This window comes from Limnochorda sp., from assembly GCF_047459355.1.
GTDB lineage: Bacteria > Bacillota > Limnochordia > Limnochordales > Limnochordaceae > Limnochorda.
The window spans coordinates 112,768-228,110 of sequence record NZ_VSCV01000001.1 but is presented as its reverse complement, the minus strand read 5'-3'; the positions used below and the strand labels follow the sequence as shown (position 1 = coordinate 228,110).

Annotated in this window: 103 protein-coding genes, 1 pseudogene and 1 riboswitch (2 of these 105 only partly in view); of the genes and pseudogenes, 21 read left to right on the top strand and 83 right to left on the bottom strand. The window is 70.8% G+C overall.

The window, feature by feature from the left end:
* The 27 genes and pseudogenes from fliS to FWJ67_RS00990 all read right to left on the bottom strand — a co-directional run.
* A protein-coding gene (fliS, locus tag FWJ67_RS01120; protein WP_304171994.1) for a flagellar export chaperone FliS crosses the window boundary here: on the bottom strand, positions 1-299 show its 5' portion. The gene continues 115 nt to the left of window position 1, outside the view; the window shows 299 of its 414 coding nt (coding positions 1-299); its start codon is at positions 297-299; its stop codon lies off the left edge, out of view.
* 52 nt (positions 300-351) lie between these two features.
* Positions 352-573: pseudogene (locus FWJ67_RS01115) on the bottom strand (Rrf2 family transcriptional regulator); the annotation flags it as partial.
* A complete protein-coding gene (gene fliD / locus FWJ67_RS01110) occupies positions 563-1,927 on the bottom strand; it encodes a flagellar filament capping protein FliD (protein ID WP_414482532.1) in 1,365 nt (454 codons plus the stop codon). The pseudogene FWJ67_RS01115 and the gene fliD, both read right to left, overlap by 11 nt.
* Positions 1,928-1,971: 44 nt before the next feature.
* Entirely contained in the window at positions 1,972-2,208 is a 237-nt protein-coding gene (locus tag FWJ67_RS01105) for a flagellar protein FlaG (RefSeq protein WP_304171997.1), read from the bottom strand.
* Positions 2,209-2,619: 411 nt separating this feature from the next.
* The gene (gene csrA, locus FWJ67_RS01100; protein ID WP_369686545.1) at positions 2,620-2,904 is read right to left on the bottom strand and encodes a carbon storage regulator CsrA; all 285 of its coding nucleotides are present in this window, start codon (positions 2,902-2,904) and stop codon (positions 2,620-2,622) included.
* Positions 2,905-2,973: 69 nt separating this feature from the next.
* Positions 2,974-3,423 carry a flagellar assembly protein FliW gene (gene fliW, locus FWJ67_RS01095; RefSeq protein WP_304171999.1) on the bottom strand — a complete coding sequence of 150 codons (450 nt, stop codon included), beginning with the start codon at positions 3,421-3,423 and terminating at the stop codon, positions 2,974-2,976.
* A 35-nt stretch (positions 3,424-3,458) separates the two neighbouring features.
* Positions 3,459-4,406 (bottom strand): flagellar hook-associated protein FlgL, encoded by a 948-nt coding sequence (gene flgL / locus FWJ67_RS01090; protein WP_414482531.1) that lies wholly within the window; start codon positions 4,404-4,406, stop codon positions 3,459-3,461.
* A 47-nt stretch (positions 4,407-4,453) separates the two neighbouring features.
* The gene (flgK, locus tag FWJ67_RS01085) at positions 4,454-5,881 is read right to left on the bottom strand and encodes a flagellar hook-associated protein FlgK (RefSeq protein WP_414482530.1); all 1,428 of its coding nucleotides are present in this window, start codon (positions 5,879-5,881) and stop codon (positions 4,454-4,456) included.
* 86 nt (positions 5,882-5,967) lie between these two features.
* Positions 5,968-6,372: a hypothetical protein gene (locus FWJ67_RS01080; protein ID WP_414482133.1), complete on the bottom strand. Its 405-nt coding sequence runs from the start codon at positions 6,370-6,372 to the stop codon at positions 5,968-5,970.
* Complete coding sequence (gene flgM / locus FWJ67_RS01075) at positions 6,359-6,736, bottom strand: flagellar biosynthesis anti-sigma factor FlgM (RefSeq protein ID WP_304172007.1); 378 nt, start codon at positions 6,734-6,736, stop codon at positions 6,359-6,361. Before flgM ends, FWJ67_RS01080 begins: the two co-directional genes overlap by 14 nt.
* A gap of 134 nt (positions 6,737-6,870) precedes the next feature.
* Positions 6,871-7,275, bottom strand: a complete 405-nt coding sequence (locus FWJ67_RS01070) for a hypothetical protein (protein WP_304172009.1) — start codon at positions 7,273-7,275, stop codon at positions 6,871-6,873.
* Positions 7,276-7,289: 14 nt separating this feature from the next.
* Positions 7,290-8,132, bottom strand: a complete 843-nt coding sequence (locus tag FWJ67_RS01065) for a ComF family protein (protein WP_414482132.1) — start codon at positions 8,130-8,132, stop codon at positions 7,290-7,292.
* Entirely contained in the window at positions 8,129-9,637 is a 1,509-nt protein-coding gene (locus FWJ67_RS01060) for a DEAD/DEAH box helicase (protein WP_414482529.1), read from the bottom strand. Before FWJ67_RS01060 ends, FWJ67_RS01065 begins: the two co-directional genes overlap by 4 nt.
* Before the next feature lie 60 nt (positions 9,638-9,697).
* Positions 9,698-10,294, bottom strand: a complete 597-nt coding sequence (locus FWJ67_RS01055; RefSeq protein WP_414482528.1) for an NUDIX hydrolase — start codon at positions 10,292-10,294, stop codon at positions 9,698-9,700.
* 16 nt (positions 10,295-10,310) lie between these two features.
* Entirely contained in the window at positions 10,311-12,563 is a 2,253-nt protein-coding gene (locus FWJ67_RS01050) for an ATP-dependent RecD-like DNA helicase (protein WP_414482527.1), read from the bottom strand.
* A gap of 75 nt (positions 12,564-12,638) precedes the next feature.
* Complete coding sequence (locus FWJ67_RS01045) at positions 12,639-12,920, bottom strand: helix-turn-helix domain-containing protein (protein WP_304172019.1); 282 nt, start codon at positions 12,918-12,920, stop codon at positions 12,639-12,641.
* Between the two features lie 384 nt (positions 12,921-13,304).
* A complete protein-coding gene (locus FWJ67_RS01040) occupies positions 13,305-14,120 on the bottom strand; it encodes a response regulator (protein WP_414482128.1) in 816 nt (271 codons plus the stop codon).
* Entirely contained in the window at positions 14,027-15,226 is a 1,200-nt protein-coding gene (locus tag FWJ67_RS01035; protein WP_304172024.1) for a sensor histidine kinase, read from the bottom strand. The genes FWJ67_RS01040 and FWJ67_RS01035 overlap by 94 nt, the downstream gene beginning before the upstream one ends.
* Positions 15,227-15,238: 12 nt before the next feature.
* Positions 15,239-16,036, bottom strand: coding sequence for an S-methyl-5'-thioadenosine phosphorylase (locus tag FWJ67_RS01030; RefSeq protein ID WP_304172026.1), 798 nt, complete (start codon positions 16,034-16,036; stop codon positions 15,239-15,241).
* A 14-nt stretch (positions 16,037-16,050) separates the two neighbouring features.
* Positions 16,051-16,983, bottom strand: a complete 933-nt coding sequence (locus FWJ67_RS01025; RefSeq protein WP_304172028.1) for a pseudouridine-5'-phosphate glycosidase — start codon at positions 16,981-16,983, stop codon at positions 16,051-16,053.
* A 30-nt stretch (positions 16,984-17,013) separates the two neighbouring features.
* Positions 17,014-17,808, bottom strand: a complete 795-nt coding sequence (locus FWJ67_RS01020; protein ID WP_414482127.1) for an alpha/beta hydrolase family protein — start codon at positions 17,806-17,808, stop codon at positions 17,014-17,016.
* Positions 17,808-19,508, bottom strand: a complete 1,701-nt coding sequence (locus tag FWJ67_RS01015; protein ID WP_414482126.1) for a hypothetical protein — start codon at positions 19,506-19,508, stop codon at positions 17,808-17,810. Before FWJ67_RS01015 ends, FWJ67_RS01020 begins: the two co-directional genes overlap by 1 nt.
* A complete protein-coding gene (locus FWJ67_RS01010; protein WP_414482526.1) occupies positions 19,505-20,284 on the bottom strand; it encodes a glycosyltransferase family 2 protein in 780 nt (259 codons plus the stop codon). Before FWJ67_RS01010 ends, FWJ67_RS01015 begins: the two co-directional genes overlap by 4 nt.
* 22 nt (positions 20,285-20,306) lie before the next feature.
* Positions 20,307-22,058: a glycoside hydrolase family 13 protein gene (locus tag FWJ67_RS01005; RefSeq protein WP_304172194.1), complete on the bottom strand. Its 1,752-nt coding sequence runs from the start codon at positions 22,056-22,058 to the stop codon at positions 20,307-20,309.
* 83 nt (positions 22,059-22,141) lie between these two features.
* Positions 22,142-23,320 carry a methionine adenosyltransferase gene (gene metK, locus FWJ67_RS01000; RefSeq protein WP_304172036.1) on the bottom strand — a complete coding sequence of 393 codons (1,179 nt, stop codon included), beginning with the start codon at positions 23,318-23,320 and terminating at the stop codon, positions 22,142-22,144.
* A gap of 90 nt (positions 23,321-23,410) precedes the next feature.
* Positions 23,411-23,521, bottom strand: a riboswitch (SAM riboswitch).
* Between the two features lie 55 nt (positions 23,522-23,576).
* Positions 23,577-24,701, bottom strand: coding sequence for a DUF4931 domain-containing protein (locus tag FWJ67_RS00995; protein WP_304172038.1), 1,125 nt, complete (start codon positions 24,699-24,701; stop codon positions 23,577-23,579).
* A 45-nt stretch (positions 24,702-24,746) separates the two neighbouring features.
* The gene (locus FWJ67_RS00990; RefSeq protein ID WP_304172041.1) at positions 24,747-25,742 is read right to left on the bottom strand and encodes a D-2-hydroxyacid dehydrogenase; all 996 of its coding nucleotides are present in this window, start codon (positions 25,740-25,742) and stop codon (positions 24,747-24,749) included.
* Positions 25,743-25,895: 153 nt separating this feature from the next.
* Here FWJ67_RS00990 and FWJ67_RS00985 point away from each other — a divergent pair, with 153 nt between their 5' ends.
* The 3 genes from FWJ67_RS00985 (at position 25,896) to FWJ67_RS00975 (ending at position 28,751) form a co-directional block, all read left to right on the top strand.
* A complete protein-coding gene (locus tag FWJ67_RS00985) occupies positions 25,896-26,399 on the top strand; it encodes an NUDIX hydrolase (protein WP_304172043.1) in 504 nt (167 codons plus the stop codon).
* 81 nt (positions 26,400-26,480) lie between these two features.
* The gene (locus FWJ67_RS00980; RefSeq protein WP_304172045.1) at positions 26,481-27,467 is read left to right on the top strand and encodes a hypothetical protein; all 987 of its coding nucleotides are present in this window, start codon (positions 26,481-26,483) and stop codon (positions 27,465-27,467) included.
* Between the two features lie 87 nt (positions 27,468-27,554).
* The gene (locus FWJ67_RS00975) at positions 27,555-28,751 is read left to right on the top strand and encodes a pyridoxal phosphate-dependent aminotransferase (RefSeq protein ID WP_304172047.1); all 1,197 of its coding nucleotides are present in this window, start codon (positions 27,555-27,557) and stop codon (positions 28,749-28,751) included.
* Positions 28,752-28,844: 93 nt separating this feature from the next.
* Here FWJ67_RS00975 and FWJ67_RS00970 read toward each other — a convergent pair whose 3' ends face one another.
* The 3 genes from FWJ67_RS00970 to FWJ67_RS00960 are packed head-to-tail and all read right to left on the bottom strand — an operon-like array spanning position 28,845 to position 32,187.
* A complete protein-coding gene (locus tag FWJ67_RS00970) occupies positions 28,845-29,924 on the bottom strand; it encodes a PfkB family carbohydrate kinase (RefSeq protein WP_304172049.1) in 1,080 nt (359 codons plus the stop codon).
* Positions 29,921-31,222 (bottom strand): HD domain-containing protein, encoded by a 1,302-nt coding sequence (locus tag FWJ67_RS00965; RefSeq protein ID WP_304172051.1) that lies wholly within the window; start codon positions 31,220-31,222, stop codon positions 29,921-29,923. The genes FWJ67_RS00970 and FWJ67_RS00965 overlap by 4 nt, the downstream gene beginning before the upstream one ends.
* A 17-nt stretch (positions 31,223-31,239) precedes the next feature.
* On the bottom strand, positions 31,240-32,187 hold the full coding sequence (locus tag FWJ67_RS00960; RefSeq protein WP_304172053.1) for a S1C family serine protease: 948 nt from the start codon (positions 32,185-32,187) through the stop codon (positions 31,240-31,242).
* 206 nt (positions 32,188-32,393) lie between these two features.
* On the opposite strand from FWJ67_RS00960, the gene FWJ67_RS00955 reads away from it, so the two are divergent.
* Positions 32,394-34,637, top strand: coding sequence for a heavy metal translocating P-type ATPase (locus FWJ67_RS00955; protein ID WP_304172055.1), 2,244 nt, complete (start codon positions 32,394-32,396; stop codon positions 34,635-34,637).
* Here FWJ67_RS00955 and ymfI read toward each other — a convergent pair.
* Positions 34,634-35,413 carry an elongation factor P 5-aminopentanone reductase gene (gene ymfI / locus FWJ67_RS00950; protein WP_304172057.1) on the bottom strand — a complete coding sequence of 260 codons (780 nt, stop codon included), beginning with the start codon at positions 35,411-35,413 and terminating at the stop codon, positions 34,634-34,636. The genes FWJ67_RS00955 and ymfI overlap by 4 nt on opposite strands.
* Positions 35,410-36,249, bottom strand: coding sequence for an inositol monophosphatase family protein (locus FWJ67_RS00945; protein ID WP_414482123.1), 840 nt, complete (start codon positions 36,247-36,249; stop codon positions 35,410-35,412). The genes ymfI and FWJ67_RS00945 overlap by 4 nt, the downstream gene beginning before the upstream one ends.
* Positions 36,250-36,354: 105 nt before the next feature.
* Here FWJ67_RS00945 and FWJ67_RS00940 point away from each other — a divergent pair, with 105 nt between their 5' ends.
* The gene (locus tag FWJ67_RS00940; RefSeq protein WP_414482122.1) at positions 36,355-37,380 is read left to right on the top strand and encodes a patatin-like phospholipase family protein; all 1,026 of its coding nucleotides are present in this window, start codon (positions 36,355-36,357) and stop codon (positions 37,378-37,380) included.
* A gap of 81 nt (positions 37,381-37,461) precedes the next feature.
* Positions 37,462-38,178 carry a metal-dependent hydrolase gene (locus FWJ67_RS00935; RefSeq protein WP_304172063.1) on the top strand — a complete coding sequence of 239 codons (717 nt, stop codon included), beginning with the start codon at positions 37,462-37,464 and terminating at the stop codon, positions 38,176-38,178.
* A 7-nt stretch (positions 38,179-38,185) separates the two neighbouring features.
* On the opposite strand, the gene FWJ67_RS00930 is transcribed toward FWJ67_RS00935, so the two are convergent.
* From FWJ67_RS00930 to FWJ67_RS00920, 3 genes are all read right to left on the bottom strand, one after another.
* Positions 38,186-38,839: an LON peptidase substrate-binding domain-containing protein gene (locus tag FWJ67_RS00930; RefSeq protein WP_414482525.1), complete on the bottom strand. Its 654-nt coding sequence runs from the start codon at positions 38,837-38,839 to the stop codon at positions 38,186-38,188.
* A gap of 44 nt (positions 38,840-38,883) precedes the next feature.
* On the bottom strand, positions 38,884-39,807 hold the full coding sequence (locus FWJ67_RS00925) for a proline dehydrogenase family protein (protein WP_414482120.1): 924 nt from the start codon (positions 39,805-39,807) through the stop codon (positions 38,884-38,886).
* Positions 39,808-39,869: 62 nt separating this feature from the next.
* Positions 39,870-41,105: a radical SAM protein gene (locus tag FWJ67_RS00920; protein WP_304172069.1), complete on the bottom strand. Its 1,236-nt coding sequence runs from the start codon at positions 41,103-41,105 to the stop codon at positions 39,870-39,872.
* A gap of 171 nt (positions 41,106-41,276) precedes the next feature.
* Between FWJ67_RS00920 and FWJ67_RS00915 the strand changes: the two genes are divergently transcribed.
* The 4 genes from FWJ67_RS00915 to FWJ67_RS00900 all read left to right on the top strand — a co-directional run bounded on the left by FWJ67_RS00915 (position 41,277) and on the right by FWJ67_RS00900 (position 46,628).
* A complete protein-coding gene (locus tag FWJ67_RS00915; protein WP_414482524.1) occupies positions 41,277-43,025 on the top strand; it encodes an ABC transporter ATP-binding protein in 1,749 nt (582 codons plus the stop codon).
* 2 nt (positions 43,026-43,027) lie between these two features.
* Positions 43,028-44,926 carry an ABC transporter ATP-binding protein gene (locus FWJ67_RS00910; RefSeq protein WP_304172073.1) on the top strand — a complete coding sequence of 633 codons (1,899 nt, stop codon included), beginning with the start codon at positions 43,028-43,030 and terminating at the stop codon, positions 44,924-44,926.
* Between the two features lie 91 nt (positions 44,927-45,017).
* Positions 45,018-45,164, top strand: a complete 147-nt coding sequence (locus tag FWJ67_RS00905; protein ID WP_304172075.1) for a hypothetical protein — start codon at positions 45,018-45,020, stop codon at positions 45,162-45,164.
* A 114-nt stretch (positions 45,165-45,278) separates the two neighbouring features.
* Positions 45,279-46,628, top strand: a complete 1,350-nt coding sequence (locus FWJ67_RS00900; RefSeq protein ID WP_414481783.1) for an oligosaccharide flippase family protein — start codon at positions 45,279-45,281, stop codon at positions 46,626-46,628.
* On the opposite strand, the gene FWJ67_RS00895 is transcribed toward FWJ67_RS00900, so the two are convergent.
* From FWJ67_RS00895 to FWJ67_RS00885, 3 genes are read right to left on the bottom strand one after another with little or no spacing between them, the layout of a single operon-like run.
* Positions 46,625-47,467, bottom strand: a complete 843-nt coding sequence (locus FWJ67_RS00895) for a deoxyribonuclease IV (RefSeq protein ID WP_414482523.1) — start codon at positions 47,465-47,467, stop codon at positions 46,625-46,627. The genes FWJ67_RS00900 and FWJ67_RS00895 overlap by 4 nt on opposite strands.
* A gap of 45 nt (positions 47,468-47,512) precedes the next feature.
* Complete coding sequence (locus FWJ67_RS00890; protein WP_414481784.1) at positions 47,513-49,306, bottom strand: HEAT repeat domain-containing protein; 1,794 nt, start codon at positions 49,304-49,306, stop codon at positions 47,513-47,515.
* The gene (locus FWJ67_RS00885; protein ID WP_304172083.1) at positions 49,303-50,154 is read right to left on the bottom strand and encodes a D-amino acid aminotransferase; all 852 of its coding nucleotides are present in this window, start codon (positions 50,152-50,154) and stop codon (positions 49,303-49,305) included. The genes FWJ67_RS00890 and FWJ67_RS00885 overlap by 4 nt, the downstream gene beginning before the upstream one ends.
* A gap of 376 nt (positions 50,155-50,530) precedes the next feature.
* On the opposite strand from FWJ67_RS00885, the gene hemL reads away from it, so the two are divergent.
* Positions 50,531-51,838, top strand: coding sequence for a glutamate-1-semialdehyde 2,1-aminomutase (gene hemL / locus FWJ67_RS00880; RefSeq protein WP_304172085.1), 1,308 nt, complete (start codon positions 50,531-50,533; stop codon positions 51,836-51,838).
* A gap of 131 nt (positions 51,839-51,969) precedes the next feature.
* Here hemL and FWJ67_RS00875 read toward each other — a convergent pair whose 3' ends face one another.
* The 8 genes from FWJ67_RS00875 to FWJ67_RS00840 all read right to left on the bottom strand — a co-directional run bounded on the left by FWJ67_RS00875 (position 51,970) and on the right by FWJ67_RS00840 (position 61,539).
* Positions 51,970-53,688: a methyl-accepting chemotaxis protein gene (locus tag FWJ67_RS00875; protein ID WP_414481785.1), complete on the bottom strand. Its 1,719-nt coding sequence runs from the start codon at positions 53,686-53,688 to the stop codon at positions 51,970-51,972.
* A 252-nt stretch (positions 53,689-53,940) separates the two neighbouring features.
* Complete coding sequence (locus tag FWJ67_RS00870; RefSeq protein WP_414482522.1) at positions 53,941-55,203, bottom strand: methyl-accepting chemotaxis protein; 1,263 nt, start codon at positions 55,201-55,203, stop codon at positions 53,941-53,943.
* Positions 55,204-55,731: 528 nt separating this feature from the next.
* Entirely contained in the window at positions 55,732-56,733 is a 1,002-nt protein-coding gene (locus tag FWJ67_RS00865; protein WP_304172092.1) for a M42 family metallopeptidase, read from the bottom strand.
* The gene (locus tag FWJ67_RS00860; protein ID WP_304172094.1) at positions 56,730-57,839 is read right to left on the bottom strand and encodes a M42 family metallopeptidase; all 1,110 of its coding nucleotides are present in this window, start codon (positions 57,837-57,839) and stop codon (positions 56,730-56,732) included. Before FWJ67_RS00860 ends, FWJ67_RS00865 begins: the two co-directional genes overlap by 4 nt.
* A complete protein-coding gene (locus FWJ67_RS00855) occupies positions 57,836-58,888 on the bottom strand; it encodes a M42 family metallopeptidase (RefSeq protein ID WP_414481787.1) in 1,053 nt (350 codons plus the stop codon). Before FWJ67_RS00855 ends, FWJ67_RS00860 begins: the two co-directional genes overlap by 4 nt.
* On the bottom strand, positions 58,885-59,679 hold the full coding sequence (locus FWJ67_RS00850; RefSeq protein WP_304172098.1) for an alpha/beta fold hydrolase: 795 nt from the start codon (positions 59,677-59,679) through the stop codon (positions 58,885-58,887). Before FWJ67_RS00850 ends, FWJ67_RS00855 begins: the two co-directional genes overlap by 4 nt.
* A gap of 60 nt (positions 59,680-59,739) precedes the next feature.
* Positions 59,740-60,525 carry an SDR family oxidoreductase gene (locus FWJ67_RS00845; RefSeq protein ID WP_304172100.1) on the bottom strand — a complete coding sequence of 262 codons (786 nt, stop codon included), beginning with the start codon at positions 60,523-60,525 and terminating at the stop codon, positions 59,740-59,742.
* A gap of 51 nt (positions 60,526-60,576) precedes the next feature.
* Positions 60,577-61,539 (bottom strand): diacylglycerol/lipid kinase family protein, encoded by a 963-nt coding sequence (locus tag FWJ67_RS00840; protein ID WP_414482521.1) that lies wholly within the window; start codon positions 61,537-61,539, stop codon positions 60,577-60,579.
* A gap of 167 nt (positions 61,540-61,706) precedes the next feature.
* Between FWJ67_RS00840 and FWJ67_RS00835 the strand changes: the two genes are divergently transcribed.
* Positions 61,707-62,654, top strand: a complete 948-nt coding sequence (locus FWJ67_RS00835) for a patatin-like phospholipase family protein (RefSeq protein ID WP_304172104.1) — start codon at positions 61,707-61,709, stop codon at positions 62,652-62,654.
* A gap of 18 nt (positions 62,655-62,672) precedes the next feature.
* On the opposite strand, the gene FWJ67_RS00830 is transcribed toward FWJ67_RS00835, so the two are convergent.
* From FWJ67_RS00830 to FWJ67_RS00820, 3 genes are all read right to left on the bottom strand, one after another.
* Entirely contained in the window at positions 62,673-63,569 is an 897-nt protein-coding gene (locus tag FWJ67_RS00830; protein ID WP_304172106.1) for a serine hydrolase, read from the bottom strand.
* A gap of 53 nt (positions 63,570-63,622) precedes the next feature.
* Positions 63,623-64,693, bottom strand: a complete 1,071-nt coding sequence (gene add, locus FWJ67_RS00825; RefSeq protein ID WP_304172108.1) for an adenosine deaminase — start codon at positions 64,691-64,693, stop codon at positions 63,623-63,625.
* Positions 64,694-64,768: 75 nt separating this feature from the next.
* Entirely contained in the window at positions 64,769-67,063 is a 2,295-nt protein-coding gene (locus FWJ67_RS00820; protein ID WP_304172110.1) for an NADP-dependent malic enzyme, read from the bottom strand.
* 164 nt (positions 67,064-67,227) lie between these two features.
* Here FWJ67_RS00820 and FWJ67_RS00815 point away from each other — a divergent pair, with 164 nt between their 5' ends.
* The 6 genes from FWJ67_RS00815 to FWJ67_RS00790 all read left to right on the top strand — a co-directional run bounded on the left by FWJ67_RS00815 (position 67,228) and on the right by FWJ67_RS00790 (position 73,489).
* The gene (locus FWJ67_RS00815; RefSeq protein WP_304172112.1) at positions 67,228-68,037 is read left to right on the top strand and encodes a biotin--[acetyl-CoA-carboxylase] ligase; all 810 of its coding nucleotides are present in this window, start codon (positions 67,228-67,230) and stop codon (positions 68,035-68,037) included.
* The gene (locus tag FWJ67_RS00810) at positions 68,034-68,894 is read left to right on the top strand and encodes an ATP-binding cassette domain-containing protein (RefSeq protein ID WP_414482520.1); all 861 of its coding nucleotides are present in this window, start codon (positions 68,034-68,036) and stop codon (positions 68,892-68,894) included. Before FWJ67_RS00815 ends, FWJ67_RS00810 begins: the two co-directional genes overlap by 4 nt.
* Entirely contained in the window at positions 68,891-69,748 is an 858-nt protein-coding gene (locus FWJ67_RS00805) for an energy-coupling factor ABC transporter ATP-binding protein (protein ID WP_414481791.1), read from the top strand. Before FWJ67_RS00810 ends, FWJ67_RS00805 begins: the two co-directional genes overlap by 4 nt.
* A 66-nt stretch (positions 69,749-69,814) precedes the next feature.
* Positions 69,815-70,891, top strand: coding sequence for a mannose-1-phosphate guanylyltransferase (locus FWJ67_RS00800; RefSeq protein WP_304172119.1), 1,077 nt, complete (start codon positions 69,815-69,817; stop codon positions 70,889-70,891).
* Positions 70,892-71,181: 290 nt separating this feature from the next.
* On the top strand, positions 71,182-72,459 hold the full coding sequence (locus FWJ67_RS00795) for a glycosyltransferase family 4 protein (RefSeq protein WP_304172121.1): 1,278 nt from the start codon (positions 71,182-71,184) through the stop codon (positions 72,457-72,459).
* Entirely contained in the window at positions 72,416-73,489 is a 1,074-nt protein-coding gene (locus tag FWJ67_RS00790) for a hypothetical protein (protein WP_304172123.1), read from the top strand. Before FWJ67_RS00795 ends, FWJ67_RS00790 begins: the two co-directional genes overlap by 44 nt.
* On the opposite strand, the gene gltA is transcribed toward FWJ67_RS00790, so the two are convergent.
* From gltA to pstS, 6 genes are all read right to left on the bottom strand, one after another.
* Entirely contained in the window at positions 73,479-74,960 is a 1,482-nt protein-coding gene (gene gltA / locus FWJ67_RS00785) for an NADPH-dependent glutamate synthase (RefSeq protein WP_414482519.1), read from the bottom strand. The two genes, FWJ67_RS00790 and gltA, sit on opposite strands and share 11 nt — an antisense overlap.
* Before the next feature lie 82 nt (positions 74,961-75,042).
* On the bottom strand, positions 75,043-75,243 hold the full coding sequence (locus FWJ67_RS00780) for a hypothetical protein (RefSeq protein ID WP_414481793.1): 201 nt from the start codon (positions 75,241-75,243) through the stop codon (positions 75,043-75,045).
* 174 nt (positions 75,244-75,417) lie between these two features.
* Positions 75,418-76,173, bottom strand: coding sequence for a phosphate ABC transporter ATP-binding protein PstB (gene pstB / locus FWJ67_RS00775; RefSeq protein ID WP_304172128.1), 756 nt, complete (start codon positions 76,171-76,173; stop codon positions 75,418-75,420).
* Positions 76,174-76,223: 50 nt separating this feature from the next.
* On the bottom strand, positions 76,224-77,132 hold the full coding sequence (pstA, locus tag FWJ67_RS00770; RefSeq protein WP_414481794.1) for a phosphate ABC transporter permease PstA: 909 nt from the start codon (positions 77,130-77,132) through the stop codon (positions 76,224-76,226).
* Positions 77,129-78,097, bottom strand: coding sequence for a phosphate ABC transporter permease subunit PstC (pstC, locus tag FWJ67_RS00765; protein ID WP_414481795.1), 969 nt, complete (start codon positions 78,095-78,097; stop codon positions 77,129-77,131). Before pstC ends, pstA begins: the two co-directional genes overlap by 4 nt.
* A 114-nt stretch (positions 78,098-78,211) precedes the next feature.
* On the bottom strand, positions 78,212-79,258 hold the full coding sequence (gene pstS / locus FWJ67_RS00760) for a phosphate ABC transporter substrate-binding protein PstS (protein WP_414481796.1): 1,047 nt from the start codon (positions 79,256-79,258) through the stop codon (positions 78,212-78,214).
* 309 nt (positions 79,259-79,567) lie between these two features.
* On the opposite strand from pstS, the gene FWJ67_RS00755 reads away from it, so the two are divergent.
* From FWJ67_RS00755 to asnB, 3 genes are all read left to right on the top strand, one after another.
* Entirely contained in the window at positions 79,568-79,834 is a 267-nt protein-coding gene (locus FWJ67_RS00755; protein ID WP_304172136.1) for a GlsB/YeaQ/YmgE family stress response membrane protein, read from the top strand.
* 171 nt (positions 79,835-80,005) lie between these two features.
* Positions 80,006-81,649: a cobalamin B12-binding domain-containing protein gene (locus FWJ67_RS00750; RefSeq protein ID WP_414481831.1), complete on the top strand. Its 1,644-nt coding sequence runs from the start codon at positions 80,006-80,008 to the stop codon at positions 81,647-81,649.
* An 85-nt stretch (positions 81,650-81,734) separates the two neighbouring features.
* Positions 81,735-83,327 carry an asparagine synthase B gene (gene asnB / locus FWJ67_RS00745; RefSeq protein ID WP_414481797.1) on the top strand — a complete coding sequence of 531 codons (1,593 nt, stop codon included), beginning with the start codon at positions 81,735-81,737 and terminating at the stop codon, positions 83,325-83,327.
* A gap of 79 nt (positions 83,328-83,406) precedes the next feature.
* Here the strand turns inward: asnB and FWJ67_RS00740 are convergent, their stop codons facing one another.
* The 28 genes from FWJ67_RS00740 to FWJ67_RS00605 form a co-directional block, all read right to left on the bottom strand.
* A complete protein-coding gene (locus FWJ67_RS00740) occupies positions 83,407-84,567 on the bottom strand; it encodes a DegT/DnrJ/EryC1/StrS family aminotransferase (protein WP_304172141.1) in 1,161 nt (386 codons plus the stop codon).
* Positions 84,536-85,522 carry a Gfo/Idh/MocA family protein gene (locus FWJ67_RS00735; protein WP_304172143.1) on the bottom strand — a complete coding sequence of 329 codons (987 nt, stop codon included), beginning with the start codon at positions 85,520-85,522 and terminating at the stop codon, positions 84,536-84,538. Before FWJ67_RS00735 ends, FWJ67_RS00740 begins: the two co-directional genes overlap by 32 nt.
* A 257-nt stretch (positions 85,523-85,779) precedes the next feature.
* On the bottom strand, positions 85,780-86,775 hold the full coding sequence (locus tag FWJ67_RS00730; RefSeq protein ID WP_304172145.1) for a ParB/RepB/Spo0J family partition protein: 996 nt from the start codon (positions 86,773-86,775) through the stop codon (positions 85,780-85,782).
* 232 nt (positions 86,776-87,007) lie between these two features.
* Entirely contained in the window at positions 87,008-87,946 is a 939-nt protein-coding gene (locus tag FWJ67_RS00725; protein WP_304172147.1) for a hypothetical protein, read from the bottom strand.
* Positions 87,947-88,072: 126 nt separating this feature from the next.
* Positions 88,073-89,347 carry a hypothetical protein gene (locus FWJ67_RS00720; RefSeq protein ID WP_304172149.1) on the bottom strand — a complete coding sequence of 425 codons (1,275 nt, stop codon included), beginning with the start codon at positions 89,345-89,347 and terminating at the stop codon, positions 88,073-88,075.
* Between the two features lie 62 nt (positions 89,348-89,409).
* A complete protein-coding gene (locus tag FWJ67_RS00715; protein WP_304172151.1) occupies positions 89,410-89,847 on the bottom strand; it encodes a hypothetical protein in 438 nt (145 codons plus the stop codon).
* Positions 89,848-89,933: 86 nt separating this feature from the next.
* Entirely contained in the window at positions 89,934-91,571 is a 1,638-nt protein-coding gene (locus FWJ67_RS00710) for an S-layer homology domain-containing protein (RefSeq protein ID WP_414482518.1), read from the bottom strand.
* A 395-nt stretch (positions 91,572-91,966) separates the two neighbouring features.
* On the bottom strand, positions 91,967-92,968 hold the full coding sequence (locus FWJ67_RS00705; protein WP_304172155.1) for a hypothetical protein: 1,002 nt from the start codon (positions 92,966-92,968) through the stop codon (positions 91,967-91,969).
* Between the two features lie 195 nt (positions 92,969-93,163).
* Positions 93,164-94,336 carry a DUF3084 domain-containing protein gene (locus tag FWJ67_RS00700; protein ID WP_304172157.1) on the bottom strand — a complete coding sequence of 391 codons (1,173 nt, stop codon included), beginning with the start codon at positions 94,334-94,336 and terminating at the stop codon, positions 93,164-93,166.
* Positions 94,337-94,369: 33 nt separating this feature from the next.
* Positions 94,370-95,458 (bottom strand): LptF/LptG family permease, encoded by a 1,089-nt coding sequence (locus FWJ67_RS00695; protein WP_304172159.1) that lies wholly within the window; start codon positions 95,456-95,458, stop codon positions 94,370-94,372.
* Complete coding sequence (gene lptB, locus FWJ67_RS00690) at positions 95,455-96,174, bottom strand: LPS export ABC transporter ATP-binding protein (protein WP_304172161.1); 720 nt, start codon at positions 96,172-96,174, stop codon at positions 95,455-95,457. Before lptB ends, FWJ67_RS00695 begins: the two co-directional genes overlap by 4 nt.
* A complete protein-coding gene (locus tag FWJ67_RS00685) occupies positions 96,171-97,139 on the bottom strand; it encodes an NAD-dependent epimerase/dehydratase family protein (RefSeq protein WP_414481800.1) in 969 nt (322 codons plus the stop codon). Before FWJ67_RS00685 ends, lptB begins: the two co-directional genes overlap by 4 nt.
* Positions 97,136-98,389 (bottom strand): lipid-A-disaccharide synthase-related protein, encoded by a 1,254-nt coding sequence (locus FWJ67_RS00680; RefSeq protein ID WP_304172165.1) that lies wholly within the window; start codon positions 98,387-98,389, stop codon positions 97,136-97,138. Before FWJ67_RS00680 ends, FWJ67_RS00685 begins: the two co-directional genes overlap by 4 nt.
* A gap of 16 nt (positions 98,390-98,405) precedes the next feature.
* On the bottom strand, positions 98,406-100,226 hold the full coding sequence (locus FWJ67_RS00675; protein ID WP_304172167.1) for an ABC transporter ATP-binding protein: 1,821 nt from the start codon (positions 100,224-100,226) through the stop codon (positions 98,406-98,408).
* The gene (locus FWJ67_RS00670; RefSeq protein ID WP_304172169.1) at positions 100,223-101,596 is read right to left on the bottom strand and encodes a hypothetical protein; all 1,374 of its coding nucleotides are present in this window, start codon (positions 101,594-101,596) and stop codon (positions 100,223-100,225) included. Before FWJ67_RS00670 ends, FWJ67_RS00675 begins: the two co-directional genes overlap by 4 nt.
* A complete protein-coding gene (gene lpxB / locus FWJ67_RS00665; RefSeq protein ID WP_304172171.1) occupies positions 101,593-102,939 on the bottom strand; it encodes a lipid-A-disaccharide synthase in 1,347 nt (448 codons plus the stop codon). The genes FWJ67_RS00670 and lpxB overlap by 4 nt, the downstream gene beginning before the upstream one ends.
* Complete coding sequence (locus tag FWJ67_RS00660) at positions 102,918-103,814, bottom strand: LpxI family protein (RefSeq protein WP_304172173.1); 897 nt, start codon at positions 103,812-103,814, stop codon at positions 102,918-102,920. Before FWJ67_RS00660 ends, lpxB begins: the two co-directional genes overlap by 22 nt.
* Positions 103,804-104,601, bottom strand: coding sequence for an acyl-ACP--UDP-N-acetylglucosamine O-acyltransferase (gene lpxA, locus FWJ67_RS00655; RefSeq protein WP_304172175.1), 798 nt, complete (start codon positions 104,599-104,601; stop codon positions 103,804-103,806). The genes FWJ67_RS00660 and lpxA overlap by 11 nt, the downstream gene beginning before the upstream one ends.
* Complete coding sequence (locus tag FWJ67_RS00650; RefSeq protein ID WP_304172177.1) at positions 104,598-105,620, bottom strand: sugar phosphate nucleotidyltransferase; 1,023 nt, start codon at positions 105,618-105,620, stop codon at positions 104,598-104,600. The genes lpxA and FWJ67_RS00650 overlap by 4 nt, the downstream gene beginning before the upstream one ends.
* Positions 105,617-106,489, bottom strand: a complete 873-nt coding sequence (gene lpxC / locus FWJ67_RS00645) for a UDP-3-O-acyl-N-acetylglucosamine deacetylase (RefSeq protein WP_304172179.1) — start codon at positions 106,487-106,489, stop codon at positions 105,617-105,619. Before lpxC ends, FWJ67_RS00650 begins: the two co-directional genes overlap by 4 nt.
* Positions 106,490-106,575: 86 nt before the next feature.
* Positions 106,576-107,361 (bottom strand): amino acid ABC transporter ATP-binding protein, encoded by a 786-nt coding sequence (locus tag FWJ67_RS00640; RefSeq protein WP_304172181.1) that lies wholly within the window; start codon positions 107,359-107,361, stop codon positions 106,576-106,578.
* Positions 107,324-109,243: a hypothetical protein gene (locus FWJ67_RS00635; protein WP_414482517.1), complete on the bottom strand. Its 1,920-nt coding sequence runs from the start codon at positions 109,241-109,243 to the stop codon at positions 107,324-107,326. The genes FWJ67_RS00640 and FWJ67_RS00635 overlap by 38 nt, the downstream gene beginning before the upstream one ends.
* Before the next feature lie 221 nt (positions 109,244-109,464).
* Positions 109,465-110,127, bottom strand: a complete 663-nt coding sequence (locus FWJ67_RS00630) for a hypothetical protein (RefSeq protein WP_304172185.1) — start codon at positions 110,125-110,127, stop codon at positions 109,465-109,467.
* Between the two features lie 18 nt (positions 110,128-110,145).
* Positions 110,146-111,258, bottom strand: coding sequence for a UDP-3-O-(3-hydroxymyristoyl)glucosamine N-acyltransferase (gene lpxD / locus FWJ67_RS00625; protein WP_304172187.1), 1,113 nt, complete (start codon positions 111,256-111,258; stop codon positions 110,146-110,148).
* 49 nt (positions 111,259-111,307) lie between these two features.
* Positions 111,308-111,619, bottom strand: coding sequence for a metal-sulfur cluster assembly factor (locus FWJ67_RS00620; protein WP_304172188.1), 312 nt, complete (start codon positions 111,617-111,619; stop codon positions 111,308-111,310).
* Between the two features lie 93 nt (positions 111,620-111,712).
* Positions 111,713-112,273 carry a hypothetical protein gene (locus tag FWJ67_RS00615; RefSeq protein ID WP_304172190.1) on the bottom strand — a complete coding sequence of 187 codons (561 nt, stop codon included), beginning with the start codon at positions 112,271-112,273 and terminating at the stop codon, positions 111,713-111,715.
* A gap of 39 nt (positions 112,274-112,312) precedes the next feature.
* The gene (locus FWJ67_RS00610) at positions 112,313-114,007 is read right to left on the bottom strand and encodes an outer membrane protein assembly factor (RefSeq protein WP_414482516.1); all 1,695 of its coding nucleotides are present in this window, start codon (positions 114,005-114,007) and stop codon (positions 112,313-112,315) included.
* Positions 114,008-114,166: 159 nt separating this feature from the next.
* Positions 114,167-115,343, bottom strand: partial view of a SpoIVB peptidase S55 domain-containing protein gene (locus FWJ67_RS00605; protein WP_414481804.1) — the 3' portion only. 779 nt of this gene lie beyond the right edge of the window; 1,177 of the gene's 1,956 nt are visible here — the last part of the coding sequence; the start codon falls outside the window, past its right edge; it ends in the stop codon at positions 114,167-114,169.

Genomic DNA, 115,343 nt, shown 5'->3' with positions numbered 1-115,343 from the left:
CTCTTCCGGATGTTGGCCTGCACCAGGCGTTGGTACATGTAGCGGTACAGCTGATAGAGGTTGGCCGCCAGCTCGCCCCCGGCCTCCATGTCCAGGGATCCGATGAGCTCACTCACCACGTCCTGCGCCCGGGTCAGCTCGGTGTGGGCCTTCTGCTTGTCCCCCGCCTCGAGGGCCCGGCGGGCGTTCCGGGCGAACCGGATCGCCCCGTCGTAGAGCATCAGAATCAGCTGCTCCGGAGGGGCTGTCTCGATCTGGGTCCGGCGATATGCCTGGTACCCGTTGGTTCCTGGTGTCATGCGAAAGCTCATGGGCCCATCGCCCCTTCCGATCCCCATCGATGTAGTAGCCCCCGCCCGGACCCCGGCGGGCTGAGACCAACCCCAGCCCTTGGAGGGTCGCCACCTGCTCCCGCACGTAGGAGGGCGTCACGTTCAGCTCCCGTCCGATCTCTGCCGAGGAGACAGGCTGGGCGTAGCTGGAGTCCCGTTCGTCCAGCACCCGGAGGATCTGGAGGTGGATCTCCTTCAGTCTGGCGGCGACCTCATCGTCCTGGCGACTCTTAGCCGCCACGGCTACCGCCCCCAGCCGCGATCGCGCTGATCTGGGCCAGCTGGCCCGCCAGGGCGGTCGCCTGGGCGTTGAGCGTGGCGAGCATCTGCTCCATGCGGATGAACTGGGCCCGCATGGTCTCCTCCCGGCGCTGCAACCGCAGCTCGAGGCTGTCGATCTGATCGTTGATGTCGTCGATCATGCTGCGGTACATGTTCTGGCGGGAGGAGATGAGGCCCGACGAGCGGGTGTACTGCTGGATCAGATCGACCGCCCGCTGGGCCACGCCCGTGATCCCGCCGTCCTCCTTGACAGAGAAGAGCCGTTGCACCGCCAGCGGATCCTCCGCCAACTTCTCCCGCAGGACCGTTTCGTCCACGGTGAGGGTGCCTTCCCGGGTGGTGGTGATCCCAATGAGGGCCAGCTGGTTAAGGCCGCCGCCGGTCCAATCGGAGCCGACGGGCTCGGTGAGGGCCGAGCGCACCCGGGAGACCAGCTGGATCAAGGCCGAATCGCCCTGAAGCACCGCGTCCTTGGCCAATTTTTCCTGGGAAAAGGTGTAGAAGCTGTTGTATTGATCCACCACGGCCTTGATCTTGTCCACGATCCCGTCCAGGTCCTGACTGACGGTGATGGTGGTGGCCCCAACCGCCCGGAGGGTGAAGGTGACCCCCTCGATGGCGTCGGAGATCTCATTGGTGCTGCGGGTGATGACGAGGCCGTTGAGGGTGAACCGGGCGTCCTGGGCTTTTTGAAGTTCCTCGGGGTTCGTCAGGCCCAGCTCCCCGAGGAGCGCCTCATCGGTCCCAGCGAAAGCGATGGTGGCCTTCTCCCCGGTCGCCACGCCTTCGAGAACCAGCCGCAGGTTCTCCCCGTCCACGTTGACGACGGAGGCCCGGACGTTCTTGGCCTGCTCGTTGATGGCCTTGGCCACCTCGTGGAGGCTCGCCCCTGCCTGGAGGGTGATGGTCTCGACATCGCCGTCCCCCACCTGCAGTTCGAGGGTGCCGCCAGCCTGGAGGGTCCAGTCTTTGGCGAGAGGACCACCCGCCATCACGTGATTCTGGGCCAGTCGCTCGACGTCGAGCGTATAGGTCGCCGGCACTCCCGAAGACCGGACCGACGCGGTGGCCACCTTCTCGTCGCTGGAGCTGGCCTTCATGGCGGAGTAGAGGTTGGCGTCCAGCAGGTCCTTCAGCTTGGTCTCCAGGTTGGAGAGCCGGGTGTTTACATCCCGCCATGCCGACTGCTGCTCCTCGATCCGGCTCACCTTCTGCTGCATCAAGCGGATGGGCCGCCGCTCGATGTTCATGAGCTGCCGGATCAGTTCCTCAGTGTCAATCCCGCTGATAATCCCGCTGAAGTAGATGGACACGGTCCAACCTCACCTCCACGCCGGTGGCGCCAACGGCCTGAGGCTCAAACCCGCCGGTCGATCTGGAGTCCCAGGAAGGCCTGAATGCTCCGGGCCACCCGGAGCATCTCCTCCGGAGGAACCTGCCGGATCAACTCGCCCGTGACCCCATCGCGGATCTCCACCACGATCCGCCCCGACAGCTCGTCGATCCGGTAATGGAAGTCCCGAAAGATGGGGATGGTTTGCTCGCCGTCTTCCACCCCTTCAGTTGGTGCCGGCTTGGTCCCGCTGGGATCCAACGGCTTCCGTTCCCAGAACCCGCCGACCTCGCCGTGCGGCCAGACGGGGTCGACACGGTTTGTTGAGAGAGCACGTCCGTCCACCATGCACTCCACCTCTCAGCGGGGTGGGCCGAGAGGATGCTTCTGGTACTGGTATCGAAGCGGCGGCGGAAAACTTTAGGAGGCCCAGGGCCCGGAAAGGTCCGTAACACCGCAGAGAACGGCCCTTTTCCACTTTGGTGGAGTCGAGGTCCCGGCCCCCGTGGGAGAGAAGCGGACCAACCTCCACAGCTGAGACGAGCTGAGGCGCGTGCTGTTCCGCGGCGGCTTGCGGGCGGCATGGGAGCAGGTTGATGGGGGACAGGAAAGGCAGGCCGGAGGACGATGGGCGGCGGGGCTGGCAGCCAGTTGGGCGGGTTGATGGGTCGTTCAGGCCTCCGGCTTCCGTTGGGCTGCGCCGTCCGTCTCCGCCTGGCGGCGGCTTTTGTCCAGCAGGGTGTCCAGCTCACCCAGCCGGCCAGGATCGCCGGCCCGGAGGGCCGCCCGGCGGTTCTCCTCCTGGATCTCCCGGTAGATCTCTTCCCGGTGAACCGGGATCTGGCGGGGGGCATCGATGCCCAGCTTCACCTGGTCACCCTGGACATCGACCACGACAATGCGAACGTCGTCGCCGATCATGATGCTCTCGTCACGCTTCCGGGTGAGGACCAACATCGGAGCACGTCCCTCCCTGGACATCAGCGCCGACGTCCGTGGCTTGTCCGCCGTTGGTTGGACTGGTGCCTATCCGGCCCGCACCGCCGTCCACCGTCCGTCGAACAACGGCTGGCGCGTCGGATAGTCTTCCTCCTCGAGCACCCTCTGCATGCCGAGGCGGCGCGACCGGTGGATGAGGACGGGCGCCTTGAGGTTGGCCGTCGCCTCTTCCACCCGCTGGGGCAGGGTGACAATGGCGTAGACCTCGATCTCATCCGAATCATTCGGCTCAAGCTCGCCCAAGTCCTCGCGCCGCAGGTTGACCCGATAATCGGGGAAGAAGGGCCGGGGATCGACCAGGATAAAGGCCAGGTCGGGCTCGTCCACCGCTTGGAGGAAACGGAAGACACTGCCAGGGCGATGATCCAGCAGGGCGTAGCGGCGAATCCCTTCGAAGCCGATGATGCCCGAGGGGAAGGTGATCAGGTTCTCTTCGCTCACCTCGATCCTTCCGAATTGGGTTGTTTCGATCTCCATAGTTCTGCCCCCTTGCCCGGCCGTCCGGGCTGCCATCACCTCAGGTAGTCTGCCAGGTTCGGCTGCAAGACCCGCGCCCCCACCTGCAAGGCTACCCGGTAGGCATACTCCTGCATGGCAAGCTCCATAACCTTCTCCTCGATTTCCACGTCCTCGTTTTTGGAGAGCAGCTCCCGGAGGTTGATGGAGAACTCCTTCATGCGCATGTCGGCCATCTCAACCCGGTTGGTGCGAGCCCCGGTGACGGAGCGAGCGGAGATGAGCCGGTCGAGCGCGTCGTCGAGGGCCGCCAGGTCGGTACTGCCAACTTGCGTTGGGTCACCGGCACCCGAGAGATTGTATCGGACCGACTCTAACGCGTTGAGCGCGTCGAGGAAGACGCCCCCCGTAGCCGTGGATGGATCCTGGTCGTCGGCGTTCTCAGCGTCAGCCGCCAGCACATTGATCACCAGGTCGGCTTGCGGTCCGATGCGGTAGACGTGCTGGCCGAAGTCCCCTTGATATCTAAACTCCCGCTTGGCGTCGGTCTGGCCTTCCACCCTGAAGACACTACCACCCATGTTGACCCGAAAGCCCGCAAAAAGCTTCCTGCCTTCGTGCTCACTGTCCGCCACCTGGAGAAGCGCCTCGATCAGCTGCTCAATCTCGTCGGCGATGGCCTTGCGAGCCTCGTCGGGAAGGGTTCCATCGGCGCCCCGGACGGTCAGCTCCCGGGCCCGTTGCATAATGGTGGTCGCCTCGTTGAGTGCGGCTTCCGTGGCGTTGAGCCAAGCCAGGGCGTCCCGCAGGTTGGCGTCGTAGCGGGCCGTCTCGTTCAGCGACCGGCGAAGATCGTAGCTCCGGGCGATCCGGGCCGGATCATGAGACGGGAGGCGGATCTCCTTCCCCGAGGAGAGCTGGTCGTTCAGCCGGTCCAGCCGCCGCATATTGCCCATGAGGTTCTGCAGCACGTGGGTGGCCATCATGCCCTGGGTAATCCGCATCCAAACTCACCTCCGCGGGGGCTAAGCACCGCTCCGCCCAACCTTCTTTACAGGCCGACCCGGCCCGTCCGCAGGATCAAGTGCTCCAGCATGGAATCGACCGCCGTCAGCACCCGGGCCGCCGCAGCGTAGGCATGCTCGAAGCGGAGCATGTTGGTCAGCTCTTCATCGAGGGAGACGCCCGAAACCGACGCCCGTTGATCCTCCAGGTGGTTGAGGAGAACCGTTTGGGTTTCAACGCGCACCTGGGACTCCTGGCCCATGGAACCGACTCGAGCCAGGAGGCTCTCCATCGCTTCGTCAGCGGTCATGTTCAGATTGTCCAGCTTCTCCTTGGCAAGCTCGGCCATCTTCTTTGCCGTATTCCCATTGCCCGGATGGGGAACCGGATCGTTGTCGTCACCGCTGCGAGAGTCGGCTGCTGCAATGCGCCGGGGCTCCGTGATGGCAAGCCGGATATCCCAGGCACCTTCACCGGCGAAGAAGACGTCTCCTAGCTGGCCATCGAGGTCGTACCCGCCCGTATGGACCGCATTCACGCTGGCAATGAGAGCTGCAGCCAGATCATCCAAGTCCTGGATCCAACCCTGGATATGCGTATCCCGCAACTCCACCATGGCCTGAAGCTTGGAGGTGCCCAAGTTCGCGAGATCACCGTCGGGCCAGATGACCTCCACGGCGTTGAACTGGGGTTGGTCGCCCTGGGCGTCATCAGGGAAAGGCTTGGTCCGCGTCTCCAGCCGGTACGCCCGGTCTCCATCGACCAGCATGTGGTCCCCCATGCGGACGCTGATCTGGCCATCCTTGCCGTCTTCGATGGTGAAGCCGACGATGGTGGAGAGCTGGCGGAGGAGCTCATCCCGCTGGTCCATCAGGTCGTTGGGCTGCTGGCCCAGGCGGACCACCCGGGCAATCTCCTTGTTCAGCTGGGCGATGCGGCTGGCCAGGGTGTTCACCTCGCCCACCTGGACCTCGATCTGCCGGTTCAGGTCCAGCTGGAGCTCGTAGAGCTGCTGGCGGGTGTGGCGGAAGGCGTCGGCCACGCCCCGAGCCCGTTCCAGGACGACCTCTCGCTCGGGGATGCTCTCGGGCCGCTTGGCCAGCTCGTTCCACGCCTCCCAGAACCAGTCGAGGGCCTGCCCGATCCCGCTTTCGGTGGGCTCCATGAGGAAGCGCTCCACCTGGCCGATCCGACCGGCCATCTCCTCCCAGTAGCCCAAGCTCATCTCTTCTTGGAGAAGCTGGATTTGGGTGAAGGCGTCGTGCATCCGCCGGATCTGGACCACGTCCACGCCCGTGCCGAGGTGGCCGTAGGGCGGGGCATCCAAGGAGGGGGTGGCCCGCAAGTCAGCCACCTGCCGGGTGTACCCCGGGGTGTTGGCGTTCCCCACATTGTGGCTGATCACCCAGAGCGCCCGCTGGTGGGTCATGAGCGCCCGCTTGCCAATCTCAATGCCCAAGAACGTCCCAGCCAAGGGAAGCTCCCCCTTCCACGCCATGCCGGGGACGCGGCGACCCCCATACCCGTCCCCGCCCGGCCTTCCAGCCGGCCTCGGAGCTGTCAGGCTTGCTGATCGATGATGATCTGGCCGCTTCCTGGCTTGAGGCGGCCGTCATCGGAGTAGGTTGGGTTGGCAGGGCGCAGGTGCGCCAGCATGAACTGGACCCAGTGGGCCTCCTGTTCCAGAAGAGCCTGGTTGGTCTCGTACAAGGTGCGAACCCTCTGGGCCAGCCGCCGCTCCTCCGGGCTCAGCTCGGCCGGATGATCCGGCTCACCATCACGGCCCGAGGCCCCGGCTTCCTCCTCCTGCTGGGCGGCCCAGGCCGTCACCTCCGCCTCCAGGGCCTCGGTCACCTCCAGGAGGACGGTGGGCCGGCGCTCCCGGATGGCTTCCTGCTGCCGCTGCAAGAGCTCCTCCAGCCGCCGGAGACGAGCGGACGCCCCCGGGGCGTCAGGGCGAGCCATGGGACGGCCCCTCCCCACCCTCGGGGGCTTCCTCTGCAGCTTCAGCCGGCGGCAGGTCGGCAGCGAGCCGATCGACCAGGAATCGGGCGACCATCTTCTCGGCCACCTTGGCCGAGTCGACGCGGTAGGTGCCGGCTTGGATCGCCTTCCGCAGCTCCGCGACCCTCGCCTCCCGGACATCCGGCAACCCTTTGACCAGCTCCCGGAGCCGCTGGAGCTCCTGCTGCTTCTCCAGGGCTTCCTTGGACAGGGTGACGGTGTCGGGGCGAGGCCGCACACTGCTCGGGCTCGCCTTCACCCCTTGCGTGCCCTGCATCCGGTAGATGCTGAGCACCCGCTGAACCTGCGCCTCGGAGACGATCATGCTCCACCTCCACCCCCGCCGTTGCCGGCTCACTCTACCCTTCGGCAACTGCCTCCCCGAACTTTACGGAGGCCGCCGCTTCCCTGGCTGAAGCCTCGCCCAGCGCCGCGGCCCCGTGAAGCGCCGGGGAGCGCCTACCGGCGGAACCGCTCCCGCCGCTCCTCGATCCAGCTCCGCCCCAGATGGAGGCGGGCCTTCTCCGTGGGCGGCGGTGGGGCCGTTCCGGCCGCCGCCTCCAGCTCCCGCAGGCAGTCGGAGCAGAGGCGGCCCGTGCTGATGGAGGCGCCGCACCGCTCACAGTGCAGGGCGTCCGGGTCACCCACCAGCTCCAGCCGACCCTCCCGGAGAAAGCGCCGGATCTGATCGGGGTCCACGCCGGCCCCCTCGCTCACCTCACGCAGGTTGGCCTGGGGGTGCTCCCGGAGGTAGGCGCGCACCCGGTCGAAGGCTTCGGCCTCCTGCTTCCGGCAGTCCGGGCAGACCGAGCCCAACCGGCCGTCCATCAGGTTGCCGCAACGAACACAGTTGCGCAAGGCCATGGGGATCCCATCCTTCACGTGCGAACCCGGTCTTTCGTGGAAACTTCCGACAACCCCGCCCCCGCTCCTGCCTCCGGGGTGACGGCTAAGGTGAGCACCTCCACCCGCCGGGCCCCGGCCTCCAGGAGGGTGCGGGCCGCCTCCCGGCAGGTGGCCCCGGTGGTGAGCACATCATCCACCAGGAGAATCCGACGTCCCCTCACCCTTTTCCCATCGGTGACCACGAAGGCCTTCTTCAGGTTCCGCCGCCGCGCGGCCTCGTCCAGCCCCACCTGGGGCAGGGTGGGCCGGCGTCGCCGGAGCACGTCAGCCGCCAGGGGCCGGCCGATGGCCGCCGCCACTGGCCGGGCCAAGAGCTCACTCTGATTGTACCCCCGGCTGGCCAACCGGTCCGGGTGGAGGGGGACGGGCACCACCAGGGAGACGGTGAGGAAGAGGAGCTCCTCCCGGGCCAGAAGGCCCATGAGCCGGCCCAGGGGGAGGGCCAGCTCCGCCTCGCCCCGGTACTTGAGCCGGTGGATGGCGGCCCGGATCCAGCCGCGGTAGCTGGCGACGGCCCGCGCCCGCCGGAACGGCGGCGGGTCGAGGCGGCACCGCTGGCAGTGCACCGGCCCACCCAGGAGACCGATCAGGGCCCGCTGGAGAAGCCGGGGCAATCGTCCAAGCTCTTCGCCGGCCTCCTTGGCCCCGACAGGCTGGCCACACTGCTCACAAAGGGGTTCCACCAGCCGGGGCAAAGCATCGAGGCACGCGGCGCAGAGGGGATCGCTCCGCCAGCTCAGCCGCCCGTCCCGGCAGATGAGGCAGAGGGGCGGCTGGGGGTAGAGCCAGTCCACCCCCACCCGGGCCAGCCTCACCCCTCCCCCACGGGGCTCGGGCCCGCCAGCAGCCCCGCCCGGGCTGCCCTCCGGTTCATGGCCCGGATGGCGGCCACCGCCCGCAGCGCGGGCCATGCAGGCCGTGTGCCGGCAAAGAGGACCCGGCCATGGGGGTCCTCCCAGCTCCGGCCCGCCCGGCCCGCCATCTGGACCAATGCCCCGGCGTCCCACACCGGGTGCTCAGGGAAGAGGACCAGCACATCCACCGCCGGCAGGGTCACCCCTCGCTCTAAGAGGGACGTGGTGACCAGCACGCCCGCTCCGCCGTGCCGGAAGCGGTCCACCTCCCCGTCCCGCTGGGAGTGCCCCGCCCAGACAGCCCCTACCGCCTCCCCCAGAAGCCGCTCCATGACGGGAGGCAGGGCCTGGGCCAGGTGGACGGTGGGAACGAAGATCACCAGACGCGCGCCCCGGGCGCGCGCGGCGGTCATCCACCGCACCAGCCTCGCTGGCCAGGCCCGGGGATGGGACCAGACCAGGAGCCGGGGGTCCCAAAGGAGCCGGGGCTCGGGGAGCGGGTGGCCGTGAGGCCGGACGGGCAGGAAGGTGAGCCCGGCCCGCCGCCGCCAGGGGTGCACCCGGCGGCGGAGCCACGGGGGCGGCGTCGCCGTCACCCAGAGGCGGCGGGCCCCCGGCAGGGCCGCCCCGTCCACCGCCCGCTGCAGCACCTGATGGTCCCGGAACGGGAAGGCGTCCACCTCGTCCACCGCCACCAGGTGGAAAGCCCGGTGGAAACGGAGGCACTGGTGGGTGGTGGCCACCACCAGCGGCGCCCGGGGGTCGGGCCGGTCCTCCTCGGTGTGGGAACCACCGTACCAGGCAGCCACCGGCACCGGGGCCACCGCCGCCCGGATCCGGGGGACCAGCTCCCGCACCACCTCCCGCCGGGGGGTGGCGATGAGGGCCCGGCCGCCGGCTCCCACCACCGCGGCCGCGGCGTGGAGGAGGATCTCCGTCTTCCCCGCCCCGCACGCGGCCCACAAAAGCATCTCCCGCGGGCCGTCGGAGGCGGTGGCCCAGCGGGTCAGGTGGTGGGCCACCGCCTCCTGGGCCGGCGTCAGGGGGAAAGGAAACCGGGGCCAGGGATGACCCGGTTCGCCGTCGCTTTGGAAGCCTGCCCCCGGGGCTGGGGCCTTGGGCCGCGGCGCTCCGCCAGACAGCAGGGGGAACCGGTAGAGGTGATCGCAGCCCCGGGCCGGCCCCAGGGGCGCGCACTCCTCGCAGTAGGGGCATGTCCAGCGGCCACACCGGCCACAGGGGGCGAGTTGCACCGAGCGGCCGCCACACCGGGCGCAGCGCCACCCCGGCCACTCCCGGGCGATGGCCGGCACCTTCTCGGCCATGCCGGCGGCGACCGCCCTTTCGGCCGCCTCCAGGGCCCCGTCGCCCGCCCGTCTGGGGTCCGCCAGCTCCCGCCCCAGGAGGGCCCGGCCGGCCCAGGCCGCCAGCAACGGGTCGAGGTCTGGCAGTTGAGGATGGGACACACGAAACCCTCCCGCCCCTGGGACGGCAGACCCGGGGAAGGAGGGTGGGGTTGGGACAGATCAGAGGTTCTCTTCGGCGGCGGGGCCGGCCTTCCTCCCAGGTGGCTCCAGCTGGAGGTGCTTCAGCTCGCCCTGTGCACCGTACTCGATGGTGCCCAGCCGCGGGACCCCGTCGGCGGGACCCAGGAGCCAGGGGAGGAGCCGCCGGTCCACCTCGGGGATGGGGGCCGCCTCCAGCTCCGCGGGGGTGAACCACCGCAGCTCCCCCTCGACGCCGGCCCGGGGCGGGCCGGGGGCGGCGGTGCCGCGGAAAAGGAAAAGGAGCCAGTTGTAGGCCGGGTGGGGGCCGGTCTCGGCGGTGACGAGCCGCAGCTCCAGCCGTTGGAGGGTCAGCCCCGTCTCCTCCCGGATCTCCCGCCGGATGGCCTCGTCGGGCGCCTCGCCCGGTTCCACCTTGCCGCCCGGCGCGGTCCACAGGCCACGGAAGGGCTCTTTGCGGCGGCGGAGCATCAAGTACCGCCCATCCCGCTCCACATAACAGAGGGCGCTGGGGCGCTGGCGGGCGGGATCCTGCCAGAGGTGCTCCAGAGGCACCCCCAGGTCCAGCCCTTGCCAGTACCGCTCCAGGGCGGGGCGCCACGCCTGGGGATCGTGCACAGGACGCATCCCGCGGTCACCGCGGCTCATCGGGCCGTGCCACCGCCTCTCGCAGCCGGGCCGCCAGGCGGCTGGCCCGCACCTCCACCGCCTGCGGGCCCCGGCAGTACCGGACCAGGGCATCCACCTGGCCCACCAAGACCACCATCCGCTTGGCCCGGGTGATCGCGGTATACAGGAGGTTCCGGCTCATAAGGGCGGGCATCACCCAGACGATGGGCATCACCACCACCGGGTACTCGCTCCCCTGGCTCTTGTGGACCGAGGTGGCGTAGGCCAGCTGGAGTTCCTCCAGCTCCCCCGACGTGTAGAGCACCTCTTGGGGCTCGTCGGTCTCGTCGAAGACGACGGTGACCGTCTCCTCCTCGGGGTCCACCGCGACCACCCGCCCCAGCTCGCCGTTGAAGACCATCTTCTCGTAGTTGTTCCGCACCTGCATCACCCGGTCGCCCACCCGGAACCGCTCCGGCTCCCCTTCCAGCCCGAGCGCGGTCACCTCCGCCTGCCCGGGCCGGCCCGGGTTGAGGGCCTCCTGGAGCCGTCGGTTGAGGGCGTCGGCCCCGTTGGGCCCTTTGCGGGTGGCGCAGAGCACCTGGATCTGGCCCGGTGGGAGGTCCGGCAGGAAGGCGGGCAGCCGCCGCTGGACCAAGTCCGTCACCAGATCGGGGATCTCCTCGGGCTCCGCCTGGATGAAGAAGAACTCACCGTCAGGCTTGTTCCAAACGGGCAGCTCTCCCGCCCGGATCCGGTGCGCGTTCTGGACGATGAGGCTCTCGGCCGCCTGGCGGAAGATCTGGCGGAGGCGGACGCTGGGGACGACCTCCGCCTCCAGGAGGTCCTGGAGGACCTGGCCCGGGCCCACCGACGGCAACTGGTCCGCGTCGCCCATCAGAATCAGCCGGGTGGGCGGGGCGATCGCCGCGAGGAGGCGGGCGAAGAGGGGCAGATCCACCATGGAGAGCTCGTCCACCAAGACCACGTCGGCCTCCAGGGGGTTGGAGCCGTTCCTGAGGAACCGGCCCCCCACCCCTGGCACGTAGGTGAACTCCAAGGTGCGGTGGATGGTGCGGGCGGGCAGCCCCGTCGCCTCCTGGAGCCGGCGGGCCGCCCGGCCCGTGGGCGAGGCCAGGACCAGGCGCTGCTGCCGGGCCTGGCACCAGGCGGCGATGGCCCGGGCGAGGGTGGTCTTCCCCGTGCCCGGCCCGCCGGTGATGATGACCACGGGCTGGGTGAGGGCCTGGCGGAGGGCCTCCCGCTGCTCGTCGGACAGCTTCAGGCCGCTGCGGGCCTCGGCCAGGGCGATCTCCGCCTCCCACGAGCCGGTCCGCTCCCCTGACCCGCAGGGCGGGGCGGCCGGAGCCGGGCGCTCCAGGAGGACTTGGAGCCGGCGGCAGACCTCCACCTCCGCCTCGAAGAGGTAAGGCAGGTAGACGGCGGGATCGCCCTCGCCTTCCACCACCACGTGCCCTCGGACCCGGGCCGCCTCCAGGGCCTGTTGGAAGCCCTCGGGCGGCACGCCTTCCTGAACCACGTGCTCCTCCAGCTCGCTCTGCCGCAGGAAGGTGTGGCCAGCCAGGGCGGCCTCTTGGAGCCGGTAGCGGATCAGGGCCTGAACCCGCTGGGGGCTGTCGGGGGCGATGCCCAACGACCGGGCGATGCGGTCCGCGGTGAGAAAGCCCACACCCCGGACGTCGTAGATGAGCTGGTAGGGATCCTCCTTGACCCGGGCGATGGTCCGCTCCCCGTAGGTTTGGTGGATCCGGGCCGCCAGAGCGGGGCCGACGCCCAAACCCTGCAAGAAGATGAAGCTCTCCCGGGTCTCCCGCTGAGCTTTCAGGGCCTGGTGGATCTGGCGGGCCTTCTGACGGCCGATGCCGGGCACCTGGGTGAGACGCCGGGGGGAGTCCTCGATCACTTCCAGGGTGCGGGCGCCGAAGCGTTCCACCAGCCGCTTGGCCAGCACGGGGCCCACCCCCGGGATGACCCCCGAGGCCAGGTACCGCTCGATGGCCTCCACGCCCGTCGGCTCCACCACCTCCACCGCATCCGCCTCGAACTGGCGCCCGTAGCGGGCATGGTCGGCCCAGCGGCCGTAGAACCGCACGGGCTGGCCTTCCTTGAGCTCGGGGAGGTGGCCCACCACCGTCACCCGGTGACCGTTCTCGTGCTCCAGACGAAGGACGGTAAAGCCGTTGTCGGGGTTCCGAAAGGTGACGCGAGCGACCCGACCGTCGAGCCGGTCGGGTCGTTGCCGGTCGGATGGGTTCACCGTCGTCGCCCCCTGAACCGCTCTCTCACCGCTTCGACGGTGCGGAGCCGCCTCCTGCCACCCTGAGGTTGCAGGTCAACGCTCCGACCAAGACGCGGAGCCGGGGGCCAGGTCGTCCCGGAGCTGGACCACGCCCAGCCGGAGGGCGGTCACAGCGACGCGCGTGCGGTCGTCCACGCCCAGCTTCCTGTAGATACTGCTCACGTGGTTCTTGACAGTGTGAGGGCTGATATAGAGGGCGGCGGCGATCTCCCGATTGGTCAGACCGTTGGCCAGGAGCTCGAGAATCTCCCGCTCCCGGGCCGACAGATCCTGAATCCCCCTCGCCATCCGTTCCTGTTCAGGCCGTCGCTCCACGTCAGATCCCTTCGTCTCGGTAGCGTAAGGAGGGCTTGGCTCCTTCGCTGCCCAGCGTATGGCATCCCGCGGACGAGTGTGTCAGGCCTGAACTCCCGCTCCCCGGCATCCTTCCCGGCCCACCCCGGCAGACATGGAAGGATGAATCCGGGAGGGACCGGGGACCCGGTGACGTGGGGTCGATCACCGGGTCCCCGTCGTGCCGAGAGCGCTGCACGACGCCAGCCGGGAGGCTGGTGTCGGGCGCCCGTCCGCACCCGGATCTGGATTTGGGGATCGGGTTATGTATTTCGGTCGGCACGCGAGGCTGGGGAACCCTCGCTGAACCATGACGTCTCCGGCCGACCTGCTTGTCTTTATTGTATGAGTGGAGGGTTGTCCTGGCTATCCGACCAAAGACTCATTTTCGCTGGCCGGATCGCCCGCGTCTTGGGACCTTGGTCCCAGACGGGGTCGCTCCACCAGGCCCTGGCTCAGGGCGAGGACCGCCGCCTGGGTCCGGTCCTGGACGCCCAGTTTGGCCAGGAGGTTGGTGACGTGGTTCTTCACCGTCTTCTCGGAGATGAAGAGCTCTTGGGCAATCTGGCGGTTGGTCTTGCCGTGAACGATCCCTTCCAGCACCTGCCGCTCCCGGGGTGAGAGGTCGTACGTGGGCGGCTCAGGCGGCTCCGGCGCCGGAGGGGGGCCGGGTCGGCTCTCCACCAGCCGGTCGAGGAGGCGGGCCATCATCTTGGAAGGGAGCACGGCCCCGCCGTCGGCCACCTCCCGGATGGCGCTCACCACCCGCTGGGGCGCTTCGTCTTTCAGCACGTACCCCCGCACCCCCAGCCGGACCAGCGCGTTCAAGTACTCCTGGTCGTCGTGGATGGTCAGGGCGACCACCCGGGTGGCCGCCCCTTCGTCCGCAAGGGTGCGGGCCACCGCCAGGCCGCCCCCGGGCATGTTGATGTCGAGGAGGAGGATGTCCGGTTGGTGGCGATGGACCAGCTCCAGAGCGCCCTGGGCGTCATCGGCCTCCCCCACCACCTCGATGTCAGGCTCCATGGAGAGCAAGGTGGTGACCGCCTGGCGGATCAAGGGGTGATCGTCGGCGATGCCAACACGGATCAGCTCCCGCTCCCCCTCCCTGTCGGAATCTGGACCCGGATCCGGGTCCCCTGGCCGGGACGGCTCTCCACCTGGAAGGTCCCATGTAACCATTCGACCCGCTCCCGCATGTGCATGAGGCCATACCGCCCGCCCGACCGGCAGCTCTTCTCCCGGTCGAAGCCCACCCCGTCGTCGGCCACCAGGAGGCTGACCCGGTTGGAACTGAACTCGAGGCGGACGATGATCTGCTGGGCCCGAGCGTGGCGCAAGGCGTTCTGGACCGCCTCCTGGGCGACGCGAAAAAGGGCCGCCTCCTGCTCGGGCTGGAGGCGGGTCCGCTCATCGTTGTAGTGGAAGTCGATCTGGGGCCCGCCGGACCCCGTCTGAATCCCCTCCAGAAAGCGGCGGAGCGCGGGGACCAGCCCCAGATCGTCTAGGGCCATGGGCCGCAGGTTGCTGATGATGGTCCGGATCTCCCGGAGGCTCTCCAGCACCCCCTCGCGGATCCGCTCCAGCTCCTCCGACAGGGTGCCGGGGCTGGCCCCCGAAGGGGCGTCGCCCGCGCCCCCCTTCTCCGGGAAGAGGGCTTGGACCAGGCGCTGGCAGATCTCGGCCCGGAAGGCCAGGTTGGCCAGGGCCTGGGCGGGGCCGTCGTGGATCTCCCGGGCCAGGCGGCGCCGTTCCTCCTCCACGCTGGCGATGACCCGCCGCCCCATCTCCTGCCGAGCCCGCAGGTCCTGGAGCTGGTCGCTCATGGCCTCCAGGTTCCCTTGGAGGAAGTCGAGGGCGACGCTCACCTGGGCCACCAGCACATCGGCCCGCTCCGCCAGCTGGCGGACCGTCCGCACGGTCAGCTCTTGCTCATCCCGCTGCTGGCGGAGGAGGCGCTCCCGCTCCTGGTAGGTGGCCAGGGCGAGCTGGGCCTCCTGGGCCTCCTGGTAGGCCTGGCGGATCTCGTCCTCGGTGTAGAGGCTGAAATCCCGGTTGACCACCATCAGCCGGTGCCGGGCCCGGTAGGCCTCCTGGGCCGCCCGGTCCACCTGATCGGCGATCCGCTGGAGCTGAAGCTGGAGCTCCTGCAGCCGCCGGGTGAGACGGGCCTCCTCCATCCGGGCCTCATCGGCCATGGCCTGGATCTGGGCCCGGCCTTCCTGGAGCTCGGTGGTAATCCGCGCCAGGACCTCTTCCAGCCGCTGGGAGGTGAGTTCGAGCTCCACGGGCGCGCCCCCTCAGGCGCGGGCCGTCTCCAAGGCCTGCCCGCAGGAGCAGCCGCGCTCTTGGGGCATGGCGGCGATGAGCCGCTTGAGCAGCTCCCGCAACCGGTCGGTGTTCTCCTGGAAGACCCGCAGCACGTCCTGGTGGCTGACCGGCGCCACCTCGGGATGGCCCTCCAGCCCCGCGTCGTAGTCGGTGATCAGGGCCAGGTTGACGTAGCACATCCCCAGCTCCCGGGCCAGGATCACCTCAGGGTACTGGGTCATGTTGATGACGCTCCACCCGTGGGCCTGGTACTCCCGGCTTTCAGCCCGGGTGGAGAAGCGGGGCCCTTGGATCACCACCACCGTCCCGCCGTCATGGGTCCGGAAACCCACCTCCTTGGCCGCGGCCACGGCCAGAGAGCGGAGTTCCGGGCAGTAGGGATCGGCGGCCGACAGGTGGGTGACGACGGGACCTTCGTAGAAGGTGTCCTCCCGCCCCCAGGTGCGGTTGACGAACTGGTCCGTCACCACCAAGTCCCCGGGCCGGATGTGGGCCTGGAGGCTCCCCGCCGCGCAGGGCCCGATCACCCGGGTCACCCCCAGCTCCTTCATGGCCCAGAGGTTGGCCCGGTAGTTGATCCGATGGGGCGGCAGCCGGTGGTCCTTGCCATGGCGGGGCAGGAAAGCCACCCGGCGCCCCGCCACCTGGGCCAGGGCCACCCGGTCGCTGGGCGGGCCGTAGGGCGTCTCCACCCAGACCTCTTCCACGTCGTCCAAGAAGGTGTAAAAGCCCGATCCGCCAAAGATGCCGATCTCAGCCTGTGCCATCTGGACTCCCCCCTTTAGGAGATGCTCCGGGCCGCTTGAAGGCGGGCGAATTCGGCGGCGATGGCTCCGGCCAGGCGGGCGTTGGCCTCGGCAATGACCGCCCCCACCCGAAGGGTCTCCCCTTCGGTCCGCTCGTGGAGCACCTGGAGGAGGTAGGGCGTCACACCCTTGCCCCGGATCCCCCGCTCCTCCAGCTCATACATCCCCTCGTCCACCGCGTCCTCAATCAACTCGGGATCCAGCTCCGCTCCCTCCGGAACGGGGTTGGCCACCACCAGACCCCCGCCCAGGCCCAGGGCCCACTTGACGCTCATCACCTGGGCCACTTCCAAGGGGCTCTCCACCCGGTAGTCGACGGGGCAGCCGCTGTCCTGGTAGTAGACCGCCGGAAAGACCTCGGTCCGGTACCCCAGCACCGGGACCCCCAGGGACTCGAGGGCCTCCAGGGTCCAGTCGGTGTCCAGCACGGGGCTCACCCCAGAGCAGACGACGCAGATGGGGGTCTGGGCGATCTCGGTCAGGTCGGGCGAGATGTCAAGGGTCTCCAGGACGTCCCGGTGGACCCCGCCGATGGCACCCGTGGCGAAGACGTTGATCCCCACCCGGCCGGCGACCGCTATGGTTGCGGCCACCGTCGTCGCCCCGTGCCACCCTTTGACCATCACCACCGGAAGATCCTGCTGGCTCACCTTGTACACCTCGCCCTCGGTGGCCAGCCGCTCCAGATCCTGGGAGGAGAGGCCCACTTTCAACTGGCCTGCCACCACCCCGACGGTGGCAGGCACGGCCCCCCCCTGCCGCACCGCCTCTTCCAGGGCGAGCACCGCCTGGAGGTTGTGCGGGTACGGCATGCCATGAGCGACCCACCCCGACTCCAAGGCGACCACCGGGCGCCCCTCCTTCAACGCCGCCCGGACCTCCGGCGCGATTTGGACCAGCTCACGCATGCCACCACGCTCCTTCTCTCCTGCCCAAGATCACCCCGTCGTCGGGGTCAGCTGGCGCACCAGCCACGAGGCCGTCCGCTCCAGGAGCTCCCGGCTGGCGGCAAGGCTGTCGAAGGTGTGGCCCGCCCCGGGGAGCAGGGCCAGCTCCACACCCTCCCGGGCCCGGCCCCAGGCCTGGGCCTGCGCCGGGGGCACCGTCTCATCGGCCTCGCCGTGGACCACCAGGACCGGGCCCCCATACCGCCGGAAGGCCTCCACTGGCTCCAAGTGGAGCACATCGTGGTAGAAGGCGGGCCCCAAGAGCTCCGCCCCCCACGGAACCGGCTCTCCCGCCTCCAGCTGGGCCCGGAGCTCGGGCGACAGCCAGGGGAGGACGAGCGCCTTCAGGTCGGCGACCGCCGCCCAGAGGACCAGGGCGGCCGGCTCGGGCAGGTCCGAGCCGGCCAGCTCGCCCGCCAGGAGGGCGGCCACCGCCCCGCCCAGGCTGAACCCCAGGACGGCTAGACGGTGCCGGTCAAGCTGGGCGTCCTCGGCCAAAAAGTGGTACGCCGTCAGGGCGTCGGACAGGTGGCCCGACACGCTCCGCGCCTCCGCCTCCCCGTCCGATTCCCCCGCCCCGCGAAAGTCGATCCGCAGGGCGGCGATGCCTTGCTTCGCGAGGATCCGGGCGGCCCGGACGAACAGGCGGTTGGCCTCGATCCGGTTCCCACCCAGACCGTGGAGGAAGAGGACCGCCGGGTGGGGACCGGCTCCCACAGGCCGGTGGAGCGTCCCCCGGATGGTCTCCCCATAGTTGGACAGCTCCACCCACGTCTCCATGCCCATCACCCGCCCTCCAGGGTCGGCTCTCCGGCGAGCAGCTGCCAGAGCTGAGCCGGTTCGTACAAGAAGAAGGGGTACCCCCGCTCCGTCACCACCGCCTGGGCCAGGCGGGCCGCCTCCAGCTCCTTCACCAGGTAGGCCCGGGCCGGCTCCAGCCGCCGGGCCAGCTCCTCGTTGACGGCCCGGATCGCCTGGCCCAGGGCCTTCTTGTCACCCCCGGCCTGGATCTGCTGGACCAGGGCCTCCTTCTGAGCCGTCAGAGCGTGGAGGCTCTCGTCCACGGTCAGGCCCGCCTGGGCCGCCTCCTCCCGCAGCTCCTCCTGCAGGGCGGCCACCACCCGCTGGGGGTTGTGCTCCAGGCTCCGGACCAAACCCTCCAACAGGGGCAGGCGGGCCGCCTGCTCTTGGGCGGCGGGCACCGCCAGGGGAAGGGTGGCGGTGGCCACCGCGTAGCGGGGCACCGCCCGGCCGAAGGCCTCAGGCCAGCGGGCGGCCATGAGGAAGTCGCCGATGGTCTCGTAACGGGCCCCGCCCGTCCCGTGGATGAAGAGGTCCGCCACCACCAGCCGGACGAAGAGGGTCATGGGGATGGCCTTGGGCCGGAAGGGGAGCTGGGCCCGGCCCAGCTGACGGGCCCCTTCCAGGGGATCGTCGGCCGCCACCTCGATCAGGGTCTCGGCCGTCCCGGAAGGGGTGAGGGCTCGGAGCTCGAGCCGGCTCCCGCCCGTCCGCCGCACCACCACCGGCCGGCGGGCCCACCCGCCGCCTTCGTCCACCAGGCACCAGAAGGGGATCTCGACACCCTCGTCCGTCGCCTCCAGGTCGGGGAAGGGGTTGGCCCGGGAGCGGAGCTTGTGCAGCTCCCGGTACTGGCGGAGGGCCTCGTTGTACGCCTCCCGCCACTGGGACGCCTGGGTGGCCCACTCCATCAGCCAGAGCCGGAAGGCCAGGGTCTGGCTCAGGCGGGAGACGGGGAGTTCCTGGTACTGGGTGGGTCCCGGCTGGGACGCGCCCGCCTCCCAGGCCCGGCGCACCCGGGAGAAGAAGCGGGCCACCGACTCACCCGCGTCCGGTTCCACCGCCGAGAGCCGCTCGAGCCGGACCGCCGCCTCTGGCAGCAAGGGGGCCACGCGGGCCCGGGCCTCCTCCACGAAGGCCCGCCAGGCGGCGCGGTCGGGGGCCGGACGCCGTTCCAAGGGGACGTGGTCGGGCCCCGTCCCCTGGACCACCAGCCGGGCCAGCCGGACCCGGCCGCTCCCCGGCTCCACCTCGGGGACGGGCACCGCCAGATCCTCCGTGTCCGAATCGACCACCACGTTGACCAGCTGGCCGCCCGAGGCCTCGGCCGCCTGGCTGCCCGCGAAGAGCTTCACCCACACCCCCGGATGGTAGAGGACTGGCTGGTGGCCCGTGGCCAGGAGGAGGGGTTCCTCCAGACGGACAGGCACCGGCAGGGGCGCCAGCTCCTCCCGCAAACAGCGCCGGATCTGGACCAGGGGCAGGCCCGCCATCGAGACCTTCCCCTGCAGGAGCAACCGCCGGTTGGCCCGGGCCAGGGCGGGCCACTGGGCGACGGCCGGCTGCACCAGCAGGCCCGGCCCGGCGGGCGGCTGGTCGAAGCGGGCCTTCAGGCGCAGGCCGGCGGGAAGGGTGAAGCCCTGGTCGGGGTATTCCTCCAGCCAAAGGTGCTGACAGTGGCTCATGGGCAGGCGGCCTCCCTGCCCAAGGGAGGGGCCGGCGGGAGCTTCCGGCCCAGCCGCTCGGCCTTCCCGATGGACCGCTCCCACACCTCCCGGTAGTAGGCCAGGCGGACCTCGGGATCGTCCAGGGGGCCGGGGAACCGGCGCTCAAAGGTGGGCGAGTAGACGGGCGGGACGGGCTCCTCCAGCACCGTCAGCCCCACCCGCCAGGCTTCGGCCCAAAACTCCAAGGGAAAGGCGTAGCCGTCTTCGGTCAGGTCCAGGCCGGCCAGGGCGGCCACCCGGTACGCTTTGAAGCCGCAGAAGGCGTCGGTGAGGGCGAGGCCGGTGCGGGCGTTGATCCAGCCGGTCACCTCCCGGTTGATGGCCAGCCGCTCGGGCGGGATGGGCTCCCGCCCCCGCAAGGCCGGATCCAGGTACCGGGAACCCGACAGGACATCCACCCCCGTCGCCCGGATCTTCTCCAGGAAGCGGGGAATCCAGGCAGGCTCGTGCTGGGTGTCCGCATCAATGGTGACCACGTAGGACGCCCCCCGCTCCAGGGCGACCCGGAAGCCGTCCCGGAGGGTGCGCCCGTAGCCCAGGTTGGTCCGGTGGCGGAGGAGCGCCACCCTCGGTCCTACCAGCCCGGCCACCAGCTCGGCCGAGCCATCGGTCGAACCGTCGTCCACCACCAAAACGTCCGCCCGGGTCAGGCCCAAGGTGGCCTCGATCACCTGGCGGACGGTGGCGCGCTCGTTGTAGACGGGGATGACCACCAGGTCCTGTGTTAGTCCCATCTGCCTGCCCTCCTGCGGTGGTCTACGGCAGCGCCAAGACGGCGCCGCTTCGGGGGGCGAGCCGCCCCCGCAAGCGACCGCCTTCGGCCACGAAGGAAGGGCCCCCGAACAGGTCGGGCGCCTCGCCTTCCGGGGAGACGAGCCAGCCCGGAGGCAAAGGCACGTCGAGCTCCAGGGCTTCATACCCCAGGTTGACGGCGACGGCCAGCCGCTCCCCCTGGTGCCTCCGGCCGTAGACGTACCCGCCCGTCGGGGCGTCCACCCAGAGGGTCTCCACCCGCCCCCGCCGGAGGGCGGGCCGCTCCCGCCGGAGGCGGATGGCCTTCCGGTACGTCTCCCAAAGCTCCCGGTCCCAAAGGTTCCGGTCCCAAACCATGGGCCGCCGGTTGTCGGGGTCCTCGCCCCCTCGCAGGCCGATTTCGTCCCCATAATACACCAGGGGAACGCCCGGAGAGGTCATCTGGAAGAGGACGGCCAGCCGGTGGCTGGTGCCATCGCCTGCCAGCTCCCCGAACCGGGCCGTATCGTGGCTCCCCAAGAGGGTGACCAGCGCCTGGTGGACCGGTTCGGGCAGGGAGAGGCGGCTCCGGGTCAACCGCGCGTCGAAGCGGTCCACCCCGATCCGGCGGCGGGCGAACAGATCCAGGCACGCCCGCCAGAAGGGGTAGAAGGTGACCGAGTGGAACGCATCCCCCCGCAGCCAGGGGAGGGGGTCGTGCCAGATCTCTCCCAGCAGGACCGCATCGGGCCGCTCCTCCAAGACCCCCTGCCGGAAGACCTGCCAGAACCGGAGGTCCACCTCGTTGGCCACGTCCAGCCGCCAGCCGTCGATGCCCGCCTCCCGGATCCAGTAACGACCCACCTCGGTGAAGTACCGCTGGACCTCGGGGTGGCTGGTCCGGAGTTTGGGCATGCGGGCCACCGAGGCCCAGGTCTCGTAGGTGGGCTCAGGCTCCATCTGGACGGGAAAGCGGTGCACGAAGAACCAGTCCCGGTAGCGGGAGGCCGCCCCCTTCTCCAGGAGGTCCTGGAAGGCGAAAAACTCCGGCCCCGTATGGTTGAAGACCCCGTCGAGGATCACCCGGATGCCCCGTTGGTGCGCGGCCTCGACCAGCGCCTGCAGGTCCTCCAAGCTCCCCAGGCGAGGGTCGACCTGGTAGTAGTCCGTCGTCTCGTAGCCATGATACGCCGAGGAGAGGAAGATAGGGTTCAAATAGAGGATGGTCGCGCCCAGCTCCTCCAGGTGGTCGAGGCGTTCGCGGATCCCCCGCAAGGTCCCCGGATAGCGGCCGCTCTGGCTGGGGAGCTCATCCCAACGGAGCCACCCCTCCCCCGCCGGCGGCCGGGCGGGCCCCCAGAACCGGTCGGGCATCACCTGGTAGATGATCCCGTCCTGCCACCAGTCGGGCACCTGGAACCGGTCCTCGGCGAAGAGGTAGGGCACCTCGAAAGGCCCGTCCTCGGGCGGGTCGGGCGCCAGGCCTCCCTCGCCGTACCAAAGGGTTCCCTCGGGACCCTCCAAGGCGAAGAGGTACCGGTAGCGGGGCGGGTCCAGGGTGAGCTCCGCCTCATAGTAATCGAAGAGCTCGTCCCGCCCCACCCGCGCCATGGGGGCCACCCGGTTGGCGCTGGGCGGGGCGTACCGGTCCCGGTAGACGATCCGGACCCGTTCCACATCCCCCCGGCCCACCCGCACCCGCACCACCAAGGACCGGTTGGGACCGGCGTAGGCCCAGGGAGGCTCGGGACGGTGAAAGACCGCTTCGCGTCGCAGGATGAGGTCACCTCCAGCCCAGCCTGCCTGGCCGGCGCCCGCTCCAGCGCCCGCGCCTCGAACCTGGGCCGGCCGCCGGCCGGTCAGCGGAGCTCGGGCACCAGGTCCAGCCGCTCCCAGGGCAGGTCCAGATCGGGCCGGCCGAAGTGGCCGTACGCCGCGACCTGGCGGTAGATGGGCCGGCGGAGCTGGAGCCGCTCGATGATGGCCGCCGGCCGGAAGTCGAAGACCTGGGCGGCCAGCCGGGCCAGCTCTTCATCGGGCAGCGTGCCCGTGCCAAAGCTGTCCACGCCGATGGCCAGGGGCCGGGCCACGCCGATGGCGTAGGAGATCCACAGCTCCAGGCGCCGGGCCAGACCCGCGGCCACCATGTTCTTGGCCACGTAGCGGGCGGCGTAGGAGGCGGACCGGTCCACCTTGGTGGGGTCTTTGCCCGAGAAGGCGCCGCCGCCGTGCCGGGCCATCCCGCCGTAGGTGTCCACGATGATCTTCCGGCCCGTCAGCCCCGTATCCCCCTGGGGCCCGCCCACCACAAAGCGCCCCGTGGGGTTGACCAGGATCTTGGTCTTCTCATCCATGAGATCGGCCGGGATCACCGCCTGGACCACATGCTCGATGATGTCCTCGGCCAGCTCCTTCTGGGAGATGTCGGGGCTGTGCTGGGCCGAGACGACGATGGTCTCCACCCGGACCGGCCGGTCGTCCTCGTACTCGACGGTCACCTGGGTCTTGCCGTCGGGCCGGAGGTAAGGGAGGGTGCCGTCCTTGCGCACCTGGGCCAGCCGCCGGGCCAGGCTGTGGGCGAGTGCGATGGGGGCGGGCATCAGCTCCTCCGTCTCATCGCACGCGTACCCAAACATCATCCCCTGGTCGCCGGCGCCGATGGCGTCGTAGGGGTCGTGGCTCGCCTGGCGGGCCTCCAGGGAGCGGCCCACGCCCACCGCGATATCGGGCGACTGTTCCTGAATAGAATTGAGAACGGCACAGGTTTCGGCATCGAAACCGTACTTGGCCCGGTCGTAGCCGATGGAGCGGACCGTCTCCCGGGCGATGGTGGGAATATCCACATAGCAGGAGGTGGAGATCTCGCCCATCACCAGCAGGAGCCCGGTGGTCACGCTCACCTCGCAGGCGACGCGCGCCTCGGGATCCTGGGCCAGAATGGCATCGAGGACGGCATCGGAAACCTGGTCGCACAGCTTGTCGGGATGACCCTCCGTCACCGACTCGGAGGTGAAGAATCGACGCCTGCTCTCACCCATGGGGTTCGTCGTTGCCTCCTTGGATGCGCCGTGCTGGCTCGGGGACGAAAAAACCCTCCGTTCCGGCGCCCGGAAAGGAGGCATGGGTCGCCCTCATCTGCCAGGCCAGGTGGTGGCCTGCGGGAGTTGGCACCGGACCGCACAGGCGCGGCTGGTTGCCGGGTTTCATCGGGCCCGTCCCTCCACCACTCTCGATAAGAGCTTCACGGCACAGGTCCACAGATCGCCACCATCCTAGCACGCGCCCCCCAGAGCGTCAACGCGCTGGGGGCGGGGCTGGACGCGCGCCCATGCCTGCCTCCTTGGCCGTCTCCCGGAGCCATGCGGCCGCCTGCTCGGGCGCGACCACGTTGACGTCCACCCCCGCGCCCCACTCGAAGCCGGCCGGCGTGCTCACCCGGGGGCGGAACTCCAGGTGCCAGTGGTACCCCTGCTCCAGCGCCTCCCCTTCCAGGAAGCCCCGCCCCACCCGAGGGGCCGTGTGGAGGACCCAGTTGTAGGCCACGGGACCCAGGAGCCCCTCCACCCGCTCCAGGAGCCAGCCCAGCCAGCGGGCCAGGGCCTCCCGCTCCGCCTCGCTGGACGCCTCGAAGCGGGCGCCGTGCCGCCGGGGCACCAGCCAGACCTCGTAAGGGGAGCCGGAGGCGAAGGGGGCCAGGAGGACCATCGCCTCGTCGGCGGCCACCACCCGGCTGCCGTCCTCCAGCTCCTCTTCCACGATGGTGCAGAGGAGGCACCGGCCCGTCTCCCGGTGGTGCTCCCGGGAACGGACCAGCTCCCGCCGGATGGCCGGGGGCACCCAGGGGAGGGCGACCAGCTGGCCGTGAGGGTGCTCGAGGGACGCCCCCGCTTCCTTCCCCCAGTTCTTGAAGAGGATCACCTGTTCCAGGCGCTTGTCCTGGTAATGGGCGGCCAGCCGCTGCCGGAGGACCGCCAGGATGAGGCGGCGGTCCTCCAAAGAAAGCTGCTGGAAAGGCGTCTGGTGCTCCGGGGTTTCGATGATCACCTCGTGCATGCCGAAGGCGGGCACCCGGGCCCGGCCGCCCCAGCTCAGCGGCTCAGGCCCCACCTCGGAGCGGACCATGGGGTACAGGTTGGGCACCACCCGGACCTGCCAGGGGCCCTCGCCCGGCGGTTCGGCGCCCACGTCGGCGGAACCCTCCAGCCGCTCCAGGTCGGCCGCGCCGGCCCGGAAGGTCTCGGGCGGTGTCTTCTCTTCGTGCCCCGGGCAGAAGGGGCAGGAGCGGCCTGCCGCTTGTGGGGCGCTGGACCGGGTCCAGGCCGCATGGGCCCGGGAGCCCCCATCATGGGGGCGCTGGCTCCGCTCGGCCGCGATCAGCACCCATCGTCCCGTCCATGGATCCTCCCTGAGTTCGGGCACGGACGTCCCTCCTCGCTCCGTCTTCCCCGACGCTCTCCAGTCAGCCTAGTAGCCCCGCTTCTTGTCCACCAGCCGCTCCAGAGGCTCCCCCGCCAGGAAGCGCTCCAGATTCCGGAAGAAGAGATGCACCACCCGCTCCCAGTAGCGGGGGGTCTGGCCCGCGATGTGGGGGGTGATGAGCAGGTTGGGCTGGCCCCAGAGGGGGCTTTCGGGCGGCAAGGGCTCTTGCTCGAAGACGTCCAGGGCCGCCCCGCCGATCCACCCTTCCCGGAGGGCCCGGAGGAGGGCCGCCTCATCCACCAGCTGGCCCCGACCCACGTTGATGAGGAACCGCCCGGGCCCCATCCGCTTCAGCTCCCGCTCGCCGATCAGGTGGTGGGTATCCGAGACGACGGGCACCGCCAGCACCACAAAGGTGGACGCGTCGATGAGCCGGTCCAGATCGTCGGGACCCCACATAGCTTCCACCAGGTCGGGGCAGGGGTTGACCCCCTTCTGCCGCCGCATGGCGAAGACCCTCATCCCCAAGGCTTTACAGCGGGTGGCCAGGGCACGCCCGATCTCACCGAAGCCCACCAGGCCCACCGAGAGGTCGGCCAGCTCCATGGGCATGCGCCGTTGGGCCACCGGCTCCCACCGCCGGGCCTGCTGGCCCGCCACCGCCAGGTCGAAGCCCCGGGCGAAGTAGATGATGGCGCCCAGGGTGTGGTCGGCCACGGCATCGGCCATGCACCCGCGGCTGTTGGTCAGGAGGCAGTCACTTGCCACCAGGTCCGGGTGGAGGAGCTTCTCGATCCCGGCCGAGGGCACGTGGATCCACCGGAGGCGGCGGGCCCGGCGGAACTCCTCGGGCTGGAGCCGGGAGCCGAAGTAGACGTCGGCCTCGGCAATGGCCTCCCGGACCTCGTCGTAACTGCGGGCCAGGGTGATTCGGACCCCCAGCTCCGCCTGACGCTGGCGGAAGAGCTCCTCAGGAAAGGTCCGGTAAAGAGGCGCCGAGGCCGGGGCGTAGACCAAGATGGAAACAGTTCTTTGCGACACCGTTTCTCCTCCCCTGCCGGAAGTGGCAGCGTGATAGACTCGGGATGGACGCCGGAGCATCCAGAGTCCAGATTCCCCACCGGAGACCAAGACCCTCCGGCCCTCGCGGCTCTCGGGGCCTCCGGCCACCTCAGCGTCGAAGGAGGAGGACCTATGAGCGCGCCCTTCCACTTGGAAGAGCGGACCTTCACCGTGGACGGCCAGACCCGGACCTACACCGTTCTCGAGCACCCGGGCGCGGTAGGCATCCTGGCCGTGCAGGACGACCGCCTCTGCCTGATCCGCCAGTTCCGGCCGGGGGCCAACCAGCCCCTCTGGGAGATCCCCGCCGGCACCCTGGAACCAGGCGAGCCGCCCGACGTCTGCGCCCGGCGCGAGCTAGAGGAGGAGGCGGGCGTGGTGGCCGGCGAACTGGAACCGTTGGGGGAGCTCTTCCTGGCACCAGGCTACAGCACCGAGCTGATGTCCTTCTTCCTGGCTCGCTCCCTCACCCCGGGCCAAACCCGCCGGGATCCCGGCGAGGTGATCGACGCCGTCGAGTGGGTCTCCCTGGACACCTTCCGGGCCATGATCCGCCGGGGCGAGGTCCGGGATGCCAAGACCCTGGCCGCCTTCACCCTCTTCGAGCACCGGCTGGAGGGCTCGTCAGGGCCCTGAGCTGTGGGGGAGCCTGTCTTGTCCGCCTCTGGCGGGGTTGGTAGAATGGGCGGCGGGGTCGGGACAGGGGGAGCAACCGTCTTGGCAGCACCAGTCGCCACACCGGCCGCACGGCACGCCGCCCGCCGGTTCGGAGCCGAATCAGCACCACACCTTCGCTTCCTGAGCATCATCCTTTTGGTGATCGGCCTCCTCCCTTGGTCCCGGGCGGCCGCGGAGCCAGCCGCCATCACCGCCCGGGCCCTGGGGATGGGCAACGCCTACACCGCGGCGGCCGAAGGTTTCCATGCCCTCTACTGGAATCCCGCCGGTTTGGCCGTTCCCGCCAACGAGATCTCCGTGGGGTTGGGGGGGCTGGGCTGGGCCCGGCTCCGGGACGTCCTGGAGCAGTTCGAAGCGGGCGCGCCCCAGACCCATGAGGCGACCATCGAGACCTTCGCCGGCATCCGCATCGGCCAGGTAGCCCTGGGCGCCGCCTTCCAAGCCGAGACCCAGCCGGGCGGCCCGCAGCCGGCCAACGTGCGCGGGCTCGACTGGTGGGCCATTGGCGGCGGCCAGGCGGTGGAACCGCCGGTGGGGTGGCGGCGCCTGGCGGTGGGCCTCACCTTGCGCCGGCTAACGGAGCGGGAGTACGTCACCGTTTCCCAGACCTTGGTGGAAGGCCGCCAGGGAGAGGTTCTGGACCTAGGAGTGCTCGCGGAGCCCACCCCCGAGCTCCGCATCGGGGCGGTCCTGCGGCGGGTCTGGTCCAGCCTGGAGCGGCCGGAGGAGCTGGATCCGGCCGAGAGCCGGATCGGCCTGGCCTACCACCCGGAAGGGTGGCCCGTCGCCCTCAGAGCCGACCTGTCCACGGAAGGAACTCTGAGCTACGGGGGCGAATGGGCTGCCAACAAGCAGGGGTCGGTGGTCCTGCGGGCCGGCCAGCAGCTGGATCCCGGGCGGACCATCATGACCACCGTCGGCGCCGGGTTCCATGTGGGCGCGGTCCAGATCGACCTGGCCGCCGGACTGACCCAGCTGGATCTCGCCTCCGCCCGAGTCCGCGCCGAGCTTTCCATCCGATTCTAAGCCTGCCCTCGGGATCGAGCCCGGCGACGGGCCTGTGCAGGAGAAGCCGCCGGGCCTGGGGTCAGCCGGACGAAAGGAGCATCCACGGTGGAACTGGCTCGCCGCCTCGACCGGATCCAACCCTCCCCCACCCTGGCCATGGGGGCCCGGGCCCGGGTGTTGAAAGCCCGGGGTGTGGATGTGATCGACCTGAGCGTGGGCGAGCCGGACGCCGACACCCCCGAAGCCATCAAAGAGGCGGCGGTCCGGGCTCTGGCCGCGGGCCGGACCAAGTACACCCCGGCCGCCGGCCTGCCCGAGCTGCGGGAGGCCATCGCGGAGAAGCTGGCCCGGGTCAACGGCCTCCCCTACAGGGCCGAGAACGTGCTGGTCACCGTTGGAGCCAAGCACGCCATCTTCCTGGCCCTGCAAGCCCTCTGCAACCCAGGCGATCGGGTGCTCATCCCCGCCCCCTACTGGGTGAGCTACGCCGATCAAGCGAGCTTGGTCGATGCGGAGCCCGTCATCCTCCCCACCCGGGAGGAAGACGGCTTCAAGCTCCGCCCCGAGGTGCTGTCCGAGGCCGTTCAGGGGGCCCGGGTGCTCATCCTCAACTCGCCCCACAACCCCACGGGGGCCGTCTACACCCCCGAGGAGCTGGCCGCCCTGGGGGAGGTCCTGGCGGAGGCCCCCGGCTGCTGGGTCATCTCCGATGAGATCTACGAGCCCTTCGTCTACGACGGCGCCCGGAACGAGAGCCTCCTCCGCCTCAAGCCTGAGCTCCAGGAGCGGGCGGTGGTGATCAACGGCTTTTCCAAGGCCTACGCCATGACGGGCTGGCGGTTGGGCTACGCGGCAGGGCCTCAGCCCCTGGTGGCCGCCATGACCACCCTCCAGAGCCACGCCACCTCCAACGCCACCACCTTCGCCCAGGTAGCCGCCATCGAGGCCCTCCAGGGTTCCCAGGCCAGTGTCGAGACGATGGTCCGCACCTTCCGGGAGCGGCGGGACCTGCTGCTGGCGGGACTGCGCCGGCTGCCTGGCCTCAGCTGCCCGACGCCCCAGGGCGCCTTCTATCTTTTCCCTAAGGTCTCGGGCCTCTTCGGCCGGACGTGGCGGGGCCAGGTGATCCAGAGCAGCCAGCAGCTGGCCGAGCTCTTGCTGGAAGGGGCGGCGACGGCCACCGTCCCGGGCACCGCCTTCGGGACCGAAGGGTACCTGCGCCTCTCCTACGCCGCGTCCACTGAACGGCTGGCCGAAGCCCTCGACCGCTGGCAGGCCTTCTGGGAGGAGATGGAGCCATGACCGATCAGATCAACTGGCGGTACTTCCTCATCGGCTTGGGCGTGCTGGCCCTGGCCGGCTTGGTCCTGAAGATCGTCCTGTAGGAGCTCCCCATCAGAGGAGCTCCATTTCGCCTTGGGCCGCGAGGAAGGCGGCCAGCTCCTGCAAGGTGGGCAGGGCCGGGATGACCCCCAGACGAGTGATGGTCACCGCGCTCACCCCTTGACCGAAGCGGACCGCGCCGTACCACCGATCCCGGTCCAAGGCGGCTGCCATCTCCCGGGGCGAGCGACCTTCCCGCCGGGCCACCCGCCAGATCCAGTGGAGCAGGCCGGCCACCAGCCCATCCCCCGCGCCGGTGGTGTCCCGCACCGGCACCCGGAAGGGCGGCACGAAGCTCCAGCCCCACCGGGTCCGCACCGCGGCGCCCCGCCCCCCGAAGGTGACCACCACCGCCACCAGGTTGGGATACGCCTCCATCAGCTGGGCCGAAGCCGCCTCCCCGTCGGAGGGCTCCAGAGGCCGGGCGAGGATCGCCCCGTCAGGGGCTGGCGCCACCAGGAAGGCCAGCTCCTCGATGCTCGCCTTGAGGATGTGGGTCCGGTCCAAGGGCTCCCGCAGGCGCCGGTGGGCCTCGGCGAGGCTGGGCCAGAGAGGCGCCCGAAGATTGGGGTCGTAGGAGATGAGCGCGCCCCCCTCGTGGGCCCACCGCAACGCGGTGAGGGTGGCCGTCCGGGAGGGCTCGTGGATGAGGCTGATGGAACCGAGGTGGAAGATGGGGGCCCGCTCCAGGCTGGCCCGGTCCAGCTCCTCCCCCGTGAGCAGGCTGTCGGCGCCCGGCTCCCGGTAGAAGAGGAACTCCCGCTCCCCCGTGGGGCTGAGGCTGACAAAGGCCAGGGGCGTGCGGGCCTGGGCCGTGGTGCGGATCTGGTCCACCTGGACGCCGGCCTCGGCCAGCACCTGGATGGCCCGCCGGCCGAACCCATCCTCCCCCACCTTCCCCACGAATCGGCTGGGATGGCCCAGCCGGGCCAAGCCGACGGCCACGTTGGCCGGCGCGCCGCCCACCGCGGGCCGGAAGGCGGCCACCTCCTCCAGGGGAACGCCCGCCGGCTCCGGCACCATGTCGATGAGCAGCTCACCCAGGCAGACGGCCGCAGGCCCGGTGGTCCCTTGGGTCAATGCCGAGTTCACCCTCGTTGCCCCTCCGCTTCCCCGAGATCCCTCATCAGGGCTTGGAGCTCCGGCCGCACCTCCGCTGGCACGTAGACCTGGAAGGCCGGCCTGGCCAGCTCGGCCGCGGCGGCGACCAGGGTGGAGAGCTGACTCAGCTCCACGGGGCCCTCGGGCCCGGCGACGGTGATGGGCGCCCGGCCCGGCTGCGGGCCGTAGGGATCGTAGGCGATGCTCTGCACCCGGTCGACCACCAGGTAGTGGGCCGGATCCCACCCCGACTGGCGTACCCGTTCGGAGGCGGCCTCCAAAAACCCTGCGGGCAGGTGGGGCACCGGCTCCCGGAAGAGGGGCTTGAGGAGGCGCCGGTCCAGAAACCGGCCCGCCAGATCGGCCAGGATTGGGTCGGGATCGGCCCGCCACCCCTTGAGCGCATACCAGAGGTCGCTGTCGTCCAGGTTCAGGTAGGCTCGGATCGCCTCAGCGTCCGGCTCCCGGCCGGGTTCCCACGCCAGCCAGAAGGCCAACCGGCTGGGCTCCCCCCGGCCGGCCGCCGCCAGCTCCCGGGCCCGCCGCCAGGCCTGGTGGAGCAGGAGCTCGTGGCCCCGGGTGGTCCGGTGGAGATACACCCGGCGGTACATAAAGAACCGGCCGAGGACGTACTCCTCCACCGCCTCCCGCCCGTCGGGACCGATGACCAGCTCGCCGTCCTGCACCTGGAGGAGCCGGATGAGCTGGTCCAGGTCGAAGAGCCCGTAGCGGCTGCCGGTGAAGTGGGCATCCCGGAGGAGGTAGTCCATCCGGTCTACGTCCAACTGGCTGCTGAGCAGGGCCCGGGCCCAGGGCGGCAAGGCGGCGTCCTGCCCCAAAAGGAGGCTGGCCACCTGGTGGGGGAGCTGGGGATCCCACGCGGCCAGAACCTGATGGACCTGGCTGCCGGGCCAGGTGATGATGGCTGCCCCCCACCGCTCATGGGAGAGCCCGGGCGTGATCAGCCCTTCCAGCGCGTGGGAGAAGGGGCCGTGCCCCACATCGTGAAGGAGGACCGCGGCCCGCAGGAGCCGGGCCTCGTCAGGCGCCAGCCGGACCCCTTGCTGGGCGAGGGAGGCCAGGGCCCGCTCCAGGAGGTGGAGCGCACCCAGGGAGTGGCCGAAGCGGGTATGCTCCGCCCCGTGGTAGGTGCCGAAGGAGGCCCCCAACTGCCGGATCCGGCGCAGCCGCTGAAACTCGGCGGTGTCCACCAGCTGGAGCATCAGCTCGTCCGACAGCACGATGAAGCCGTGGACGGGATCCATGAAGAACCGGCTCTTCGCCGCCATGCCATCCTCCTCAGGCCTCATGCCGGCCCCCGCACGATCGCGGGCGTGATCCGCACCCTTAACCTTCTCCCCTGTCGCAAAGCTTCCACCCAGACGGGACGGCGTCCTGCCCGCCGGAGGGCGGCCCGGATCTCGTCAGGGCTGGCCACAGGCTGGCCGTTGACGGAGAGGATGACGTCCAAGGGCTGCAGGCCCCCGGCGGCCGCCGGGGAGCCCGGGAAGACCTCCAGGACGAGCAGGCCCATGCGGCCGTCCTCCAGCATCTGGGGGATGCCGCTCAGGCCCAGGTAGAGCCGGTCCCGCTGGCCCAAGGGCCGGACCTCGCTCCCGTCCACTTCGGCGAGGAAGCGGCGGACCGCCTCGGCCGGGATGGCGAAACCGATGCCCTGGGCCCCGGAGATGACCGCCGTGTTGATGCCCACCACCCGTCCGGCCCCGTCCACCAGGGGCCCACCGCTGTTGCCCGGGTTGATGGAGGCGTCGGTCTGGATCAGGTCCGTCATCTCCCCCAGGGGGGAGACCAGAGCCCGCCCGATGGCTGAGATCACGCCGGCAGTCACCGTCGACTCCAAGCCCAAGGGATTGCCGATGGCCACCACCAGCTGGCCGACCCGGGGCGGGTGGGGGCTGAGCTCCGCCGCCTGGAGGGGACGGAGGTCCGTCTCCAAGAGGGCCAGGTCCCGGGCAGGATCGGAGGCGATCACCCGGGCCCGGCCCCGCCGCCCGTCCTGCAGGCCCACCTCCACCCCTTCGGAACCGGCCACCACGTGGCTGTTGGTGATGATCCGCCCCCGGGCTCCATCAATGACCACCCCGGAACCCAGACCCTGGCGGGGCGGCATCAGCCCGAAGAAGGCCGACGGCGCCTGCCGGGTCCGCACCTGGACCACGGCCGGCCCGGCCACCTCGGTGGCGTGGATCACCGCTTGGGAGTAAGCATCCAGAAGTTCTCCGTCCCGCTCCATGGCCCCACCCTCCTGACCTTCCTTGACCTTTTGGAGCAGTATATGTCGGGGTGGGCCAAGGGTCAAGGCGTCGGCTCCCGTTGGCGGGCCAAAGGCTCCCGGTGACCGATCGGCCGTGCTTGACAGGCGTCCTCACCTTTTTTAGACTGGGAGTGTAGATGGGGTACCCATGTAGGGTATCTATGCGCTAAGGGAGTGGCTGAGCCATGGCAGCGTCCAGTCAGGCGGTGGACCAGGGCGCCCGGGCCCGCCTGGGCATCGTCGGCATGACCTGCGCCAACTGCTCGGCCCGGGTGGAGCGGGCTCTGGCCCGGCTGCCCGGCGTCATCACCGCGACGGTCAATCTGGCCACGGAGCAGGCGACGGTCACCTTCGATCCGACCCAGCTGGGGGTGGACGACCTCCGGAAGGCTGTGGAGGCGGCCGGCTACCAGGCCTACCCCCTGGCCGACGGGGCCCCTGAGGCCTCCGATGCTGAGAAGGCCGCCCGGGAGCAGGAAATCCGCCGCCAGCAGCGGGCTTTTGGCCTGGCGGCCCTCTTCTCCGCGCCCCTCCTCCTCGGCATGATCCTCCACATGGCCGGCGTCGGGGGCGGGCTCAGCCAGCTCCTGAACAACGGGTGGGTCCAGTTCCTCCTGGCCACCCCCGTCCAGTTCGGCGCCGGCTGGCAGTTTTACAAGGATGCGTACGTCAACCTGCGGGGCCGGAACGCCAACATGTCAGTCCTGGTCGCCCTGGGCACCTCCGCCGCCTATGGCTACAGCCTGGCCGCCCTCCTCTGGCCGGAGCTGGGCATCCCCGGCTACTACTTTGAGACCAGCGCGGTGCTGATCACCTTGGTTCTCCTGGGCAAGCTCCTGGAGGCCCGGGCCAAGGGCCAGACCTCCGAGGCCATCCGGAAGCTGATGGGGCTTCAGCCCCGGACGGCCCGGGTGATCCGCGACGGTGAGACCCTCGAGCTCCCCATCGATCAGGTCCAGGTGGGCGACCGGGTGGTGGTCCGGCCCGGCGAGCGGGTTCCCGTGGACGGCCGGGTGGTGGAGGGCCACTCGTCCGTGGACGAATCCATGCTGACGGGCGAGAGCCTCCCGGTGGACAAGGGTCCCGGCGATGAGGTGGTGGGGGGGACCATCAACAAGCAGGGGAGCTTCACCTTCGAGGCGACCCGGGTGGGCGCGGGCACCACCCTGGCCCAGATCATCCGGATCGTGGAGGAGGCCCAGGCCTCCAAGGCGCCCATCCAGCGCCTGGCCGATCGGGTCTCCCAGGTCTTCGTGCCCGCGGTGGTGGGCTTGAGCCTCCTCGCCTTCGCCGGCTGGTACCTCACCACCGGCGACCTGACCGCCTCCATCCTGGCCATGACGGCCGTCCTGGTCATCTCCTGCCCCTGTGCGCTGGGCCTGGCCACCCCCACGGCCATCATGGTGGGGACGGGCCTGGGCGCGGAGCACGGCATCCTCTTCAAGGGGGGCGAGCACCTGGAGGCGGCCCACCGGCTGGATGCGATCGTGCTGGACAAGACGGGGACCATCACCACCGGCGAACCCCACCTCACCCAGGTGGTCCCCCTGCCCGGGTGGACGGAGGAGGAGCTCCTGCGGGTGGTCGCCTCGGCCGAACGGCGGTCCGAGCATCCTCTGGCGTCGGCCATCCTGGCCGGGGCGGAGGCCCGCCAGCTTCCTCTCGCCGAGCCGGAGGCCTTCGAGGCCCTTCCCGGGCGGGGCGTCCGGGCCCGGGTGGAAGGCCGCCAGGTGCTGGTGGGGACCCAGCGGCTGATGGCGGAGGCCGGCATCGCAACCGCCGCCCTCCACCAGGCCCAGGAGGCCCTGGAGGCGGCGGGACAGACCGCGATGCTGGTCGCCGTCGACGGTCAGGCGGCCGGCCTGGTGGCCGTCGCCGACCAGGTGAAGCCGGGGGCGGCCCAGGCCATCGGCGCCCTGCGGGCCATGGGCCTGGAGATCTGGATGCTCACCGGCGACAACGTCCGGACCGCCCGATCCATTGCCGCCCAGGTGGGCATTGAACCCGATCATGTCCTGGCGGAGGTCCTGCCCGACCAGAAGGCGAGCCAAGTTCAGGCGTTGAAGGCCCGGGGGCTCCGGGTGGCCATGGTGGGCGACGGCATCAACGATGCGCCCGCGCTGGCCGCGGCCGACGTCGGGATCGCCGTCGGCACGGGAACGGACGTGGCCCTGGAGACGGCGGACATCACCCTGATGAGCGGCGATCTCATGGGGATCGCGGCCGCCATCCGGCTGAGCCGCCAGACCATGCGGAAGATCCGCCAGAACCTCTTCTGGGCCCTGATCTACAACTCCCTGGGGATCCCCCTGGCGGCCCTGGGCTTCCTCAGCCCCATCCTGGCCGGGGCGGCCATGGCCTTCAGCTCCGTCTCGGTGGTGACCAACTCGGTCCTGCTCAAGCGGTTCGACCCCCGGGCGGCGGCCTAAGCCAGGTCCCAGCCGCCCGCCGGGGCGATCACCTGACCCGTCAGGTAGGCGGCCTCGGGGGAGACGAGGAAGGCGACGGTGGCCGCCACCTCCTCGGGGCGGCCCGCCCGCCCCATGGGGATAGCCTCCTCCAGGGCGGCCACCTCCTCAGGACTCAGGTGGGCTGTCTGGGCGGTCTGAATGAAGCCGGGGGCGACGGCGTTGACGGTGACGCCGGAGCGGGCCACCTCCTGGCCCAAGGCCCGGGTGAGCCCCACCAGGCCCGCCTTGGCCGCGGAGTAGGCCACCTCGCCGGCCGCTCCCCGCAAGCCCCACACCGAGCTGATGAAGACGATCCGGCCCCAGCCCGCCTCCAGCATGGCGGGCAGGGCCCGCCGGGCCAGAAGGTAGGCGGCCCGCAGGTGGACGGCCATGAGCCGGTCCCACGCCTCCACCTCCGTGTCCAGGAGGGGGGCGTAGAGGGCGTCCCCCGCCGCGTGGACCAGGACGTCCACCCGGCCGAAACCGCCCAAGGCCTCGCCCACCAGGGAGCGGCTCGCCTCCGGGTCGGCCAGATCCCCGATGAAGGGGCGGGTCCGGGCCCCCCACCGGGCCGCCTCGGCCGCCAGGCCCTCCAACGCCGCCCCGTTCCGGAAGGCGCCCACCACCAGATCGTAGCCCTCCCGGGCCAGGCGGCGGGCGATGGCCCCGCCGATGGTCCCCGACGCCCCGGTGACGACGGCCACCGGCCGGCCGGGGCGGGGCGAGGCCCCCACCCCGCGCCCGGACCCGCTCACGGGCGGCCCTCCTCCTGGCCCGGCAGCGCGGCGCCATCCCTGGCGCCGGCCTCGGCCAGCCTGTGGACCATGGTCGGGTGCAGCCGCCCGTTGCTGGCCAGGATCTGGCGCCCGTCAAGCCGGAAGGGGCTCCCGTCCAGCCCGCTCACCTGGCCGCCCGCCTCCTGGACCACCAGCACCCCCGCCGCCATGTCCCAGGCGTTGAGCTCCAGCCCCCAGTAGCCGTCCAGGCGGCCGGCGGCCACGTAGGCCAGTTCCAAGACGGCCGTCCCCAGCCGCCGCACCCCCAGGCTCCGCTGGGAGAAGACCGCGAACTGGGCCAGGCTCTTCTGGGCCATGGGCGTCCGCCGCAGGGCGGAGGGAAAGGCCATGGCAAAGAGGCCGTCCTCCAGGCGCTCCACCGTCGACACCCGGATGGGCTCGCCGTTGAGCCAGGCCCCTCGGCCCTTCACCGCGCTGAAGAGCTCCTCCCCCATCGGATCGTAGATGGCCCCCAGGGCCAGCTCCCCCTCCACCTCCAAAGCGATGGAGACGCCGAACAGGGGAAGGCTGCGGGCGAAGTTGGTGGTCCCGTCCAGCGGGTCGATGATCCAACGGAAGGCTCCCGACCGGGCTTGGAGGCCCGACTCCTCCGCGAGGATGTCGTGGTCCGGGTAGCGCTCCCGAATCCGGCGGAGTATATGTGCCTCCGAGAGGCGGTCGGCCTCGGTGACCAGATCGGCCGGCCCTTTCTGCTCGACGGTGAGGGCCGTTCCGAACCGTTCCCGGAGGATGGCCCCCGCCTCCCGGGCCAACTCCATGGTGAATTGGTATGCCTCGTCCAGCTTGAACGCCAACACCCTCGCCTCCGCTCGGCCCGGACGCCTTGTCCCGAGCCGTCTGCCATGGTATGCTCCTGCCAGAGTCTTCCTCCAGCCCCTCCCGCCCAGGAGGGAGAGCCGGTGATTCGGCGGCCGCTGGCCCTGGTTCTGAGCGGCGGTGGCGCCAAAGGCGCGTACGCGGTGGGCGCGGTGGAGGTCCTGCTCGAGCGGTTGCCCCCACCCGACCTGGTCTGCGGCTCCTCCGTCGGGGCCCTGGTCGCGGCCATGCTGGCCGAGGGGGTGAAGCAAGGCGACCCCCTGGCCTTCGTGCGGGAGCAGGCGGCGGCGTGGCTCGCCGAGAGCCCCCGCCTGCACCTCAACTGGCGGGGCGCCCTCCACGCCTTCCTCCGGCACGGGCCCCGCTGGCGGACCTTGGGAGAGATTCCCTCGGTCTACACCGACGGCTTCCTTCGGGCCGCCGTCGATCGTTTCCTGCCCCCGGGACGCGCCTTCGCCGACTACCGCCGGACCCGCCTCCTCGTCACTGCCTCCAACTTGGAGACGGGCCGGGTCAAGGTCTTCGACGAGCGCTCGCCGGTCCCCGTGCGGGAGGCCCTCCTCGCCTCCCTCTCCTACCCCATCCTCTTCCCCAGCCGCTACCTCCAGGGGGCCCCCTTGGTGGACGGGGGGCTCCTGGACAACACGCCCCTGGCCCACGTCCTCCGGCGGGGGGCGGCCACGGTGGTGGTCATCTCCCTGCGGCCCAAGGAGGGGCCGGCCGTCCCCTCGGGCCCCGACGCCTTCAACGGAGCGGTGGAGGTGGCCCAGCGGATCCTCAGCCTCCTCCTGGAAGAGCGGATGTACCGGGACCTCCGCCGGGCGGTGGAGACCAACGAGCTCCTCGCCCTCCTGGAAGCCTACCCCAACCTGCCCCGGGGGTTCCGCCAGCGCCTCCTGGAGCTCCTCCGGGGCGGGGGCCTGGAGCCCCACCGGCGGTACGTCCAGCTGGTGGAGATCGGGCCCCGGGAGGCCCTGGAGCCGCCGGGCACCTTCGGCTTCCGCCAGCGGGAGGCCCTGCAGGCGGCCATGGAGCGGGGCCGGCAGGACGCCTTGGGGGTGCTGGCCCGCTGGAAGGATTCGCCACCAAGGGCGAGTAAGATCGAGTAGGCCTGCCGCCCCGCCATACCTCCACCAGCCGCGGGGAGGCTCCTTCCCAGACGACCACACGAGAGAAAGGAGCGTCTCCACGTGAACCTGCCCCAAGGTGTGGCCCTCACCTGGCTGGGCCACGGCACGGTCCTGCTTGAGAGTCCCAGCGGCAAGCGGATCCTCATCGACCCCTGGGTCCAGAACAACCCGGCCTGCCCGGAAGAGCTGAAGGATGTGGGCCGCCTGGACCTGATCCTGGTCACCCACGCCCACAACGACCACATCCAGGACGCCATCCCCCTGGCCCACTCGAGCGGCGCCCAGACGGTGGCCATCTTCGAGATCGCGCACTGGCTTCGCGCCAAAGGCGTCCAGCGGGTGATCGACATGAACAAGGGCGGCACCGTCAACGTGGACGGCATCAAGGTGACCATGGTCCACGCCGACCACAGCTGCGGCATCCAGGAGGGGGATCAGATCCTCTACGGGGGCGAGGCCGTCGGGTACGTGGTGGAGCTGGAGAACGGCTTCCGCCTCTACCACTCGGGCGACACGGCCCTCTTCGGGGACATGCGCCTCATCGGCGAGCTCTACCAGCCGGACGTGGCCTGCCTGCCCATCGGTGACCACTACACCATGGGCCCCCGGGAGGCGGCGCACGCCATCCGGCTCCTGGGGGTGAAGAAGGTGGTCCCCCTCCACTGGGGCACCTTCCCCGTGCTGACTGGGACGCCCCAGGCCCTCCGGGAGGCGGCCAAGGACGTGGACGGGCTGGAGGTGGCCGAGCTGCAGCCGGGCGGCCGCCTCGGCGGCTGAACGCCTGTCAGTTGACGGCAAAGGGGCCCCACCGCTCGGCCGAGCTTCCCTGACCGTACCGGAGGAGGAAGCGGCGCTCCCGCCGGAGGAGTGCCGCCTCCAGTTCCAACCGGGCCTGGGTGGTGGGGGCCTCCAGCAAGGCCTGCTTCTCCGAGAGGGGGCACTGGAGGGCCTGGGCCACCAGGTAGGCCAGATCGCTGGGCTCCGAGGGGATCACCCGCCGCCAGCCCCGGGGCTGGATGTGCCGCAGGTAGGCCCGGAAGGAAGCCTGAACCTGGCTGGCCAGCTCGGCGCAGAGGCGCGGGTCCCCATCCTCCTCGGGGAGGAAGGTGACCCAGGCCCGGGGGTACGGCTTGCCCGGCTCCCGGGCCGCGATCTGGAAGCGCCGCAGGCCCCGGATGGTGAGGAAGGTCATGCCGCCCTCCACCCGGCGCCGTTCCACCTGGGCCAGGGTGCCGACCCTGTGCAGGTCCGCCTCGGTGCCCACCTCCCGGCCCCGCTGGATGAGCACGATGCCGAACCGCCAGGGGCCCCCCGCCGCCTCCAGATCCCGCAGCATGGCCCGGTACCGGGGCTCGAAGACCCCGAGGGTGAGCCCGCCTTTGGGGAAGAGGACCTTCCGCAAGGGGAAGAGAGGGATCAGGGCTTCGGCGCCCTTCATGGCGGCACCTCCTGACGGGCGCTGGCCCGCTGGCCGACGGGCCGTCACCGGCGGACAAGGTTGGCCAGAAGGAAGAGCAGGTTGGCCGGCCGTTCCGCCAGACGGCGCGTGAAGTAGGGGTACCACTCGGTTCCGAAGGGAACGTAGACCCGGACCCGGTACCCTTCGGCCACCAGGCGTCGCTGGGCTTGAGGGCGGATGCCGTAGAGCATCTGGAACTCGAACCGGTCCCGGCCGATGCCCAGCTCCGCGGCCGCCCTCTTGGCCGCCTCGATCATCCGATCGTCGTGGGTGGCCACGGCCAGGTAGTTGCCCGACGCCAGATACCCCCGGAGGAGCTTCGTGTAGTTGGCGTCCACGTCCTCCTTGCGCGGGAAGGCGACCTCGGGGGGCTCCAAGTACGCCCCCTTGCAGAGGCGCACGTTGGCCCCCATGCGGGCCAGGGCCTCCAGATCGGCCTCGCTCCGGCGCAAGGCCGCCTGGATGACGATCCCCACGTTCTCCCAGCGCTGCCGCAGGGCGGCGAAGAGATCTAGGGTCCGCTGGGTGCGGCTGGAGTCCTCCATGTCCAGGCGGACGAAGGTCCCCCGGGCCTCGGCCCGCGCCACGATGGCCCCGACCAGCTCCAGGGCCAGCTCACGGTCCAGGTCCAGCCCCAGCTGGGAGGGCTTGAGGGAGATGTGGCTCCTCAGGTTCCTCTCCGCGATGGCCTCCACAACCTGGAGGTAGACCTGGGCCGCGGCCCGGGCCTGGGCCTCCTCCTGGACGGACTCTCCCAAGTAATCGAGGGTGGCCTCGATCCCTTCCCGGTTGAGGCGGGCCACCACCGCCAGCCCATCCTCCAGGCGCTCTCCGGCCACAAAGCGGCGGGCCCCCAGACGGAGCCCATGCCGGGTGATGAACCGGCTCACCCACCGCTGCTGGGCCAAGCCCAGCACCACGGCCCGTGTGCGCGGCGCCACCGCCACCTGCCGTTCCCCCCTGGCCGACCCCGCCGGAGCCCACCCCAGGGAGCCTGCCCGGGGCCGGCCTAGTGGATGAACTCCCTCAGCTCATACCGGGTGATCCGGGGTGCCGGCCCCGGCCCGAAGCGGAGTCTTGCACGAATCTCCCGAATTTCCCACTCTATTTCTTCCGCGTCCAGGGGGGTGACCCCTTCCTGGCGGGCCCGGGCCAGCCAGGAGCCGCCCGGTTCCACCACCAAGGGGGAGAAGAAGACGGCATCCTCGGGCCCCAGGCCCATCTCGTTCACCCGGGCGGCGGTGTGGGCGATGTGCTCCTCTTGGAGCTCTCGGCCCCCGGCGCCGGCGAGGAGAATCACCCCGACCGCGATGCCCGCGGCCTTGAAGGCCCGCACCGCCTGGACCACATCCCGGCCCGTCCCCACCTTGGTGAGGAAGCGGAGCACCCGGTCGCTGCCGCTCTCCATGCCGATGTAGACCCGCCGGAGGCCGTGGGCGGCCAGCCACGCCAGGGTGGCCGGGGCCTTGTGCCGGGTGTTGAAGGCGTCCATGAAGGTGTAGACCCCTTCCACCCGGAGCCGCCCCTGCTCGTCCCACCGGGGCTCGCCGAAGGCGGCGTCGGGATCGATGGCGAAGTGCCGCTCCAGCACCTGCCAAAGCTGCTCCAGGCGCTTCTGGGAAAGGACCAGGGCGTTCGCGTCCCCCAGGAAGAGCTTCAGGTGGCGCTCCAGATCCTTCCCGTACAGAACCCGGAGGCCCTCGATCTGCGCCTCCACCTCCTCGGGCGCCAGGGGCCGGAAGGGGATGCCGTGGTAGAAGGTGCAGAAGGAGCACTGGTTGTAGCTGCAGCCCCGGGTCGCCTGGATGACGATGGCGTTGTACAGATCGGGCGGCAGGATGGGGATGCGGCCGTAGACGTGCCGGTACCGATCCGCCTCGGCCGCCAGCCGCCTGGGCGTCCAAGCGGCGGCCGCCTCCACCCACCGCTGAACCCGCTCGGTCCATCCCTGGGCGGGGGCCACCTGGGCCAGGCCCGAGAGCCACCGGTGGATCTGGTGGTGGAGGGCCGCCGCCTCATCGGGTGGCAAGCGGCGGGCCTGCCAGCGGCCTCCGGAGCGTTCCTTCATGAGAACCCGGCTGTCCAGGCCCCGCTTGGCGTACCAGGTCTCGCCTTGGGCCCGGAGCCACCGCCCCTCCCCGTCGAGGCTGAGGAGGCGGAGCGGCTCCCCAGGGGCGGGACGCAGGAGAAGGGTGTGCTCTTTTTCGATGGCCTCCACCGAGGCCAGGGGGATGGGGGCCGCCACCTTGAAAACCTCCTGGGGGTCGAGTAACCTGGGACGTGAATCGTCCATCAACCGGGCTTCACGTTCATTATAGGGCTCCAGGGCTGGAACGCCCACCTCAAGGCGGTGATCACCACCGGGGCACGGGTTCGCCGCCCCAAGCCCAACCCCGGCCAACCAAGGAGGACAGAGGTGCGCGCTTTTCGTTCCCTTCGACCCTTCTTTCGTCGCTACTGGCACCGGTATGCTCTCGGCATCCTCTGGCTCCTGGTGGTGGACGTCCTTCAGCTGATCACGCCCCGGCTTCTCGGCCGCTTCGCCGATGCCTACGAGGCGGGCCAGCTCACCGTGGCCCTGGCCCTCCGCTACGCGGGCCTCATCTTGGGCCTGGCCCTCTTGGTGGCGGTGGGCCGGTACTTCTGGAGGATGTACATCAACGGCACGGCGCGCCTGCTCGACTATACCTTGCGTCAGCGCCTCTTCGAGCACCTCCAGAGCCTCTCCCCCAGCTTCTTCGACCGTCACAAGACAGGGGATCTGATGGCCCACGCCACCAACGACATCCACGCCATCCGGCACGCCATGGGACCGGGCATCGTTATGGCCGTCGACTCCCTCTTCCTCTCGGTGGCCACCCTGGTCTCCATGTTCCTGGTGGCCAACTGGCGGCTCACCCTGCTGGCCAGCCTCCCCCTCCCCTTCCTGGCCTGGGCGGTCACCCATTTCGGGGGGCAGATCCATCGCCGTTTCCGCCGGGTGCAGGAGGCCTTCGCCCAGCTGACGGACACGGTCCAGGAGAACCTGTGGGGCGTCCGGGTCATCCGCTCCTTCGCCCAGGAGGCGGCGGAAGAGGCCAAGTTCGCCCGGGTGAACGAGGCGTACGTGCGGGCCCAAATGCGCCTGGTCCGGGTGAGCGCCGTCTTCCAGCCTCTGGTTCAGTTTGTCTCAGGCCTCAGCTTCGTCCTCATGCTGGCCTACGGCGGGGCCATGGTCTTGCGGGGGACCATCTCCCTGGGTGATTTCGTCGCCTTCAACAGCTACTTAGGGATGCTGGTCTGGCCGGTGATGGCCATGGGCTTCGTCATCAACCACCTCCAGCGGGGCTCGGCCTCCATGGAGCGGCTCAACGCCCTCTTCGCCCAGCGCTCGGAGGTGGTGGAGGCGGAGAACCCCCTGCCGGTCCGGCGTCTGAAGGGAAGCATCGAGGTCCGCAACCTCACCTTCACCTACCCGGGCAGCACCACCCCGGCCCTGCAGGACGTCAGCTTCCGGCTGGAGGCGGGCCAGACCCTGGCCCTGGTGGGCCGGACGGGCTCGGGCAAGAGCACCCTGGCCCAGCTCCTCTTGCGCCTGTACGATCCGCCCCGGGGGACCATCTTCCTGGACGGGCACGACATCCTGGACCTGCCCCTGGCCACCGTCCGGGAGTCCATCGGCTACGTGCCTCAGGAGAGCTTCCTCTTCTCCACCACCGTCGCCAAGAACATCGGCCTGGCCTTTGCCGAGCCGCCCCCGGGCCGGCTGGAGGCGGCGGCCCGTCTCGCCCAAATCCACGACGAGGTGGTCGCCCTGCCCCAAGGGTACGAGACGGAGGTGGGCGAGCGGGGTGTCACCCTCTCGGGCGGCCAGCGGCAGCGGATCGCCATCGCCCGGGCCCTGGCCAAGGATCCCCCCATCCTCATCCTGGACGACGCCCTCTCGGCGGTGGACACCCAGACGGAGGAGCGGATTCTCCAAGGCTTGCGGGAGGTGATCCGGGGGCGGACCACCCTGCTCATCGCCCACCGGATCTCCACCGTCCAGCAGGCCGACCAGATCCTGGTCCTGGATGAGGGCCGGGTGGTCGAGCGGGGCACCCACCAGGAGCTGGTGGCCCAGGGCGGCTTCTATGCCTGGCTCCACGAGCGCCAGCTCCTGGAGGCCAGCCTGGAGGAGGTGTGAGGGTGGCCTTTCACGAGGACGAGGTTCTGGGCAAGGCGTACGACGCCCGCCTGATGCGGCGCCTTTTGGCCTACGCCCGCCCCTACTGGCCGTGGATTCTCTTGAGTGTGCTCATGCTTCTGATCATCACCGTCACCGAACTGGCCCGCCCCTACCTGGTGAGCGTGGCCATCGACAACCACCTTTCCCAGGTGACGGCGGGGTATGTGGCGGGCCAGGCGAGCCAGGTGCTGGAAGGCCACCTGCGGGCGGTGGTCCGCATCGCCCTCATCCTCCTCGGCCTCCAGGTGACCGCCTTCGTGCTCCGCTTCGGCCAGCTCTACGTCCTCCAGTGGACGAGCCAGCGGATCATCTTCGACATGCGCCAGGAGATCTTCCACCACCTGCAGGGCCGGCCCCTGGCCTTCTTCGACCGGCAGCCCTTGGGACGGCTGACCACCCGGGTGACCAACGACACCGAGCAGCTCAACGAGATGTACACCAACGTGTTGGTCAACCTCTTCCAGGACCTCTTGATCCTGGTGGGGATCATGGTGGTGATGGTCCGCCTGCATCGGGGCCTGGCCTTGATCAGCTTCGCGGTCTTGCCCCTGGTGGTGGTCACGGCCATCGTCTTCCGGGTGAAGGCCCGGGCGGCCTACCGGGAGGTCCGGAGCCGTCTCTCCCGGATCAACGCCTTCTTCGCCGAGAACCTGGCGGGGATGAAGACGGTCCAGGCCTTCCACCAGGAGGCCCGCCAGGCCCGGGCCTTTGAGCGGATCAACAGGAGCTACTACGAGGCCAGCATGCGGGAGCTGACCTACTTCGCCATCTTCCGGCCGTTGATGGACCTGATCGCCTCCCTGGGCATCGCCGCCCTCCTCTGGTACGGCGGGGTGCGGGTCCTGGCGGGGGATCTCTCCTTCGGGATCCTCTACGCCTTCATCAACTACCTGCAGCAGCTCTTCCGGCCCATCAACGACCTGACGGAGAAGTACAACATCATGCAGTCGGCCATGGCCTCGGCCGAGCGGATCTTTGAGCTCTTGGACAACCAGGAGGCCATCCCCGACCCGGTCCATCCCAAGCACGTCCGCCCCATCCGGGGCCGGATCGACTTCGAGCACGTCTTCTTCGCCTACCGGGATGAGGATTGGGTCCTGGAGGACATCACCTTCCACGTGGAGCCGGGCCAGACGGTGGCCCTGGTGGGCCCCACGGGGGCGGGCAAAAGCTCCATCCTGAACCTGCTCCTCCGTCTCTACGACGTGCAGCGGGGGCGGATCCTCATCGACGGCGTCGACATCCGGGAGATCCCCCAGAGGGAGCTCCGCTCCCAGGTGGGCGTGGTCCTGCAGGATGTCTTCCTCTTCAGCGGCACCATCGCCGACAACATCCGCCTGGGCAAGCCCTTGAGCGACGATGAGGTCCGCCGGGTGGCCGCCGCGGTCCACGCCGACCGGTGGATCGAACGCCTCCCCAACGGCTACCAGGAGATGGTGAGCGAGCGGGGCTCCACCTTCTCCGCCGGCCAGCGCCAGCTCCTGGCCTTCGCCCGGGCCCTGGCCGCCGACCCGCGGATCCTCATCCTGGACGAGGCGACGGCCAACATCGACACCGAGACGGAGATGCTGATCCAGGAGGCCCTCCGCACCCTCATGGCCGGGCGGACCACCCTGGTGGTGGCCCACCGCCTCTCCACCATCCAGTCGGCCGACCAGATCCTGGTCCTCCAGCGGGGCCGGATCCGGGAGGCGGGCACCCACGAGGAGCTCCTGGCCCAGCGGGGCCTCTACTGGAGGCTGTACCAGCTCCAGTTCCAGAGCCAGAATCTCCAAGCGGCCGCCCGGCCCACCCCGGGACCCGCCGCCCCCGGCCCCGCCCCCAACGCCTTCGGGGCGCCGGAGACGGCCGGCGGCTGAGGGAACCGGGACCCTGGAGCTACCACCCCCCGCCCCCGCCCCGTGTACCTTGGTGAGGAGAGTCCACCGTACGGGAAGGGGGGCGATCGGGATGCAGGGTGATTCCTGGCGGTTTTGGTCCGACCCGGAGTACCTGCGGCGGGTCTTGAACGAGTTGGGGCGACGGAGCGGCCGGATGCGCGACGGCCGTTCAGCGTCCTACCAGGTGAAGCGGCTCGAGCCCGTCCGTTCCGAGTGAGGACGGGCCCCGGCGGCCGCCCTGGGGCGAGGTTCTTCCCAGGGGACCCCGCCGATATCCTTCCCTGAGAGCCTCTCTCCGCCGGGAAGGAGCGGTCGCACGCTGCGCTCACCCTTGATCCGAGGGGCCATCTGGCTCGGGATCGCCGGTCTGTTCGCCCGCGGCTTGGGCGCCCTCTATCGGGTCGCCCTCGTCCGGCTCGTGGGCGCGGAGGCCATCGGCATCTTCCAGATGGCCTCTCCCATCTTCCGGCTGGCCCTCCACCTGGCCACCCTGGGGCTGCCGGGCCCCGTCGCCCAGATGACCTCCGACGCCCGGGGCCGGGCCCGCCGGCTCCAGGCCCGGCGGGTGGAGCAGACGGGCCTCGGTCTGACGGTGGTGGCCACCCTGGCCACGGGCGCGGGCCTGGCCCTCCTCACCCCGTGGATCGGCCAGCGCCTCCTCCACGACGAGCGGAGCCTGCTGGCGGTGCGGGTCCTGCCCCTGTGGCTCTTGCCCGCGGCCGTGGGCACGGTGGTCCGGGCCATCGCCCAGGGCCGGCAGATGATGGCCGATCTGGCCGCCACCCAGACGGTGGAACAGGTGGTCCGGGTGGGGGCGGTGATGGCCCTTGCCTGGATGGCCCTTCCCTTCGGGCACGGGACGGTGGCGGCGGCCATCGTCGTCGGCTCCGCGGTGGGGGAGCTGGTCAGCCTCCTGGCCCTGGCATGGCGCCTCCGGGTGGGGCCCCCTTCCTGGCCGCCCGTTCCCCTCCCCGCGGCCTCCCGGACGGGTGGGGTGTGGCTCCTCTGGGCCAGCCCCCTGGCGGTGGCCCGCCGCCTCCTGAGGCTCGCCTCCCCCCTGCTCCTCCTCCAACTGGTGAACAACCTGACGGCCACCATCAACGCGGTCCTCATCCCCCGCCGGCTCCAGGCAGCGGGCCTGGCCGCGGCCGAGGCCACCATCCTCTACGGGGAGCTGACGGGCATGGCCTTGCCCCTCCTCTACCTGCCCATGGTGGCCGTCTGGCCCATCACCCAGGTGCTCATGCCCGACCTGGCCGCCCAGGCGGCCCAGGAGCGCTGGACCGCCGTCCAGCGCCGCCTCGGCCAGGCCCTGGGGCTGGCGGGCGCGGTGGGCCTGGCGAGTTGGGCCCTGCTGGCCTGGCAACCCGCCCGGATGGCCGGCCTCCTCTACGGTGAGCCCCAGATTGCGGGCCAGGTCCGGGTGCTGGCCCTGTCGGCCCCCTTCGCCTACGTCAACCACACCCTGACGGCGGCCCTGCTGGGGCTGGGTGAGACCCGGACGCCGCTGGTCACCTTCCTGCTCGCCAGCAGCCTCCGCTTGGGGCTCATCCACGTCCTGGTCGCCCGGCCGGACCTTACCATCCTGGGGGCCGCCTGGGCCCTGGTGGCCGATGAGCTTCTCTCCGCGCTCCTCAACGGCCGGGGGCTCTGGCGCCGGCTCCGCAGGGCGCGGCGCTAGCCCTGGGCCTGGGCCACCCAGGTCCGGGCGAGCCGCATCTCGTCGCCGTACTCCAGCTCGTCCTCCACCGGCGTCTCCAGGATGAAGGGGATGCTCTGGAAGAGGGGCTCGGTGAGGAAGCGGGTCAGGTTGGCCTGGCCTATCTCCCCCTGGCCCAACTTGGCATGCCGGTCCCGCCGGCTCCCCTGGGGGAAGCGGCTGTCGTTCAGGTGGAAGACCTTGACCCACTCCAGGAACCCGTCTTGCTGGATCAAGGCCAGGAACTCGTCCCAGGCCTCGAAGTCCAGGATGCCGGCGGCGAAAGCGTGGCAGGTGTCGATGCAGTACCCCACCCGCTCAGGCTGGGCCAGCCGGGAGCGGATCTCGGCCAGCTCCTCAAAGTGGGTGCCCAGCTCGGTCCCCTGGCCGGCGGTGTTCTCCAAGAGGAGCTGGGCGGGACCCTGGTAGCGCTCATGGATCCGGTCCAAGAGTTCCACCATCCGCCGGATGCCCGCCTCCCGCCCCTGATCCATGTGGCGGCCGCAGTGGACCACCACGTAGGGGGTGCCGTAGGCTTCGGCGATCTCCAGGTCGTTGACGATGGAGGTGACGGTGATCTCCGCCAGGTCCGGGTCGGGGGTGGCCAGGTTGGTCACGTAGGGCGAATGGGCCACCGAGAGGAACCCCTCCTCCCGGGCCCGCCGGGACTGGCGGAACATGGCCTCCCGGTCCACCGCCTTGGGCCGGTGGCTGCGGGGGTTCTTGGGGAAGTACTGGAGGAGATCGGCACCCAGCTCGTGGGCCCGCTCCACCGCTTTGGCAAAGCCTTTGCTGACACTCAGGTGGCAACCGAGCTGCACAGACATCGTCCTTCCTTGGCCCGCCCGTCAGAGGCCCAGGCCCGCTCAGGCCCCGCCGGGCTCGACAGGGGCGGGCGGCTCGGGCAGGCGTGGGTCCGAGGGGTCCGGGTCGGGCTGGTCGGGGGTGGTGTAGACGTCGAACTCGTGCACCCCCACCGCTGGCGCATCGGGCAGGGGCGCGAGGGGCGGGACCTCCGCCCACTCGGCGGGCAGCAGGTGGGTCAGCTCCTCCCAGTGGGCCAGGTAGACCGCGCCCTGCTGGGCGAGCCGGGCCCGCTCCCCGTCCAGAGTCCGGCCCGCCTCGATGAGGCGCTCCAGCGCCGCCGCTCCCCCCAGCCGGACCAGCCCGGCCACCAGGGCGTGGAAGCGGGGGCCTTCCGCCTGGGGAAGGCGCTCCCCCAGGAGGAGCCAGCTCTCGGGGAGGGGGATCCGGCTGGCCACCCCCACCGCGGCCAGCCAGGCGTCCTCCTCCTTCTGGCGGAGCCACCCGCTCACCCGGGTGAGGGCGGCGGCCCCATACGCGGCCGCCCCCGCCTGGGCCGCCTCCCCCACCCAAGGATCGGTGGCCAGGGCCAGGAACCGGTCCAGGTCCTCAGGCTCGCCCAACCGGGCCAGGAGTTCGGCCGCCCAGAGGTGGCCGTGGGTGGCCAGGGGATCGGCGAGGAAGGCCCGGAGGGCCGGCAGCGCCTCCCGGCCCTGGCGGCTCAGGAGGGTGAGGCGCCGGTAGGGGGGCCGCTCCTGGTCGGCATCCAAGGCCCAGACCGCGTGCCCCAGGGGGCTGGCCGCCTCGGGCGGCGCCTGGCCCGTCCACGCCCGGTGGAGCCAATTGAGCCGGCGGGTCGTCTCGAGGAAGCAGGCGACCGCGGTCCTGAGCTCCTCCTGGGCCCAGCGCCGCCACCGGCCGGCGAACAAATGGGGTCGATGGGCCCACGCCCGCAGGATTTGGAACCGGGCCCAGGTGACGGGGTCGGTCTCCCAGAGCCAGGCGTCGGGCAGGGGCTCATCGGGGGCGCCGTTCCAGCGGCCATGATACCGGCCGAAGGCGGCCACCAGCCGGTCGGCGAGGGCTGCCAAACGGGCCGCGGCCCCCGGGTAATCCTCCCTCTGCCAGGCGGCGACCAGCCCGTCCACCAGCTCCTGGGTCTGGGGCTGGAGGGGCGGGGGGAAGGCCCGCTGCATCCCCGCCAGCCAGCCCGCATCGTCGGACCAGGGAACCTGGTAGTACCGGGTCTGCACATCGGCCAGGAGCCGGACGGTCTTCAGCGCCTGGTCGTGGGTCCACTCATCTGGGGCGGTGGCCACCCGCTCCAGGAGCTGGGGCAGCACCTCCCGCCGCTTCTGGTAAGCCAGGCTGCTCCACGCCCCGCCGGCCACCACCGGCTCCTGGGCGGTGACGAACCGGTCCAAGGTGGCCTCAACCCCGGCCACCTCCAGCTCCCCCAGGGCGTAGAGGGCCACCCCCCGGCGCCGGAGGCCCTCCGGGTCGTCGCAGCACTCGATCCGCTCCAGGAGCCGCCGGAAGGCCTCCTCTTCCCGACCCGCGGCCACCCCCCACTCGGCCAGGCCCGACAACCCGTGCTCCTGAAGGGGTTCGGGCCCTGAGGCAACGGCCGCCTCCAGGATGGGGAGGCTTTCGGGCCGGCCCGAGCGGGCCAGGCTCCGCAGGGCCTGGATGCGGACGGCCAGGTTGGGGTCTTGAGCCACCCGGGCGGCCAAGGCCTCCCAAACGGGCGGCTGGGCCGCATAGGGAGCCAGGAGGCGGGCCGCTTGGGCCCGAGGCCGCCAGGCGGGCGCCTGGAGGCGGGCCAGGTGGTGGGCGATGATGGCGGGGTGGCTCATCGCCGCTCCATCTCCTGGTTGAGCGCCTCCTCCAGCCGGCGGGTGATGGGGCCGGGACGGCCAGAGCCGACGGGCCGCCCGTCCACAGTGACCACGGGGAGGACCCGGATGGTGGTTCCCGTCAGGAAGAGCTCCGTCGCCTCGGCCAAGTGCTCGACGGAGAAGGCCTCCTCCCGGACGGGCACCTCCAGCCGGGCGGCCAGCTCCAGGACCACTTTCCGGGTGATGCCGGGCAGGATCCACTGGTCGGCCGGGTGGGTCCAGAGCACCCCGTTGAAGACGGCGAAGAGGTTGGCGGCGCTCGCCTCGGTCACCCGCCCGTCCCGCACGAAAACGGCCTCGTGGGCCCCCGCCTCCAGGGCCTGCTGCTTGGCCAGCACGTTGGGCAGGAGCCCGATGGCCTTCACGTGGCACCAGTGCCAGCGGGTGTCGGGCACGGTGATGACGGCCACGCCCTGCTCCCGCTTGGCCCGATCCAGCGGCTGCACCCGCCGGGCCAGCATGAGCACCGTCGGCTCCGGCCGAGGGGGGAAGGCATGCTCCCGGCGGGCCGGTCCCCGGGTCACCTGGAGGTAAACGATGGCCTCGTCGGCTTCCAGGCCGTTCCGGGCGATGAGGGCGCTGGCCGCCGCCTCCAGATCCTCCAGGGGCCGGGGCAGGGGCAGGCGGATGGCTGCCGCGCTCCGCTCCAGCCGCTCCAGGTGATCCGCCATGCGGAAGGCCCAGCCCCTCTGGAAGGCGATCACCTCGTAGATGCCGTCAGCGAAGAGAAATCCCCGGTCTTCAACGGAAAGACAGGCTTCGTCGTAGGGAAGAAAGGTGCCGTTGAGGTAGACCCACTCGCCCACCCGTGTCGCCTCCTGCTCCAACCCAGGCCCAACCCCCCGTCTGCCGCCCCGGCCCCAGGCGGTCGGGCTCTGTCTTCGATCCATTCGTGCTTGAAGGCTGGCTCCCTTCCCCGCCTCGCCTCCCGGCCGCTTCCCCGGCGCTCCGCCCCGGCCCTGGCCCCGTCCCGGCGGGGATCATGGGTGGGGGTGGCAGGCTGTTGGGGCTCAGCGGGGGTCTGGACCGCCACCCTCCGGCCCAGTTTACCCGCCGGGGCGCCCAGGGCAGGAACGGCCGTCCAGGAGGCGAACCCCTTCGGCTCGGGAGCCCCTGGGGCCTCCAGCCCTGGTTCCCCGCCCGCAGGGGTCCGCCCAATCGTCTTTCTTGGAGGAATCGCTGGTGTCGCACGCTCTTTCGCCAAGCCCCCGTTCGGAGGAACTCTACCAACGGGCCCTCAAGGTGGCCAGCGGGGGCGTCCACTCGCCCTCCCGCTCCTACGACGCCGTCGGCGGCGGCGCCCCCCGGTTCATGGTCCGGGCCAAGGGCTCGTCCCTCTTCGACGCCGACGGGCGGCGGTACATTGACTACGTCTGCGGGTACGGCGCCATCATCCTGGGCCACGCGCCAGACCCGGTGGTGGAGGCGGTCCGCCGGACGGCCCCAGACGGTCTCCTGTTCGGCACCCCCACCCCCTTGGAGGTGGCCCTGGCCGAGCGGCTCTGCCAGGCGATTCCGTCCGTGGAGAAGGTCCGGTTCACCGCCTCGGGCACCGAGGCGGTCATGACGGCCATCCGCCTGGCCCGGGCCTTCACAGGCCGGCCCAAGCTGGTCAAGTTCGACGGGTCCTACCATGGTCACTCCGATCCGGTGCTGGTGGCTGCGGGCTCGGGCTTCTCCACCCTGGGCCTGGCCGACTCGGCCGGGATCACCCCTGGTGTGCTGGCCGACGTGATCAGCCTGCCGTACAACCAGCTGGAGCCCTTGGACCGGGTGCTGGCGGCCCAGGGGGACCAGGTGGCGGCGGTGCTGGTGGAGCCCATCGTGGGCAACTTCGGCCTGGTGCCCCCCAAGCCGGGCTTTCTTGAGGGGATGGTGGAACGGGCCCGGGCGGCGGGGGCTCTGGTCATCTTCGATGAGGTGCTCACCGGCTTCCGCTACCGCTACGGGTCGGTGCAGGATCTGTACGGGGTGGAGGCGGACCTGACGATCTTGGGCAAGATCATCGGCGGCGGCCTGCCCATCGGCGCCTACGGCGGCCGGGCGGAGATCATGGAGCTGGTCGCGCCCTTGGGGCCCGTCTATCAGGACGGCACCTGGGCAGGCCACCCCCTCTCCATGGCCGCGGGGGCCGCCTGCCTGGACGCGCTCCGGGAGCCCGGACTCTACCAGCGCCTGGAGGCTCTGGGCCGGCGCCTGGCGGAGGGTCTGCGGGAGGCGGCGGCCCGGGTGGGGATCCCCCTCCAGGTGAACCAGATGGGTGGTGGCGTCGCCCCCTACTTCACCGACCAGCCGGTGGAGGACTTCGCCGGCTGCGAGCGGGCCGACACCGAGCGTTTCGCCCGCTTTTTCCGGGCCATGCTCGAGCGGGGGATCCACCTGCCCCCCTCCCCCTACGAGGTCTGGTACGTCACCGCCGCCCACACCGAGGAAGACGTGGAGCAGACCATCGCGGCCGCGGAGGAGGCCTTGGCCACTCTGGTGGCGTGATCCCCCCCGCCGGCGAGGGCCGTCCTGAACGCTGGCGCCCCGCACCGGGTGGTGCGGGGCGTTCGCTCCCAGGGGAGGCCGGAGGTGCGGCGCCGAATGGGATCCATCGGGCGCCGCCGGCTGGCTCGCCCTTAGGTCTTGAAAGTCCCCACAAGGCCCTTCAGGTTCTGGGCCAAGGTGGCCAGCTCCGCGGCGGCCTGGGAGATCTCTCCCACCGCCGCCGTCTGCTCCTCGGTGGCCGAGGCCACCTCTTGGGTCATGGCCGCGTTCTCCTCGGTGACGGAGGCGATCTCGTCCACCGCCGCCACCGCCTGATCGGTGCCGGCGGCCATCTCCTCCGCGGCCGTGCCGATCTGGCGGATCTGCGCGGCCATCGTCTCGAACTGCTGGATGACGGCGGCGAAGAGCTGGCCCGACTGGGCCACCTCCCGGCTCCCCTCGTCCGCGGTCTGGGAGACCGCGCCCGTCTCCTGGACCGCGGCGGCCACATCCTGCTGGATCTGGTGGACCAGGGCGGCGATCTCTTTGGTCGCCTGCTGCGCTTGCTGGGCCAGTTTCCGGACCTCTTCGGCCACCACGGCGAACCCCCGCCCCGACTCGCCAGCCCGGGCCGCTTCGATGGCCGCGTTGAGGGCCAGGAGGTTGGTCTGGTCGGCGATGGCGGTGATCACCTCGACGATCCGGCCGATGGCCGTGGAGCGCTGACCCAGGGCCTCCACCGCCTGCCCCGACCGGTCGACGGCGGTCTTGATGGCGCCCATCCGCTGGGCGATGGCCGCGGCCGCCTCCCGCCCGCCGGCGGCCTCCTGGGCTGCCCGGTCGGCCCCGTCCACCAGGGCCTGGGCCAAGTCGGCCACCTGCTTCACCTGCTGGCCCACCAGCCGGGCCCGCTCCGTCACCCGGGCGGCGGCCTCTGCCTGCTGCTGGCCGCCTCGGGCGATCTGGTCCACGCCCTCGGCCACTTGGTGGACCGACCGGCCCACCTCTTCCGAGGCATGGGCCAACTCCTGAGAAGCGACGGCCACCTGGTCTGCCAGGTCCCGCACCTGGAGGATCAGGGCCCGGAGGCTCTCCAGGAAGGTGTTGAACCCCACCGCCAGCTGCCCCACCTCGTCCTGGGAAGCCACCTGGAGGCGCCAGGTCAGGTCGGCGCCGCCGGCCGCCAGGGCCTGGAGCTGATCCCGGACGCTCCGCAGGGGCCGGGTGACCGCCCGGGCGGTGGTCAGGTTCAGGGTGAAACTCAAAAGAAGCCCCGCGGTCCCCGCAACGAGGAGGAAGGCCAAGGTCTGCCGGTGGCGGGCCTGACTCGCGGCGTACCGGTCGGCGGCCAACTGGGTGGCATGGGCGACCATCTGGTCCATGGCCGCCTGCATGGCTTCGTTCAGAGAGGTGACCTCCCCCAACGCCTGGCGGACGACAAACTGGCTCAGGTTGGCCCGGCTCAGCACCAGGAGGCGGTCCACCGCGTCCTGGAAGGCCGGCCAGGTGGCCAGCACCTCCCCGGCCAGCTGGTGGTCCTCCTCGGTGACGGTCGTCTGCTGGTAGGCCTCCATCAGCTCCACAAACTCGCCGGACAGGCGGGCCACCTCGGCCTCGATCTGGGTCAGGAGGGCCTCGTTCTCCTGCATCAGGTGAAGCAAGGCCTGGTTGGCCGTCTGCTCCCGGACTTGGGAGGCTTGCAAGAGCAGCCGGAGGCCGATGACGTTGGCCTCGTAGGTCTGCCTCAGGTGCTCGTTGGCGGTGGTCAAGCTGTGCAGGGAGAGGATCCCGAGCACCACCAGAATGATCAGGTTGACTCCGGTGATGAGCATCATCTTGGCTGCGATCGGGAGATTGCGAAAGGCCTTCATCGCCGGTGCCTACCTCCTGTGGCGTCTGCCGGTCAGGGGATCTCGGAAGGGCCGCCGCATCCATCCCTCCTCCGCGCCCGTCGTGGTTCGGCTCCAAACGATCCCCCACGTTTCACCTTATCGACAAGACACGACAACTTGAATAGCCTCTCTTCCCAAACGAAGCGGACGCGGAAAGGCCCTGGACCAAGCCAGGGCCCTGGGGCGTGGATGCCTGGGGGCGCATGCTGTTGGGCTCAGGTTGTTGGGGGTTCAGGTCTTGAAGGTGTCGACCAGGCGCTTCAGGTTCTGGGCCAGCCCGGCCAGCTGGGCGGTGGCCCGGGAGATCTCGTCCACCGCCGCCGCCTGCTCCTGGGTGGCCGACGCCACCTCCTGGGTCATGGCGGCGCTCTCCTCGGTGATGGAGACGATCTCGGTCACCGCCTCCACCGCCCGGTCGGTGCCGGCCGCCATCGCCTCCGAGGCGGTGCCGATCTCCTGAATCTCCCGGGCGATCTCTTCCACACTCTGAAGGATCCGGGCAAAGACCTGGCCCGACCCCGTGACCTCCCGGATCCCCTCCTCCACCGCGGTCAGGACGGTGCCGGCATCCGCAACGGCCACGGCCACATGCTGGCGGATCTGGTCGATGAGCTGGGTGATCTCCTTGGCCGCCTCCTCCGACTCCTGGGCCAGCTTCCGGACCTCGGTGGCCACCACGGCGAAGCCCCGGCCGTGCTCGCCGGCCCGGGCCGCTTCAATGGCCGCGTTCAGGGCCAGGAGGTTGGTCTGGCTGGCGATCTGGGTGATGGCATCGACGATGCGGCCGATCGCTTGGGACTGCTGGCCCAGGGCTTCCATCGCCTGGCCAGCGCGGTCGGCCGCCGCCTTGATCTCCTCCATCCGGGCCACGATGGTCTCCACCGCCTGACGGCCCGTGTCCGCCTCCTGGGCGGCCCGCTGGGCCCCATCGGCCAGGGCCTGGGCCGCCGCGGCCACCTGCTGCACCCGCCCGCCCATCCGGTTGGCCAGCTCCGAAGCCCGCGCGGCCGCCTGGGCCTGCTGCTGGCCCCCGTGGGCGATCTGATCGACGCTGGCCGCCACCTGCTGGACCGCCCGGCCCACCTCATCGGCCGAGGCGGCCAGCTCATCGGAGGAGGCCGCCACCTGGTCGGCCAAATCCCGGATCTGGATGATGAGCGCCTGCAAGGTGTCGACGAAGGCGTTGAACCGGGCGGCCAGCTGGCCCAGCTCGTCCTGGGAGGGAACCGCCAGACGCCGGGTGAGGTCCGCCCCGCCGGCCGCCAGGGCCTGGAGCTGATCCCGAACGGTCACCAACGGGCGGACGATGTCCCGGGCCGCCAGCAGGTGGAAAATGAGGCTGAGCCCGGAGCTGGCCAGGCCGGCGACGACGATGTGGGTGCGGCTCAGCCCCGAAACCGCGAGGAGGCTCACCAGCGTGAACAGGCCCACGTGGGCCATGGCCGTGAGCACCATCTTGGCCCGCACGGGGAGATTGTGAAAGGCTTTGATCACAGAGGTTCTCACCCTCCTTGTCCGCCCGGGAGAGGACACCGACGGGGGTCCCTCCGGAGCGCGTCAACCTGCAAGACATGGGCCCAGGGCGTGGACCGGCCGACCAGGGCGGGCCCGCCGGATCCGAGGGTGGCCGAACGGGGCGATGCGAAGCCAATCGGACAGGTGCGCTCGGTTGGAACGAGACAGGGCGTACGGCGCGACGCGCTGCCGGGTTGGGCCCGACATGGGGGAAGAAGGCGGCAAGACGGCCGGGCGGCGGTTCACCTGCCGGCGACTGGTCCGCTCGCTCTCTCCAAGGTGCGGTGCTGCCCTTGATCCAATGGAATGGTATCGGCGGGAGGGCCGGGATCCTCCATGGCCCGATCCTCCCTTTCTTGGACCGGCCCGGGTGTCCCAGAAGCGGCAGATGCCCCTGGCGTGGGCCCGGGGGGTTGGGGCGGCCGAGGGACACCCCGCCCGACGGGAGGGGCGCGGAGGGACTACGGGGCGGGCCCTGGCCCCGGCCGAAGCCGGGGCCGGGGCCTGCTAGAGGGTGATGGGCCGCTGGAGCAGAGCCACCAGCAGGTCCCGGGCACCAGCCATATCCCGCAGGTCCACCATCTCCGAGGGCGTGTGGACGTACCGGCAGGGGATGGAGACGGCCCCGGTGGGCACCCCCTCCCGGCTCAGGTGGATGGCGCCCGCGTCGGTGCCGCCCCGGGTGAGCACCTCCATCTGGTAGGGGATGCCCGCATCCCGGGCGGTCTCGGCCAGCAGCCGGCGGACGGCCGGGTGGGCGATCACGCTCCGGTCCATCGCCTTAATCGCCGGCCCCTTCCCCAGCTCGACGGCCATCTTGGGGGCCTCAGGCGTGTCCCCCGTGAGGGTGACATCGATGGCGATGGCCAGGTCCGGGTCCACCCGGTAGGCGGCCGGCCCTGCGCCTCGCAGGCCCACCTCTTCCTGCACGGCGAAGACGGCCACCACCCGGTGGGGCGACGCCTTCAACCCCTTCAGGACCTCCACCAGCACCGCGCAGCCTGCCCGGTTGTCGGCCGCCTTGGCGATGAGGCGGTGCTCGCCTGCCTCCACCACGGGACGGACGAAGACCCCCGCCTCACCGATCTGGACCCGGGCCAGGGCCTCCTCCCGGCTGGCCGCGCCGATATCGACCAGGAGGTGCTTCATGGCCAGCTCCTTGGGGTCGTCCAGGTGGTCGGCGGCCACCACTCCCTCCGCGCCGCCCAGGAACCGGACCCGCTGCCCCAGGGCCACCTGGGGAGAGACACCCCCGATGGGCGCCACCCGGAGGAACCCCTCTTCCTCCACGTAGGTCACCACCAGGCCAATCTCATCCATGTGGGCATCCAAGAGGACGGTGAGCCCGCCCTCGCCCTCGGGCTCCCGGATGGCATAGAGGTTGCCCAGGGCGTCGGTCTCCAGCCGGTCGACGACGCCCTCCAGCTCCTCCTCCAGGACCTTCCGCACCCCTTCCTCGGCCCCGGCGGGCCCCATGGCCTCGCTCAACCTGCGAAAGATCTCCTTCACCGGCGATCGCCTCCGTTCGACAGTTCCCGGGCCCAGGCGTGCAGACCCCGCCGGGCCAGCTCCAACCCGTGTTCCAAGTCGCGCACCGAGAGGACGTTCCCCGGCTGGTGGAGGTACCGGCAGGGGAGGGAGAGGCTGGCCACCCGCACCCCGCCCCGCTGGGTTTGGATGGCGCCCGCGTCGTTCCCGCCGGCGGTCCCGTGCTTCCACTGCCAGGGGAGGCCCGCCGCCTCCGCCTCCTGAATGAGGAGCCGGACCAGCTGGGGGTCGGCGATGCTCGTCCGGTCCCGGAAGGTGAGGGCCGGCCCCGCCCCCAACCGGGTGACCTGCTTGGCCGGCGGCACCCCCGGCAGGTCGGCGCAGGAGGTGGTCTCCAGCACCAGAGCCACGTCAGGGTTGAGCCGGTAGGCGGCCACCTGGGCCCCCCGCAGGCCCACCTCCTCCTGGACGGTGAAGGCGGCCAGGAAGGGGACAGGCCACTCCTCCTGCAGGAGCTCCAGGAGGATGAGACAGCCCGCCCGGTCATCCAAGGCCTTCCCCATCACCAGGCCCTCGCCCAGCACCTGGAAGGGAGTGTCGAAGGTGGCGTACTCCCCCAGCTGGACGGCACCTTCGGCCTCCGACCGGCTCCGGGCGCCGATGTCGATGTAGAGCTCCTCCACCCGGTAGGCCTTCTTCCGCTCCTCGGGGGTCTGCAGATGGATGGGCTTGCCGCCCACCACCCCCGGCACCCGCCCCTGGCCGATCCGGACCACCTGGGCCGGGAGGATCCGGGGATCGATGCCGCCCACGGGCCGGAAGCGCAGGAGCCCGTCGTCCTCGATGGCGGTGATCATCAGCCCGACCTCGTCCATGTGCGCGGCCACCATCACCCGGGGGCCGGGCCGGTCCTCCCCCACCCGGACCAGCAGGTTGCCCATGGGGTCCGTCTCCACGGTGAAGGGGCCCTTGGGCGGCTGGGCTTCGATCTGGGCCCGCAGCCACTCCCGCACCGGCCCTTCCCCGCCCGAGACCCCATCCAGCTCCGACAGCTGCCGGAGCCTGGTGATGAGCGCCTCCTGGCCCTTTGTGGGCGTCCACAATGGTTCCTGGGCCGCGGTGGTCATCGGCTGAGCCCCCTTACCCACTCGGGCTCCATGGCGGCCAAGGCGGCGGCCAGGAGCCTCCCCGTCGCCTCAATGTCCTTCACATCCACCGTCTCCACGGTGCTGTGCATGTACCGGAGCGGCACCGAGAGCAGCCCCGTGGCCACCCCGCTCCGGGCCACCTGGAGGGCCCACGCGTCGGTGCCCGTCCGCCCGGGAACGGGCTCCACCTGGTAGGGCACGTCCTCCCGCTGGGCCTGCTCCACCAAGAACCGGTAGACCTGGGGGTGGATGTTGGGGCCCAGGGCGATGGCCGGCCCTCCGCCCGGCTCGGCCGACCGGTCCTTCTCCACCCCGGGCTGCCGGGCAAAGCCCACGTCCACCGCAATCCCCACATCGGGGGCGACGCCGAAGGCGCTGGTGACCGCCCCCCGCAGGCCCACCTCCTCCTGGACGGTGGCCACCACCACCACGTCCACCTGGTGGCGCCGGCGGGCCAGCTCCTGGAGCGCGTGGTACGCGGCCGCGCAACTGGCCCGGTTGTCGAAGGCCTTCCCCGCCATCCGCCCGCCCAGGAGCTGGACGGCCCGCTGCTCCCGGACCACCAGGTCCCCCGGCTCCACCAGGGCCCGGACCCGCTCCTCGGGCAGGCCCACGTCTACGAAGAGATCCTTCATGGGCACGGGCCGGGTCATCTCCTCATCGGTGGTCAGGTGGGGCGGCAGCATGCCCAGGTACCCCACCAGCTCCCGCCGTCCCAAGACCCGGACCCGGTGGGCGAGCACGTTCCGAACGTCGATCCCCCCCACGGGGGCCACCCGGAGGAAGCCCCCCTGCTCGATGGAGAGGACCATGAAGCCGATCTCATCCATGTGGGTGGCGATCATCACCCGGGGGCGGGGCTTTGGCCCCTCGCCCGCCTTCAGGGCGATGACGTTCCCCAGGGGATCCGTCCGGATCTCATCAACCAGTGGAGCCCATGCCTCCCGGATCCGGGCCGCCACCGGGCCTTCATGGCCCGAAATGCCGGGCAGCTCCGAGATGGTTTCCAAGAATTGGGCTGCCGTCACCCGCCGCTCACCTCCAAACGCTCCAAAAGGTCCCCCAGCGCCCTCACCGGCTCCTCCGGCGCCTCCCAGAGCAGCCCATGGCCCCGGCCAGGCACCACCCGGAGCCGGGCTCCAGGGATGGCCCCGGCCAGGCGGGCCCCTTCGTCGGGCGGCGTCACCCGATCTTCACTCCCCACCAAGACCCATGCCGGCACGGCCAGATCATCGAGGCGACCCCGTCCGTCGAAGGCGAGGGCCGACCGGACCAGGGCCCGGAAGACCTCCGGGTGGGGATGGCCCCGGGAGCGGGCCAATCCCTGCTGGAACCGCCCGATGGCCCCGGGCGCCGACCGGTAGAAGCCGGGAGGGAAGGTCCAGAGATGGACCTCCCGGTAGAAGAGTTCCAACGAAACGCGTCCGTACAACTCGCCCCAGAGACGCAAGAGTTCATTCCGGTGGGGGTCGGGCGCGAGCCACGTGGAGATCAAGAGCAGCCCCCGGACCCGCTGGGGCGCTTGGTGGGCCATGGCCTGGACCACCGTGCCGCCCCAGGAGACCCCCACCAGGACCGCCCGGGCGACACCCAGGCCGTCCAGCAGCCGCCAGGCATCGGCGGCCGCGTCCTCCACCGTGTAGCCGTCCGGGGGCCGGTCGCTGGCCCCCAGGCCCCGGGGATCGTAGAGAATGGCCCGGCACGGGGGCATGGCCCGCCGCAGGTGGTTGAAGGCCGCATGGGTGCCCCCCAAGGGAGGCACCCAGAGGACGGGCTCGCCCTCCCCTTCCTGGCGGAAGGCGAGCCGAAGATCACCCACATCGAGCCGTTCCAGGACGACGCCTCCTTGCCGGGCTGCCGTGCCCCAGCCGACCCTGGCTCAGGCCAGGGGGACGGCCAGCCCGCCGTCGACGAGGATGGTCTGGCCGGTGATGTAGCTAGCCGCGTCGGACAGCAGGAAGGCGGCCACCCGCCCCAGTTCGGCCGGATCCCCGTAGCGGCCCAGGGGGATGGCCGACGCCGACTGTGCCCGGACCGCCTCCACCGACGTGCCCGCCTGCTCGGCCTTGATCTGGTCCAGCTCCTGGACCCGTTCGGTGTCCAGCCGGCCCGGAGCCAGGCAGTTGATCCGGATCCGGGGCGCCAGCTCCTGGGAGAGGGTCTTGGCCAGCCCGGCCACCGCCGGCCGGAAGGCGTTGGAGAGGATCAGCCCGGGCAGGGGCTGTTTCACCGACATGGAGGTGACGATGGCGATGGCGCCGCCCTCGGCCTCCAGGTAGGGCCGGGCCGCCCGGATGGCCCGGACCACGCTCATCAGGTTGAGCTGGAAGGCGTGCTCCCACGCCCCGTCGTCCAACTGGTCGAACCGGCCGGCGGGCGGCCCGCCCGCGTTGCAGACCAGGAGGTGGAGCCCCCCAAGGGCCTCGGCCGACTCCCGGATGAAGGCCTCCAGGGCCTCCTTCTGGGTGACGTCCACCGCCCGGTGGAGGGGCCGGCAGCCCGTTTCGGCCGCGATCAGGTCGGCCGCCTCCGCGATGCGCTGCTCATCCCGGCTCGCGATGGCCAGGTCCGCCCCCTCCCGGGCCAGCTCCATGGCGATGGCCCGCCCCAACCCCCGGCTGGCAGCCAGCACCACACCCTTCCGTCCCTGAAGCCCTAGGTCCATGGGCACATCCTCCTTCCAGCCCACCAGGGCCGATGATCCACGGGCCGATGATCAGCCGTCGGGGCTCGCCGGCTGGATCAGGCTGGGCGCCGCCTCATCCTGGAGGGCCGCGGGCGCCGGCTCGCTGGCCGCCGCCGAGGCGGGCACCAGGAGCTGGAGAGCCGCTGGGTGAACCTCGAAGTGGGCCGGGAGCCCGCTGAAGACCTCACCGTCCGCCTGCAGGTGGAGGGGGGCGTCGGAGTCGATGATCACCCGCCGGCCCGCGAGGACCCGGACCTTCGGGTGGGTGACGTGGTTCCCTGAAAAGGCCCGGGGCAGCACCCGCAGGACCTCCAGGTGGGAGACGTCGCCCACCACCACCACCTCGAAGAGGCCGTCGTCCGCCCGGGCGCCGGGGCAGATCCGGATACCGCCCCCGATGTGGGGCAGGTTCCCCACCGCAGTGAGGAAGCACCGCTCCTCCAGGCGGGTGTCGTCCACCTGGATCCGCATGGGCTGGCTCCGGTAGGTGAAGAGCTTGACGGCCAGGGAGACCATGTAGGTGAAGGTTCCTGCGATGAGGGTGGGCATCTTGTCGGCCAGGTAGGCCACTTCCGCATCGAAGCCCACCCCCGTGGCGTTGAGGAAGAAGCGCCCGTTCACCTCGCCCAGATCCAGGGAGCGGAGGCGGGGCTCCCGGAGCATCCGGGCCCACTGGTCCACCCGCCGGGGCAGCCCCACGTTCCGGGCAAAGTCGTTGCCGGTGCCCGCAGGCAGCTGGCCGAAGGCGGGCCGGCGGTGCGGAGGGAGCTGCATGAGGCCGTTTACCGTCTCATTGGCCGTCCCATCACCGCCCACCGCAACCACCAGGGGGTACCCTTCCTGGGCGGCCTCCACCGCCAGCTCGCTCGCGTGACCCAGGCCCTTGGTGAACCGGCCGGCCAAAGGGGCGCCCACCAGCTCCTGCAGGCGCCTCCAGGCCCGCATGGCCCGCCCGGAGCCCGCCGAAGGATTGACGATGAAGAAGGTTTCCATAGGCCCACGCTCCTCCGAGCCGGCGCTCTGCGGCGGCGCCGCGGCGTCGACTCCCAGCCCCGCCATCTCCCTCCAGCCGGCCCAGGTAGGACTTGCCCCGCTCCGGCTGGAACCAACTCAGAGGCTAGGGTTCGTCAGTTCACTCCGTTTTCCTGGGTGGGATGGGTTTGGGCTCCCCGAAGCACCAGTACGACCTGGCGCTGGCCTTGGGCGGCGGCGCGCTCCGCGGCGTGGCCCACGTGGGCGTCCTCCAAGTCTTGCACGAGCACGGGATCTTCCCGTCCCTCGTCACCGGCACCTCCGCCGGCAGCCTGGTGGGCGCCTTTTACGCCGCAGGAGTCGACCCCTACCAGATGGCGGAGCTGACCTACTCCCTGTCCGCCGACATCCTGGTCGACACGGAGATGGGGCCCCTCTCCTTCCTCCTCCTGGGACAGCGCATGGCCCTCGAGCTCGTCCGCCGCACCGCCCGCACCCCCAGCGGGATCGCCGCCGGGCGCCGCCTGGAAGCCTGGATCCGGGAGAACCTGCCCGTGCCCAAACTGGATCAGCTTTCCTTACCTTTCGCGGCGGTGGCCGTCGACATACGCTCGGGCGAACGGGTGATCATGGCCTCCAGCCACCTCCTGCCCGACCAGCCGCCGGCGGGGACCGCCTTCCTCACCGAGGAGGAGACGGATGTGGCCGCCGCGGTCCGGGCCAGCTCCTCCATCCCCTGGTTGTACATGCCCAAACGGCTGGGGGGCAGGATCCTGGTGGACGGCGCGGTCTGCGAGCCCGTCCCCGCGCCCACGGCGCGGCTTCTGGGCGCGCAGAAGGTAGTCGCCGTGGACCTCACCCCCACCTCCCAACAGCCAGAGGAGGTTCAGGGCCTCACCCGGATCCTGGGACGGGTGCTGGCCATCGGCGAGGGGGTCATCACCCGCCTCCAGCTGGAACGGGACGCCGATCTGGTCATCCACCCCGTCCTGCGGGACGGCCCCATGACCGACGCCTCCCTCATCCCCGAGTACCTCCACGCCGGCCGGGTGGCGGCCATGGCCGCGCTTCCCGCCCTGGAGGAGCTCCTCCGGCGGCCCGTGAAGAAGCGCCGCTGGTTCCTCTTCGGCCGCTAAGCCTTCACCCGACCGTCCTCACACCGTGAGGTCCTCGCCCCCGTCGGGGTCGGCATCGTCGTCCTCGTCGATCCAGTGGTCGTAGATGAGGCGGGAAGCCCGGGCCACCACCCGCTCGCCCTCGTTGTGGAAGGTGAAGCCCCGGTCCTGGGCGTCTTTGGTCATCACCGCGATGGCGTAGGCACCGGCGGGCGTGGTGATGATCCCCACATCGTGGCGGACGCCGGCGATGGAGCCGCTCTTGGACGCGATCCTGAGCCGCGCGGTGCCCGCTTCCACCGCGTCCAGGTCGTAGCCCAGTTCCCGGCCCAAGAGGGAGAAGTGCTGGCGCCCCAAGATGGCCAGCACCTCCCGCCGGCTTGCCTCCGAGAGGATCTGCCCCCGGTGGAGGGCGGTCAAGAGGTCGACCATGTCGGCGGGAGAGACGGTGGAGCGCCGGCCCTCCCGCTGGGCGGGCGTCTGGCGCTCCGGGGGCGCCATGAGGGGGCCGGCCAGGAAGGTCTGCTCCAAACCCCAGGACCGGGCCGAAGCATTGACCGCCTCCAGCCCCACCCGGTCGATGACCATGTTGGTGGCCGTGTTGTCGCTGACCACAATCATCAAGGTGAGGAGGTCCCGCAGGGTGAGGGCCGCCCCCGGCTCCAGCTCCTTGAGCACGCCGCTGCCGCCCACCCGGTCCTCGGCCCGCAAAGGGATCCGTTCCGACAGGTCGAGGCGGCCCTCATCCACCTGCCGGTACGCCTCCACCAGGATGGGCAGCTTGATCACGCTGGCCGCGGGAAAGGTCTCGCCGGCCCGGTAGGCGATGGCCGGCCGGCGGGCGGGCTGGCCCGCCAGGCCCCGCGCCGCGACGGCGAGGGTCCCACTGAACTCCTGATCCAGCTTGCGGAGGGCATCGTGGATGCTCCCCTCCATGGAGCTCCCTCCTTCCAGGTTTTGGCTCCCCTCGCCATCACCGGCGGCTGGCCCTAGCGACGGCTGGCGGTCACCTGCGGCCAGAGGCGGTCGATCTGCGTCTCGAACTCGGCCCGGAGCATGGCCCGGGTGGCTTCGGGGACGAAGGCGGCCTCCACCCCGTTCAGGGCCAGCTGGGCCAGCTCTTCGGGGGTCAGGTGGAAGGTCTGGGCCGCCCGTACCCACTCGCCGGCCAGGTCGATCTGGGAGACTCCGGGATCGTCGGAGTTGAGGGTGACGGGCACCCCCGCCTCTAGGAAGCGGCGGAAGGGATGCTCCTCCAGCCGGGCGACCACCCCCGTGTGGAGGTTGCTGGTGAGGCAGACCTCCACCCAGATCTGGTGCTCCCTCAGGTAATCCAGCAGGGCCGGATCCTGCACCGCGCTGGTGGCATGGCCCAGCCGCCGGGCGCCCAGCTCCCGGACCGCGGTCCAAATGCTCTCGGGCCCGGCCCCTTCCCCGGCGTGGACGGTGATGGCCAGCCCCGCCTCCTGGGCCTCCCGGAAGATCCCCCCGTACGCCGCGGTGGGATGGAGCGACTCATCCCCCGCCAGGTCGATCCCTGCCACCCCGTGCTCCCGGTACCGGAGGGCCAGCTGGACCACCTGCCGGTTCTCCTCTTCCGGACGGCCCCGCAGGGCCACCAGGATCAGGCGGGAGAGAATGGGAATCTGCCTGGCCGCCTCCTTCATGCCGTCCAGGATCGCCTCCACCACCGCCTCGGGGGCGAGGCCCCCCTGGGTGTGGAGCCAGGGCGCGGCCCGGAGCTCCACGTACCGGACGCCGGCCTGGACCGCGTCCTCCAGGGCCTCCCGGGTGATCCGGCGGAGGGCCGGGGCCGTTTGGGTGACCCGGTTGATGACGGGGAAGCGGCTGAGGAACTGGGTGAGGCTCCCCGCCCCATCACCCACGGTGATGGCGGCCCGCACCTCCTCCAGGGTAAGCGCCTCCTGGCCCGGCAGCTCCCGGGCCAGCTCCAGGTAGGTCTCGGGCCGGACGCTCCCGTCCAGGTGGAGGTGGAGGTCCGCCTTGGGCCAGGCCCGCAGGACGTCGGGCGCGGTTTGGGGCTCCGTTCCCTGGCTCATGGCCACCCTCCTCCATGGCGAAACCGGGGCCGCTGGGGGCGGCCCCGGCCTGTTCCCGTCGGTTCGGCGGAGCTTCTACGACCGCCCCGCCATCTCCTGCATCTCAGGATGCTGGGCGGCCCGCTCCAGCTCCTGCGCGTCCATGACGGCCACGCAGGCGATGTTGACGATGTCGTCCACGTCGTCGCCCCGCTGGAGGACGTGGACCGACTTGCCGGTCCCCATGAGGATGGGCCCGATGGCCTGGGCGCCCCCCAGACGCTGGAGCAGCTTGTAGGCGATGTTGGCCGAGGCCAGGTCGGGGAAGACCAAGACGTTGGCGCCCCCCTGGAGGACGGAGAAGGGGTACTCCTGCTCCAGGATCTCGGGAACCACGGCCGTATCCGCCTGCATCTCGCCGTCGATGATCAGGTCGGGCCGCCGCTCCCGGACCAGCTCCACCGCCCGGCGGACCTTCTCCGTCTGGGGATGGATGGTGGACCCGAAGTTGGAGAAGGAGAGCATGGCCACCCGCGGCTCGATGCCGAACATGCGTACCCGCTCGGCGGCCATGATGGCGATCTCCGCCAGCTCTTCGGCGGTGGGCTCGATGTTGACGGTGGGGTCGGTGAAGAAGTAGACCTTGTCGTCGAAGACCATCAGGTAGAGCCCGGCCACCTTGGTGACCCCCGGCCGCATGCGGAGCACCTGCAGGGCCGGCCGGAGCACCTCGGGGTAGTGGTAGGTGAGGCCGGCGACGAAGGCGTCCGCATCCCCCATGGCCACCATCAGGGGCCCAAAGACATTCCCTTGACGGACCAGCTTCCGGGCCTCCCGCAAGGTGACCCCCTTGCGCTGGCGCATCTCCCAGTAGCGGTGCACGTACTCCTCGAAGCGGGGGTGCGCCTCGGGGCTGATGACGGTCAGCTGGCCGTTGACCCCCAGCTTCTGGGCGAGGCTCGTCACCCGGTCGGGATCACCCAGGAGGATGGGCTGGGCCAAGCCCTCGTCCCGCAAGCGGGCCGCCGCCCGGATGATCTTGGGCTCCTCCCCTTCGGAGAAGACGACCCGCTTGGGATCCTGCTGAGCCCGGCTCATGATGAAGTGCTTCACCTCCCGGGCCTTCCCGAACCGGCGGGCCAGCCGCTCCCGGTACTCGTCCAGATCAATCTGGATCCGAGCCGCGCCCGAGGCCATGGCCGCCTGGGCCACCGCCGGGGCCACCCAGGTGAGGACCCGGGGATCGAGGGCCTTGGGGATCAGGTAGTCGGGCCCGAACTGGAGCCGCTCCAGCCCGTACGCCCGCAGGACCGTGTCGGGCACCTCTTGGCGAGCCAGCTCCGCCAGGGCCTTGGCGGCCGCCACCTTCATCTCGTCATTGATGGCCCGGGCCCGCACGTCCAGAGCCCCCCGGAAGATGTAGGGGAAGCCCAAGACGTTGTTCACCTGGTTGGGATAGTCGCTCCGGCCGGTGGCCACCAGCGCGTCGGGCCGAGCCTCCTTGGCCACCTCATAGGGGATCTCCGGATCGGGGTTGGCCAGGGGCATGATGAGCGGCCGCTCGGCCATGGTCTTCACCATCTCGGCGCTGACCACGTTGGCCACCGAGAGCCCCACGAAGACGTCGGCCCCCTCCAGCGCCTCTGCCAGGGTCCGCCGGTTGGTCTCCCGGGCGTAGGCCTCCTTGTAGGGGTTCATGCCCTCGGTCCGCCCCCGGTAGAGGACCCCCTTGGAGTCGCACATGAGGATCTTCTCCGGGTCCACGCCCAGGAGCACAAAGAAGTCCGCGGTGGCGATGGCCGAGGCGCCGGCGCCGTTGATCACCACCCGCACCTCGTCCATGCGCTTGCCCACCAGGTGGAGCCCATTGATCAAGGCGGCGCCGCTGATGATGGCGGTGCCGTGCTGGTCATCGTGGAAGACGGGGATGCTCAGCTCCTGCTGGAGGCGCCGCTCGATCTCGAAGCACTCAGGCGCCTTGATGTCCTCCAGGTTGATCCCGCCGAAGGTGGGCTCCAGCGCCTTGATGATGCGGACCATCTCATCGGGATCGGTGGCGTTGATCTCCAGGTCGAAGACGTCAATGTCAGCAAACCGCTTAAAGAGGACCCCCTTCCCCTCCATCACAGGCTTGGCCGCCAGGGCCCCCACATCGCCCAGGCCCAACACCGCGGTCCCATTGGAGATGACGGCCACCAGGTTCCCCCGGGCCGTGTACTCGTAGGCCGCATCGGGGTTCTGGGCAATCTCCCGAACGGGCTCGGCGACGCCGGGTGAGTAGGCTAAGGAGAGATCCCGCTGGGTGTCACAGGGCTTGGTCACCCGGAGCTCGATCTTGCCCGGGCGCCCTTTGGCATGGTACTCCAGGGCATCTTCCCGTTTGATCGCCATCGCACGTCCCCCCTCGCCAGTGCCACAAAGCAAGGATAACCCCCATTACTCTTCTCAACGGGTATACAGGATTCCTTTGGGGGGCCTGCCGGCCCCCGCCATTGACGGGAGGCGGATGGCAAGCCTATGCTGGCTTGGGCGATGCTGCCCGAGGAGGGTGGACCATGCCCCCAACGGACCTGTCCGGGCGGTCCGAAGGCCTGGTGTACCGCCTGCTCCAGTTCGACCAGCTCCCATCCACCAATGATCACCTGCGGCAGCTGAGCCGGGAGGGCGCCCCCGAGGGGACGGTCGTCCTCGCCGACCACCAGACCGCGGGCCGGGGGCGGCGGGGGCGCTCGTGGGCCTCACCGCCGGGGGTGGGGCTTTGGTTTTCCGTGCTCCTTCGGCCCTCCCGCCCCGCCCGGGAGGCTCCCCTCTGGGCCCTGCTGGCGGCCGCCGCCGTCCGGGCGGCGGTCCACGAGGTGGCGGGGGTGGCCGCCCAGGTTAAGTGGCCCAACGACGTGGTGGTGGCAGGGGCCAAGTTGGCCGGGATCCTGGCTGAGATGGCGGGCCCGGCGGCCCGCCCAGCGGTGATTGTCGGGATCGGCCTCAACGTCAACCAAGAGGAAGGGGATTTTCCTCCCGAGCTGCGGGGCCGGGCCACCTCGGTGCGCCTCAGCGTGGGCCGTCCCCTTCCCCGGGAAACCCTCCTCCACCCCATCTTGCGCCACCTGGCCACCCGCTACCGGCAGGCCCTGCGGGGAGGTTTTGCCCCCCTGCTGGACGAGGTGACCCACCATTCGGCCACGGTGGGCCGGTGGGTGGCGGTCACCGAGGCAGAGGGGGTCTGGACGGGCCTGGCTGTTGGCCTGGCCCCCGACGGCGCGCTCCTGGTCCGGCCGGAAGGAACCGGGCCCGCGGTGGCCGTCTACGCAGCAGACGTCTCCATCCGGCCGGCCCCCTCCCCGGCGAAAGGCGGCCCCCGCTTATGAGGGATCCCGTCCTCCTCCAGGCCGTTGACGTCACCTGCCGCTACCCGGGACGGGCCCAAGGGCGCCCTGCCCTGGACCGGCTCTCCCTCACCCTGGCCCGGGGCGAGTGGGTGGCGGTGGCCGGTCCCAACGGTTCGGGCAAGTCCACCCTGGCCCGGGTGCTGGCCGGATTGATCCCCTACCAGGAGGGGGAGCTCTGGTTGAACGGCCAGCGGCTCACCCCTCAGGCCTACGACGTCCGGACCCGGGTCGGGCTGGTCTTCCAGGATCCCGCCAGCCAGGTGGTGGGCGCCACGGTGGAAGAGGATGTGGCCTTCGGGCCGGAAAACCTGGGCCTGCCTCCCTCGGAGATCCGCCGCCGGGTGGAGGAGGCCCTGGCCCTGGTGGGCCTGGCCGCCATGCGGCACCGGCCCACCCGATCCCTCTCCGGGGGCCAGCGCCAGCGTCTGGCCATCGCCGGGGCCCTCGCCATGGAGCCCGATCTCTTGATCCTGGATGAGCCCACGGCCATGCTGGACCCCCGGGGGCAGGAGGAGGTGCTGGCCGCCGTCCGGCGCCTCAACCGCCGCAAGAAGACGGCGGTGCTCTGGATCACCCATCGCCTGGAGGAGACCCTCCTGGCCCACCGGCTCCTCATCCTGCAGCGGGGCCAGGTGGTGGCCGCCGGCCCTCCGGCCCCGCTGCTGGCCGGGCGGCAGGGCCCGGTGGAATCGTGGGGGCTCCGGCCCCCGGAGGTGATCCGCCTGGCAGGGGCCCTCCGTCGGCAAGGCCTCCCCGTGCCCGAGGAGGCCGCCACCCTCCAGGCCCTCACCGAGACCGTCCTCCAGGCCTGGCGCGCTGGGGGGATGGGCCGGTGATCGAAGCCCGGGGGATCAGCCACACCTTCCCCGGCGGGGTGGTCGCCCTCCGGGGGGTGGACCTCACCCTCAGGCCCGGTGAGGCGGTGGCCCTGATGGGCGAGACGGGGGCGGGCAAGTCCACCCTGGCCCAGATCCTGGCCGGCTTGCTCCGCCCCTCGGTGGGCCAGGTGCGGTGGGCGGGCCGCCCCGGGCCCGCCGGCCCATGGGCGCCCGCGGGTGAGGGGCTGCGGGTGGCCTACCTGTTCCAAGAGGCGGAGCATCAGCTCTTTGAGCCGACGGTCTGGGAGGATGTGGCCTTCGGGCCCCGGCAACTGGGCCTCCCCGGGGAGGTGGTCCAGGCCCGGGTGGAGGAGGCCTTGGCCCTGGTCGGCCTCGATCCCGAGGCCATCGGCGGCCGCTCGCCCTTCACCCTCTCGGGCGGCGAGCAGCGCCGGGCGGCCCTGGCGGGCCTGCTGGCCACCGATCCTCATGTCCTCATCCTGGATGAGCCGACAACAGGTCTCGATCCGGCGGGGGTGGAGGGGCTGATCCGGCTCCTCCACCGGCTCCACCGGGAGGGCATGGGGCTGGTGGTCATCACCCACAGCCTGGAAGAGGTGGCCGGTTGGGCCGAGCGGCTGCTCATCCTCCACCAAGGCCGGTTGGTGGTGGATGAGCCTTTGGCCCAGGCGGTCCAACGGCCTGAAGAGCTGGCCCGCTGGGGGGTGGAGCCGCCCGCCACCCTCCGCCTGGCCAGCCGGCTCCGGGCCCGGGGCCTGCCCGTCCCCCTGGGCGTCACCGACCCCGACGCCCTTGCCCGGGCCATCGCCCACCTGCTGGACCGGGGCCAGGCCGCCCCCCCGGTCGAGTAGGAGGCCCGCCCGGTTCTGACCAATACTGATCTCTGAACGGGAATCAGGTTTCGAGGAGGGATGGGAATGATCGCTGCCTGCATCATGGCCGGCGGCCAGGGGGAGCGTTTCTGGCCCGCCAGCCGGCGCGCCCGGCCCAAGCAGTTCCTGCCGCTCTTGGACGGGCGGAGCCCCCTTCAGGAGACGGTGGCCCGCTTGGATTCCCTGGTGCCCCCGGAGCACACCTACGTGGTGACCACCGAGGCGTACGCGGACCAGGTGATGGAACAGCTCCCCCAGCTGCCTGCCCAGAACGTGATTCTGGAGCCCGTGGGCCGGAACACCGCGGCCTGCATCGGGCTGGCCGCCGTCGTCATGGCCCAGCGGCTGGGACGGGACGCCACCATGGTCGTCCTCCCTTCGGACCACTGGGTCCGGCCGGTGAAGGCCTTCCAGCAGGTGTTGGCCAGCGCCATCAAGGCCGCCCAGTCGGACCGCTGGCTGGTCACCCTGGGCATCCGGCCCAGCCGGCCGGAGACGGGCTACGGGTACATCCGGCACAGCCACGAACGGCTCACCTTCGAGGGACTGCCTGCCCACCCGGTGGAAGCCTTCGTGGAGAAGCCCGACCGGGCCCGGGCCCAGCGGTACCTCTCGGACGGCAACTACCTGTGGAACGCGGGGATCTTCATCTGGCAGGTGGGCGTCATCCTGGAGGAGCTCCGCCAGCACATGCCCCAAGTCTACGAGCCCTTGGCGGCCCTTCAAGACCAGGTGGACACCCCCCAGTTCTGGACGGCCGTCCGCCGGATCTACCCCAGCCTCCCCTCCATCTCCATCGACTACGGCGTGATGGAGCGGGCCCGGCGCATCCTGGTCTTCCCCTGCAGCTTCGCTTGGGACGACCTGGGCAGCTGGCCTGCACTGGCCAGGGTCTTCCCGACCGACGCGGCGGGCAACCTAACCCGCGGAAAGGTGGTGCTTGAGGACGTCGGCGGCTCCATCGTGCACTCGAGCGGGAAGCTGATCGCCGCCCTGGGTGTGAAAGATCTGGTCATCGTCGAGACCGAGGATGCCATCCTGGTCTGCGATCGAGCGCGTGCCCAGGAGTTGCGCCGCCTGGTGGGACGAATCGCCGAGGAAGGGTACACCGCGTACCTGTGAACCTCGTCCGGATGGAAGCCTGGGCAAGGAGGGCCGTTTGTCTCCCGAGGGACCATCTGGTACAATGAGCCCCGCGGGTACAAACGGACCCAGCGCCTCTCCAACCGGCTTATTCTTCCCCCAACGTCCTCCCAAAGGTGGGGAGGTTCATCGCTCTCAGGAACGGTCTCCACGTCGGTCGATGGTTGGAGGTCACACCGACGCGGCGCGGGGTCCGGTCGCTCCGGGAGCGTCGTCTCCGACCAGGATGCTCCCCGCCAGAGCGGTATCTCGCGAAAGGAGCCAACCGTATGGCGCAATCTGTCTGTTTTGTCAGTACCTATCCCCCAAGGCAATGCGGGATCGCCAGCTTCACCCGCGACCTGATCCAGGGTCTGGAGCAGGCGGCGGGGAAGGCCCTGGCGATCCGGGTGCTTGCCATGGGGGACGGTCATGCCTACACCTACCCAGACGAGGTACTCCGGGAGATTCCCGAAGACGAACCGCAAGCCTACGTTGAAGCAGCGCAGCTGGCCAATGAGACCAGCGATGTGGTCTGCATTCAGCACGAATATGGGATCTTCGGGGGGGAGGCGGGCGAGCACATCCTCGGCTTGGCCCGTGCATTGGAACGGCCCCTGATCACCACCCTTCACACTGTGCTTCCTGATCCGTCCCGTCAGGAACTCCGCGTCTTGCAGGAACTGGCCCACCGGTCCGAGAGGGTGGTGGTGATGAGCCGTGCGGCCATCCCCATCCTGAGCCAGCGCTACGGCATCCCCGTTAGCAAGATCCGGCTCATTCGTCACGGTGCCCCCCACCTGCCCGTCGATCCCCAGGCGAAGACCAAGCTGGGGCTCGAAGACCGGGTGGTGATGAGCACCTTCGGCTTCATTGGGCCGGGGAAGGGCCTGGAGTATGCCATCGACACCGTCGCTCGCCTGGCGGAAGACCATCCCAAGCTGCTCTACCTGATCTTGGGGCGGGTCCACCCCCGGCTGGAGCAGGGGCAGGGGCCGGCGTACCGCCGGCGGCTGGAGGAGCGGGTTCAGGCCCTTGACCTGGGCGATCACGTCCGCTTCGTCGACCGGTACCTGAGCCTGGAAGAGCTGAGCCTGTACCTCTCGGCGACGGACATCTACTTCACCCCCTACCCGGGCCGGAACCAGATCTCCAGCGGGACTCTGACCTTTGCGCTGGCCACAGGGCGGGCCATCGTCTCCACGCCCTACCTCTACGCGCAGGATGTGCTGGGGGGCGGCCGCGGGTTGCTGGTCCCCTTCTCGGACCCCGACGCCATGGCGGCCGGCATCCGGCGGCTCCTGGAAGAGCCGGGGCTGCTCACCACCCTGCAGCGGCGGGCCCAGGCCTTTGCCAGGCAACTCCCCTGGGCCACGGTGGCTCGCCAGTACGTGGAGCTCTTCCGTGAGATGACCGAACCGGCCCGGGCTCGGGCCCGCCGGAGGCTGGGCCACGGGCCCAAAGTCGTCACGCCGTGGGGAACCAAGCCGGCCCGAGTGGCCATGGCAGAGGAGGGGAAGGTCCATGGCGGGCGTGCAGGACGATCTCATGGCCTGGCCGCCCGTTAAGCTCGACCACCTGAAGCGCTTGACCGACGACACGGGACTGTTGGAACACAGCCTGGGGGCGGTGCCCAACCCCCTGGAAGGGTACACGGTCGACGACAACGCGCGGGCTTTGGCCGTGGTGGCCCGGCTGGCCCGGTGCGGGTACGACGAGGTCACCTCCTTGGCCACCCGGTATCTGAGCTTTCTGCTCTACGCCGTCCTGCCCGACGGCCGGTTCCGCAACGACATCGCCTACGACCGGACCTACGACGACGAGATCGGGCCGGACGACACCCAAGGCCGGGTGGCGTGGGGTCTGGCGGAGGCGCTCCTCGCCTTCAGCGGGACCCCCCTGGAGGTGGCGGCTCGCCGCCTCTTCACCGGGCTGGGCCCCCACCTCCCCCGCCTGACCGCGCCCCGGGGCCAGGCCTACGCGCTTATCGGCCTCGCCGACCTGGCCCGGAGCCGCCACCCGGAGGCTCCCCTGGCCCGGGAGCTCCTCCGGCCCCTGGGCGAGAGCCTGGCGGCCCGCTACGAGGCGAGCCGCACCCCCACCTGGCGCTGGTTTGAGGAGCGGCTCACCTACGACAACGCGCGGCTCTCCCAGGCGCTCCTCAAGGCGTCCCGGGCCGCGCGGGAGCCCCGCTGGGGCTACCTGGCTCTGGAGAGCCTCTCCTTCCTCTGGCAGCTCCTCTGGCGGGGGGATTACCTGGAGCTGGTGGGGAACCGGGGCTGGTACGAAGAGGGCGGCACCCTGGCCCGCTTCGACCAGCAGCCCTTGGATGCCGCCGCCATGGTCGAGGCGTGCCTGGCCGCCTACGAGCTGACAGGGAAGAACCGGTGGTACACCCGGGCCCGTCAGGCCTTCCAGTGGTTTTTGGGGCGGAACGCCATCGGCCAGCCCCTCTACGATCCGGAGACGGGCGGCTGCTGCGACGGCCTCCAGCCCGACCGGGTGAACGCCAACCAGGGGGCCGAATCGACCCTCTCCTACCTCCTGGCTCGCCTGGCGCTGGAGAAGGCCGCTTCCGCCCGGCGGGTCACCGCCTGAGGAGGGCCTGAGGATCCCTGGTCTGGGGAGCCGGCGGCCAGACGGCGTGTCCGGCTCCCCGGGCCTCCAGATACCGCTCCATCGCCTCGGCCGCCCGGCGCGCCCCGGCGATGGCGTGGATCACCGTCTTGGCGCCCGTGACGCAATCCCCGGCAGCGAACACGCCGGGCCGGCTGGTCGCCCCCGTCGCCTCGTCCACCACCAAACCGCCCCACGAGGTGGTGGCCAGGCCCCCGCGTGCCGCGAGTTCCCGCTCCGGTGCGTAGCCCACCGCCACGATCACCGTGTCCACCGGCATCTGGAACTCACTGCCCGGCACCGGCACAGGCCGGGGCCGTCCCGACCCATCAGGCGGGCCCAGCTCCATCCGGATTAGCTCCATCGCCCGCAGCCGGCCCGCCTCATCCCCCAGGAACCGGACGGGATTGACCAGATACTGGAACCGGACCCCCTCCGTCTTGGCATGGTCGATTTCAACGGGCCGGGAAGGGCTCTGGGCCTCATCCCGCCGGTAGACGACGGTCACCTCGTCCGCGCCCAGCCGCCGGGCGGTCCGGGCCGCATCCATGGCCGTGTTCCCCGCGCCCACCACCGCCACCCGCTGGCCCACCCGGGGCGGGCTCATCTCCTCGGCGGGGAGGCGATCGGCCAGCCGGTCGGCCATCTGGGAGGCCTGGACCCGCATGAGGAACTCCTTGGCCGTCCAGACGCCCTCCAGCTCCTCGCCGGGAATCCCCAGGGTGGCCGGCTCGTTGGCTCCAGTGCCCACGAAGACCGCGTCGTAGGTCTGGAGGAGCTCATCCAGGGTCAGGTCCCGGCCCACCCGGACCCCGGTGCGGAACTCCACCCCCAGGGCTTCCAGCCGCGCCACCTCCCGGTCGATCACCTGCTGGGGGAGGACGTACTCGGGGATGCCGTAGGCCATCACGCCCCCCGGGAGGGCCCAGGCCTCAAAGACCGTCACCGGGTACCCTTTGCGGGCGAGGAAGTGGCTGACGGCCAGGCCGGCCGGGCCGGCCCCCACCACCGCCACCCGCTGCGCCCGAGGGCGGTATTCTGTATCCACCAACTGAAGAAGGTCCAGGTTCTCCGCGGCCCAGTCGGCGATGAACCGCTCCAAAGCTCCAATCCGGATGGGATCGCCCCGCTCCCCCATGACGCAGAAGCCCTCGCACTGGAGCTCCCACGCGCAGACTCGGCCCGTGCACGAGGGCAGGGCGTTCCGGGTCCAATCGAGCTCGATGGCGCCGGCCAGATCCCCTTCGGCGAGGAGGTCGATGAAGTCGCGGATGGGATTGCCGTTGGGGCACCCGTCCTGGCAGGCGGGCGAGGGGCACTGGAGGCACCGCTGGGCCTCCAGGACCGCCTCTTCGTAGGTGTACCCTTGGTTGACCTCAGCAAAGGTGGCCAGCCGCGCCTCCAGCGGCAGCTGGCGGAGCGGGACCTGATCCCACCGATAGGTCTGCCCCATGGACGCGCCTCCTCATCGCGGCCGGCCCCGCCGGCCCGCGTCATCCTGCCCGGCGGGCGGGCCCGGCCCCAGGGCCCCCGCCTCAGGCGAGCCCCGTCAGCTCCAGGGCCATGGCCACCGCCACCACCAAGGCGAGGGCGACCACCACCGCCACCGGCGCCTGGGGATCCACCCGCTTCAGGAGTTCCGGCGCAAAGAGGGCGACCAGGCCGATCACCAGCGCCCCGGCCAAGACGACGATGACGCTTGCCACCAACGCAGCCACGAAAGCCGGAACAGGCATCTACCCTGCCTCCCGACGCGGGAGGGCTGGCCCGGCCGCCAGCCTCCCGGCAATGGTTCCGATCCTTATTTCGGCTTGAAACCGGGGGAACCTTCCCGAAGGGGCCCCTTCCCTCGGCAGAGCGCCGGCCGGGGGAGGGGCCTTCAGGCGTTCCAGGAGCTGGGGCCCAGATCCTCAGCCGAACCGGCCCGTGATGTACGCCTCCGTCTGCTCGTTGGCCGGGTTGGTGAAGAGCTGCTCCGTCGGCCCGAACTCGATGAGTCGGCCCAGGAGGAAGAAGGCGGTGTGCTGGGAGACCCGGGTCGCCTGCTGGATGTTGTGGGTGACCAGGACCACCGTGTACCGTTGGGCCAGCTCCATGATGGTCTCCTCCACCTTGGCGGTGGAGATGGGATCCAACGAGGAGCAGGGCTCGTCGAGGAGGATCACCTCCGGCTCCACGGCCAGGGCCCGGGCGATGCAGAGCCGCTGCTGCTGCCCGCCCGAAAGGTTCAAAGGCGAGTCGCGGAGCCGGTCCTTCACCTCATCCCAGAGGCCCGCCTGCCGCAGGCTCCGCTCCGCGAGGCTTTCCAGATCCCGGGGCCTCCCGGGCAGGAGGGTGTACCCGGCCACCACATTCTCCAGGATGGACATGGTGGGAAAGGGCGTGGGGCGCTGGAAGACCATCCCCACCCGCCGCCGGATGACCACCGGGTCCACATCAGGCCCGTAGACGGGCTCGTCGCCCAGGTAGATCTGCCCCCAGACCCGGCCGCCCGGCGTCTCCTCGTGCATCCGGTTGATGCACCGCACGAAGGTGGACTTGCCGCACCCCGACGGCCCAATGATGGCCGTCACCTGCCGGGCGGGCAGGGTGAGGGTAACGTCGTGGAGGGCCTGGAAGGGGCCGAAGGCTGCGTTGAGATGTTCCACCCGGATGGGCACCGCCATGACCGTTGCCTCCCCAGCTCCCGGCCCGAGGCCGGGGCTCGTCCTGCCGCTCAGCGCCGGTCATACCGGGACCGGCCGAAGAACCTCGCCAGCACGTTGGTGATCAAGACCATCGCCACCAGGACCAGCGCCCCCGTCCACGCCTTCTGGTGCCACTCGGGGTAGGGTGAGATGGCGTAGTTGTAGATGGTGACGGGCAACGACGCGATGGGGTTGCTCAGGCCCTGGTGCCAGAAGGCGTTGTTCAGCGCGGTGAAGAGCAAGGGCGCCGTCTCCCCCGCCACCCGCGCCAGGGCCAGCATGATGCCCGTCAGGATCCCGGGGAGCGCGGTGCGGACCACCACCCGGAGGGTGGCCAGCCATGCGGGCACTCCCAAGGCCAGGGCCGCCTCGTTCAGGTCCCGGGGCACGAGACGGACCATCTCTTCCGTATTGAGGGTGACCAGGGGGATCATGATCAGGGCCAGGGCCACCCCGCCGGCCCAGGCCGAGTAGGTCTGCATGGGGACCACCATGAGCCCGTAGACGGCCAAACCGACGACGATGGAGGGCACCCCGTTGAGCACCTGAGCAACGAAGCGGACCCCGTCGGCCAGACGGCTGGTGGAGCGGGCCAGGAAGACGCCGGCCATCACCCCCACGGGCACGCCGATGGCCGCGGCCAGGCCCACCAGAATCAGGGAGCCGACGATGGCGTTGGCCATGCCGCCGCCGGGCATGCCCACGGGCTTGGGCAGTTGGGTGAAGAAGGCCAGGTCCAGCCCCTGGATGCCCGAGCGGCCCACGTAGATCAGGAGGCTGAAGAGGGGGATAAGGACCACCACCACGCTGGCCACCATCAGCCCCCGGATGATCCGGTCCGCCCAGCGCCGCCGGCGGATCCGGCCCTCCAGCTGCCGGCGGCTGATCCCCCAGCGGCTCAACGGAAGGTGGGTGGCAGCCAGAGGCTCTTGGCTCATGGACTGGTCACCCCCTGGGCGGCCTGCCGGCCCCGGCTCCTGCGCTCCACCCGGAGGACCAGGAGGCGGGCCAGCGCACTCAAAAGGAGGGTGAGGCCCAAGAGGGCCAAGCCGATCTCCGCCAGCGCGGCCACGTGCATGGGTTCCACCGCCTCGTTGAACTCACTGGCGATGACGCTGGCCATGGTGTGGGCCGGGGAGAAGAGGGAGGCGGAGATGATGGGCTGGTTCCCGATTACCATGTTGACCGCCATGGTCTCCCCCAGGGCCCGTCCCCAGGCCAGGACCACCGCGCCCACGATGCCGGGGCGGCCGTAGTCGAAGACCACCTTCATCGCCTCCCACCGGGTGGCGCCCAGGGCCAGGGCCGCCTCCCGCTGGCTGTCGGGCACGGCCCGGAAGACCTCCCGGGAGACCGCGGCCACCGTGGGCACGATCATGATGGCCAGGACCACCCCGGCGCTCAGCATGCCAATACCGTAGGGGGCCCCGCTGAAGAGGGGCACTCGGCTCAAGCCCGTCCGCAGGATGGCCAGCTCCAAGGACCGGATGATGGGAACCAGGACGAAGAGGCCCCACAGGCCGTAGACGACGCTGGGAATGGCCGCGAGGAGCTCGACCAGGAAGGAGACCGGCTCCCGCAGCCAGCGGGGGGCCATCTCCGAAAGGAAGAAGGCCACCCCCAACCCCAGGGGAACGGCCAGGAGAATGGCGATCAGGGATGAGACCAGGGTGCCGTAGACGAAGGGGAGTGCACCAAACTGCTCCCTCACCGGATCCCATTGGGTCTCGATGAGGAAGCGCAGCCCAAACCGCTCCACGCTGGGCCGGGCCACCTCCCACAGCTCCACCAGGATGAGGAGGGCGATGGCCAGGACCACGAGCCCGAAAAGGCGCAGGATCCCCCGGAAGAGCCGGTCGCCTCGGTTGACGACCCGGGTCGGGTGGTGCAGGGGTTGGTTCATCGTGAGCCTCCTCCCGGACGCCGGGCTGGCCCGGCGTCCAGTCCTTGCCACGCGGGACGGGGCCGGCGACCCATCGGTCCCGACCCTTCCCCAGGCATCACCGGTGCCGGCCGCCTACCGTTCCAAGAGCGGCTGGCCCTGATGGGTGATGGAGGCGATCATCGCCTCGGCCAGGGCGACCACGTTGGGCGGCAGGGGCGCATAGTCCAGCTCGGGCGCCAGAGCCTGCCCCTCGTGGAGGGCCCACCAGAGCATCTCCACCAAGGCCTTCCCCTTGACCGGGTCCGGCTGCTCCTGGGCGACCAGAAGCCAGGTGAAGCCCGCGATGGGGTACCCGTGGGGGTCCGGCGTGTTCACAATGGAGACCCGGAGATCCTCAGGCACCGGGGCGTTGGCCGCCAGGCTGGTCGCCTCCAGGCTGGGCAGGACGAAGTTCCCCGCCTGGTTCTGCAGGGCGGCGTAGGTCATCTGGTTCTGGAGGGCGTAGGCGATCTCCACGTAGCCGATGGCCCCCGGAATCTGCCGGACCAGGCCGGCCACCCCCGCGTTCCCCTGGCCGCCAAGCCCCACCGGCCAGGAGACGGAGGTGCCGCTCCCCACCCGTTCCGCCCACTGGGGGCTCACCGCGCTCAGGTAGGTGGTGAAGATGTTGGTGGTCCCGCTCCCGTCGGACCGGCGCACCACCGCGATGGGCAGGGAAGGCAGCCGCAGGTCGGGGTTGAGGGCCTTCAGCCGCGCATCGTCCCACTGGGTGATCTCGCCCAGGTAGATGGCGCTCAGGACCTCAGGGGTCAGCTTCAGGCCCGTGCCCACCCCGGGCAGGTTGTAGACGACGGCGATGGAGCCGATGACGGTGGGAATGTGAAGGATGGGCACCGAAGCGGAAGCGAGCTGCTCATCGGAGAGGGGGGCGTCGGTGCCGCCGAAGTCGACGGTTCCTGCCAGAACCTGGCGGATACCGCCTCCGCTGCCGATGGCCTGGTAGTTCACTTGAACATCGGGGCTGACCGAACGGTAGACCTCAAACCAGAGGGAGTAGAGGGGGTAGGGGAAGGTGGCGCCGGCGCCGTTGAGCTGAATGGTCTGGGCCGAGACCGCCAGCGGTGTCCAGGCCAAGGCCGCCGCCAGGACCATCCCCGCCATCCACCGGAGGACCTTCACAGGACCAAACCCTCCTTGCTCGGACGGGCCTTGCCCGCGTTCTGGTCCGTGGACCACCTTTAGCCTACCGGGGGCCCGTTACAACCGGGTTGCCCGTCTGTGAACGTCAGGTTACAGGTGGGTGCCCAACGGGAGCTTGCCGGCGGGCGTTCCCCAGGTGGCCCCGGCGGACCCCCCGGGCGGGCATTGGACATCCAGCGCTGGAACGTTTATCATGTTCTTGGGTTTTTTGGGGTCCTGTTGGGAGCTCTTGGGTGCTTCCGGTCTCCAGGGCCCCGCCCAATCCATCTCCTAAGGAGGTCGTCATCGATGACCGCAGGCGGCTGGATTACCATCATCGTTGTCGGACTCATCGTTGGTTGGATCATCAAGGAGTACGGCACCAAGAAGGAGTATCCCGGCGGGATCTGGGTCGCCCTCCTGGCCGGGTTGGTAGGCGCCTGGCTGGGCGATCTGGTCCTGGGTGACTGGGGCTGGATGCTCGGAGGCGCGAACGTCATCGCGGCCATCATCGGCGCGGCGGTCATCGCCTGGATTGTGAGCCTCTTCGGCAAGGAAGAGAAGAAGGAGGCCTGAGGGCGGACCCCGCTCCGGCCGGGATGAGCCGCGATCCAAGGGATGAGGGAGGCTGGCCAGGACCAGCCTCCCCTTTATTTGACCCTCCCCGGTCAGGATGTTAGCATGAAGACATCCCTGCGCGTCGAAAGGAGGTTGGGCAGCGTGGCCCACAACCATCGGCCCCGCTTGATGCTGGCCGCGGCCATCGGCGACTGTGTCCACGTGGCGGGCCTCCACGCGGTCATCCGCATCGCGCGCGAGGCCGGCTTCGAGACCATCATGCTGGGCCCGGCCGTCGCCCCAGAGCGGGTGGTCGACGCGATCCGGGAGCATGACCCTGACCTGGTGGCCATCAGCTACCGGCTCTCGCCCCAGGCGGGGGCCAATGTCTTGCGCCACTTCCAGCGCCTGGTCCAGGAGGCGGGCTTGAGCCGCCGGCGCTTCGTCTTCGGCGGCACGCCACCCGTCTGCCGGATTGCCGAGCGGCTTCCCCTCTTCGAACGGGCCTTCGACGGCACCGAGGGCCCCGAGGCGGTGCTGGCCTACTTCCGGGGTGTGCCTCTGGAAGAACGGCAGGTCTCCTGGCCTCAGACCCTCCCCGAGCGGATCGCGTTCCGCGCCCCGGAGCCCATCATCCGCCATCACTACGGGCAGCCCTCCTTCGAGGAGACCCTCGAGGGCGTCCGGCTGCTGGCCGAGTCGGAGACCCTGGACGTCATCTCCCTGGGGGTGGACCAGAACACCCAGGAGCACTTCTTCCACCCCGAGGAGGCGGACCCCAAGCAGGACGGCGCGGGCGGGGTGCCGGTGCGGACGCCCGAGCAGTTCCGGGCGCTTTATGAGGCCTCCCGCACGGGCAACTACCCCTTGATGCGCTCCTATGCGGGCACCCGCAACCTGATCCGCATGGCCGAGGTGCTCCACGAGACCATCAACCTGGCCTGGGGCGCCATCCCCCTCACCTGGTACAGCGTTCTGGACGGCCGGTCGGACCGGTCTTTGCGGGAGACGATCCTGGAGGCCCAGGAGGTCATGCGGTGGCACGCCTCCCGGGGCATCCCCGTTGAGATGAACGAGTCCCACCACTGGAGCCTGCGGGATGCCCACGACACCATCGCCGTGGTGATGGCCTACTTGGCCGCGCGCAACGCCAAGGCGGCAGGGGTGCGCCACTACGTGGCCCAGTACATGTTCAACACCCCGCCGGAGACCTCGTTCGCCATGGACCTGGCCAAGATGCTGGCCAAGGTGGAGCTGATCGAGTCCCTCCAGGATGAAACCTTCGAGGTCTTCCGGGAGACCCGGGTGGGCCTGCGCTCCCACCCGCCCAACCTGGACGAGGCGAAGGGCCACATGGCCGCCTCCATCTTCCTGCAGATGGCCCTCAAGCCCCACATCCTCCACGTGGTGGCCTACAGCGAGGCCGACCATGCGGCCACCGCGCCCGAGATCATCGAGAGCTGCCGCATCGCCCGGGGTGTGGTGCGGGACTTCCTGGGCGGCGCGCCGGACATGACGGCCGACCCCCGGGTCCAGGCCCGCAAGGAGGAGCTCCTGGCCGAGGCCCAGGTCCTCTTGGACGCCATTGCCTCCCTCGCGCCGCCGGGCGTCGAGGATCCCTTCACCGATGCTGACACCCTCACCCGGGCGGTCACCATCGGGCTTCTGGACACGCCCCACTTTGCCGGCAACCCGGCACCGGAGGTCCGGGGCGAGCTGGTCACCCAGCCTGTGGACGGCAAGATCGTGGCCGTCGACCCCGACTCCGGACGGATCCTGACCGAACGGGAGCGGGTGGACCGGATCCTCCAACGGGCGTCGGCCCGGTCTTGAGACGGAGGGGGCGTAGCCCCCTCCTCCCTTTTCCCCACACGGGCAGAGATGCCCCACGACCATGACGAGAGGAGGCAGTCGCCCCATGTCAGGCATTGTAGGGGGCTTGGGCAGCCCCGACCCATCCACGGTCCGGCGCATGCTCACCCACATGCGCCACCGCGGCCCCGATCAGGAAGGTTTTTGGGCGTCGGAGGAGGTGGTCCTGGGCCAGAACCGGCTCACCACCATGGAGCGGACGCCAGGCCCGCTCCCCCTGAGGAACGAGGACGGGGCCGTCATCGCCGTGGTCGATGGTCAAATCTACAACTTCCGGGAACTGAGGGCCCGGCTCCAGGCCCACGGCCACACCTTCCGGAGCCGGGGCGACACCGAGGTGGTGGTCCATCTCTGGGAGGAGCACGGCCCCGAGCTGGTCACCCGCCTGGATGGGGTCTTCGCCATCGCCCTCTACGACCGGCGGGCGGGCCGCTTCTTCCTGGCCCGGGATCCCCTGGGCATCAAGCCCCTCTACGGAGGGCTCCAGGGCGGGACCCTCTACTTCGCCTCGGAGTTGGGCGGGCTCTTGGCGGCGACGGACCAGGTGGAGGAGTTTCCCCAGGGTTCTTGCCTGGTCCGGGCGGTCCAGGAACCCTCCCAGCCGCTGACCTGCCTCGCCGACCAAGCCCAGCCCTACTGGGACGTGCCCACCGCCCCGCCGGACATCACCGATCCCCAGGCCGCGGTCGCCGGGGTGCGGGAGCGGCTCCGCCGGGCGGTGGAGAAGCGACTGCTCGCCCGGGTGCCCGTGGGCGTCTTCCTCTCGGGCGGCCTCGACTCCAGCCTCATCGCCGCCCTGGCCCGCCAGCTCACCTCCCGCCAGCTCCATTCCTTCGCGGTGGGACTGGCTGGCTCCGACGACCTCCGCTACGCGGCCCGGGTGGCCGAGGCCCTGGAGACCGTCCACCATGAGTACGCCTACGACGAGGCCGACCTGGAAGAGGCCCTCCCCACGGTCATCGCCCACCTGGAATCCTACGATCCCGCCCTGGTCCGGAGCGCGATCCCCACCTACTTCGCGGCGCGCCTGGCCCGCCAGCACGTGAAGGTGGTCCTCTCCGGCGAGGGCGCCGACGAGCTCTTCGCCGGCTACGCCTACCTCCGCCGGCTGGACCGCCAGCGGCTCCAGCGGGAGCTGCGGGCGGTGACGGCCGCGCTCCACAACACCAACCTCCAACGGGTGGACCGGATGACCATGGCCCACAGTCTGGAGGCCCGGGTCCCCTTCCTGGACCTGGAGGTGGTCCGCTGGGCTTTCCGCCTGGACCCGTCGGTCAAGCTGCGGGGGTCGGAGCCCGTGGAGAAGTGGGTCCTGCGCAAGGCGGCCGAAGGGCTCCTGCCCGCCTCGGTGGTCGCCCGGAAGAAGGCCAAGTTCGCCCACGGGACCGGAACCAGCCAGGTCCTCCAGGCCATCGCGGCCCGCCGCATCTCGGCCGAGGCGCTCCGGCGGGCCCAGCAGCAGGCCGCTTCCCGCCAGACGGGGATGCCCCTCGTCCGCTCCCGGGAAGAGCTCCTCTACTACCGCCTCTTCCGGGAGCGCTTCCCCCAGAAGGCGGTGCTGGCCACGGTGGGACGCACCCGCAGTGTGGTGCCGGGCGAGTTGGGTGAAGAGGGTCTGGGACAGGGGGCGCCCGCTTGACGGGCGCCCCTCCCTTTCGACTCTGCCTCGAATCCGCTTGCCTCGGATCCGCGGTGTTGGTGGGCTTAGGTGAGTGGAATCAGCGGAGGGCTTGGGCCTCCCAGCGGAGAACGGCCTCCGCCACCCGCTCCCGGTCCGCCTCGCTCACCAGGGGGTGGACGGGAAGGGAGAGGACCTGGGAAGCCAGCTCTTCCGCCACGGGCAGCTCGCCGTCACCCACCACATCGAACCGGCCCGCCAGGGAGGGCTGCCGGGTGAGGGGCCGGGGGTAGTGGATCCCCGTGCCGATCCCTTCCGCTTTGAGGAAAGCGGCCAGCTGGTCCCGGTGCTCGCCGTTCTTCCCCGGCACCCGGAGGGTGTACTGATGGTAGACGTGCCGGTACCCGGGGGGCTCCACGGGCAGGCCAAAGGAGTGGCCTTGGAAGGCCTGGGTGTAGAACGCCGCGTTGGCCCGGCGGGCTTCGGTCATGGCCTCGATCCGCTCCACCTGGCCCAGCCCGATGGCCGCCTCCACGTTGGTCATCCGGTAGTTGTACCCGAGGACCTCGTGGAAGTAGTGGCCCGTCTGGCCATGGTGGGTGATGAGGCGGGCCCGCTCGGCCACCTCCGGGTCGGTGGTGGCCACACAGCCTCCCTCACCGGTGGTCAGGTTCTTGGTGGCGTAGAAGCTGAAGGCGGCCGCCCGGCCGAAGGTGCCCACGGGCTGGCCGTCCAGGGTGGCCAGGTGGGCCTGGGCACAGTCCTCCACCACGGTGACGTCGTACGCCTCGGCCAGGGCCATCAGCTCCCGCATGGGCGCGGGCAGGCCGTAGAGGTGGACCACCAACATGTAGCGGATGCTGGGGTCAGCCTTAAGAGCCGCCTCCACCGAGGCCGGATCCAGGTTGGCCGTCTCCATGGACACGTCCGCGAAGACAGGCCGGGCCCCGCAGAAAAGGATGGCGTTGGCGGTGGCGATGAAGGTGAAGGGCGTGGTCAACACCTTGTCCCCGGGGCGGACCCCGACCGCCAGCAGGGCGGTGTGGAGGGCGGTGGTCCCGTTGCTGGTAGCCACCACGTAGGGCACGCCCTGGGCGGCGGCAAAGGCCTCCTCGAACCGGTGGACGTACGACCCTTCCGCGAGCTGGCCCGAGTCGAGCACTTCCCGGACCAGCTCGTACTCCCGCTCGGTCAGGAACGGTTTGGCGATGGGAATGGGAGCGACTCCGTCAGAGGGCAGCGGCCATACCCCTTTCTGCAACTCGTCCGTAAATGTCGCGCTGGATGTGCTCCACCAGCTTGAGGGCGGCCAGGCCCGTCTCACCCGAGACCAGGGGGTGCTTCTGGGTCTCGATGCACTCCAGGAAGTGGCGGATCTCCTCGGCCAGGGGCTCCAGGGCGGGCAGATAGATCTGCTCCAAGACCCCCTTCTGCCGGTAGGTGCCGTTCCGGGAAGCTCGGCCCATCGGGTTCCGGGTGATGGTGATCCGGCGCTCGATGTAGTCGGCCACGATCCAGGCGCTGGGGCTGGAAAGCTCCATCCGCCGCACCCGGCTGGCCGTCACCCGGCTGGCGGTCACGGTGGCCAGGGTCTCATCCCCCACCTGGAGCATGGCCACCGCGTAGTCCACCTGCTCCGGGTTGTGGAGGGAGCGGCCCATCCCCGCAATGGGGCGGATGGGCTGGCCGAAGAGCATGGTGAGGATGTCCAGGTCATGGATCATCAGGTCGAGGATCACGTCCGCATCCACCACCCGGCCGTCGTAGGGGCTGAGGCGCTGGATGTTGACCGCGGTGATCTCCTCTTCCCGGACGATCCGCTGCAGCTCCGTCACCACCGGGTTGAACCGCTCCACGTGCCCCACCTGGAGGGTGCAGCCGTTGGCGCGGGCGATCTGAAGAAGCCGGGCCCCCTCCTCGACGGTGGAGGTCATGGGCTTCTCCAGGAGGACGTGGATCCCCCGCTCCAGAAAGTGGGCCGCCGTCTCAAAGTGAAGGGACGTGGGCACCGCGATGCTGACCGCATCCACCCGGTCCAAAAGCTCCCGGTAGTCGGTGTACGCCTCACACTCATACAGGTGGGCCACCTGCTGGGCCTGGGCCGCATCGATGTCGGCCACTCCGACCAGCTTGACGCGACCGGGCATCTGCGCGTAGATGCGAGCGTGATTCTTCCCCATGCTGCCGACCCCGACAACCCCTACCCGTAACGCCAAGCTGGCCACCTCTTTCCCCGTCGTTGGTGAGACGGTCGTCTTCCCCAGCCGGTACGCCGCGCCGGATGGCTCTCCCTTCGGACCTTCGTCCACCGGCAGCCGATCCCTTCCCACTGGACCCGCCTCCGCGAGCCCCGGGAAGGCTCCAGAGCACAACCTCGTCTCACCGGCATCCATCGGCCTTTTCCGGCCCCATCTTGAACGCGATCGCGTCCGGCTTTGTGCCTAGCATGTGCCGGAGCCCAGCCCGGCTCCGCTCAAGCCAGCCGCCGGGCCCGCTCCTTCTGCCGGCGGCGCTCCACCTGCCGCCGGACCCGCCGCTCCTCCTTGGCCTGCTGCGCCGCCTCCCGGGGCGACGCGCTTAACCGCTCCAAGGCCTTCTCCGTGACCTCGTGGAGCCGAGTAAATCGTTCCAGCAGCGCCTCCCGGAGTTCTGGCGGGAGGAACCGGGAGGAGACATGGCTCAGCTGCTCCACGTAGGAGGCGGATCGGTCCAACGAGACCAAAAGGCGTTGCAGGTTGGCCTCCGGCGTACCCGGCTCCGGCACCTCCGCCCGAGTCTTGGGGCGAGCCTCCTGGAGAACTCGCCGGACCGCCTCCTCCGGCTCCATCTCCGGGTGATCCCGGAGCAGGCGGCAGGCCCGGCGCATCTGCGCCTTGCTCAAGCTGGACGCCAGGGCCAGGTCCAGGAGCTGGCCGGCCAGGGCCTCGTCGCCCCGGACGTTGGCCAGGGCCAAGGCCTCGTTCACGTGGGAGAGGCTCAGCCCTCCCGCCTCCCCCCGGGCTTGGGCGACCACCGCCTCTTGAAAGCGGGGCTCCACTTTCAGCAGGTCGAGCCAGTCGGCAATGGTCGTCCGGGGAAGACCCAGTCGCTCGGCCACCGCCTTCTGGCTCAAGCCCTCGGCCTCCATGAGGGCGGCCACCGCGCGGGCCCGCTCCAGGGGGTCCAGGTCCTCCCGCTGGAGGTTTTCCGCCAGCTGGAGGAGCCTGTCCCCTCCTTGGGCAGGCGGGCCCTGGTCCAGAACCAGCGCCGCAATGGCCTTTTGGCCCAACTGCCGGGCGGCGCGCCACCGGCGTTCCCCAGCCACCAGCCGGAAGCGATCCCCATTCCGCCGGACGAGGATGGGCTGGAGTTGACCCACCTCACGCAAGCTCCGGGCGAGCCCGTCGAGGGCTTCTTGGTCGAAGCGGGTGCGGGGCTGGCCGGGATCCGGGTCGATCAGCGACACAGGGACGTGCTCCAGTTCCGGCACGGGCCCTGCCTCCTCTTCTCTACGGCAATCCAAGATGCCCCGTCAAGACCCCACAGGCATCTTGGATCATCCAACGTTTCCCGAACCTCGAGGACCGTTCACGCCTTTCGACAAGGCCGCCAGCGATCCTCTTTCCAGTCCCTTGCCGGATCGGTCCATCTCCGGTGCGCCTGGACTGGTTCGGAAAACGTGACCCCGGGCAGAGAAAAGGCGCCGCTGTCGCGGCGCCCTGTCAGAGGCCCCGAAGGGCCGTCACAGGAACGGCTCGGGTCACCTCCACCACCATCTCGGTCCCCGCGGGCAGGACCACGTTCTGGCCTTGGATCAGGGCCCCGGCCGCCAGGCCCACGGGCGCCAAGACGACGGTGGTGGCCGCCCCCACCAGGAGCACCCCCGTCAGGCCCGCGGCAGCCGCCAGCTCCTCCGAGCCTGAGTTGGACGTCCGCTGGGTGAGGCCCAGGGGCACGGGGGTACCGTCGAAGGCCGGGACCGAGCCAAAGTCCAGGCTGATCTTGCCGTTCCGGCCCAGGGCGCCGGCCGCCTGCACCTCCGACACCCGGGCTTCACCCTGGGCGCCCGCCAGGATCACCAGGTCCCCGTCGACGACCACATCCCGGAGGACGGTGAAGGGGATGGTCTGCCCCACCCGGGCGGAGCCCGAGTTCACCTCCGCCTCCAACCGGAGGCTCACCCGGGTGCCGGCGGGAACCTGGCGCTGGGCAATGCTCACCGCCCCGTCCGGCCAGATCATCCGGGCAATGGTGGCCAGCCGGCTCAAGACGGAGCCCTGTTGGGGCTCGCCGAGGAGGAGCTCCTCCAGGGTCTGGATCCTGGGTTCCACCGCGCCGCTGCCCATCATCCCTAGGAGCACCCACTCCGCGGCACTGAGGCGCATCATCAACGAAGTGCCGTCGCTCGCCGGCGCGTAGAACAGGCCGTTGAGCCGGCTCAGGCGGTCGAGGAGGGCCCCCTGCTGAACCGTTCCCAAAAGATCCTGCTCCAGGGCCTCCACCCGGGCCAGGAGCGAGCCCTGCTTGATCTGCCCGTAGGCGGCCTCCTCCAGGGCCTCCAGGCGGGCCAGCGGGGTCCCTTCCTGGGCGGTGGCGGGCACGGGCGCCGCCAGCATCCCCAGGACCAGCACCGCGGCCAGCCACCGAAAGCGACGTTGCATCATGGTCCCATCCTCCTCGTCCCGTCTCGCGCGGGCCCGTCCCCCAAAGCCAGGCGCCGGTCGCGCCCTCGGCCCCACCCCGCCGTCACACCCTTCCCAACCCACTCCCGAGAACGAGCGGATCCCTCAGAACCGAAGGGTCAACTCGGCGATGGCCCGGGTCTCGCTGGTGGTGCCGTCTTCCAGGGTCTCGCCGGCCGCGGCAGTGAAGTCGATCAGCTGATAACCCAAGGTGAAGGAGGCGACGCTGGAGAGATCGTAGGTGAGCCGCCAGGTGGTGTTCACCTCCCGGGCCAGCTGGCCCCCGGCCGGGATCCCCTCGCCCTCGTCAGGCCCGTCGGTCTCACCGTCAGGCGGCTCGCCCTTCGCCGTCTCACCGCCGGCCAGGCTCTGGACCGGGAGCCGGTCCCGCAGCTCCCGGCTCCAGCCCACCCGGATGGCCCCACCTTGGGTGGTCACCCCCACCCCCAGCTCCAGCCGGGAGGGCAACTCGGCCCCACCTCGGACCTCCAGCTGGTCGAGGGTGACAAACTCGTAGGCGGCCGTCAGCTCCGCATCCCCTGCCGTCCAGCGGAGGCCCCACCGGGTCCGGCCGTCGTCGCTCCGGCTCCCCTCGCCCCGCTCCGCCTCGCCAGGACGGGTGGGCACATCGTACCCGCCTGAGATGTACACATCGCCCAGGTCAATGCCTGCCCCCACCCGGTACCCGGCGCTCTCACCCCAGGGCGCCACCTCCCCCTCCAAGGAGAGGCTCGGCAGGAGCCGGATGCGCGCGCCCAGGGCCAAGCCTTGGCTCCCTTCCGCCGGCTCGGGCTCCAGCCACGAGGGGAGCTTCCCCTCGGTCAGGCTCGCCTCGGGAAGGGGGGCGGCCGACGGGCTCCAGGTGAAGGCGCCGCCCTGGCCCAGATCGATCCAGACCGCGTCCAGCTCGGGGAAGGCCGGTTGCTTGGCCGCCTCAGGAAGGCGGAGGCTCTGGGGGGATGGGATGACGGTGTAGCCCAGCACATTCAGCTCGACGGAGAACTCCTGGGCCAGCTCTTCCAGAAGACGCATCTGCTCCAGGCCCAAGGGCTTGTCGGCCTGCTGGTTGTAGCGGGCCACCAGGCTGGGCAGGGAGACGGCCCGGCTTTCGGCCTTGCCCACGCCCAGGCGCTCCATGGCCTCGCCCACCTCCAGGGCCATCTCCAGGCGCGTCACGGTGAGCGGCCCGCCGAACCCTTTGGGCGGCTCGCTGAGAAGCCCCGCGGCCGACAGGGACCGGACGGCCCCATACGACCAATGCTGGGGGGGAAGCTCGGCAAAGAGTTGGTTCCCTTCAACCCCCGCGGCCGCCAGGGCCAGACCCGGAAGGGCCAAAACGAGCGCCATGGCGGCGGCCAGGGGACTCCACCGGACCTTCATCGGACCCCTGCCCCTCTGTCCTGCCAGAGACTTCTCGGTCACCCAGCCAAACCCTGCTGGCCTCAGGGGTCCCCCGAGCGGCCCTCCCGGGCCAAAAAGCGTTCTGCCAAGATGACGGCCACCAGGTCATCGTAGGGTTCGGGGGGCGTCAGGAGCCCCGCCGGCACCCACCGGCGCCAGCCCCGCCGGTGGAGCTCCACATACCGGCGCCGGCCCTCCTCGCTGGAGTGGGCCTCATCCACCAGCACCACCGGCGGCAGCCCTTCGGCCCCCGCCAGGCGGTCCCGCCACGCCCGGCCCGTGGTCCCGTCGCCCAGGACCAGGTAGCGGGGCCGGTAGGTCCGGCTCCAGGCTTGAGCCTGGGCCAGGGCCCGCTCCGAGGGGACCACCGCCCGGGCGAGCACCCTCCCGTCCCATTGGACCACGGCCAGGCCGCACTTGGCCCGGCCCGGATCCATGGCGAGCAGGCAGGGCAACTCCCCCGCTCCCGCCGAGACCACCGGCCCACCCCCTCCTCCGCCCCACCAAGAAGCAGGATCCCCGCCGAAGCGGGGATCCTGCCCATGTCGGTCGCTTCGTGCCGCCTTTAGAACTCGCCCCGGATACCCAGAGCGTAGATGGTGATGGCCTCGTCGCCATCGGCCACGCCCAGCTCCGTGGAGACGCTGCCCAGGAGCTTGAGGGCGCCGACGGGCACGCTGACGCTGACGGAGGAAGCCGCCTTGTCAGCCGCCGCCAGGGCCGCCTGCTCGCTCACCGGGTAGACGAGCCGGCCCTTCAGCTCGCCGCCCAGGAAGGCGGTGGCCACCTCAGCCCCCAGGCCGATGCCCGTCTCGGCGCCGTCCGTGGACGGATCGGCGTCGGCGATGACCGCGTCGACCACCGGGGTGATGGTGAAGGCACGCCACTCCAGCGGCAGGCCGAGGCCCACGTGGTAGGTCATGCCCTCCGCCAGACGGGCCCAGCCGGGAACGATCCCTCGCAGACCCGGATTAGCAGGATCAACGCCGTTCACGAACCGGGCGCCGGTGGTGAAGCGGAGGATGCCCATGTCGAGGCCAGCGTTCAGGTCAAAGCGGGTCACCGCATCGAAGACGGTCAACTCAGCCCCGGTGTCCACCCGGCCGATGGGGCCCGTCACGCCCAGGCTGAGCAGGGTGCCCACCGCATCGCCGCTGGCCACCATGCCCAGACCGACCTGAGCCGAAGCGTCGGTGCCGGCCACCTCGGTGGCGACCAGCTGCACCTGGCCCAGGAAGCCGCTCTCATCGGCCCCGAGGTACTCGAGCTGATAGGCGCCGGTCAGGGCCTTCCGGGTGGCCTGGCCCACGGTCCGCTCCAGGGCCATGGCCCGGTTGATGGCCTCGTCGGCCGTCGCCTGGGTCATGTCGATGCGGTTCTTCAGGTTGACGGTCTCCCGCTCCAGCTGCTCGACGCGGCTCTCGAGCGCGGTGATGCGGTTGTCGGTCTCAGCCCGCCAGGCCTCCAGGTCAGCCACCCGGACCCCCAGGGCATCCAGATCGGCCCGGAACTCGTCGAGCAGGGCCTGGACGCTCCCCTTGAGGGTGTTGGCCGTCTCCTCGATCAGCCGGCGGGTCTCCCGGATGTCCTGCTGGGCCACCAGCGTGCGAGCCTCGAGACGGGTGACCCGGCTGTCCAGCCCGGAGAGGGCGTCGGCCACCATGGCCTCGATGTCACCCTTCAGCTCCTCAGGCGGCTGGTAAGAGGCCAGGTACGCCTCGATCACGTTGGCCGCCAGGGAGGCGAAGGTGGACTCGGCCGCGGCCGACAGGGGGATCCGCCCGGTCGACCCGACGATGGAGGCCACCTCAGCCGGCTCCACGCCGTAGAAGGCCCGCTGGGCCGCCTCGCCAGCCTCCAGGCGGGCGACCAGGTCCGCGATGGCCTGGTTGACCCGGGCAACCGCGTTGGCCTCCACCTCCGCGTAGGCCGCATCGACCTGGCTGGCCACCATGGCATCGAGCCGGTCGACGAGACGGGCGACAATCATGGCCCACTCATACCGGGTCAGCTGCCGGTTGCCCTTGAACTCACCGTCGGGGTAGCCAATGACCAACCCCGCCGCCCTCAGCAACTCCACCGACTCGGCCGCCCAATGGCTTGCCGGCACGTCGGGGAAGGGTCTTTGCTGTGCCAGCGCCGGCACACTCAACGCCAGGACCATCAGGCCGGCGAGGAGCGCCGCCAAGCCCTTTTTGCGCATGGTTCTTGGAAACCTCCTCGTCTCAGGTACTCATCGCCCCGTCTGACTCTCCCGAGACGCTCCCTGGACTCGAAAGGACAGGACGAGTCTCCGCCGTTTCCTCGCCCTGCCAGCTCGAGACCGGCGCGCCCCTGTGGGGCAGGTTCCATCGCACACACCCAGCACGTATGCGATCCCCCGGGACCCGCCCCTCGTGGCCAAGCAGGTTGTGCGGACGGACACAGGCAGCTAAGCCCGTATTCGAGCCGTTTCGGGAAACTCCTTCCACGGGTGCGAAGGGGTTGCGACAAGTGTGAAAGGCGTGCCTGCCTGCTTGGCTGGATGGTTCTTCGCCCTTTGGGGCGCCCTTTCCTCGCTGGCAAGGCCAGACAGGGGTGGAAAAATGTGGGGTGGGGTCAGAACCGGAGCTGAACCCCCGCTTCCCCGGACCCCGTCTTCAGATCGAGGCTGGAGAAGTCGAGGAGGCGCCAGCCGGCATGGAGCCGGGCGGAGCCGGCCTCCAGGCCCACGTTCACCTGGGGCTGGACACCGGGGGCATCGGTAGAAGGGTCAACCCCCAGCCAGGCCTCCAGGTCGCCCGCCTGGCCCAAGGGGATGCGGGCCTCATCGGTCTCCAACCCCGTGGCCCGACGGAGCTCCTCCAAGGTGACCACGCCCGCCGGGGCGCGGGCCTCGGGCCCGACGCTCCCCGCCCTCTGCGGCTCCAAGGCTTTCAGCTCCGCCTCGAAGGCCCGCCCCAGGGAGCGGAGGGCCCGGCTGGTCACCTCCACCCGGTCGGCCAGCTCCGCGGGGGTGAGGCCCCCAGCAGCCATCCGGTAGGCGAGGGCCCGTTCCAGGCCCGCCTCTTGCGGCGGCTGGACCAGGGCCACCCCGGCCGGCACCAGCTCCTGGAGCCGCTGGTAGACCCGCCGGGCCTCCTCCCGGACCCGGACAGCGGCGGCGTCCCCAGAAGCCCCGGAGCCGAGCCGGCGGCTCAGACGGGTGGTGGTGGGGCTGAGCCAGGAGAGCTGGCGGAGGGCCTGGAGCTGGTCCAAGGGGAGCAGGGTTGGGTGGGCGGCCGCCTGGTCCAGCTGGGCCACCACCCGGTAGAGCCAGGCGAGCGCCACCCGGGCCTGGGCTTCCAGGGAGAAAGAGGCGGGCGCCGCCTCCAGGGCGTCGGCCGCCTGGGCCAGAAGATCAGCCACCTCGTAGCGGGTCAGGGAGGAAAGACCGGTAGCGAGCCACGGGCTCTCAAGAAGACCGGCCTGCTGGAGGGTTTCCAGGGCCGAGTAGGCCCAGTGGTCGGCGGGGACGGGCGCGAAGGGGTCGCTCCCAGCGGCCGCGAGTCCGGCCCCGAGGGAGAGGATCAGGAGCAGGGCAACCAACGTCCAGGGCACCCGGCGGTGCAGGGGCGACACGGCATCCTCGTCCTCCCGGCCAAAGCTCCCAACCCCCTTCGGGAGGGAGCGGAAGCCCTCCTGCCCCGCCGGCCTGCCACCTCCTGGGCCCTCTGCCGGACCCTGGCGCCCCCGCACCGGGTCACCCGGCCCAGGCAGGGCCAGGCCGCCGGGCGTTGGGTCCACGGGCGGTGGCCGCCAGCCCCGGGCCAGGCCTCAAGAGGAGAGCTCCAAGGTGACCGTCAGGGGCGGCCGGGTGTTCCAGGTGTCCTCCCGGGCCCGGGCCACCACTTCCACGGGCCGGCCCCGCTCCTTGACGGCGATGATCACCTCGAGGAACTCGTCAGCCTTGGCCACCTGGCCCACCAGCCCCTGCTCGTCGGTCATCATGCCGTCCTCGATGGCCTGCTCGTTCACATCCCACAAAAGCTGCAGGAGCTCGCTCTCCACCGTCTCCGGCTTGGAGCCGTCGATGGTCCGGCGGGCGACGACCTGCCCCCGGCGGTAGACCCGCGCCTCGGGGATCAGCTCAAAACCTGCCAAGAGGGGCTCGCCGGCAAAGGTGTTGTTCACCGCCCGCACCCGGACCACCCAGCGGCCGCCCTGGGCGGCGATCTGCTGGGCCGTGTAGTAGAAGACATCCTCCGACTCAAAGACCAGGGCCGGCTGCTCAGCCGGCAGCTCCAGCCGCTGGCGGACCTTCTGCTCCTCCCGGTCGAGGAAGGCGAGCAGGGCCTCCTGGACCTTCTCGATGGACTGGGAGCCGTCAACGATGGTGGCGCCCACCAGCTCATCGGCCTGGTAGGTGAGCCGGCCCGAACGCATGGCGTAGGCGAGCTGGAGGTACTCCTGGGTCAGGGTGGCCACCTGCTCCTGGAGCCGGTCCCGGGTGGCCTGGAGCTCGTCCACGTGGGCCTGGAGGTCCTGGCCGATCCGGGTCAGGTTCTTCACCCGTTCCTCTTGGAAGGCCAGGGACTCCCGGGCCACCTCCAGTTGGGAGCGGGCCTCCTCCAGCCTGGCCACCGCCTCTTCCATCTCCTGCACCGCCTGGTCCCGCTCGGCCAGGATGGCCGCCAGCCGCTCCTGCTGAGCGTCCAGGTCCCGCTCCACTGTGGCCAGCCGCTCCCGGGTGGAGGCAAGGGCCTCCTGGATCTCGCCCATGTGGAAGAGCGCGGTCCGCACGTCGTTGGAGGCCAGGGAGAGCAGCCCCACCGACGCCCCGGTGATGACCACGCCGGTGAGGATGGTGATGATGACGGAGGTGTACCGGGGCCGGATCCCGAAGAGGGTGAGGCGACGCTTTCCCACCCGGAGGCCGATCCGGTCCCCCAGGTAGGCGATGGCCCCGCCCATGATGACCAACAGCAGAATGAGCCGCCACCCGTGCATCGCCCCTCACCTCCTCCTTCCGGTCACGTCAGGTTACCGGTCCAACCGGGCCCAGAGAACCCCTCCCACAGCCAGCCCCAGAAGGTTCTGAATCCACGCACCCAGCTCGGGGGGAAGGCTGCCTGATTTGGCCAGGGCTGTGCCAAGGGTCATAACTACATAATAAACGAAGATGACCCCCACCGAAAGGCCGAAACCGACGGAAACGGCGCTCCGGTGGGATTGGATGCCCATCCCCGAGCCCAGAAGGGCGAAGACCAGGCTGGCGAAGGGGATGGCCAGTTTGAGGTGCCACTCCACCCGCTGGGCCCGGGCCTCCACCCCTTGGGCTCGCAGGACCCGGATGTAGGCCCCCAGCTCCCGGAGCCCCATCTGCTCCGGGGGCTTGGTCCCCTGAGCCACCTGCCCCGGCCGGTAGGGGATGGCGGCAGGCTGGCGCCCCCCTTGGAAGGCGATGCGGACCGCCCGGCCATCGGGCTCGAACCGGTACCGCTCGCCGTCTTCCATGGCCCACTGGTCGCCCACCCAGACCACCCGGCGGGCGAAGGTGGTCTCCACCGGCCGCCCGTCCTCGAGACGGATCATGGTCACATCCTGCATGGTCTGGGCCGTGGGGTTGAAGCGGGCGGCGTACAGAAACCAGGAGAGGCGCCCCCCTTGGTACTGCTCCAGCGTGATATTCCGGGACTCGACGGGCAGGGTCCGCCCCCGCACCTGCTCCACCATCACCCGCTCCCGCTCGGTGTTGGCCCAGGGGGCGAGCCACTCATTCACCCCCACGGCGATGAGCACAAAGGCAAGGCCCAAGGCGAGCACCGGCAGGGTGACCCGGCGGAGGCTGTAGCCGCCGGCCTGGAGCGCGACGATCTCCGAGTTGGCCGACAGCCGCGAGAGGGTGAGGAGGCTCCCCACCATGATCCCCATGGGGAGGGTCCAGCCCAGGATCTGGGGGATGCCCAGGAGGAAGGCCCGGACCAGCGCGCCCACGGGTGCTTTCAGGTCGGCGGCCAGGCTGGCCAGGTTGACCATCTCCGCCGCCAGGAAGAGGCTGGTGAAGGCGCCGAATCCAAAGAGGACAGACCCGGCCAGCTCTTTCAGGATGTACCGGTCCAAGCGCTTCACAGGCGGAACCGCTCCCCCAAGTAGAATCGGCGGGCTTCGGGGCTCTCCAGGAGCTCCTCCGCGGTGCCCGCCACCAGGACGTGCCCCTGGTGCATGATGTAGGCCCGGTGGGTGATGGTCAGGGTCTCCCGGACGTTGTGGTCGGTGATGAGAACGCCGATCCCCCGCTGGGTGAGGGAGCGGATCAGCTCCTGGAGCTCGGCCACCGCGATGGGGTCCACCCCCGCAAAGGGCTCGTCCAAGAGCAGGTACCGGGGCTCCCCGGCCACCGCCCGGGCCACCTCGCAGCGGCGCCTTTCGCCGCCCGAGAGCAGGGCGGCCGGCTGTCGCCGCAGGGCCACCAGGTCGAACTCCTCCAAGAGCTGCTCCACCCGGGCCTCTTGCTCCTCCCGGCTCAAAGGGAGCCGCTCCAGGATCAGCCGCAGGTTCTCCTCCACCGTCAGCCGCCGGAAGATGGAGGGCTCCTGGGCCAGGTACCCCAGCCCCAGGCGGGCCCGCTGGTAGACGGGCACCCTCGAGATATCCCGGCCGTCCAAGAAGACCGTCCCCGCATCGGGCCGGACCAGGCCCAGGATCATGTAGAAGGTGGTCGTCTTCCCCGCCCCGTTGGGGCCCAGGAGGCCCACCACCTCCCCAGGCCCCACCTCCAAGCTGACGGAGCGGACCACCACCCGGCCCCGGTACCCCTTGACCAGCCCTTGGGCCTGGAGGCTCACCGGGGCCGCCCTCCGGCCAGCCGGCACAAGGCGTCAGCCTCCATGGGGCTGCCCGCCCGGGCCCAGGCCAGGGTCCGGGCCACCCCCTCCCGGAGATCCACCTGGGGCGTCCAGCCCAGCTGGGCCTGGGCCCGGCGAGGATCCAGGGCGCTCCGCTCGATCTCCCCCGGCCGGGCCGCCTCGAAGACCGGCTCCAGGTGGGCCAAGCCCGCCTCCTCCAAGAAGAGACGGGCCAGCTCCCGGATGCTTGCCTCCTGCCCCGTCCCCACGTTGAAGAGCCCGCCCGGTCCCTCCAGGGCCGCCAGGTTGGCCCGGGCCACATCGGTCACGTAGATGAAGTCCCGGGTCTGGTGACCCGAGCCGAAGATGCGGGGCGGCTGGCCTTGGACGATCCGGGCGGCGAAGGAGGCGACCACACCGCCCTCGGCCCGGGCCTCCTGCCCGGGGCCGTAAACGTTGGCGTAGCGGAGGATGGTGGTCGTCAGCCCCAGGCTCTGGCCGTAGGCCCAGAGGTACCCCTCGGCCGCCAGCTTGGACGCCCCGTAGGGCGAGAGGGGCCGGCAGGGAGCCTCCTCCGCCAAGGGGAGGGCCGCCGGGGCGCCGTAGACCGCGGCAGACGAGGCGTAGATCACCCGCTCCACCCCGTGCTTCCGGCAGGCTTCGAGCAGGTTGACCGTTCCCGTGACGTTGACCGCCAGATCCTGGAGCGGATCCCGGAGGGCCGTCTGCACGTCGACCTGGGCCGCCAGGTGGAAGACGGCCTGGGGCCGGGCCTCGGCCACCACCCGGTCCACCGCCGTCCTGTCCTCCAAGGGGATCTGGTAGAGGGGCACGCCAGCCGGCACCCGCTCCGCCCGCCCCGCGGAGAGATCATCCAGCACCGCCACCGTGTGCCCCGCATCCAGGAGCGCCCGCACCAGATGGGCGCCCACGAAACCGGCTCCGCCCGTCACCAAGGTTCTCACGTCCTTGCCCCTCCCTCCGGCCCGCCCGGCGCCTCCTCCACCGCCCGGAAGGGACCCTCCCCGCCGGTGAGCGCCGCGAGGATCTGGCGGGCCATCCGCCCGGCGGCCCCAGGCTGGCCCATCACCGCCCGGCCCGCCTCGGCCATGCGCCGGTACCGGTGGGGGTCGGTGAGGATCTGGCAGACCTCGCGGGCGACGGCCTCGGGATCGGGCTCGGTCAGGGCGACCGCTTCCCCCAGGAGGCGCTGCTGATCCCGCAGGAAGGTGAGGGTCGCCTGGAACCCGGGGCCCGGGAAGGCGACCACAGGCTTGCCCAGCCCGGCCGCCTGCTCGTTGGCGGTCCCTGCCAGGCCCACCGCCAGACGGCAGGCCCGGACCATGGGGCCGAAGCGGCCCGAGGCGAGCCAGAGCCGGGCGGACCCTCCCTCCCGGGGGGCGAGCCACACCCCACCCGGGGAGGCCTCCGCCGCCGGGGCGGGCTCCCAGCCCGCCGCGGCCAGGGCTTGGACCGCCTGGGCTTCGTCCAGGCCCGAAGCCAGAGGGACCAGGAACCGGGTGGGCTCGGACCACCGGCGGGCGATGGCCCGGGCCGCCCGGGCCATGACCGTCAGGTTCCCGTAGGCGTCCTGGTGGCTGCCGGGCATGAGGGCGATGACCAGCCCCTCCGTCACCTGGGGCGGCAGGGTGCCCTCCTCCAGGGCATCCATCATCAGGTTGCCGGCGTACCGGGCGGGCACGCCCGCGGCGGCCAAGGCCCGGGCGCTGTCCCCATCCCGGGCGAAGACCAGCCGGGCCCGGCGCATGAGGACCTGCTCCGGCCGGCCAAAGCCCCGGATGCGGGTGCTCTTGGCGGTGGCCACAAAGATGACGGGCCGGCGGGCGACCAGGAGACCGGCCGTCAGGGGAACCACATCCCCCACGGCCAGCACCCAGGCTACCTCCGGCGCCAGTTCCCGGAGACTCCGCATCTGCCGCCGGATGAGGCCCAGGAGCCCCGCCCGCAGGTCCCGCCAGAGCCCGCCGCTCCCCTCCAAGATGAAGCCGCCCGAGGGCATGGCCGCCTGCACCCCCACCACCTGCCACGGCGGGGGGGCGATCCCGGCCCCCGTCGTCTGCCAGGCCCGCCCTTCCCCCACCAGGGGGAAGACCCAGGTCTCCAGGGGAAGCTGGCGGGCCTGGGCCTCCTCCAGGAGGGCCAGCACCAGGGTCCGGGCCAGGAGATCCTCCCCGTGTCCATTCGAGAGAACCAAAAGCCTTTGCGGCGCTTCACGAGCCAGAGGCCCCCACCCCCTTCTCTACCTGGGCTTCGAAAAGTTCCCGGTAGAGGCCTCCCAGTCGCATCAACTCCGCGTGGGTCCCTTCCTCCACCACCCGGCCCCCGTCGATGACCAGGATCCGGTCGGCGTTGACCACGGTGGAGAGCCGGTGGGCCACCACCACGCTGGTCCGGCCCTCCATGAGGCGTTCCAGGGCCTCCTGGACCAGCCGCTCCGAGGCGGCGTCCAGGGAGGAGGTGGCCTCATCGAGGAGGAGCACCCGGGGATCCCGCAGGAGGGCCCGGGCGATGGCGATCCGCTGGCGCTGGCCGCCCGAGAGGGTGGCCCCCCGCTCCCCCACCCGGGTGTCGTACCCGTGGGGCAGCTGCACGATGAAGTCGTGCGCGTTGGCCGCCTTGGCCGCGGCCACGATCTCCTCCCAGGTGGCGTCGGGCCGGCCGTAGGCAAGGTTCTCCCGGAGGCTCACCCCGAACAGGACGGTCTCCTGGGGCACCAGGCCGATGGCCCCCCGCAGGTCCTCCAGGGCCAGCTCCCGCACGTCGATGCCGTCGATGCGCACCACGCCCCGATCGGGGTCGTAGAAGCGGGGGATCAGGTTGATCAGGGTGGACTTGCCGGCGCCGCTGGGGCCCACCAAGGCCACCCGCTCCCCGGGCGCCACCTCCAGGTCGATCCCCTGGAGGACCCACTGGCCGGGCTCATAGGCGAACCACACGTTCTCAAAGGTGACCCGTCCCTGGCACTGGCGGAGCCGCCGGGGCTGGGGCAGCTCGACCACCCGTTCGGGCTCGTCCAACAGCTCAAAGATGCGCTGGCTGGCCGCGGCCGCCTGCTGGAGCTGGGTCCAGGTGCGGGAGAGCCCCCCCACCGGGCCCAGCACCAGGGCCAGGTACCCCACGAAGCTCATGAACTCCCCCGCGTCCATCCGCTGGTGGAGGATCTCCCAGCCCCCCACCCAGAGGATGGCGGCCACCCCGATGGCGGTCAGAAGCTCCACCACCGGCGTGATGGTCGCCTCCAGCTGGACCGACTTCATCTGGGCCCGGAAGCCCGCCTCATTCTCCTCGTCGAAGCGGCGCTGGAGCCGCCGCTGGAGGGTGAAGGCCTTCACCACCCGGATGCCGCCCAGCATCTCCTGGAGGGTGGCGGCGATGTCGGCCATCCGCTCCTGAACCCGCCGGCTGGCGTGCCGGATCCGCCGCCCGTACCCGTGGATGGCACCGCCGGCCACCACCAAGACCACCAGGCTGACCGCGGCCATGCGGACATTCAGGTAGACGAGCATGACGGCCACGCCCGCTAGGGTGGCCAGCTGGGCGATGAGGTCCGCCACACCGTTGGCCACCCCCTGCTGGATCTGGGTGGTGTCGAAGGTGATGCGGGAGACCAGTTCGCCCGTCCGGTGCCGCTGGTGGAAGTCCAGGGAGAGGGCCTGAAGCTTCTGGTGGACCTGGCTGCGCAGATCGGTCACCAGGCGCTGGGCCGTGTACCCCAGGAGGTAGCTGCGGCCGTACCGGAAGAGGCCCCGAACCGTCATGAGACCCACCAGGACCAGCACCAGCTGCGTGACCCGGGTCATGGAGCTTTGGGGGCTCAGCACTTCGTTGACGATGCCCTGGCCGAAGATGAGCGGCAGGAGCAGCTCCGTGGCCGAAACCACCAGCATGCAGAGGAGCCCGGCCAAGGCCATGCGCAGATGGGGCCGGATCTGGGCCAGGAGCCGGAGGGCCACGCTCCTCCGGTCAAGGTGGGGACCGGCCGGAGCCTGGACGGGGGTCATCTTCGACGTGGGGACCGTTGCCGGCATCATGACACAACCTCCTGAACATCGGGACCGCCCGACTCGCCGGTCCCCAACCCTGCCTGGGCCAGGGTGAGCACCCGGGCGGCCACCCGTTGGGCGGCTCCGGGCTCGCCTCGCAGCCCTTCCAATGCCTGGCGGAGGTGGGCCCGCCGGGCCTCATCGTCCAGCCAACCGGCCAGCTCCCGGGCCAGCACCTCGGGGCGGACCACCCCGCGCAGCTCCGGCACCACCGCCCGGCCCGCCCACCGGTTGGGGAGGGCCACGAAGCCGATGGACCGGTCCAGCCGGCGGACCGCCCACCGCTTCACCGCGGGCCCCACCCCCGGAAGGCGGCCCACCAGCCCCGGCAGGCCCTCCAAAGGGATCTTCTCGGGCCACTGGAGGGGCAAGACCACCACCATGGGCAGGCCGAAGGCGGCCATCTCGGCGGTGCTGCTCCCGGGAAGGGTGAGGGCCAAGTCGGCAACAGCCATCAGCTCCCGGCTGGCCCCTTGGACCAGCTCCACCCGGAGCGGCCGGCCCCCCTCCACCCGCTCGGCCAGCACCACCCGCCGGACCCCCGGAAGATCGGCTGAGGACCCCTCAACCCCCATCTCCCGCCAGCCGCCCGCCTGCCTGAGGGCCCACCGGGCCACCGCCAGGGCCTCCTCCCCGTCCACGAAGGGGGAGAGGGCGACCACCGCGCGCAACGGCCGCCCCGGCTTGCCGCGCGCCGGATCGGGCCCCGAAGGCCCGGCCAGGCAGGCCAGAGCTTCCAGGTAGAGGGGCAGGACCAGGTGGATCTCGGCCGCCCGGCTGCCAGGCAGGAGGAGGAGGAGCTGCTCTCCAGGCTCCAGGCCCAGCCACGCCCGCACCTGGGGCAGCGGGATGCGGCTCCGGGCCGCGTCCACCATCAGGTCGCCCACCACCTCCAGGCGGGGCCGGAGCCCCTCGGCCTGGGCCCCCAGACGCCTGAGGGCCCGCTCCAGCGCCCGTTCATCGGGCAGAAGAAAACGTTCAAACGTTCCTGTCCACCGGACCCGGCCCTCGGTGTAGGCCAGGGCCCGGTACCCCAACCGCCGGGCGATCCAGGCGGCGTAGACCATGTCGCCCCCCAGGAAGAGGACCGCGCCGCGGCCCACCGGCTCATACCCCCGGGGACGCCGGCCCAAGAGGAGCCACCCCAGCACCTCTTGGGGCTCCAAGACCGCCACCCGCGGGTCCCCGCCCAGGAAGGAGCGGACCACCCGGGCCTCGGCGCCGCTGGCGTAGGTGCAGGGCGGGATCATCACCGTCAGCCGGCCGTCGGCCAGCCGGGGCAGGAGCTCCCGGGCCAGGGGCTCAAGCCAGGTGGCCACCTCGCCGGGGCTGTTGACCGTGACCACAACCTCCGTCATGGGCCGGCGCCACCTTCATCCCCACCCCGGGAGGCGGCTCCATCTCGGGGCTCTGCCCCCGGTCGGGAGAGCCCCTTCCCAGGCGCAGGCGCCCCCTCGCCCCCTTCCGCCTCCCCGGCCACCTGGAGGACGATTTGGGCCACCCGGTCCACCACCCCCGGCTCGCCCAGCCGTTCCCGGACCGTCGCGTACCCCTGGCGCTGGGCCTCCCGGGCGGCCGGCTCCCGGTGCAGCCGGACGGCCTCGGCCACCAAGCGGCGGGGCGTCGCCTCCCCTTGGAGCAGCTCGGGGATGATCTTCCGCCCGGCCACGATGTTGGGCAGGCCGATGTTGGGAATCTGGAGGAGCATCCGGCCGATCCAATAGGTGGAGGTGGCGACCCGGTACAGGAGGATCTGGGGCACCCCCACCAGGGCCGCCTCCAGGGTGGCCGTCCCCGAGGCGATCCAGGCCTGATCGCTCAGCTGCAAGGCCAGGAGGCTCTCCCCCACCAGGAGCTGGACGGGCGCGGGGGCCTCCGCCACTCGGTCTTCCACCCACTGGCCCACCGGACTGCCCGCCAGGTTCTCCGCCAGGGGAAGAAGAAAGCGCGCGCCGGGAACCTCCTGGCGGAACCGGTGGGCGGCCTCCAGCATGACGGGCAGGAGGGTCCGGATCTCCTGCTCCCGGCTCCCGGGGAGCAGGGCGACCACCGGCTGGGCCGGGGAGGCCGACTCCTCCCGGCTTCCCAGGTCCGGGCGGTCCACCGGTTGGGGCAGCCCCAGGCGCTCCCGGGCCTCGGCGAGGGCCGCCTCATCCCGCAGGCCCCGGGCGACCACGTCCACCAGAGGGTGGCCCACGTAGGCCACATCGGCGCCCGCCTCCCGGTAGACCTGGGCCTCAAAGGGGAAGACGGAGCAGACTTTCCGGACCGACCGGGCCACCCGCTCGGCCCGGCTGCGGCCGTAGGCCCAGGCCGTGGGGGCAAAGTAGTAGACGGCGGGGATGCCCAGCTGGTGGGCCACCTCTGCCAGGCGCATGTTGAAGGCGGGGGAGTCGATGAGGACCAGGCAGTCGGGCCGGGTTCGCTCCAGGATCCGGCAGACCCGGACGAAGAGCCGCTTGAAGACGGGGTAGCGGCGGAGGGACTCGCTCCAGCCGATGCTCCCCAGGCGGGTCGGGTCGAAGAGGATCCGGACCCGGGCCCGGCGCATCTGGGGCCCCCCCAACCCGTAAAGCCGGACCGGCGCGGCGGCGTGCAGAGCGCGCGCCAGGGCGGCGCCGTGAAGGTCGCCCGACGCCTCGCCTGCCACCATCATGATCCGCTTCCGGTCCGCCCGCCTCACCCGGGCCACACCCCCCACGTCGTCGCCTTCTCCTCCCGCACCCCGATCAGGCAAATCCCGGCCCGATCGGCCTCCTCGATCACCCGCTCCCGGTCGACCAGGATGGTCTCGCCCGCCTCCAGGGCCAGAACCCGCACCCCCGCCTGCTTGGCCACGGTGACGGTGTCCAGGCCCATGGTGGGCAGGTCGAAGCGGGCATCCTGGGTGGGCTTGCGCACCTTGACCACCACCGCCCCCGGACCGCCCAGGGCCCCACCCCGCAGGATGCAGGGGTCGGTCCCTTCGATGGCCTCCACCGCCAGCACCGCCCGGTCCTTGACCACCACCGTCTGGCCCAGGTCGAGCCGCCCGATCTCCCGCGCCACCCGGAAGCCGATGCCGATGTCCCGCCGTTCCTCGGGGGTGAGCCCCGTCTGGGTCAGCTGGCCCTCGGGCATCAGCAGGTGGGGAAGGGCCCACGCCTGGGTGGGGATCTCAAAGCCCATCCGCAACAGGTCATCCACCAGGGCCAGCATGATGGCGTCGTCGTTGAGGGCGGGCAGCTCCGCCAGGAGCTCCGCCAGGGCCTGGTCGATGGCCGTATGGTAGAGGTTCACCTTGGGCACCTTACCCAAGAGCGCCACCCGGCGGACCCCGCCTTCCACCAGGAGCCGCCGCACCTCCCCCCACTGGCCCACGGGCAGCCGGTGGTAGGCCCGGGCGTACTGGGGCAGCTCCGGATCCACCTCAGGGCCCACCGCGAGGACCAGGGGCGGCGCGCCCAGCCGGCAGAGCCGTGCGGCCGCCTCGGTAGGGAGCCGCCCGTTGCCCGCCAGGATGGCCACACCCTGGATCTCATCCATGGCCACACCCTGGATCTCATCCGCCCCCTGGGGCGCGCGCTCAGTCGTCATGGTCCGCCCCCGCCCGCACGAGCCCCCGCTGGGAAGCCCGGGCAAAAGCGACCAGCTCGGCCAGCTCCGGGACCGACCCCAGGGCTTCAATCTGGGCCAAGGCCTCCTCCAGGCGCAAGCCCGACCGGAAGAGCAGCCGGTAGGCCTGCTTCAGCAAGGACCGAGTCTGGGCCGGCATGCCCGCCCGGCGGAGCCCCACCACGTTCAAGCCGTAGGCGCGCGCCGGGTTGCCCGCCACCAGGGTGAAGGGGGGCACGTCCTGGCGGACCATGGCCAACCCCCCGACCATGGCCAGCCGGCCCACCGAGACGAACTGGTGAATGCCGGCCATGCCCCCGATGACCGCCCCGTCCCCGATCCGGCTGTGGCCGGCCAGGCCCGCGTAGCCGGTGAGGATCACCCGGTCGCCCATTTGCACGTCGTGGCCCACGTGGCTGGCGTTCATCAGGTAGCACTGGTTGCCGATGCGGGTGACGCCGCCTCCCTTGACCGTCCCCCGGCTGATGGTCACATGCTCCCGAATCTCGTTGTCGTCGCCCACCACCAGTTCGGTGGGCTCGCCCCGGTAGCTCAGATCCTGGGGCGCCAGGCCCAGCGCCGCCCCCGCGCCGATCCGGTTCCGGCGTCCCAGGCGGGTGGGCCCGTAGATGACCACGTGGGGGCCGATCTCCGTCCCCTCCCCCACCTGGACAGGCCCCTCAATGATGGCATAAGGGCCGACCTTCACGCCGTCGGCCAGCTCGGCCCGCCGGTCGACCTGGGCTGTCGGATGGATGGCGACGCTCACCCCTGCACCAGCCCCCGCTCCGGCTCGTCCACGCTTCCCGAGCCGATGACAATCTCCGAGTGGTCCCCGATGTTCAGCCGGCTCGCGCTCCCCTGGACCCGGGCCTCCTCGCCCACCAGGGAGTGGCGGAGCAGCACCCCGTCCACCCGGGCGCCTTCACCGATGATGCTGTCGCTGACGATGGAGTTGGCAATGACCGCCCCCGCCCCGATGGAGACGTAGGGCCCGATGATGGAGGCCCGCACCTCCGCGCTGGGGTCGATGGCCACCGGCGGCCGGATGATGGAGCCCTCGAAGGGCCCCGCCCACCCCGGGGACCGCTCCAGGAGGACCCGGTTGGTCTCCAGGAGGGTGTCGGGGTTGCCGCAGTCGTGCCAGGTCTCCACCTCAAAGGTGGTCAGCTCCGCCCCTTCCTCCACCATGATCTGAAGCCCGTCGGTCAGCTGGTACTCGCCCTTGACCTTCCGCCCCTCCTCAATCACCCGCTCCAGGGCCCGGTAGAGCAGCCCCGGCTGGGTCAGGTAGTAGATGCCCACCAGGGCCAGGTTGGAGGTGGGCTCATCGGGCTTCTCCACCAGCCGGACCACCCGGCCGTGCTCCACCTCCGCAATGCCAAACCGGCGGGGATCCTCCACCCGGCGGACCGCGATGGCGTTCTGGCCCCCGGCGACCACCGGCTGCAGGTCGGCCTCCACAATGGTGTCGCCCAGGACGATGAGCACCGGCTCATCGTCGGCCACCACCGGCCGGGTGAGGTGGATGGCATGGCCCAGGCCCTTGCGCTCCTGCTGCTCCACCACGTGGACCTGGAAGCGGTAGCGCCCGCGCACATACTCGACCACTTTCTCACCCAGGTAGCCCACCACCAGGACCAGCTCGTCGACCCCCAAAGGCAGCAGCCGATCCAAGATGTGGGCCAGGATGGGCTTGCCCGCCACGGGCACCAGGGCCTTGGGGACGGTGTGGGTTTGGGGCCGCAGCCGTGTCCCTACGCCCGCCACGGGAATGATGGCCTTCATTCCGACTCTCCTCCTTGAAAGACCGCTGAAAGGGTTTGGGCCAGGCGGCGGTTCAACGCATGCCCCGAGGCAATGCCGATCACGGTGCCGGCCAGCGGCCCCAGGACCGCCAAGTCGCCCAAGAGATCCGCCAACTTATGCCGGGCCACCTCGTCGGGAAAGCGGAGCGCGGTCAGGATCTTCTCCTCACCGACCAGCACGGCCATCCCCGGCTCGCCCATGGCCAACCCCTCCCGCCGGAGGGCCTCCACCTCGCTCAGAAAGGCGACGGTCCGGGCCGGGGCCACCTCCTGGAGGAAGGGCTGGTGCTCATCCCCGTCGTGGTGGAAGCGGAAGCTGTACTGCTGGCTGGCCAGGCTCCGGTGCTGGCTCAGGAAAACATACCGGAGGGCCAGGGTCGCCTCCTCGTCCGCGCTGGGCGGCAGCGCGACCAAGGTCGCGCCGCCCTCCTCCACCAGCACCGGCGCGGGAATGGGCCGGACGGGCAGGGCCTCCCCGTCGGGTTCGATCTCCCGCCGCCCCGCCTCACTCAGAAGGCGGGTGAAGGTGGCCACGCTCCCGTCGCCGGCGGGCAGTTCCTCGCCCCAGACCTGCACCTCCACATGCCACAGCCCCATCCCCGCCAGGGCTGCCAGGAGGTGCTCCACCGTCTGGACCCGGGCTTCGCCCACCCCCAGGGTGGTCGACCGGCGGGTGGCCACCACCGCGTCAGGGCTGGCGGGGATGACCGGCTGCCCAGGAAGGTCGCTGCGGACGAACCGGATGCCGCCGCCCTGCGGGGCCGGTTCCAGGCGGATCCGGCTCCACCGGCCCGAGTGGATCCCCTTCCCTTCCAGTTCCACCGGCCGCGCGATGGTCTCCTGCCGCATCGAGACGGCCCCCTTCCCATATCTTCCGCTGCTCCAGCATTCGGCAACCCACCAGGGCTCCCTGCTGCCTGGCCCCAGCCCGTCCCTCACGCCCCCAGGAGGGCCTGGTAGCGCCGGGCCACGGGGGAGGTGGGGTGGGCCAGCACCTCCTCGGGCGGCCCCGCCTCCACCACCCGGCCGCCGTCCATGAAGACCAGCCGGTGGGCGACCAGGCGGGCGAAGCCCACCTGGTGGGTGACCATCAGCATGGCCCGCTCCGTCTGGGCCACCACCTGCTCCATCAGCTGGAGGATCTCGTGGGCGACCACCGGGTCCAGGGAGGCGGTGGGCTCGTCCCAGAGCATCAGGAGCGGGTCGTTCACCAGGGCCCGGGCGATGGCCACCCGCTGGCGCTCGCCCCCGGAGAGCTGATCGGGCAGCCGCTCCGCGGCCCAGGCCATCCCCACCTGCTCCAGGGCCCCGTCGGCCTGGGCCAAGGCCTCATCCCGGGGCGTTCCCCCGGCCACCAGGCCCAGGGCCACGTTCTGACGGGCGGTGAGCCGCCGGACCAGATGGGATCCCTGGAAGACAAAGCCGATCCGGCGCCGGAGGAGCGGCAGCTCCCGAGGGGTCAGTTCGGCCACGTCCAGCCCGCCGATGGTCACCGTCCCCTGGTCGGGCCCTTCCAGGCCGGCAATGCACCGCAGAAGGGTGGACTTGCCGCAGCCGCTGGGCCCTAGGAGGACCACCACCTCGCCGGACCGGACCTCCAAATCGACACCCCGGATGGCCTGGGTGGAGCCGAACCGCTTGACCAGGCCCCGCACCCGCAGGACCTCCTCGCCCAGGAGCCGCTCAGGGGCGCCCGGGACCCGCTCCGTGGCCGTCGCCATGGATCCGCCTCCTTCCTCGGATCGTCTCGCCCAGCCGGGCCCAGAAGGGCCGCCGGGGATCGCCCGGCCCCTCCAGGAGCCGCCCATTCCGGGTCATCAGGCCCAGCAGGGAGGGGCGGGCCTCGGGCAGGATGACCGCCTCCATCACCTGGACGGGGGTCAGCCCGGCCGCCACCGCCAGCTCCACCTCTTCGGCCCGGACGGGGTTGATCCGGCCCGCCAGGGCCCAGGCGAGGAGGGCCAGGACCGCGCCCAGCAGGAAGGTACCCTTCCCGTCCACCCACGGCAGCTGGGCCCCCGAGAGGGTGGCGGCCACCGTCAGGAGGGAGCCGCCCCAGACCATGGCGAGCCACCAGGTTCCGTCGAAACCCCCCCTGCTCCAGCGCCGGAGGGGTCGGGTCCCCTGCCGTCCTGCGGGCCGACGGGGCTGGAGGCGGCCCAAGGTGCGGGCCCCCTGGCGGATGACCGACAGGTCCAGGAGGAGATGGGCCCCGCCCAACCCGATGACCAACAGCCCCGCTACCAGCCCCTGGGCCTGGTGGAGCATCTGCATCAGGCTGGCCCGGGGGCTGGGCCGCACCGCTGCCGGAGGAAGCACCCGCACCCCCTGCTGCTCATCGCCCAGCGCGTCTTCAATCCTTTGGGTTAGGGCTTCTGCCGCCACGGGTCCCGTCACCAGGAAGGCGAGGCGCTCGCCCGACTCGCCCAGGTCCGAGCCCCATTGGGCAAGGAGACCGGCCAGCTCCTCCACCTCTTGGTCGGTCAACTCAGGGAGACGGTCCATGGCCGCCTCCAACCGGCCCGCGGCCGCCTCCAAGGCCGCCGGATCCATGGCCTCCAGGCTCGCCTGCAGCGTCTCCAACTCGCCCTGGAAGGCGGCCAGCCCCTCCCCGTCGAGGGCCTCCACCGCGGCCAGGGGATCCTCCGCCCCCTCCCGGGTGGCCGGTCGCCCGGGGGCCGCCTGGGCGGTCCCACCCACCAGGTTCTCCATCAGAATCTGGGCCAGGAGCCCCAGGGTGGTGCTCCGCCCCTGGGGGCTGGCCAGCTCCTGGGCCAGCTGGTCGACCCGGGCCTGGAGGCTCTCCACCTGATGGAGCGCGGTCTGGATCTGGGCGGTCGTCTCCTGGCCCGCCTGGATGGCGGACCGGGCGGCCCCCTGCCCTTCGGCCACCGCCTGGGCCAGTTGCCGCAGCTCCTGGGCCGTCTGGCCGAAGGCCGCCTTCAGCCCCGTCTCCTCCCGCAGGAGGGGAAGGAGCTGGCCCAGCCGGGCGACGGCCCCCGCCAGATGGGCCCCTTCCGCGCTCTCACCCAGCGGGTGGAAGGGGAGGCCCGTCCCGGCTGTCAGGCGATCGGCGAGGGCCTGGGCATCGGCCGGGCCCTCCTGGGCCAGGATGACCTCCACCAGGCTCTGGGCCTCCACCAGCTCCTCCAACCGGCGGGAGACCTCAGGGAGCTGCCCCGCTCCCTCCAGAACGGCGGTGAGGGTGGTTCCGTGCCAGAAGACGAAGGCGACCCCCGGGATGGCCGCCACCTGCCGGGTCAGCTCCTCTTCCAGGCCCGGGGGCACCCCCGCCAGATCGATGGAGGGCTCCACCAGGTAGGTGATCCCGTTGTACCCGGGCAGCTCCCGCACCGCCTGAGGCAGTTCCTCCAGGCCGGCGGCCGTCCGGGCGCTCTCAGGAAGGGCCACGAAGAGGTTGGCGTTCCCCACCACCTCCGGCCCCCGGTGGAGCCGGACGCCGGGGTAGGCCGCGGCGAGAAGCTCTTCCGCTTCGGACAAACTTTGGAAAGCCGTTTCAGAACGCCAGTGGAGGATGGCGTCGTAGGCCCCAGCGTCGCCCAGGGCCTCATCGACCGTCCGGCCGAGGTATACCCTGGCCACGCGCGCGCCGGCCCACGCTCCTCCCGTGGTGAGGAGGGCGGCCAGAAGCCAGAGGAGAATCAAGTGTTTTCCGAAACCATCTTGGAGAAGAATCCGCACGGACACCGTCCCTTTCGTGGTGGGCCGCGCGGATTATAACACAGACCGGGAGCGGCCCCGGCCAGCAAGTGGTGCCGCTCCCGGCAAGCTCCGACGGGATTGGAAAAGATGATGAGAGGCTTCTAGAAACTGGTTTGGTAACTGACGCCCACTTGGAAGGATTCGAGACTCCGCAGGGCCAAGGTCGCGTCGAATCCGGCAGCCAGGTTGAAGCGGGTCCCCACCAAGAGGGAGTCGCCGTCGGCCTCAATCAAGAGGGTGGTGGGCGGGAAACCGCCCCCCGCCTGGACGGGGTTGAGCAGCCCGCTCAGGCCGATGAAGAAGGGGTGGTCGCTCCCTGTGGTGAGACCCCCGTGGAGGCGCCAGAGGTTGCTCAGGCGCTTGCTCAACGTGCCGAAGAAGCTGGGGGAGTCCACACCGCCCCAGGTAAAGCCCAGGGCCAGGCCCGGCAGATCCCGGGTCTCGGCCAGCACCCCGATCTTGGCCCCCAAGCCCAGGGTGCCGTCGCCACCCCGACCGCCCGTCGACCCGTTGACCGCCACCTCCAACCCCGGCACGATGCCGAAGGCAACCGCCGGCTGGAACGCCGAGGACTGGCTGTTGTAGTAGAGGGAGAGGCGGAGGCTCTCCGGCGGCAACACATCGGCCGTCTTCACCTCCACCAAACCCGTCAGGCCCGACGTGGTCCCCCCGGCCCCCACCGGGACGGGAACGAAGAACACGGCAGCCAGCACGGCGGCCAGAATCCCCCGCCAACGCCTCCCTTGCCTCACCACATAGGTCACCTCACTCGCCTCAAGCTCTCACTCTTCCCCCGTGGTTCCCCGTGCCGGCCCCTCGTCCCTGCTCAAGGACTCCCCCGCCCGCTCGCCCCGAAGGAAGGCGAGCTGGTCCCGGAGGAGGGCCACCTCGGCCCGCAGGGCGGCCACCTCCCGCAAGAGCTGGGGCACCCGCCGCTGGGCGGCAAGCATCCGCATCTGCTCCCCGTGGGGCCGAGCCGGGAGCCCCGAGACCAGACCCCCGTCCACATCTTTCAAGACGCCGGCCTGGGCCGCGACCATGGTCCCGTCGGCCAGCCGGACATGGTCGCTGACGCCCGCCTGGCCCGCCAGGATCACCCCTCGACCCAGCCGGGCGCTCCCCGCCACCCCCACCTGGGCAACCAGCAGGCAGTTTTCCCCGATCTGGACGTTGTGGGCCACGTGGACCAGGTTGTCGATCTTGGTCCCCCGCCCGATGACCGTCGCCCCCAGGGTCCCCCGGTCAATGGTACTGTTGGCGCCGATCTCCACATCATCCTCCACCACCACGGTGCCCAAATGGGGGATTTTGTGGTGCGTTCCCGTTCCGTCGGTGGCGTAGCCAAATCCGTCGGCCCCCACCACCGCCCCCGGCTGGAGGATGACCCGGTCCCCCAAGTGGACCCGGTCGGCCACCACGCTGTTCTCCCGCAGAAGACAGTCGCGGCCCACCACCGCCCCCCGCCCCACCCGGGCTCCCGGGTAGAGCCAGGTGCCCGCGCCGATGCGGGCGCCGGGCCCGATAAAGACGTAGGGACCCACCCGGACCCGCTCCCCCAGCTCCGCGTCGGGGGCGACACAGGCCGTGGGATGGATCCCTTCCTCCAACCAGCCCGGCTCCTGAAAGAGGGCCAGCACCTGGGCGAAGGCGACCCGGGGATGGTCCACCCAGATGACGGGGCGGGTCGTCTTCACCTGATCCCGGAGGCTGCGGGGGGCCAGGAGGAGGCCGGCCCGGCTCTGCTCCGCCCGGGCCCAGGGCTGGCCTTGATCCAGATAGGCCACATGGCGCGGCCCCGCCTCGTCCAAGGGGGCGGGCCCCGTCACCACCAGGTCAGCCGGGCCGTCCAGCTGGCCCCCCAGCCGGGCGGCCAGCTCCTCCGCGTGGCGCTCCACCGCTCTCCCTCCTGCCTCCCTGCCTTGGCGCTCCTGGGCCTGGCCCGTCTCAGCGGATGCCCCAGCGCAGGAGCCGCTTCGCCTCTTCGCTCATCATCTCCGGCGTCCAGGGGGGATCCCAGACCAGCTCCGTCTCCACCGAGTTGACGCCGGGCAGAGGCTTGACCGCCGCGTGGACCTGATCGTTGATGGTGGCGTACAGGGGGCACCCGGGGGTGGTGAGGGTCATCTTCACGTGGACGTGCCCTTTGGCCTCGTCGATCTCCACCCCGTAAATCAGCCCCAAATCGACCACGTTCATGCCCAATTCGGGGTCAATGACCACCTTCAAGGCTTCACGGACCGTCGCCTCGTCGACCAAGGGTCCCGCCTCCTCTTCCCATTGGCCCGCGCGCGGGCTCTCCACCTATTGTAATCTCCCCAGGCGGGAGGCGTCTGCCTGGCGCCGCAAGGCTTATCCTTCCTCACCGTTCTCCGGGGAGGCCAGTTGGACACCCAACCGGCGCAGGACGGGGCCCGTCAGATCGATGCCCCCGTGGAGGACCAGCGGCTGGGTCATCACCCGCGGCAGCCCATGGTCCCCGGTCACGGTGAGGACCACGTCCTTGGCCAGAACCGTGGAGACCCCGTGCTCGGCGGCCACCGAGGCGATGGCGGCCGCGATGTTGGCCTTCAGTTCCTCCTCGAAACGCTCCACCCCGGCCGATTGCGCGTTGAGCTCCGCCTGGTACACGTTGAAGAGGGCCTGCTTGGCCTCGTCGTCCAGGCCCACGCTCTCCTCGTCAAACTTGGCCTGGAGTTCGATCAGCCGTTGCTCCAGTGCGGCCAGAGACGGCTGCAGGTTGGGCAGCAGGTACTGGGCTTGGATCACCTGCAGGTCCACGTAGCCGACGGCCGGCCCCTCCCCCTGGGCCCCTGCCCCCGCAGGGGCGAGAAAGACCAGCGCCGCCAGCAGCGCGACGACGGCGCGGCTGGCGACGACGGTCCCCCAGCTCCCTCCATGTTCCCGTACCACCTTGGCCCCTCCTCTGATGCCCTTCCCCCCGGTGCCGGGTCAGAAGGTCTGTCCAATGCTGATGTAGGGCTGGCCCGGCCGATCGGCGCTCATGCCGTAGTCGAGGCGGAGCATGCCGATGGGCGTGTTCAGCCGGATGCCGAAGCCGTACCCCACCTCCAGGTCGGCCAGCCGGACCGCTTCGTCCTTCTCAAAGTCCCACGCCCGGCCCGCGTCCACGAAGAAGACGCCCTGGACCTGATCCGCGATGGGGAACCGGTACTCCGCGTTGGCCACCAGCTTGGCGTGCCCCACGAACTCGCCGGGGTCGTACCCCCGCAGGGTCTCGGAGCCGCCCACCCAGAACTGCTCGCTCCGCCGGGCCTCGCCGTTCAGCCAGCCGGTGCTGAGGCGGAAGGCCAGGGTCTGGTTGGAGCTCCCCACCTTGATGTAGCGGCTGAAGGTCTCTTGGTAGATCTGGTGGCTCCAGTCACCGCCCAGAAGCCCGCCGCCGAAGGTGACCGAGAGCCGGTTCCGGTACCCCGTCGTGGGGAAGAAGGGGTGGTCGGTGGTGTCGGTGGCCAGGGCCAGCTCAAAGGACCGGTAGCTGCTGTTGGCAAATCTGCCCAGGTCTGGGTCGTACGCCTTTTCGTCGTAGGTCCGGGTGTCCATGGAGAAGGTCCCGATGAGGCGGCTGTAGCTCCCGACGGGGTGGCCCAGGCTGAGGCTCAGCCCCAGGTCGTGGTACCAGCTCTGGGACGGGTGCTTGGTGTCCACCCGGTTCCGGTGGAAGAGGCTCACCCCGAGGGAGAGGCCGCTGTCGGTCAGGTACGGCTCCCGGAAGCGGAGCTCGTACTCGCTGGAGGAACGGGCCACCGAGATCTTCACGCCCGCCTCCTGGCCCCGGCCCAGGAAGTTGACGTCCGAGACGTCCACATACCCGCCGAAGCCCCCCGGCGAGCTCCAGGTGACCCCCAGGCTGGCCATCCCTGTCTTCCGCTCCTGGACGTGGACGATCAGGTCCAAGGTCTCGGGGTCGCCCGTCTCAGCGAAGCTCCGGCTCACCTGGTCGAAGTATCCCAGCTGGAGGACGTCCCGCAAGCCCCGGTCGACCACCTTCAGGTCGATGGGGTCCCCGGGCTTGATACGCATCTCCCGCAGGATGACGTAGTCCAGGGTCTTCTGGTTCCCCTCCACCCGGATCTCGTTCAACCGGACAGGCGCGAAGGCGAGGGTGAGGACGCCCTCATCGTTCCAGGTCGGGGTCTGGGTGGGCCGGATCAGGAGCCCCTCCTGTTCCAGCGCCTGGTACTGGATGGTGGCGAGGGCGTTCTGAACCTCGTGCAGGTCGAGGACCTCACCCGTCACCAGCCCCGTCTCCGCGAGGAGCGCCTGCTCGTCCAGACCCTCCAGCCCTTCCAGGACCACCCGGGTCAAGACGGGCAGCTCCTCCACCACGAAGACCAGCTGGATCCCGCCGGGCACCACGGGCATGTGGAAGCTGACGCTCTCAATGGTTCCCAGCTCCAGGATGGCTTGGGCATCCTTCTGGAGGGCCTCAGGGTCCACGGGCCGGCCGATGCGGCTGGCCTTGATCTGGTCCAGGATCACCTCGGCCGGGACCCGCTGGTTGCCCCGGACCGCAATGGACTGGACGATGGGCTCCGTCGCCTCCTGGGCCTGGACCGCAGCGGCCGGCCCCAGGCTGATCATCAGCCCCACCAGCAGCCAGGTCAGGATCCTGAGACGATGCATGGTCTGATTCCTCATTGGTCGCACGTGAACGCCCCCACTCGTCGTTGGCAGCTCCAGGGTGAAGGTCCCCGGCCCGGCTCGAGCCGGCGCCAAGCCATAGGTTCGTGGCGGCCCAGACCCATCCTCCCGGAAAAGGGCCTGTAATTCCTGTTCCGGGAGTCAGAAGGGGGTGGAACCGGGAGCCTCTGCCGCGGGTTCCTCTTCCTGGACTGGCTCGACGATCTCCAGCTCGAACTGGTCCGATCCCCGGATGACCCAGTCGGTGGCCAGGCGGGCCTGGACAGGCTTCCCGTTGCCGGGCAGGCTGGGCTGATGGCTGCGGGGCTGGTCCCGATCCTCCTCCGCCATCGGCGCCCCCTCCCCTTCGGTCCGGGCCGGGTTCTCCGCGCCGGCCTGGGACTCCGCCGGCGGCAGCGGGCCGAAGGGCGGGTAGAACTCGGCCACCAGCTCGTAGTTCCGCTCCCGGGTCCGGAAGGTCTCCAGCTGCTCCTCCAGGGAGCCGCCCTCGGGCAGGGGGAGACCTTCCTCCACCGGCTCGCCCGTTTTCTCCTCGGCAAAGAGCTCAGCATGGACCACGGCCGAAGGGCTGGTGCTATACCCACCCCGGACCGTCACCGCCACCCGGCCGGCGGGGGTGCCCGGCGGGATGGTGAGGCGGATCGCCCGCGTCTCCCGGGGGCCCCGGTAGGTCTGGAGCTCCACCTCGATGAGGACCGAGTCGCCGGCGGCCACCCGGGTGGCCGCGGGGCGAACCTCCACGATCTGGGCCACTTGGGGCTGGCGGGTGATGCGGGCTTCCACCTCCACCCGGCGGAGGGGCACTTCCCGGAAGGGATTGGCCGCCAGCAGCTCCACCCCTTCCAGGAGCTCGCCCACGGCCAGGGCGGAGACGTCCGATTCGGAGTAGACCATGTTGTCCCGGACCAGGGTTTGGGGGAGGCTCTCCGCCTCCAGGCGGAAGAGGACCCGGGCGGTACCGGGGCCGATGCGGTCGATCCCCTGGTCCAGGGCCTGGAGGACCCCGACGGTGACCAGATCGGGCAGGAGCCAGGGGTCGTCCACGGCCCAGAAGCTGAACCGTTGGGGGGTCTCCCCCTGGGGATGGTCCAGGTCAGTGACCCGGACCGCCACCTGGACCCGCTCGGGGAGGGGGCCCAAGCGCCCGGCCACCCCGGCCGCCCGGTCCTGGGTCAGGGTGCCCGCCGGGTCGGTCACCACGCCCACCTTGAAGGGCATCTGGGCACTGGAGACGGTCCGGAGGATGGCGGCGCCGCTGGTCACCCAATGGACGGCGCCCCCGTTGAGGAAGGGATGGCCCAGCCCCAGGAACCGGTCC

Bases quoted from the DNA above. Each gene is read 5' to 3' on its own strand.
- csrA (WP_369686545.1), bottom strand. From the start codon at position 2,904: ATGTTGGTCCTCACCCGGAAGCGTGACGAGAGCATCATGATCGGCGAC.
- fliW (WP_304171999.1), bottom strand. From the start codon at position 3,423: ATGGAGATCGAAACAACCCAATTCGGAAGGATCGAGGTGAGCGAAGAG.
- flgL (WP_414482531.1), bottom strand. From the start codon at position 4,406: ATGCGGATTACCCAGGGCATGATGGCCACCCACGTGCTGCAGAACCTC.
- FWJ67_RS01080 (WP_414482133.1), bottom strand. From the start codon at position 6,372: ATGGCTCGCCCTGACGCCCCGGGGGCGTCCGCTCGTCTCCGGCGGCTG.
- flgM (WP_304172007.1), bottom strand. From the start codon at position 6,736: ATGATCGTCTCCGAGGCGCAGGTTCAGCGGGTGCTCAGCATCTACCGG.
- FWJ67_RS01070 (WP_304172009.1), bottom strand. From the start codon at position 7,275: ATGGCCTTGCGCAACTGTGTTCGTTGCGGCAACCTGATGGACGGCCGG.
- FWJ67_RS01040 (WP_414482128.1), bottom strand. From the start codon at position 14,120: ATGGTTACATGGGACCTTCCAGGTGGAGAGCCGTCCCGGCCAGGGGAC.
- FWJ67_RS01030 (WP_304172026.1), bottom strand. From the start codon at position 16,036: ATGGCACAGGCTGAGATCGGCATCTTTGGCGGATCGGGCTTTTACACC.
- FWJ67_RS01025 (WP_304172028.1), bottom strand. From the start codon at position 16,983: ATGCGTGAGCTGGTCCAAATCGCGCCGGAGGTCCGGGCGGCGTTGAAG.
- FWJ67_RS01020 (WP_414482127.1), bottom strand. From the start codon at position 17,808: ATGGGCATGGAGACGTGGGTGGAGCTGTCCAACTATGGGGAGACCATC.
- FWJ67_RS01015 (WP_414482126.1), bottom strand. From the start codon at position 19,508: ATGAGCCACTGTCAGCACCTTTGGCTGGAGGAATACCCCGACCAGGGC.
- FWJ67_RS01010 (WP_414482526.1), bottom strand. From the start codon at position 20,284: ATGGGACTAACACAGGACCTGGTGGTCATCCCCGTCTACAACGAGCGC.
- metK (WP_304172036.1), bottom strand. From the start codon at position 23,320: ATGGGTGAGAGCAGGCGTCGATTCTTCACCTCCGAGTCGGTGACGGAG.
- FWJ67_RS00985 (WP_304172043.1), top strand. From the start codon at position 25,896: ATGAGCGCGCCCTTCCACTTGGAAGAGCGGACCTTCACCGTGGACGGC.
- FWJ67_RS00965 (WP_304172051.1), bottom strand. From the start codon at position 31,222: ATGGCGGCGAAGAGCCGGTTCTTCATGGATCCCGTCCACGGCTTCATC.
- FWJ67_RS00960 (WP_304172053.1), bottom strand. From the start codon at position 32,187: ATGGAGCGGGACGGAGAACTTCTGGATGCTTACTCCCAAGCGGTGATC.
- FWJ67_RS00955 (WP_304172055.1), top strand. From the start codon at position 32,394: ATGGCAGCGTCCAGTCAGGCGGTGGACCAGGGCGCCCGGGCCCGCCTG.
- FWJ67_RS00930 (WP_414482525.1), bottom strand. From the start codon at position 38,839: ATGAAGGGCGCCGAAGCCCTGATCCCTCTCTTCCCCTTGCGGAAGGTC.
- FWJ67_RS00905 (WP_304172075.1), top strand. From the start codon at position 45,018: ATGCAGGGTGATTCCTGGCGGTTTTGGTCCGACCCGGAGTACCTGCGG.
- FWJ67_RS00890 (WP_414481784.1), bottom strand. From the start codon at position 49,306: ATGAGCCACCCCGCCATCATCGCCCACCACCTGGCCCGCCTCCAGGCG.
- FWJ67_RS00875 (WP_414481785.1), bottom strand. From the start codon at position 53,688: ATGAAGGCCTTTCGCAATCTCCCGATCGCAGCCAAGATGATGCTCATC.
- FWJ67_RS00860 (WP_304172094.1), bottom strand. From the start codon at position 57,839: ATGACCACCGCGGCCCAGGAACCATTGTGGACGCCCACAAAGGGCCAG.
- FWJ67_RS00845 (WP_304172100.1), bottom strand. From the start codon at position 60,525: ATGGACCTAGGGCTTCAGGGACGGAAGGGTGTGGTGCTGGCTGCCAGC.
- FWJ67_RS00840 (WP_414482521.1), bottom strand. From the start codon at position 61,539: ATGGAAACCTTCTTCATCGTCAATCCTTCGGCGGGCTCCGGGCGGGCC.
- FWJ67_RS00830 (WP_304172106.1), bottom strand. From the start codon at position 63,569: ATGGAGGGGAGCATCCACGATGCCCTCCGCAAGCTGGATCAGGAGTTC.
- add (WP_304172108.1), bottom strand. From the start codon at position 64,693: ATGAGCCAGGGAACGGAGCCCCAAACCGCGCCCGACGTCCTGCGGGCC.
- FWJ67_RS00820 (WP_304172110.1), bottom strand. From the start codon at position 67,063: ATGGCGATCAAACGGGAAGATGCCCTGGAGTACCATGCCAAAGGGCGC.
- FWJ67_RS00815 (WP_304172112.1), top strand. From the start codon at position 67,228: ATGCCCCCAACGGACCTGTCCGGGCGGTCCGAAGGCCTGGTGTACCGC.
- FWJ67_RS00810 (WP_414482520.1), top strand. From the start codon at position 68,034: ATGAGGGATCCCGTCCTCCTCCAGGCCGTTGACGTCACCTGCCGCTAC.
- FWJ67_RS00800 (WP_304172119.1), top strand. From the start codon at position 69,815: ATGATCGCTGCCTGCATCATGGCCGGCGGCCAGGGGGAGCGTTTCTGG.
- FWJ67_RS00795 (WP_304172121.1), top strand. From the start codon at position 71,182: ATGGCGCAATCTGTCTGTTTTGTCAGTACCTATCCCCCAAGGCAATGC.
- FWJ67_RS00790 (WP_304172123.1), top strand. From the start codon at position 72,416: ATGGCGGGCGTGCAGGACGATCTCATGGCCTGGCCGCCCGTTAAGCTC.
- gltA (WP_414482519.1), bottom strand. From the start codon at position 74,960: ATGGGGCAGACCTATCGGTGGGATCAGGTCCCGCTCCGCCAGCTGCCG.
- FWJ67_RS00780 (WP_414481793.1), bottom strand. From the start codon at position 75,243: ATGCCTGTTCCGGCTTTCGTGGCTGCGTTGGTGGCAAGCGTCATCGTC.
- pstB (WP_304172128.1), bottom strand. From the start codon at position 76,173: ATGGCGGTGCCCATCCGGGTGGAACATCTCAACGCAGCCTTCGGCCCC.
- pstA (WP_414481794.1), bottom strand. From the start codon at position 77,132: ATGAGCCAAGAGCCTCTGGCTGCCACCCACCTTCCGTTGAGCCGCTGG.
- pstC (WP_414481795.1), bottom strand. From the start codon at position 78,097: ATGAACCAACCCCTGCACCACCCGACCCGGGTCGTCAACCGAGGCGAC.
- FWJ67_RS00755 (WP_304172136.1), top strand. From the start codon at position 79,568: ATGACCGCAGGCGGCTGGATTACCATCATCGTTGTCGGACTCATCGTT.
- FWJ67_RS00750 (WP_414481831.1), top strand. From the start codon at position 80,006: ATGCTGGCCGCGGCCATCGGCGACTGTGTCCACGTGGCGGGCCTCCAC.
- asnB (WP_414481797.1), top strand. From the start codon at position 81,735: ATGTCAGGCATTGTAGGGGGCTTGGGCAGCCCCGACCCATCCACGGTC.
- FWJ67_RS00725 (WP_304172147.1), bottom strand. From the start codon at position 87,946: ATGCAACGTCGCTTTCGGTGGCTGGCCGCGGTGCTGGTCCTGGGGATG.
- FWJ67_RS00720 (WP_304172149.1), bottom strand. From the start codon at position 89,347: ATGAAGGTCCGGTGGAGTCCCCTGGCCGCCGCCATGGCGCTCGTTTTG.
- FWJ67_RS00710 (WP_414482518.1), bottom strand. From the start codon at position 91,571: ATGCGCAAAAAGGGCTTGGCGGCGCTCCTCGCCGGCCTGATGGTCCTG.
- FWJ67_RS00700 (WP_304172157.1), bottom strand. From the start codon at position 94,336: ATGCACGGGTGGCGGCTCATTCTGCTGTTGGTCATCATGGGCGGGGCC.
- FWJ67_RS00675 (WP_304172167.1), bottom strand. From the start codon at position 100,226: ATGATGCCGGCAACGGTCCCCACGTCGAAGATGACCCCCGTCCAGGCT.
- FWJ67_RS00670 (WP_304172169.1), bottom strand. From the start codon at position 101,596: ATGACGGAGGTTGTGGTCACGGTCAACAGCCCCGGCGAGGTGGCCACC.
- FWJ67_RS00660 (WP_304172173.1), bottom strand. From the start codon at position 103,814: ATGACGACTGAGCGCGCGCCCCAGGGGGCGGATGAGATCCAGGGTGTG.
- FWJ67_RS00650 (WP_304172177.1), bottom strand. From the start codon at position 105,620: ATGAAGGCCATCATTCCCGTGGCGGGCGTAGGGACACGGCTGCGGCCC.
- lpxC (WP_304172179.1), bottom strand. From the start codon at position 106,489: ATGCGGCAGGAGACCATCGCGCGGCCGGTGGAACTGGAAGGGAAGGGG.
- FWJ67_RS00640 (WP_304172181.1), bottom strand. From the start codon at position 107,361: ATGGCGACGGCCACGGAGCGGGTCCCGGGCGCCCCTGAGCGGCTCCTG.
- FWJ67_RS00610 (WP_414482516.1), bottom strand. From the start codon at position 114,007: ATGCATCGTCTCAGGATCCTGACCTGGCTGCTGGTGGGGCTGATGATC.